Origin of the sequence: Robertmurraya sp. (assembly GCF_036676585.1) — a bacterium.
Lineage (GTDB): Bacteria > Bacillota > Bacilli > Bacillales > Cytobacillaceae > Robertmurraya_A.
In genome coordinates, this window is record NZ_JAKFCQ010000115.1 from 1 (window position 1) to 83,746 (window position 83,746).

General features: G+C 38.7%; 85 protein-coding genes, 1 tRNA gene, 2 pseudogenes and 1 riboswitch. Of the genes and pseudogenes, 70 read left to right on the top strand and 18 right to left on the bottom strand.

Annotated features, from left to right (window positions below):
* Position 1: 1 nt before the first annotated feature.
* Positions 2 to 73: transfer RNA gene (locus ACGLXV_RS15215), tRNA-Gln, on the bottom strand.
* Between the two features lie 146 nt (positions 74 to 219).
* On the opposite strand from ACGLXV_RS15215, the gene comGA reads away from it, so the two are divergent.
* The 8 genes from comGA to ACGLXV_RS15255 all read left to right on the top strand — a co-directional run bounded on the left by comGA (position 220) and on the right by ACGLXV_RS15255 (position 4,446).
* On the top strand, positions 220 to 1,290 hold the full coding sequence (gene comGA, locus ACGLXV_RS15220; protein ID WP_391559408.1) for a competence type IV pilus ATPase ComGA: 1,071 nt from the start codon (positions 220 to 222) through the stop codon (positions 1,288 to 1,290).
* Complete coding sequence (gene comGB, locus ACGLXV_RS15225) at positions 1,277 to 2,308, top strand: competence type IV pilus assembly protein ComGB (protein ID WP_391559327.1); 1,032 nt, start codon at positions 1,277 to 1,279, stop codon at positions 2,306 to 2,308. The genes comGA and comGB overlap by 14 nt, the downstream gene beginning before the upstream one ends.
* 19 nt (positions 2,309 to 2,327) lie before the next feature.
* Entirely contained in the window at positions 2,328 to 2,648 is a 321-nt protein-coding gene (comGC, locus tag ACGLXV_RS15230) for a competence type IV pilus major pilin ComGC (protein ID WP_391559329.1), read from the top strand.
* Positions 2,641 to 3,075: a competence type IV pilus minor pilin ComGD gene (gene comGD / locus ACGLXV_RS15235; RefSeq protein WP_119709115.1), complete on the top strand. Its 435-nt coding sequence runs from the start codon at positions 2,641 to 2,643 to the stop codon at positions 3,073 to 3,075. The genes comGC and comGD overlap by 8 nt, the downstream gene beginning before the upstream one ends.
* Positions 3,059 to 3,379, top strand: coding sequence for a competence type IV pilus minor pilin ComGE (comGE, locus tag ACGLXV_RS15240; RefSeq protein WP_391559331.1), 321 nt, complete (start codon positions 3,059 to 3,061; stop codon positions 3,377 to 3,379). Before comGD ends, comGE begins: the two co-directional genes overlap by 17 nt.
* Positions 3,366 to 3,806, top strand: a complete 441-nt coding sequence (gene comGF / locus ACGLXV_RS15245; protein ID WP_391559332.1) for a competence type IV pilus minor pilin ComGF — start codon at positions 3,366 to 3,368, stop codon at positions 3,804 to 3,806. Before comGE ends, comGF begins: the two co-directional genes overlap by 14 nt.
* Positions 3,803 to 4,174 (top strand): hypothetical protein, encoded by a 372-nt coding sequence (locus ACGLXV_RS15250; RefSeq protein WP_391559334.1) that lies wholly within the window; start codon positions 3,803 to 3,805, stop codon positions 4,172 to 4,174. Before comGF ends, ACGLXV_RS15250 begins: the two co-directional genes overlap by 4 nt.
* 65 nt (positions 4,175 to 4,239) lie before the next feature.
* On the top strand, positions 4,240 to 4,446 hold the full coding sequence (locus ACGLXV_RS15255; RefSeq protein WP_119709111.1) for a YqzE family protein: 207 nt from the start codon (positions 4,240 to 4,242) through the stop codon (positions 4,444 to 4,446).
* A gap of 10 nt (positions 4,447 to 4,456) precedes the next feature.
* Here the strand turns inward: ACGLXV_RS15255 and ACGLXV_RS15260 are convergent, their stop codons facing one another.
* Together ACGLXV_RS15260 and ACGLXV_RS15265 are read right to left on the bottom strand one after the other, a co-directional pair.
* Positions 4,457 to 5,251 carry a YqhG family protein gene (locus tag ACGLXV_RS15260; protein WP_391559335.1) on the bottom strand — a complete coding sequence of 265 codons (795 nt, stop codon included), beginning with the start codon at positions 5,249 to 5,251 and terminating at the stop codon, positions 4,457 to 4,459.
* Positions 5,229 to 6,917 (bottom strand): DEAD/DEAH box helicase, encoded by a 1,689-nt coding sequence (locus ACGLXV_RS15265; protein WP_391559336.1) that lies wholly within the window; start codon positions 6,915 to 6,917, stop codon positions 5,229 to 5,231. The genes ACGLXV_RS15260 and ACGLXV_RS15265 overlap by 23 nt, the downstream gene beginning before the upstream one ends.
* 168 nt (positions 6,918 to 7,085) lie before the next feature.
* A riboswitch (glycine riboswitch) is annotated at positions 7,086 to 7,177 on the top strand.
* 139 nt (positions 7,178 to 7,316) lie between these two features.
* On the opposite strand from ACGLXV_RS15265, the gene gcvT reads away from it, so the two are divergent.
* From gcvT to gcvPB, 3 genes are read left to right on the top strand one after another with little or no spacing between them, the layout of a single operon-like run.
* A complete protein-coding gene (gcvT, locus tag ACGLXV_RS15270; RefSeq protein ID WP_391559337.1) occupies positions 7,317 to 8,429 on the top strand; it encodes a glycine cleavage system aminomethyltransferase GcvT in 1,113 nt (370 codons plus the stop codon).
* A 16-nt stretch (positions 8,430 to 8,445) separates the two neighbouring features.
* Positions 8,446 to 9,792, top strand: a complete 1,347-nt coding sequence (gcvPA, locus tag ACGLXV_RS15275) for an aminomethyl-transferring glycine dehydrogenase subunit GcvPA (protein WP_391559339.1) — start codon at positions 8,446 to 8,448, stop codon at positions 9,790 to 9,792.
* Entirely contained in the window at positions 9,785 to 11,242 is a 1,458-nt protein-coding gene (gene gcvPB / locus ACGLXV_RS15280) for an aminomethyl-transferring glycine dehydrogenase subunit GcvPB (RefSeq protein WP_391559341.1), read from the top strand. Before gcvPA ends, gcvPB begins: the two co-directional genes overlap by 8 nt.
* 93 nt (positions 11,243 to 11,335) lie before the next feature.
* On the opposite strand, the gene ACGLXV_RS15285 is transcribed toward gcvPB, so the two are convergent.
* Positions 11,336 to 11,716, bottom strand: coding sequence for a rhodanese-like domain-containing protein (locus tag ACGLXV_RS15285; RefSeq protein ID WP_119709106.1), 381 nt, complete (start codon positions 11,714 to 11,716; stop codon positions 11,336 to 11,338).
* A gap of 173 nt (positions 11,717 to 11,889) precedes the next feature.
* On the opposite strand from ACGLXV_RS15285, the gene ACGLXV_RS15290 reads away from it, so the two are divergent.
* From ACGLXV_RS15290 to ACGLXV_RS15310, 5 genes and pseudogenes are all read left to right on the top strand, one after another.
* The gene (locus ACGLXV_RS15290; RefSeq protein ID WP_391559343.1) at positions 11,890 to 12,726 is read left to right on the top strand and encodes a lipoate--protein ligase family protein; all 837 of its coding nucleotides are present in this window, start codon (positions 11,890 to 11,892) and stop codon (positions 12,724 to 12,726) included.
* Positions 12,727 to 13,113: 387 nt separating this feature from the next.
* Positions 13,114 to 13,908, top strand: a pseudogene (locus ACGLXV_RS15295) (ribonucleotide reductase N-terminal alpha domain-containing protein); the annotation flags it as partial.
* A 321-nt stretch (positions 13,909 to 14,229) separates the two neighbouring features.
* Positions 14,230 to 15,987 (top strand): annotated as a pseudogene (locus tag ACGLXV_RS15300) (vitamin B12-dependent ribonucleotide reductase); the annotation flags it as partial.
* A gap of 107 nt (positions 15,988 to 16,094) precedes the next feature.
* Positions 16,095 to 17,120, top strand: a complete 1,026-nt coding sequence (gene splB / locus ACGLXV_RS15305) for a spore photoproduct lyase (protein ID WP_391559345.1) — start codon at positions 16,095 to 16,097, stop codon at positions 17,118 to 17,120.
* Positions 17,121 to 17,228: 108 nt separating this feature from the next.
* Positions 17,229 to 18,113, top strand: a complete 885-nt coding sequence (locus ACGLXV_RS15310) for a patatin-like phospholipase family protein (protein ID WP_391559347.1) — start codon at positions 17,229 to 17,231, stop codon at positions 18,111 to 18,113.
* Between the two features lie 17 nt (positions 18,114 to 18,130).
* On the opposite strand, the gene ACGLXV_RS15315 is transcribed toward ACGLXV_RS15310, so the two are convergent.
* Complete coding sequence (locus ACGLXV_RS15315) at positions 18,131 to 18,505, bottom strand: SA1362 family protein (RefSeq protein WP_119709101.1); 375 nt, start codon at positions 18,503 to 18,505, stop codon at positions 18,131 to 18,133.
* Positions 18,506 to 18,869: 364 nt separating this feature from the next.
* Between ACGLXV_RS15315 and ACGLXV_RS15320 the strand changes: the two genes are divergently transcribed.
* The 3 genes from ACGLXV_RS15320 (at position 18,870) to efp (ending at position 21,125) form a co-directional block, all read left to right on the top strand.
* Entirely contained in the window at positions 18,870 to 19,394 is a 525-nt protein-coding gene (locus ACGLXV_RS15320; RefSeq protein WP_391559349.1) for a YqhR family membrane protein, read from the top strand.
* 86 nt (positions 19,395 to 19,480) lie between these two features.
* Entirely contained in the window at positions 19,481 to 20,542 is a 1,062-nt protein-coding gene (locus ACGLXV_RS15325; protein WP_119709098.1) for a M24 family metallopeptidase, read from the top strand.
* A gap of 25 nt (positions 20,543 to 20,567) precedes the next feature.
* Positions 20,568 to 21,125: an elongation factor P gene (gene efp, locus ACGLXV_RS15330; RefSeq protein ID WP_119709097.1), complete on the top strand. Its 558-nt coding sequence runs from the start codon at positions 20,568 to 20,570 to the stop codon at positions 21,123 to 21,125.
* Between the two features lie 55 nt (positions 21,126 to 21,180).
* Here efp and ACGLXV_RS15335 read toward each other — a convergent pair whose 3' ends face one another.
* Positions 21,181 to 21,858 carry an SIMPL domain-containing protein gene (locus ACGLXV_RS15335; protein WP_391559350.1) on the bottom strand — a complete coding sequence of 226 codons (678 nt, stop codon included), beginning with the start codon at positions 21,856 to 21,858 and terminating at the stop codon, positions 21,181 to 21,183.
* A 157-nt stretch (positions 21,859 to 22,015) separates the two neighbouring features.
* On the opposite strand from ACGLXV_RS15335, the gene spoIIIAA reads away from it, so the two are divergent.
* From spoIIIAA to ACGLXV_RS15375, 8 genes are read left to right on the top strand one after another with little or no spacing between them, the layout of a single operon-like run.
* Positions 22,016 to 22,933, top strand: a complete 918-nt coding sequence (gene spoIIIAA / locus ACGLXV_RS15340; protein ID WP_391559351.1) for a stage III sporulation protein AA — start codon at positions 22,016 to 22,018, stop codon at positions 22,931 to 22,933.
* A complete protein-coding gene (spoIIIAB, locus tag ACGLXV_RS15345) occupies positions 22,934 to 23,449 on the top strand; it encodes a stage III sporulation protein SpoIIIAB (RefSeq protein ID WP_119709094.1) in 516 nt (171 codons plus the stop codon).
* Between the two features lie 32 nt (positions 23,450 to 23,481).
* Positions 23,482 to 23,688, top strand: a complete 207-nt coding sequence (gene spoIIIAC / locus ACGLXV_RS15350; protein WP_077213937.1) for a stage III sporulation protein AC — start codon at positions 23,482 to 23,484, stop codon at positions 23,686 to 23,688.
* An 8-nt stretch (positions 23,689 to 23,696) separates the two neighbouring features.
* Entirely contained in the window at positions 23,697 to 24,092 is a 396-nt protein-coding gene (spoIIIAD, locus tag ACGLXV_RS15355; RefSeq protein WP_119709093.1) for a stage III sporulation protein AD, read from the top strand.
* 36 nt (positions 24,093 to 24,128) lie between these two features.
* Positions 24,129 to 25,337 carry a stage III sporulation protein AE gene (gene spoIIIAE, locus ACGLXV_RS15360; protein ID WP_119709092.1) on the top strand — a complete coding sequence of 403 codons (1,209 nt, stop codon included), beginning with the start codon at positions 24,129 to 24,131 and terminating at the stop codon, positions 25,335 to 25,337.
* Between the two features lie 10 nt (positions 25,338 to 25,347).
* Positions 25,348 to 25,962, top strand: coding sequence for a stage III sporulation protein AF (gene spoIIIAF, locus ACGLXV_RS15365; protein ID WP_391559353.1), 615 nt, complete (start codon positions 25,348 to 25,350; stop codon positions 25,960 to 25,962).
* A complete protein-coding gene (spoIIIAG, locus tag ACGLXV_RS15370) occupies positions 25,963 to 26,643 on the top strand; it encodes a stage III sporulation protein AG (protein ID WP_391559355.1) in 681 nt (226 codons plus the stop codon).
* 15 nt (positions 26,644 to 26,658) lie between these two features.
* Complete coding sequence (locus ACGLXV_RS15375; protein WP_119709089.1) at positions 26,659 to 27,204, top strand: SpoIIIAH-like family protein; 546 nt, start codon at positions 26,659 to 26,661, stop codon at positions 27,202 to 27,204.
* Positions 27,205 to 27,241: 37 nt separating this feature from the next.
* Here the strand turns inward: ACGLXV_RS15375 and ACGLXV_RS15380 are convergent, their stop codons facing one another.
* The 5 genes from ACGLXV_RS15380 to ACGLXV_RS15400 are packed head-to-tail and all read right to left on the bottom strand — an operon-like array spanning position 27,242 to position 31,001.
* Positions 27,242 to 27,883 carry a response regulator gene (locus tag ACGLXV_RS15380; RefSeq protein ID WP_391559356.1) on the bottom strand — a complete coding sequence of 214 codons (642 nt, stop codon included), beginning with the start codon at positions 27,881 to 27,883 and terminating at the stop codon, positions 27,242 to 27,244.
* A 13-nt stretch (positions 27,884 to 27,896) separates the two neighbouring features.
* Positions 27,897 to 29,015, bottom strand: a complete 1,119-nt coding sequence (locus tag ACGLXV_RS15385; RefSeq protein WP_391559358.1) for a GAF domain-containing sensor histidine kinase — start codon at positions 29,013 to 29,015, stop codon at positions 27,897 to 27,899.
* Between the two features lie 40 nt (positions 29,016 to 29,055).
* Positions 29,056 to 29,238 (bottom strand): VOC family protein, encoded by a 183-nt coding sequence (locus ACGLXV_RS15390; RefSeq protein WP_391559359.1) that lies wholly within the window; start codon positions 29,236 to 29,238, stop codon positions 29,056 to 29,058.
* 12 nt (positions 29,239 to 29,250) lie between these two features.
* Positions 29,251 to 30,279: an S-adenosylmethionine:tRNA ribosyltransferase-isomerase gene (locus tag ACGLXV_RS15395; RefSeq protein ID WP_391559360.1), complete on the bottom strand. Its 1,029-nt coding sequence runs from the start codon at positions 30,277 to 30,279 to the stop codon at positions 29,251 to 29,253.
* Entirely contained in the window at positions 30,276 to 31,001 is a 726-nt protein-coding gene (locus ACGLXV_RS15400; RefSeq protein ID WP_391559361.1) for an SDR family oxidoreductase, read from the bottom strand. The genes ACGLXV_RS15395 and ACGLXV_RS15400 overlap by 4 nt, the downstream gene beginning before the upstream one ends.
* A gap of 271 nt (positions 31,002 to 31,272) precedes the next feature.
* On the opposite strand from ACGLXV_RS15400, the gene accB reads away from it, so the two are divergent.
* The 14 genes from accB to spo0A all read left to right on the top strand — a co-directional run bounded on the left by accB (position 31,273) and on the right by spo0A (position 45,263).
* Positions 31,273 to 31,782, top strand: a complete 510-nt coding sequence (accB, locus tag ACGLXV_RS15405; RefSeq protein WP_391559409.1) for an acetyl-CoA carboxylase biotin carboxyl carrier protein — start codon at positions 31,273 to 31,275, stop codon at positions 31,780 to 31,782.
* 13 nt (positions 31,783 to 31,795) lie between these two features.
* The gene (gene accC, locus ACGLXV_RS15410) at positions 31,796 to 33,154 is read left to right on the top strand and encodes an acetyl-CoA carboxylase biotin carboxylase subunit (protein ID WP_119709083.1); all 1,359 of its coding nucleotides are present in this window, start codon (positions 31,796 to 31,798) and stop codon (positions 33,152 to 33,154) included.
* Between the two features lie 17 nt (positions 33,155 to 33,171).
* Positions 33,172 to 33,579, top strand: coding sequence for an Asp23/Gls24 family envelope stress response protein (locus ACGLXV_RS15415; RefSeq protein ID WP_119709082.1), 408 nt, complete (start codon positions 33,172 to 33,174; stop codon positions 33,577 to 33,579).
* Between the two features lie 140 nt (positions 33,580 to 33,719).
* Positions 33,720 to 34,118, top strand: coding sequence for a transcription antitermination factor NusB (gene nusB, locus ACGLXV_RS15420; RefSeq protein ID WP_119709081.1), 399 nt, complete (start codon positions 33,720 to 33,722; stop codon positions 34,116 to 34,118).
* Positions 34,119 to 34,148: 30 nt separating this feature from the next.
* Positions 34,149 to 35,003: a bifunctional methylenetetrahydrofolate dehydrogenase/methenyltetrahydrofolate cyclohydrolase FolD gene (folD, locus tag ACGLXV_RS15425; protein WP_391559362.1), complete on the top strand. Its 855-nt coding sequence runs from the start codon at positions 34,149 to 34,151 to the stop codon at positions 35,001 to 35,003.
* A gap of 142 nt (positions 35,004 to 35,145) precedes the next feature.
* The gene (gene xseA / locus ACGLXV_RS15430) at positions 35,146 to 36,504 is read left to right on the top strand and encodes an exodeoxyribonuclease VII large subunit (RefSeq protein WP_391559364.1); all 1,359 of its coding nucleotides are present in this window, start codon (positions 35,146 to 35,148) and stop codon (positions 36,502 to 36,504) included.
* Positions 36,497 to 36,730: an exodeoxyribonuclease VII small subunit gene (locus tag ACGLXV_RS15435; RefSeq protein ID WP_119709078.1), complete on the top strand. Its 234-nt coding sequence runs from the start codon at positions 36,497 to 36,499 to the stop codon at positions 36,728 to 36,730. Before xseA ends, ACGLXV_RS15435 begins: the two co-directional genes overlap by 8 nt.
* 2 nt (positions 36,731 to 36,732) lie before the next feature.
* Positions 36,733 to 37,626, top strand: coding sequence for a polyprenyl synthetase family protein (locus ACGLXV_RS15440; RefSeq protein ID WP_391559366.1), 894 nt, complete (start codon positions 36,733 to 36,735; stop codon positions 37,624 to 37,626).
* Positions 37,627 to 37,762: 136 nt separating this feature from the next.
* Complete coding sequence (dxs, locus tag ACGLXV_RS15445) at positions 37,763 to 39,667, top strand: 1-deoxy-D-xylulose-5-phosphate synthase (protein WP_119710660.1); 1,905 nt, start codon at positions 37,763 to 37,765, stop codon at positions 39,665 to 39,667.
* Positions 39,664 to 40,506, top strand: a complete 843-nt coding sequence (locus ACGLXV_RS15450; protein WP_391559368.1) for a TlyA family RNA methyltransferase — start codon at positions 39,664 to 39,666, stop codon at positions 40,504 to 40,506. Before dxs ends, ACGLXV_RS15450 begins: the two co-directional genes overlap by 4 nt.
* Before the next feature lie 147 nt (positions 40,507 to 40,653).
* A complete protein-coding gene (ahrC, locus tag ACGLXV_RS15455) occupies positions 40,654 to 41,103 on the top strand; it encodes a transcriptional regulator AhrC/ArgR (protein WP_119709076.1) in 450 nt (149 codons plus the stop codon).
* A gap of 16 nt (positions 41,104 to 41,119) precedes the next feature.
* A complete protein-coding gene (gene recN, locus ACGLXV_RS15460) occupies positions 41,120 to 42,808 on the top strand; it encodes a DNA repair protein RecN (protein WP_391559370.1) in 1,689 nt (562 codons plus the stop codon).
* A 131-nt stretch (positions 42,809 to 42,939) separates the two neighbouring features.
* Positions 42,940 to 44,229, top strand: coding sequence for a SpoIVB peptidase (spoIVB, locus tag ACGLXV_RS15465; RefSeq protein ID WP_391559371.1), 1,290 nt, complete (start codon positions 42,940 to 42,942; stop codon positions 44,227 to 44,229).
* Positions 44,230 to 44,459: 230 nt separating this feature from the next.
* Positions 44,460 to 45,263 carry a sporulation transcription factor Spo0A gene (gene spo0A / locus ACGLXV_RS15470; protein ID WP_119709074.1) on the top strand — a complete coding sequence of 268 codons (804 nt, stop codon included), beginning with the start codon at positions 44,460 to 44,462 and terminating at the stop codon, positions 45,261 to 45,263.
* Between the two features lie 105 nt (positions 45,264 to 45,368).
* Here spo0A and ACGLXV_RS15475 read toward each other — a convergent pair whose 3' ends face one another.
* Together ACGLXV_RS15475 and ACGLXV_RS15480 are read right to left on the bottom strand one after the other, a co-directional pair.
* On the bottom strand, positions 45,369 to 46,169 hold the full coding sequence (locus ACGLXV_RS15475) for a CsxC family protein (protein WP_391559373.1): 801 nt from the start codon (positions 46,167 to 46,169) through the stop codon (positions 45,369 to 45,371).
* Positions 46,170 to 46,314: 145 nt separating this feature from the next.
* Positions 46,315 to 46,893: a hypothetical protein gene (locus ACGLXV_RS15480; protein WP_391559374.1), complete on the bottom strand. Its 579-nt coding sequence runs from the start codon at positions 46,891 to 46,893 to the stop codon at positions 46,315 to 46,317.
* A 173-nt stretch (positions 46,894 to 47,066) separates the two neighbouring features.
* On the opposite strand from ACGLXV_RS15480, the gene ACGLXV_RS15485 reads away from it, so the two are divergent.
* Entirely contained in the window at positions 47,067 to 48,641 is a 1,575-nt protein-coding gene (locus ACGLXV_RS15485) for a flagellar assembly protein A (protein ID WP_391559376.1), read from the top strand.
* A gap of 16 nt (positions 48,642 to 48,657) precedes the next feature.
* Positions 48,658 to 49,398 carry a glycerophosphodiester phosphodiesterase gene (locus tag ACGLXV_RS15490; protein ID WP_391559378.1) on the top strand — a complete coding sequence of 247 codons (741 nt, stop codon included), beginning with the start codon at positions 48,658 to 48,660 and terminating at the stop codon, positions 49,396 to 49,398.
* Between the two features lie 8 nt (positions 49,399 to 49,406).
* Here ACGLXV_RS15490 and ACGLXV_RS15495 read toward each other — a convergent pair whose 3' ends face one another.
* Positions 49,407 to 49,658, bottom strand: a complete 252-nt coding sequence (locus ACGLXV_RS15495; protein WP_119710658.1) for a DUF2627 domain-containing protein — start codon at positions 49,656 to 49,658, stop codon at positions 49,407 to 49,409.
* Positions 49,659 to 49,793: 135 nt separating this feature from the next.
* Here ACGLXV_RS15495 and ACGLXV_RS15500 point away from each other — a divergent pair, with 135 nt between their 5' ends.
* From ACGLXV_RS15500 to ACGLXV_RS15565, 14 genes are all read left to right on the top strand, one after another.
* Positions 49,794 to 51,854, top strand: a complete 2,061-nt coding sequence (locus ACGLXV_RS15500) for a sigma 54-interacting transcriptional regulator (protein WP_391559379.1) — start codon at positions 49,794 to 49,796, stop codon at positions 51,852 to 51,854.
* A 134-nt stretch (positions 51,855 to 51,988) separates the two neighbouring features.
* Positions 51,989 to 52,894 carry a phosphate butyryltransferase gene (gene yqiS / locus ACGLXV_RS15505; protein ID WP_391559381.1) on the top strand — a complete coding sequence of 302 codons (906 nt, stop codon included), beginning with the start codon at positions 51,989 to 51,991 and terminating at the stop codon, positions 52,892 to 52,894.
* Positions 52,895 to 52,927: 33 nt separating this feature from the next.
* The gene (gene bcd, locus ACGLXV_RS15510; protein ID WP_119709067.1) at positions 52,928 to 54,022 is read left to right on the top strand and encodes a branched-chain amino acid dehydrogenase; all 1,095 of its coding nucleotides are present in this window, start codon (positions 52,928 to 52,930) and stop codon (positions 54,020 to 54,022) included.
* 70 nt (positions 54,023 to 54,092) lie between these two features.
* Positions 54,093 to 55,217 carry a butyrate kinase gene (gene buk, locus ACGLXV_RS15515; protein ID WP_391559410.1) on the top strand — a complete coding sequence of 375 codons (1,125 nt, stop codon included), beginning with the start codon at positions 54,093 to 54,095 and terminating at the stop codon, positions 55,215 to 55,217.
* A gap of 16 nt (positions 55,218 to 55,233) precedes the next feature.
* Positions 55,234 to 56,655 carry a dihydrolipoyl dehydrogenase gene (gene lpdA / locus ACGLXV_RS15520; RefSeq protein WP_391559382.1) on the top strand — a complete coding sequence of 474 codons (1,422 nt, stop codon included), beginning with the start codon at positions 55,234 to 55,236 and terminating at the stop codon, positions 56,653 to 56,655.
* Between the two features lie 71 nt (positions 56,656 to 56,726).
* The gene (locus ACGLXV_RS15525) at positions 56,727 to 57,722 is read left to right on the top strand and encodes a thiamine pyrophosphate-dependent dehydrogenase E1 component subunit alpha (protein ID WP_119709064.1); all 996 of its coding nucleotides are present in this window, start codon (positions 56,727 to 56,729) and stop codon (positions 57,720 to 57,722) included.
* A 14-nt stretch (positions 57,723 to 57,736) separates the two neighbouring features.
* Positions 57,737 to 58,720 (top strand): alpha-ketoacid dehydrogenase subunit beta, encoded by a 984-nt coding sequence (locus ACGLXV_RS15530; protein ID WP_119709063.1) that lies wholly within the window; start codon positions 57,737 to 57,739, stop codon positions 58,718 to 58,720.
* Positions 58,721 to 58,752: 32 nt separating this feature from the next.
* Entirely contained in the window at positions 58,753 to 60,018 is a 1,266-nt protein-coding gene (locus ACGLXV_RS15535; protein ID WP_391559384.1) for a dihydrolipoamide acetyltransferase family protein, read from the top strand.
* Between the two features lie 129 nt (positions 60,019 to 60,147).
* Positions 60,148 to 62,010 carry a methylmalonyl-CoA mutase family protein gene (locus ACGLXV_RS15540; RefSeq protein WP_391559386.1) on the top strand — a complete coding sequence of 621 codons (1,863 nt, stop codon included), beginning with the start codon at positions 60,148 to 60,150 and terminating at the stop codon, positions 62,008 to 62,010.
* Positions 62,003 to 64,183: a methylmalonyl-CoA mutase gene (gene scpA / locus ACGLXV_RS15545; RefSeq protein ID WP_391559388.1), complete on the top strand. Its 2,181-nt coding sequence runs from the start codon at positions 62,003 to 62,005 to the stop codon at positions 64,181 to 64,183. The genes ACGLXV_RS15540 and scpA overlap by 8 nt, the downstream gene beginning before the upstream one ends.
* On the top strand, positions 64,183 to 65,229 hold the full coding sequence (gene meaB / locus ACGLXV_RS15550; protein WP_391559389.1) for a methylmalonyl Co-A mutase-associated GTPase MeaB: 1,047 nt from the start codon (positions 64,183 to 64,185) through the stop codon (positions 65,227 to 65,229). The genes scpA and meaB overlap by 1 nt, the downstream gene beginning before the upstream one ends.
* 169 nt (positions 65,230 to 65,398) lie before the next feature.
* Positions 65,399 to 65,836, top strand: coding sequence for a BrxA/BrxB family bacilliredoxin (locus ACGLXV_RS15555; RefSeq protein ID WP_391559391.1), 438 nt, complete (start codon positions 65,399 to 65,401; stop codon positions 65,834 to 65,836).
* Positions 65,837 to 65,950: 114 nt separating this feature from the next.
* A complete protein-coding gene (locus tag ACGLXV_RS15560; protein ID WP_119709058.1) occupies positions 65,951 to 66,955 on the top strand; it encodes an aromatic acid exporter family protein in 1,005 nt (334 codons plus the stop codon).
* Between the two features lie 16 nt (positions 66,956 to 66,971).
* Positions 66,972 to 67,487 carry a L,D-transpeptidase gene (locus ACGLXV_RS15565; protein WP_119709057.1) on the top strand — a complete coding sequence of 172 codons (516 nt, stop codon included), beginning with the start codon at positions 66,972 to 66,974 and terminating at the stop codon, positions 67,485 to 67,487.
* 40 nt (positions 67,488 to 67,527) lie between these two features.
* On the opposite strand, the gene prli42 is transcribed toward ACGLXV_RS15565, so the two are convergent.
* Positions 67,528 to 67,623, bottom strand: coding sequence for a stressosome-associated protein Prli42 (gene prli42 / locus ACGLXV_RS15570; RefSeq protein ID WP_162927785.1), 96 nt, complete (start codon positions 67,621 to 67,623; stop codon positions 67,528 to 67,530).
* Between the two features lie 135 nt (positions 67,624 to 67,758).
* On the opposite strand from prli42, the gene mce reads away from it, so the two are divergent.
* From mce to gndA, 6 genes are all read left to right on the top strand, one after another.
* On the top strand, positions 67,759 to 68,184 hold the full coding sequence (mce, locus tag ACGLXV_RS15575) for a methylmalonyl-CoA epimerase (RefSeq protein ID WP_391559393.1): 426 nt from the start codon (positions 67,759 to 67,761) through the stop codon (positions 68,182 to 68,184).
* Complete coding sequence (locus tag ACGLXV_RS15580) at positions 68,181 to 69,731, top strand: acyl-CoA carboxylase subunit beta (RefSeq protein ID WP_391559394.1); 1,551 nt, start codon at positions 68,181 to 68,183, stop codon at positions 69,729 to 69,731. Before mce ends, ACGLXV_RS15580 begins: the two co-directional genes overlap by 4 nt.
* A gap of 75 nt (positions 69,732 to 69,806) precedes the next feature.
* On the top strand, positions 69,807 to 70,925 hold the full coding sequence (locus tag ACGLXV_RS15585; RefSeq protein WP_391559396.1) for a tripeptidase T: 1,119 nt from the start codon (positions 69,807 to 69,809) through the stop codon (positions 70,923 to 70,925).
* 127 nt (positions 70,926 to 71,052) lie between these two features.
* Positions 71,053 to 71,526, top strand: a complete 474-nt coding sequence (locus ACGLXV_RS15590) for a chemotaxis protein CheW (protein WP_391559397.1) — start codon at positions 71,053 to 71,055, stop codon at positions 71,524 to 71,526.
* A gap of 77 nt (positions 71,527 to 71,603) precedes the next feature.
* Positions 71,604 to 72,878 carry a DNA polymerase IV gene (locus ACGLXV_RS15595; protein WP_391559398.1) on the top strand — a complete coding sequence of 425 codons (1,275 nt, stop codon included), beginning with the start codon at positions 71,604 to 71,606 and terminating at the stop codon, positions 72,876 to 72,878.
* Positions 72,879 to 73,013: 135 nt separating this feature from the next.
* Positions 73,014 to 74,420, top strand: coding sequence for an NADP-dependent phosphogluconate dehydrogenase (gene gndA / locus ACGLXV_RS15600; protein WP_119709051.1), 1,407 nt, complete (start codon positions 73,014 to 73,016; stop codon positions 74,418 to 74,420).
* Positions 74,421 to 75,167: 747 nt separating this feature from the next.
* Here gndA and zwf read toward each other — a convergent pair.
* Positions 75,168 to 76,637, bottom strand: coding sequence for a glucose-6-phosphate dehydrogenase (gene zwf / locus ACGLXV_RS15605; protein WP_391559411.1), 1,470 nt, complete (start codon positions 76,635 to 76,637; stop codon positions 75,168 to 75,170).
* Between the two features lie 333 nt (positions 76,638 to 76,970).
* Here zwf and ACGLXV_RS15610 point away from each other — a divergent pair, with 333 nt between their 5' ends.
* The 4 genes from ACGLXV_RS15610 to rnz all read left to right on the top strand — a co-directional run bounded on the left by ACGLXV_RS15610 (position 76,971) and on the right by rnz (position 80,498).
* Complete coding sequence (locus ACGLXV_RS15610; protein WP_391559400.1) at positions 76,971 to 77,855, top strand: ABC transporter ATP-binding protein; 885 nt, start codon at positions 76,971 to 76,973, stop codon at positions 77,853 to 77,855.
* Positions 77,856 to 77,858: 3 nt separating this feature from the next.
* On the top strand, positions 77,859 to 78,656 hold the full coding sequence (locus ACGLXV_RS15615) for an ABC transporter permease subunit (RefSeq protein WP_391559401.1): 798 nt from the start codon (positions 77,859 to 77,861) through the stop codon (positions 78,654 to 78,656).
* 16 nt (positions 78,657 to 78,672) lie between these two features.
* Positions 78,673 to 79,473 carry an ABC transporter permease subunit gene (locus ACGLXV_RS15620; protein WP_391559402.1) on the top strand — a complete coding sequence of 267 codons (801 nt, stop codon included), beginning with the start codon at positions 78,673 to 78,675 and terminating at the stop codon, positions 79,471 to 79,473.
* Between the two features lie 98 nt (positions 79,474 to 79,571).
* Positions 79,572 to 80,498, top strand: a complete 927-nt coding sequence (gene rnz, locus ACGLXV_RS15625; RefSeq protein ID WP_391559403.1) for a ribonuclease Z — start codon at positions 79,572 to 79,574, stop codon at positions 80,496 to 80,498.
* A gap of 38 nt (positions 80,499 to 80,536) precedes the next feature.
* On the opposite strand, the gene ACGLXV_RS15630 is transcribed toward rnz, so the two are convergent.
* Positions 80,537 to 81,694, bottom strand: coding sequence for a glycosyltransferase family 2 protein (locus ACGLXV_RS15630; protein ID WP_391559404.1), 1,158 nt, complete (start codon positions 81,692 to 81,694; stop codon positions 80,537 to 80,539).
* Between the two features lie 158 nt (positions 81,695 to 81,852).
* Positions 81,853 to 82,038 carry a hypothetical protein gene (locus tag ACGLXV_RS15635; RefSeq protein WP_119709045.1) on the bottom strand — a complete coding sequence of 62 codons (186 nt, stop codon included), beginning with the start codon at positions 82,036 to 82,038 and terminating at the stop codon, positions 81,853 to 81,855.
* A 154-nt stretch (positions 82,039 to 82,192) separates the two neighbouring features.
* Between ACGLXV_RS15635 and ACGLXV_RS15640 the strand changes: the two genes are divergently transcribed.
* The 3 genes from ACGLXV_RS15640 to ACGLXV_RS15650 form a co-directional block, all read left to right on the top strand.
* Positions 82,193 to 82,552: a hydrogenase maturation nickel metallochaperone HypA/HybF gene (locus ACGLXV_RS15640; RefSeq protein WP_391559405.1), complete on the top strand. Its 360-nt coding sequence runs from the start codon at positions 82,193 to 82,195 to the stop codon at positions 82,550 to 82,552.
* On the top strand, positions 82,549 to 83,208 hold the full coding sequence (hypB, locus tag ACGLXV_RS15645; RefSeq protein ID WP_391559406.1) for a hydrogenase nickel incorporation protein HypB: 660 nt from the start codon (positions 82,549 to 82,551) through the stop codon (positions 83,206 to 83,208). The genes ACGLXV_RS15640 and hypB overlap by 4 nt, the downstream gene beginning before the upstream one ends.
* Positions 83,193 to 83,746, top strand: a 554-nt coding sequence (locus tag ACGLXV_RS15650) for an acylphosphatase (RefSeq protein WP_391559407.1), incomplete at its 3' end; no start/stop codon positions are given. The genes hypB and ACGLXV_RS15650, both read left to right, overlap by 16 nt.

Genomic DNA, 83,746 nt, shown 5'->3' on the forward strand with positions numbered 1-83,746 from the left:
ACTGGGCTAGCTGGATTCGAACCAACGCATGACGGAGTCAAAGTCCGTTGCCTTACCGCTTGGCTATAGCCCATCTTCGTAATACTTAATGATGTAACTACCGTGTTTGTACTATTTATTATGGTTGCTTTGTTGAAAAATATACACACTTTTTCTCCCATCATTGACTATTGAAGTGATACGATAGGTTTATCCAAATGTAAAGGTGGTGTCTTATTGGTGACTTCGATTGAAGAATTAGCCGATCGAATGTTGAAGGATGCTGTTACAAAGCAAGCAACCGATATCCACATTATCCCCCGAAAGCATGACACTCTTGTTCAATTCAGAGTGGCACATCGCCTCGTCACTCGCTACTCGTTCCCAATTGAAGAATGCGAAAGGTTAATCTCCCACTTTAAATTCAGTGCATCCATGGATATTGGAGAAAAAAGACGTCCCCAAAACGGTTCCTATTCGATAGTGGTCGATCATCAGCAAATTGGTTTGCGTCTCTCCACTCTTCCAGGTAACAAGAAAGAAAGTTTAGTCATACGACTACTCCCCGAACACCAATCAAATCCTTCCTACCAAGTTTCCTTATTCCCTTATATGACAAATAAGCTTCTTGCCTTACTTAAACATGCCCACGGATTAATTATCTTGACTGGTCCAACCGGAAGTGGGAAAACCACAACCTTATACACCTTGCTCGAAAAGAGCACGAATTTATTTGACCGAAATGTAATTGCTTTAGAAGATCCAATTGAAAAGGAAAGTGATGCTGTTTTACAGGTTCAAGTGAATGAAAAAGCTGGAATATCATACGCGGCTGGATTAAAAGCGATCCTTCGTCATGATCCAGATATTATTATGGTGGGGGAAATTCGGGACAGTGAGACAGCCAAAACGGCCGTGAGAGCAGCGTTAACAGGCCATCTTGTGTTATCAACCATGCACACTCGAGATGCAAAGGGGGCCATTTATCGACTCCTAGAGTTTGGAGTAGATTGGATTGAAATTGAACAAACTCTTGTAGCTGTAACAGCTCAAAGGTTAGTAGAACTTAGTTGTACACTCTGTACAACCGAATGTTCAAGCGCTTGTTTTGTTTGTGAGCGTTCAAAGAAAGCATGTGTCTTTGAGATATTAGCTGGTCAACCATTAAGTCATGTCATTAATGAGGCAAGAGGGGAGAAAAGAGCGTATGACTATGCGACACTAAGAAAGGTCATATCAAAGGGGATTGCACTCGGTTTTATTAAAGAAACGGAGTATGATCGATGGGTGTTAGACAATGAAATCAAATAAGTGGTTATTAACGGAACAATCCAACTTGCTAAAACATGTGGGAGAATTACTGGATAGGGGGTACTCTCTTGCCGAAGCATTGGAATCTACTTCCTTGCAGATGGCAGAAGGGAAGAAAATCCAGCTTAATAACAGCATAAAATTACTAAGAGAGGGTTTCGCTTTTTCGTTAGTTATTCAAAAATTAGGATTTCACCAAACCTTAGTTAGCTATGTGTATTTTGCAGAGCAACATGGTGGCCAAGCTCATGCGTATATAGAAGCAAGTAAATATATGATGAAGCAGCAGAAAGATAAGAAAGAACTAATTAAAGTATTAACTTATCCACTTATTCTTGTTTTTACTACTATTCTCCTATTTGTATTTGTTGATCAATTTCTTCTACCAAAGTTTGTATCTCTCTTTCAATCCATGGGCTTGCCTTCAAACCTCTTTACAAGGGTTATTATCCTTATTGGCTCTACTTTCCCCTTCGTTGGTACTCTCTTAGTCGTAACTCTACTTATTTTTGCTAGTTACTATCTTTTTGCGTTCAAAAATTATTCCGCCATGAAACAAAAAAAGATTTTAGTATCCATTCCGTGGTGTGGTCCGTTTTTTCAATTATTAATCACTCACTATTTTTCTGTGCAGATGAGCTATTTGTTAGGAGGGGGGCTTTCGATTTATGAGGCGGTTAGTCTCTTCGAAGGGAATAAGGAAAACAAGTTTGATCAAGAACTAGGAGTTTATTTAAAGCAACATCTATTAACAGGGACTAGTCTAGAAGAAATCATTAAAAAGCAGACGATATTTGAACGTGATTTATCAATGGTCATCCAGCACGGGCAAAAAAATGGCCGGCTTGATCAAGAGCTTCATTTCTTTAGCAGCTATTGTATGAATAGATTCCAAGAAAAAGTGAATTATATAATGAAATTTATTCAACCGTCTATTTACCTACTCGTAGGATTATTGGTTATTTCAATGTATTTATCTATCCTACTTCCAATGTTTCATTTAATGGATGGTATATAAATCTTAAGGAGAGAAAAAAATGAAAAAATTCATCCAAAATGAGAAGGCTTTTACACTTATTGAAATGATGATTGTTTTGCTTGTAATTTCAGTATTATTAATCATTGCAGTACCGAATATCAGCAAGCATAACAGCAATATTAAGGAAAAAGGATGTGAAGCTTTTATAAAAATGGTAGAAGCACAGGTTCAGACTTTTGAAATGGACAAAAATCGTTTGCCAACTGGTTTGGCAGAATTGCAAACAGAAGGATTTTTACAAGATAACCAATCAACCTGTCCAAATGGAGATATCGTGACGATCTCGTCTACAGGAGCTGTCACAGCTAATAATGAATAACAATCATGGATTTACTTTAATAGAATCTATTTTTGTGTTAAGTATGTTTGCTTTGATTGTCTCGTTTTCTTTTCTTTTTGTTCGTCCTCAAATGTTTTTCCTCGATAAACAGCTCTTTTTTTCTCAATTCAAAGATGACCTTTATTATATGCAACAATATGCTATTTCAAATCATACAGTTGTTTCTGTAAATATCCTCCCCCTATCTCATCGATATTACGCTAAGGATCAGAATGGGAAATATATTGTGGATCGAACCTACTCAAACAAGGTGAACATTAGAGAAGGTTCACAAAACTTGTATTTTCGATATAACACCTCTGGAAATATAAATACCTTTGGGACTTTGTATATTGACATACAAGAAGAACGGTATAAATTTACGTTTAACATAGGAAAGGGGAGATTTTATGTTGTACAAAACTAATGGCTTTTTCCTTGTTGAACTTTTGCTTTCTCTGTCAATTTGGTTGGTACTAACTTTATTTTTACTACCAATGTTTATTCAGGTGAGCAAGCAGTCGCTTAACACTCAATATAGTCGGGAGGCATCAAAGATATTATATGATTCCTTACAGGAAGCAATGTTTACCGGAACGATCAAAGACCATTTAACAGTAGAGAGAAAAGGGAAGTCATTTACTGTGACAAAGGAAGTGTCTAAAAATGAGGTGTGTGTAAGCTATGAAAATTCCTTTAAGAAGGAAGTTCTCATATGTGACAGTTTTTAATAATCAGGGATTTACTTTAATAGAGATGTTGGTATCTTTCTCGATTTATTGTATGCTTGCTTCTTTTTTACCCTATATTTTTTCAATTATTTTGAACATGAACCATGTTGCGAACCGCACACAACAACTAGAATTCGAGCTCTTTATTAGTCAGTTAAATACGGAACTTCAAGGTTGTGATTATGTTGAGGTGAAAAACGGTAAGCTTTATATGCAGAGTGTTGGGGAATTAGTCACGTATGAGAAATATGGGCCATATATCCGTCGATTGGTACAATCTCAAGGTCATGAAATAGTTTTGCAAAATATTAATAGTGTTGAGTTCAAACAAAATCAAAAAAGTATCTCAATTCTTGTTATTGGTAACAATAATGTTGTATATGAGGACCAACTGTTTCCTTTCCTTCAGGTGGTGGGAGGCCCATGAATGAAAAGGGGATTATGTATCCTATTAGTTTATGTATTTTTCTACTAGTCTCTCTATTTTTAACGATTGAGTTTAATCAGTACGTATCGGAAAAAGGGATAATGGCTTCGGTCAATCAACAAGAAAGACGACAGTATTTATTTTTGCTCACATCAAAGAAGATTTCTGAGGAAATGGCAGGAGGTGTGATTCCGGTAGATGGAATGACAACATATTCAGACATCAAAGTGACGTATACTGTAAAGCAAATTTCTAGCCAACATGTGGAAGTTACTTTTTTTATGATCCAGGGGACACTTTTTGTTAAAGCGATAGCCCAGTACGAGGTGGGAAGCGGAAAATTAGTAAGATGGTTGTTACCCGTGTAGCTCCCTAGGGGTTTAGTTAACTAGTATTTGGTCATACTGTTAATGACTATAAGGGAGGAAAAAACATGAGCGCAGTAAATGATTATGTAAAATACATTACACAAACGATTACGAAATATATTGATCAACCGAAGGAAGAAAGAAAAAAGATCAGGAAGGAAAAAAAAGAAACGAGAGAAGCATTTGCTTTTCGCTGGTTTGGTATTATTCCATATGTCATTATGATGAACAGAGGAAAGAGAGAGAAATCATTTAAAGGGAATGACAAATGAGTCGTTCCCTTTAAATCGCTGTTTCAGATAAGTAAAAAATACCTCCGTTTATAATCGAAATCTGAACTTTTGGCTCGTATTGCTCCTGTAAAGCTCGTTTTTCATTTTCATAGCTTTCCCCTTTTTCCTCCACTTCTTCATAAAAATGCTCCAGCAATCTCAAGTCTTTTGACCAGCGTTCTCTAGCCTCGTTTGCCCAGGAATGATCTTCTTCTAGAATGTTTGAACGAATCATATTCTGAATTCGTGTTACCCCACTATTCGGCATAATAAGTGGTGATAAGGTAAAGGAGTAATCAGGTATTTTGCGAGCTAATTGTAATCTTATTAGTTCATCGTGGAAGTTCTCGATTATTTGTCCATTAATTAATTGTAGACCTATCGACCGAAAGACGTCTCTTTTACGGTCACATTGATAGGAGATTTTTACATTCATACCTAACCAAGGACGCAATGGTACTTGTTGACCCATGGTTGCTTGATGATCTTCATAGAGCCGAATATACCCAGCAAGGTTTTTAGTTGAGTTAAATATTTGATGAAGTCTTGGTGAACCAAAGTGTATGACCTCTCCTTTAATATCGTCAGGTGTCTTTTTTTGATCCGTAATAAGCGTAAGTTTCATAGGGTTTGGAACTCCACCTGTTTTTTCTAAGTAATGCCAATAAAACGGGCGATTCATTAATTCCTTATCTAGTTCAATCGTTAATTGCACAGTTAAATATGAACCGGTATTCTCGAGTATTTCACATTGGTTAGCAGTAAAGTACTTCACCAAAAAATTATGAATTTCCTGTTGCTGCACGATAATCACCATCCTTTACTTCTTCAGCAAATTGAATCATGGAAGCTAGGTTGTCCATTTTTATTCGCATTTCCCCTTCAGAGGTGGAGTTTCCGAATATATCTGAAAGATGATCCTCAAAGCTACCAAACTCTAAACGAGTAAGAATATCATCGAGATCACCAATCACTTTTTCAAATAAATTAATTTTTTCATGTAGTAGCTTAAGGACATGTTCTTCCACTGTCCCTTTAGTTGCAAAGTTATAAATCATCACGTCTTTTTCTTGCCCTAGGCGATGAATTCTTCCGATTCGTTGCTCTAGTCTCATAGGATTCCAAGGCAGATCAAAATTAATAATATGATTACAGAACTGAAGATTGATTCCTTCTCCTCCTGCTTCGGTTGCAATAAGGACCTGTACATTGTTTTCAAAGAGCTGTCTCATCCAATCTTTTTTTCCTCTTTTAAATCCTCCGCGGAAGGGAACGGAGCTGATTCCATTTTGCTTTAGAAACCATTGAAGATAGAGTTGAGTGGCTCGATATTCCGTAAATATAATGACTTTATCATTTACCTTTTGTATCAGTTCAAGAGCTTTAACGGCCTTGGAATTCGTATGAACGGCGTTTACCTTCTCGATTAAATATGTGATTTGATCTTGATATTCCTTTGATGGGTTTTCCTTCTTTTCAAGCATATTTTTTAATGTGAAAAAGACGGCTTCTCTACTGCTGCATGCTTCTCTTTGCAGAGTCATAACTGAGAAAGCGGATGTAGTTGTCCAGTCTCCCTCTGACCGTAGTTCAGTAACAGAATCATACAAATCCTGCTCTTCCTTAGTAAGCTCAATAGGGATTGTTTCAACTTGTCTCTTCGTCCATTCAATACCTGTGTCTGCTCGACGATTTCTGATCATCACTTTATTCACAAGCTCTTTTAAATGTTCATTATCGTTAATATCTCGGGAATCCTTCTTATATTTTTCATTAAACACAGATTCATTTCCTAGGTGACCAGGTTTTAAGAGAGAGACAAGGTTGAAAATCTCACCAACTCGATTTTGAATTGGGGTTGCTGTAAGAAGTAAGCAGAATTTTTTCTTTAAGCTTTGTACAAATTCATAGTTTTTTGTTTTATTGTTTTTTAATTTATGTGCTTCATCAATAATAATAAGATCATAATCTAGGGAGAGAATGATTTCTCTATGTGGAGCCCGTTTAGCTGTATCAATAGAAGATACGACCACATCACATTGTTCCCACACATAGCTTTTACGTTGTGAAACTGCCGGAATATAAAACTTACTTGTTAACTCATATGACCATTGGGTAACGAGGGAGGCGGGAACAAGAATGAGAACTTTTTTTACAAGACCTCTGATCATATATTCTTTTAAGATAAGTCCTGCTTCGATCGTTTTCCCTAAACCTACTTCATCTGCAAGGATGGCTTTTCCGTTCATGTTTTCAACTACCTGCTTGGCGACTTCTAGCTGATGGGGAAGCGGTGTTAAATTGGGAAGATGTTTGGGAGCTTGTAATCCCTCGAAATTATCAATAACTGTATGTTTTTCTACCTCTACCGCTAGCTTATATAACTCAAAGTTCCCCCAAGGGCCGTCATTTGAAATTTTCTCTATCAGCCCCTCCTGCCAAGAGGAATCAAACTCAATCTCTACCGACATAAAAACAACTCCCTTTTTTGATCGATAAATATATTGCCGTATGGGTTTCGAAATGGTAGGATGATAATATCTTAAAAGTTTTGAAATTTGTCACATTATAATTTATTTTGACGAATGTTCTACAAGTACAGCTTAGTATTATCCAAATTGGGAATTTTTATAATGCGAATGAGAACAAGGGGAGAGACTACTTCAAAGTAGCGCCGAAGGAGCAAACAAAAATTTGTGAATCTCTCAGGCAAAAGAACTCTTGTTTGACGCAGCTCTGGAGAGCGCTTCATTCATTTGAAGCCACCAAAGGGGACAGCCAAACGGTAAACTTTCAGGTGCCAGGACAGAGACCTTTCTTAAGCAAAGAGGGGGGTCTCTGTCCTTTTTTTATGATTTTATAAGGGGGAAATGATAGTGGCGCAACTAAAAAGAACACCGCTTTTTGACGTGTATCAACAGTATGGTGGGAAAACCATTGACTTTGGAGGATGGGAACTGCCTGTTCAATTTTCAAGCATTAAAGAAGAACATGAGGCTGTAAGAACGAAGGCAGGATTGTTCGATGTTTCTCATATGGGAGAAATTGAAGTGAAAGGGACAGACAGTTTGGCCTTTCTTCAAAAAATGATGACCAATGATGTATCGAAGCTGCAAATTGGTGGTGCACAATATACTGCTATGTGCTACGAGAATGGTGGTACTGTCGATGATCTTCTAATCTATAAATTGAATGACGACTATTATTTGCTTGTTGTAAATGCTTCAAATATCGAAAAAGACTTTACATGGTTAAACGATCATGTTGAAGGGGATGTAAGGCTTCAAAATCTTTCTGAACAAATGGGCCAGTTAGCTCTTCAAGGGCCGCTTGCCGAACAGGTTCTCCAGAAGCTAGTTGAAACAGTTGACCTTTCGACAATTGGATATTTTAAATTCCAAGAGAATGTTTCCATTGGAGGAAAAGTGGCGCTTGTTTCAAGAACTGGGTACACCGGAGAAGATGGCTTTGAGGTGTACTGTAAAAGTGAGGATGCGTCTTTCCTATGGGAAACAATTCTTGAGGCAGGTAAAGAAGAAGGCGTTCTTCCTTGTGGCTTAGGCGCTCGTGATACCCTTCGCTTCGAGGCTAATTTGGCCCTTTATGGTCAGGAACTTTCTTCCACTATTTCTCCGTTAGAAGCGGGTATTGGTTTCGCTGTAAAAGTAAATAAGGAAGAAGATTTTATTGGGAAGCAAGCTTTAAAGCAACAAAAGGAAGCTGGAGTTCCTCGTAAACTAATAGGAATTGAAATGATTGACCGAGGCATCCCAAGACATGGATATCCGGTGTATGTGGGTGAACAACTAGTAGGAGAAGTAACAACTGGAACACAATCACCTACGTTGAAAAGAAATATTGGCTTAGCGTTAGTTGATTCAGCAGTCGTATCTAGAGAGTCGGAGCTAACAATTGAGATTCGTGGGAAACGCTTGAAGGTGAAGGTAGTACCAACACCATTTTATAAAAGGGAAAAGAAATAAGGGAGGAACAAAAGTCATGAAGCATCGCTACTTACCAATGACAGAAACCGATAAAAAAGCCATGCTAGAAGAGATCGGAATTTCCGATGTACAGGAGCTTTTTAACGATATTCCAGAAAGTGTTCAGTTTAAGGGAGAATATAATATTAAAAAAGCTAAATCGGAGACAGCCTTATTAAAAGAATTAACACTTTTGGCTTCTAAAAATGCCGACTTACGCTCACATACTTCCTTTTTAGGAGCTGGTGTGTATGATCATTACATGCCTGTCATTGTTGATCATGTTCTTTCACGTTCAGAATTTTACACAGCGTATACACCTTATCAACCGGAAATCTCACAAGGTGAGTTACAGGCGATCTTTGAATTTCAAACAATGATTTGTGAATTAACAGGTATGGACGTTGCTAACTCTTCTATGTACGACGGAGGGACCGCTTTGGCAGAAGCAGCGATGCTAAGCTCAGGTCATACGAAGCGTAAAAAGGTGCTTCTCTCTAGTACGGTACATCCAGAAACAAAGGATGTAGTCAAGACATATGCAAAAGGACAATACGTAGAAGTCGTAGAGATTCCATACAAAGATGGTGTCACTGATTTAGATGCTTTAAAGAGCGAAATGGGTGATGATATTGCAGCCGTTATCGTCCAGTATCCAAACTTCTTTGGAAGAATCGAGCCGATGAAGGAACTCGAGGAAATCATTCACGCGAACAAAGCAATGTTTGTAGTATCGAGTAATCCTTTGTCCCTTGGTGCTTTAACACCTCCGGGAGTCTTTGGTGCTGATATTGTAGCGGGAGATGCACAGCCGTTTGGAATTCCAACTTCATTCGGTGGACCACATTGCGGTTATTTTGCTGTAACGAATAAATTGGTTCGTAAAATTCCTGGTCGTCTGGTTGGTCAAACAAAAGATGATCAAGGAAGAAGAGGATTTGTTTTAACGCTTCAAGCAAGAGAACAACATATCCGTCGTGACAAGGCAACATCTAATATTTGTTCAAACCAAGCGTTGAATGCTTTAGCTGCATCTGTCGCTATGACTGCCTTAGGGAAAAAAGGAGTCAAGGAAATGGCTGTGAGCAATATTCAAAGAGCTCACTATGCAAAGAAAGCATTTGAAAATAAAGGATTCACAATTGCCTTTAATGGACCGAGTTTTAACGAATTTGTAGTTGTATTAAATAAGCCTGTGAAAGAAGTGAACCAACAGCTTTTACAGGAAGGAATCATTGGAGGTTACGATCTCGGTCGTGATTATCCAGAGTTGAAAAATCACATGCTTGTGGCAGTAACCGAACTACGTACAAAAGAAGAAATAGATCTATTTGTTGATAGAATGGGGGATTATCATGCATAAGGAAGACCAAGCGCTCATTTTTGAATTAAGTACCTCTGGCCGAGTAGGGTATAGTCTCCCAGAGATGGATATCCCTGAGGTAAACTTAGATGATTTAATTCCAGCAGAATATTTACGAGCTGTTGAACCAAATCTACCCGAGGTTTCTGAGCTTGATATCATGCGTCATTATACAGCTCTTTCAAAAAGAAATCATGGCGTTGATTCCGGTTTTTACCCTCTTGGATCTTGTACAATGAAATACAACCCAAAGATCAACGAAAACGTTGCTCGTATGGCTGGTTTTGCTCATCTACATCCACTTCAAGATGAAAGCTCTGTTCAAGGTGCATTGGAGCTTATGTATGATCTTCAGGAGCATCTAATTGAGATTACGGGTATGGATGAAGTTACATTACAGCCTGCAGCGGGAGCACATGGTGAGTGGACGGGTCTTATGCTCATTCGTGCCTTCCATGAAGCAAATGGCGACTCAAAAAGAACAAAGGTGATTGTACCTGACTCCGCTCATGGAACAAATCCAGCTTCAGCAACGGTCGCAGGGTTTGAAACAATCACTGTTAAGTCCGATGAAAATGGATTGGTTGATTTAAATGACCTAAGAAGCGTTGTTGGAGAAGACACTGCTGCCTTAATGCTAACCAATCCAAATACTCTTGGTTTATTTGAGGAAAATATTCTTGAAATGGCGCAGATCATTCACGAAGCTGGTGGAAAGCTGTATTATGATGGAGCGAACCTAAATGCAGTTCTTTCCAAAGCTAGACCAGGAGATATGGGCTTTGATGTTGTCCATTTAAACCTTCATAAAACATTCACTGGTCCACATGGTGGGGGTGGTCCAGGTTCTGGTCCTGTTGGGGTAAAGAAAGATTTAATTCCATTCTTACCAAAGCCAGTCGTTACGAAGAAGGACGGAGTATTTGTATTGGACTACGATCGTCCACAGTCAATTGGACGTGTAAAACCGTACTACGGTAATTTTGGGATTAATGTAAGAGCATATACGTATATTCGTACAATGGGTCCTGATGGATTAAAAGCAGTGACTGAATACGCGGTTTTAAATGCGAATTATATGATGAGACGCCTTGAACCTTATTTTGATTTACCGTTTGACAGACATTGTAAACATGAGTTCGTATTAAGTGGAAAGAGACAAAAGAAGCTTGGTGTTCGTACACTAGATATCGCGAAGCGCCTGTTGGACTTCGGATATCACCCACCAACTATTTACTTCCCTCTAAATGTAGAGGAATGCATCATGATTGAGCCAACAGAAACAGAGTCAAAGGAAACTCTAGATGCATTTATCGAAGCAATGATTCAAATTGCAAAAGAAGCAGAAGAGAACCCTGAAATCGTTCAAGAAGCCCCACACACAACGGTTGTTGGAAGATTGGATGAAACGACAGCTGCGAGAAAGCCGATTTTAAGGTATCAAGCATAAAGGTGTTAAGGAAACAAGCACGTCAGATGTCGTGCTTGTTTTTTAGGAAAAACAAAAAGGATTCCGCTCTAAAGAGCTAGGAATCCTTTTTTCTTACTTCACTTTAATTTTACCAGACCACTTTTTGAATCCGCCTTCAAGGTGAGAAAGATCTTTATAACCTTTACGGTATAGTGTTTGTGCTGCACGGCCACTTCTCATCCCACTTTGGCAATATAGATAAACCGGTTTGTCAGGACGAATTTCTTTCATGCGCATTTTAAATTGCGATAGAGGAATGTTTCTAGCTCCTAAAATATGTCCTGCTTCATACTCGTTCGGTTCACGCACATCAATTAGTTGAGCTTTTCGGTAGCCTTCACGGAATTGTTGTTCATTCAGTGTTTTTACAATTTTACGTTGGTAGAGCCAAGTAATCACAGAGTAAGCGATAATGGCAACTACTAGTATAAGGATAAAATAAAGAGTATCCATAAAGTTACATGTCTCCTTTCGAACAAGCATCACGCCAAGTTATATTATATCGGTGTTGAGACTTTGGGTAAAGAGGAACAACTTAATTTTTGAGTACATGTTACTTTCTTTCACTCGTTTCATTTGTTAAGCTAATAGAGCTAGATTTCAACATTAGAAAAAGAGGTTTCATTATGAACAAAGAAATATGGGGTTTCATTGATTCAGGAGAAGGATCTCCTTCTTTTAATATGGCATTGGATGAAGCATTACTTGATTGGCATAGTAAAGGAGAGATTCCGCCAATCATCCGTTTTTATGGATGGAATCCGGCTACTCTTTCTATAGGATATTTCCAAAAGGTTGAGAAGGAAATCGATCTTGATAAGGTGAAAGAACATCACCTCGGTTTCGTACGTAGACCAACCGGTGGGAGAGGGGTACTTCATGACCAAGAGCTGACCTATAGTGTTATTGTGACAGAAGAACATCCCGACATGCCTAGAACGGTAACAGAAGCATACCGTGTGATTTCTGAAGGCATATTAAAAGGTTTTCAGCTACTAGGGTTAGATGCTTACTTTGCGGTTCCTAAAACAGCAGAGGAAAGAGACTCTCTTAAAAACCCTCGTTCAGCTGTCTGCTTTGATGCTCCAAGCTGGTATGAGCTCGTTGTAGAGGGAAGAAAAGTGGCAGGAAGTGCACAAACAAGACAAAAAGGTGTTATTTTGCAGCATGGTTCGATCCTACTAGATATAGATGAAGATAAGCTGTTTAGTCTTTTTAAATATCCGAACGAAAGAGTAAAAGAACGTATGCAAAAAGCCTTTAAAAACAAGGCTGTGGCCATTAATGAGATTAGTTCAAGAAAAATAGAGGTAGAAGAAGCCAAACATGCTTTTAAAGAGGGATTCGAACAAGGGCTAAATATAGAATTGCAACCATTTGAACTATCGGAAGAGCAGCTAGAATATGTTCATAAACTAGCGCGCGAACGATATGAAAGTGATGGGTGGAATTTTAAAAGATAAGCGTCGAAATATGTCGCTTTTCTTTTTTTTGTAAAGTTATAGGAAAAAAGCCTATAGTACGTAGGTTTGTCTCATTGTTAGAAAAAGCAAGGAGCGAAATTTGTTAAAATTTATCGTTTTTGCTCGAAAATCTACAAAAATCATCTTTTTTCGCTAGATTCTTAATTTTTTTGAGTTTGACAAATTTGCAGGTGTTTGACCTAAACACAATATATAGTGGTTGTTTTGGAAAAATATATACTATATGTAGACAATATAGTTGATTTAACAATTGGACTGTGGTAATTTAAGAATATTCCTAGCTGCGCTAGATTCTGGATTTCTATTAGTAGTTTTTTACAGAGTAGATTAAAAGAAGCATTTGTATATTTTAAAGGAGTTGTGTGTATGTCTGTTGCGTTTAGAAAAAAAATGAATATTGATGTCGAGAGCTTGAACAAGGATATTAGCTTGTTTCCTCAGGTGCATCCAGTAACCCCAGATATGAAGATTACTCATAAAGGGGTATCAAGACTTGTTATGCTTGACCGTTATACATTTAAAGATACGGAAAAGCTAACATTATCGAACGGAGATTTTGTTGTTCTTACAATTAAAGAAGATCCAAAGTTTCCTGCGAGAGGTCTTGGATTTATTCTTGAAATTGATTGGGACCAAAAGATGGCTAAAGTGCTTGTTGATGAGGAGTTTAGAGGTGTTCTAGATGACCCGGAAGAAGCTAGTACAGGAGTTATTAATCGTTCACTTGATGTCATTGAAAAGCCATTGGAAGTGTTCTATGAGCAAATTGCGAAACGCAACGCAACAGGCTTGGCCTCAGTAGAGAGAACAGAAGAAAAGAAGGCTGAATGGTTCCAGAAGTTTTATCAGGAACTAGTTAACTTAAATTTCATTCCAGCAGGACGAGTTCTTTATGGAGCAGGTGCTGGAACAGAAGTAACATTCTTTAATTGTTATGTTATGCCATTTGTTCAAGATTCTCGTGAAGGAATTTCAGAGCATCGTAAGCAAGTAATGGAAATCATGAGCCGTGGTGGCGGAGTTGGAACGAATGGCTCAACCCTAAGACCAAGAAACACACTTGCTCGTGGAGTAAACGGCAAATCATCTGGTTCAGTATCGTGGTTGGATGATATTGCAAAATTAACGCATTTGGTAGAGCAAGGTGGATCAAGACGTGGTAAAGTAGCATAAGTGTGCCTCGTCTATAAAAAAACCTCGTGAAATGCTGGAAACTCTTTATGCATGACTTGCTGGCTACAACGTAACTGGAAACAGTAAACGTGAACGCTTGAAAACAGCAAGTGGAAAAAGACAATCAGCAGCCAAGTCCCTTTAAAATGGGAAAGGTCCAACGACCATCGAAAACACACAATATGTGGAAGTGAGTAGAGTAGGGATCAAGTGATTCCGAAGCGCGAGGACACTCTTAGAGTGTAAGATATGGTCTGAACTTTAGGGTGACCTAAAGAGTTGATGTAACGAATCAACGTAACATATTTGGCCCAAATGATCATGTTAGCGGACTGGCATCCTGACATTATTGAATTCATTATTTCAAAAATGCAAAACCCAAGAATTCTTCGTTTCTTACTTGAGACAACAAAAGATGAAACGATTAAAAAATATGCGAAAGAAAAACTAAAGTTTTCTCCTCTTACAGAGAGTGAGCGTTCTATGTACCAAGGAATTGCTAATTACAAAACTATTCCAGGTCATGGTGGTTTTTCTGAGAAAAACATTGCAGACGCTGAAGAAAAGCTTACTACTGGAGGAAATTTCTCGGTTCATAACTCGGAATTCTTAACAGGTGCGAATATTTCTATCTGTTTAACGAAAGAGTTTATGACAGCAGTTGAAAATGATACTGTGTACGAACTTCGTTTCCCAGATGTGGAAAGCTACGATGCTGAGGAAATGAAAATTTACAACGAAGAGTGGCATAAAGTAGGGGACGTTCGTGAGTGGGAAAAACAAGGCCATAAAGTACGAGTGTACAGAAAGATCCAAGCAAAAGAATTATGGAATCTTATTAACATCTGTGCGACATACTCAGCTGAGCCTGGAATTTTCTTCATCGACAACGCAAACGATATGACAAATGCAAAAGCATATGGTCAACAAGTAGTAGCTACAAATCCATGTGGAGAACAACCACTAGCACCATATTCCGTGTGTAACCTTGCTGCTGTTAACTTAGCGGAGATGGCAGATAAAGAGACAAAAACGGTTAATTTTGAAAAGTTAAGACAAACGGTCGCAGTAGGAGTTCGTATGCAGGATAACGTTATTGATGCAACTCCATACTTCCTTGAAGATAATAAGAACCAAGCATTAGGGGAAAGACGTGTAGGACTTGGTGTAATGGGCTTACATGATTTACTGATTTATTGTGAGACAGAATACGGTTCTGAAGAAGGAAATGTTCTTATTGATAAAGTGTTTGAAACGATTGCAACGACAGCGTATGAAACATCTGTTGAACTGGCGAAGGAAAAAGGAAGCTTCCCGTTCCTTGTAGGCAATACAGATGTAGAAACGAATCGTCTTCGTCAAGCATTTACGCAAACGGGCTTTATGCAAAAGATGCCTGAGCATGTGAGAGAAGCTATTCTAGAAAACGGAATTCGTAATTCTCACTTGTTAACAGTAGCTCCTACAGGATCTACTGGAACAATGGTTGGTGTTTCAACGGGTCTTGAGCCATACTTCTCGTTCTCATACTTCCGCAGCGGACGTCTTGGGAAATTTATTGAAGTAAAAGCAGATATTGTACAAGATTATCTTGACCGTAATCCAGAAGCGGATCCTGACCAATTACCAAGCTGGTTCGTGTCAGCGATGGAGCTTTCACCTGAAGCGCATGCGGACGTACAATGTGTCATCCAAAGATGGATTGATAGTTCAATTAGTAAAACAGTAAATGCACCAAAAGGATATAGCGTTGAGCAGGTAGAAAAGGTGTATGAGCGTCTATACCGCGGTGGAGCCAAGGGTGGTACCGTTTATGTGGATGGATCACGTGATAGCCAGGTATTAACACTTAAGGCAGAAGAAAATACGGTTGATGAATTTGAGCCAAATGTGGAGAAAACACATGTAGTATTAGTTGATACCATTTCGGATCTTCGTTCAACAGATGTGACTATTGGTTCTGAAGTTGGAAATACTTGTCCTGTATGTCGTAAAGGAAAAGTAAAAGAAATCGGTGGCTGTAACACTTGTACAAACTGTAACGCACAGTTAAAGTGTGGTCTATAATTTGAGGTTAAAGAGGATGGAAATAATTGTTCCATCCTCTTTTTTCGTTTCTTTCTTTTTTTGTTCATACTACCTGTATAACTAGGTTGATGAAATGAGGGAAAACAATGAAGCCATTCGTTCCACAGCTTGTTTATATAGAACCAGGTGCACTGGAGTATGAACTCGGTAAAGAATTGAAACAAAAGTTTGAAAATATGGGCCTTGAAATAAGAGAAACAACTTCACATAATCAAATTCGTGGAATTCCTGGAGACAATGAGCTTCAGCAATACCGGAATGCAAAATCCACTTTAGTTGTTGGTGTAAGAAGAACATTAAAGTTTGATACATCTAAGCCGTCAGCCGAATACGCCATTCCTTTAGCAACGGGCTGCATGGGGCATTGTCACTACTGTTATTTACAAACCACATTAGGAAGTAAGCCGTATATTCGAACATACGTAAATCTCGAGGATATTTTTAATCAGGCTCAAAAATATATGGATGAACGAGCTCCAGAGATCACTCGATTCGAAGCCGCTTGTACATCAGACATTGTTGGTTTAGATCATTTAACTCATTCCCTAAAAAAAACGATCGAGTTTATCGGTCAAACAGAGTATGGTCAGCTTCGTTTTGTAACGAAATATCATCATGTCGACCATCTGCTAGATGCGAAACATAATGGGAAAACACGATTCCGCTTTAGTGTGAATTCGCGGTATGTAATAAAGAATTTCGAACCGGGAACATCAACATTTGATGAACGCCTTGAAGCCGCTAAGAAGGTCGCGAATGCGGGATATCCACTTGGCTTTATTGTTGCTCCTATTTACCTTCATGACGACTGGAAGGAAGGGTATCGAGAGTTATTTGAGCGTCTAAGTGACTCGTTACAAGGAATTGAGTTACCTAACTTAACCTTTGAATTAATTCAGCACCGATTTACAAAGCCAGCCAAAAAGGTAATTGAAAAGCGCTACCCGAAAACAAAGCTCGAAATGGATGAAGAAAAAAGAAAATACAAATGGGGGCGTTACGGAATAGGAAAGTACGTGTATCAAACCGATGAAGCAGCTGAAATGGAGCAAACGATTCGAGGGTATGTAAAAGAGTATTTTCCTAATGCAGAGGTTAGTTACTTTACGTAAAAAGCCGATATGATAAAAAAATAAAATGATTTAGATTGTCCGCCGTACTATTTCATGAAGCTACTGCTTAAAGATGTATCATATACGTGCATCTAAGGAGTGACTTCCATGTATATTGACGGCGTTTTTTCTGGGGGAGGCATTAAGGGGATTGCCTTAGTTGGTGCCTATGAAGCAATTGAAAATAGAGGCTTTCGATTTAAAAGAGTGGCAGGAACGAGTGCAGGCTCAATTATTGCGTCGTTAATTGCTGCAGGTTATACGAGCAAAGAGGTTTATGAGCTTATAAATGAATTGGATTTAAAAACGTTTTTAGATACTCGTCCGTCGTATCTACCCTTTCGAGTGGCTAAATGGATTCTGCTTTATTGGAGACTTGGTATTTACAAGGGTCAGAAACTTGAAGAGTGGCTTGCTGAAAAGCTAGCACATAAAGGTGTTCGAACATTTGCAGACCTAGAACCTCAAGCTTTAAGAGTTGTCGCTTCGGATTTATCAAATGGCAGATTAATTATCCTCCCAGATGATTTGCCGTACTATGGAATTAATCCAAATTCCTTTTCAGTTGCGAAAGCGATCCGAATGAGCTGCAGCTTACCGTATTTCTTTGAACCTGTTAAAATAAAGCATGACCATACGACAAGTACAGTTGTTGATGGTGGAGTTCTTAGTAATTTCCCCATGTGGCTATTTGATAGTGAGAATGTAAAGAAGGTCAGACCCGTATTAGGGATTAAACTGTCTCATAGTATTCAGGATCGACCGAATAAACAAATTACCAACGCAATTAAACTATACGAGGCGCTGTTTGAGACAATGAAGGATGCTCATGACTCGAGGTATATCTCAAGAAAGCATGAAAGAAATATCATCTTTATCCCTACAGAAGGGGTATTAACAACGGAGTTTGAATTGACCGAGGAAAAAAAGCAAATCCTTTTCGATTTAGGCAAGGAAAGAGCTTCCCAATTCTTTTCAAAGTGGAGTTATTAAAAAGAAAAACCGAGCGTCTAAAACGATGCTCGGTTTTTCTTTTTACCCTTTCGCCCTTCAATGACCGTTAAATGTGTGGCTGATTTGGATTTATTCGCATGCTTTTTTAACGAAGTAATGGAGCCGCTTTTGGCTGAAGGTTTCCGACCCTCTTTTTGTAAATACTTCTTTTTTGTACGCTTAGCAGCTTTGCGGAACGCATGCTGTTCTTTTTTGTCGGGACTTCCCTTATAAAAATGTCGAACCAAAAAGTACAGAATCACTCCGACAATTGCAAACACAAAAATACTTTTAAAAAATTCACTAGGATTGACCATAAGTCTAGAAACTACTCCAATAGCAGCTAAAATAACTAAACAAACGATAAAAATAAGCGAAGTTCGATTTTTCATGAAAGCCACCTCCCTAAAAGCATGATTAGCATTTTTTTCCGCTTTTAAACTAGCTGCTCTGACAATTACACAATTTCCACCCATTGTTCGTTAAAGATGGTGAGGATATTGGGCTTGCACATATTAAATGGTGAGGTTGTTATTGTTTCAAACGTTTTAAAGGTATTAATTAATTTATGCTACTTTCCACGATATTGGAACACGTTTTTACATTTGTTTAATAAAATCTTATCTTATATTTATTCTACTAGAAAAGGAAAAAAACCTCTATCATGTAGACTTAAATTGACAGAAATCAAATTATTTTTATTTATAAGTAAGGAAAGAAATGCCGTGGGACATAATACAAATGGAGGTGGTTTTAATGGCAGAAAACAAGGGGAAATATGAGCAAGAACAGCATGAAAAACCATTATCATTTATGGCTATGGTCATTATCACAGGGTTTGTAGGAGGAATGCTATGGAGTGGTCTTGCATTTATTGCATGGTATTTTAACTTCACTGAGATTCATCCAAGGGTTATCCTAGAGCCATGGGCGATCGGCGCATGGAAGAAACAATGGCTTGGTACAGTCATTTCGATTATTCTTCTCGGAGTTATTTCAATCGGAGTTGCCATTATGTATTACATAGCGCTCAGACGTTTTAAGAGTATATTTATTAGCATGGGCTTTGGACTTGCCTTACTGGCATTGGTATTGTTCGTACTTAACCCAATCTTCCCTGGAATTCCTCCATTTAGAAAGATGGAATTAAATACATTAATTACTACAGCTTGTTTTTATGTTTTATATGGGACGTTTATCGGTTATTCCATTTCCTATGAGGAACATGAAATGAAGAGGATAAAAAAGGCAAACCATGAACCTCCCTTCTCTCCAGACTAGTGTAACGAAAAAAGGATGTGTTAGAATGTTCTTATTGAGCATTCTTTTTTCGTTTTATAGAATAAAAATACGAAAGGGAGAGAATGATGGAAAAATTAAATAAATTAAGAGCTGAACTAAAAAAGTTAAATGTCGATGGCATCCTTATTACAAGTAGTTTTAATCGTCGCTATATGTCTAACTTTACTGGGTCAGCAGGTGTTGTCCTCATAAGTAATGACCGTGCACAATTTATTACTGATTTTCGTTACGTCGAGCAAGCAGAAAAGCAATGTGTAGGCTTCGAAATCGTAAAGCATAACGGTACCATACCTGAGGAAGTAGCAGCACAAGTTAAAGAGCTTGGAATTACTAGACTAGGCTTTGAACAAGAACATGTTACATATTCTTCTTATCAATCCTATAAAGGAGCTTTGCAATCAGAACTAGTACCATTATCAGGCGTTATTGAAAAGTTGCGCTTGATAAAGACTGACGCAGAGATTAAGATATTAAAGGAAGCAGCAAAGATTGCAGATGCTGCGTTTACACATATTTTAGGCTTTATTCGTCCTGGCATAACAGAATTAGAGGTTTCGAATGAGCTTGAGTTCTTTATGAGAAAAAGAGGTGCAACTTCATCATCTTTTGATATAATTGTTGCTTCGGGAATTCGATCTGCACTTCCTCATGGAGTGGCTAGTGAAAAAGTGATTGAAGCAGGTGATTTTGTAACACTTGACTTTGGGGCATATTATAAAGGCTACGTATCCGACATTACAAGAACTGTATCAGTTGGAGAACCTGATGCTAAGCTAAAGGAAATTTACAATATTGTTTTACAAGCGCAATTACTCGGGATGGAAGGAATCAAACCAGGAATGACGGGAAAAGAAGCCGACGCATTGACAAGAAATCATATTTCTTCCCATGGGTATGGTGAATATTTTGGTCATTCAACGGGACATGGTATTGGTCTAGAAGTGCATGAAGGACCTGCACTATCAGTAAGATCAAATCTTGTACTTGAAGAAGGAATGATTGTAACCGTTGAACCTGGTATATATATTCCAGGGCTTGGCGGTGTTCGTATTGAAGATGATACGATTATTACGAAGGATGGAAATGAATCCCTCACTTACTCTACAAAAGAACTTATTATTCTTTAATGCATCTTATTAGGAGGATTTATTAATGATTTCAGTAAACGATTTTCGTACAGGTTTAACAATTGAAGTAGATGGCGGCTTATGGCGCGTAATGGATTTCCAACACGTTAAGCCTGGTAAAGGTGCGGCATTTGTTCGTTCGAAGCTTCGTAACCTGCGTACAGGAGCGGTTCAAGAGAAGACATTCCGTGCGGGTGAGAAGGTAGCGAAAGCACAAATCGACAACCGTAAAATGCAGTATCTATACGCAAATGGAGAGCAACATGTATTCATGGACGTGGAGTCATATGATCAAATCGAGCTTCCAGCAACAGCAATTGAATACGAACTAAAGTTTTTGAAAGAAAACATGGAAGTTCATATCATGATGTATCAAGGTGAAACACTAGGAGTTGAACTACCTAATACTGTTGAGCTTGAAGTTGTTGAAACTGAGCCAGGAATCAAAGGTGACACAGCATCTGGCGGAACAAAACCTGCTATTTTAGAAACGGGCCTATCTGTTCAAGTACCTTTCTTTATTAACCAAGGTGATCGTCTAATCATTAACACAACTGAATCTTCATACGTTTCAAGAGCTTAATATTGCACGTACAATTAAGAATGAAAAAGACACTCGAATGAGTGTCTTTTTTGTGTTACGAAGAGAATTGGAAGACAGCCGTAATGGTTGCCTTCACTTGTAGTAAACCTGGTTCTATCGTTGTACTTACTCCTTTTACCATAGGCATCGTAGTATAAAGTGGCTCAGGGATCGTTACAGCACTGCCTCCTTCAATAATGAGTATAGGAGGATGATTGAGTTGAACACGTAAGGCTTGAGCAATCGCTGCAGCTTTCTGTGTCGCATCCTGAACGGCAAGAGTGAGTGCTTGTTGTTCTTGATTTGATACATTCTTTGCTGAAAAATTAATCGCTAGTATACTGTTTGCTCCACTTTCTATTGCTTTATCAACGACCATGCCAATTTGATCCATATTGGATAATGTAACAGTTAAACGATGCTCTACTTTATAATTTCTAAACGTTTGCACGCCATCAACAAAGTCGTATTGAGGGAAAATGGAATAATCAGATGTTCTAATTTTTTCTCTTGGAATTTGCAGTGAAAGCAGAGCATCCACAACAGCAGAACTTACTTGTGCATTTTCTCGTTGTGCGGGCACGAGTTCCTTATTCTCCGTAATGATCCCAATAATGACATCGGCTTGGTCTGGCTGTATATCAACTGTTCCTTCCCCTATCACCCTAATTTCATTTGTACTAGTTGCTCTAGCAGGGTAATGGTTCCACACTCGCGTGTAATCTTGATACATATCAACTCCTCCTTTTTCAATACTTCTCCTTTGTAAAATGTATGCAGTCTAAGTAATAAGATTCTACTCTCAATTATAGAATTCAGGAGTCATAATGTGGCCAAGCAGGCATACAAATGAATTAATGAGAAAGGTTCTGATGACAGGAGGAAAGGTTATGGAAGAAGTTATGGGTATGTTACCTAAAGCAATTGCCAATCAAATGAATCAACTGTCTCCCTTTCAATTAAATGATATGGAAGAAATTCGAATCAGAATTGGTCGCCCATTGGAGATCACCTGTGGGGGAAAACCAATCTTTTTATCTTATACGGTAAAAGCAGAAGATGCGATACAACTGCTGAATAAGATCAGTCATTTTTCTATCTATACATTAGAGGAAGAACTAAAAAGAGGATATGTTACGGTGGCAGGCGGCCATCGGGTGGGTCTTGCTGGGAAAGTTATTTTGGAGGCGGGCAGGGTGAAAGCAATTACAGATGTTTCATCTTTTAACTTCCGTATAGCAAAAGAGAAAATCGGGATTAGTCATAGTCTCCTCCCATTTCTATATGAAGGAGACTGGTTGCATACCATGATTATTGGTCCGCCACAGACAGGAAAGACAACGTTAATAAGAGATTTAGCGAGAGTGATTTCAACAGGTACAAAAACGATCCCAGCAGCCAAGGTAGGAATTGTTGATGAGCGATCTGAGATTGCTGGAAGTATAAATGGTGTTCCTCAGCTGACATTCGGACCGAGAGTAGATGTATTAGATTCTTGTCCAAAAGCTGAAGGGATGATGATGATGATTCGCTCTATGAGCCCTGATGTGTTAGTTGTAGATGAAATTGGTAGGGAAGAGGATGGCGAGGCTATTTTAGAAGCAGTTCATGCAGGGATCTCGCTTTTAACGACGACACATGGCCATTCGTACGCAGATATTGTTAAAAGACCCACATTAGCACCGATTATCAATAGTGGAATATTTCAAAGATTTATCGAATTAAGTCGATTAGAAGGGCCAGGCACGATACTTTCTGTGAAGGATCAACATGGTAGGGAAATTGTCAGAAAAGTGAGTGTGACATAAATGATAAAGTTAATCGGAGCCGTTTTTATTATCATTGCTACTACTTGGACGGGCTTTGAAGCCTCTAGGCACTTAACAGAAAGGCCTCGCCAGCTAAGACAATTAAAGTCAGCGTTACAATCACTTGAGGCTGAGATCATGTATGGTCATACCCCTCTACATGAAGCAGCTAGAAGATTAGCTTCACAGCTTTCCAAGCCTCTTTCTTGGTTTTTCGAATCCTTTTCGAAGAAACTAACCAACTCTGAAACTACGGTAAAAGATGCGTGGGAGGAAAGTCTTCAAGAGGTTTGGAAGCTCACAGCATTAAAACAAGGAGAATATGAGATTATGAAGCAATTTGGTGAGACGCTTGGGAGACATGATCGTTTCTCGCAACAAAAACAAATTCGTTTGGCGTTAACCCATCTAGAGCGTGAAGAAGCGGATGCGTATGACAAGCAATCGAGATATGAAAAAATGATGAAAAGCTTAGGATTTCTATCAGGATTACTTCTAGTTATTCTACTGATGTAAAAAATCGAATGTGGTCTTAGGAGGAAAAGCGAATGGGTTTAGAAGTGGATATTATTTTTAAAATAGCTGGAGTAGGTATTGTAGTTGCGTTTTTACACACAATTCTCGATCAAGTCGGAAAGAAAGAGTACGCTCAGTGGGTAACTTTATTTGGCTTTATTTATATATTGTTTATGGTTGCTTCTATTGTGGATGAATTATTTCAAAAAATCAAATCAGTGTTCCTATTCCAAGGGTAAAGGAGGGTTTGACGATTGAAATTTTACAAATAGTTGGGTTTGCACTTATTGCTACCTTTTTAGCTCTTGTAGTAAAGGAGCAAAAACCAAATTTCGCCTTTTTGCTAATCGTATTTGTTGGATGTTCCATCTTTCTCTATTTAATCGATCAAATCTACGCGATTATCCATATGCTTGAAAAAATAGCGATAAATGCAAATGTAAATATCATTTACGTAGAAACCATTCTGAAAATCATCGGAATTGCTTATATCGCGGAGTTTGCTTCTCAAATTACAAAGGATGCGGGACAAGCTGCAATTGCCTCGAAAATTGAGATGGCTGGGAAAATACTAATACTTGCCATGGCGATTCCCATTTTGACTGTACTGATAGAAACAATCATTGCATTAATCCCAAATTAGTTGAGCCACTGAACAGAATAAAAGAAGGTGAAAAAGTTGAAGCAACTGATCTTCAAAACAATCTCTCTCTTATTTCTCATCCTATTTGTGTCTGCCCCAATAAGTAATGCAGAGACAAACGACGAAACACAATCTTCTACACAGTCAGTCCTAAATCCTGAACAAATGATGGAGGAACAGCTTGAAGCTTTAGATATTGATGAAATGAAGGTGTTTTGGGAAAAGATTACGACAGAATACGGAGGGTTTCTCCCGGAAAGTCAAAAGGGAAGCCTATACGATTTTATTAAAGGGGACAAGCAATTTTCCTTAAAAGAGTGGACGAATGGAATAATTAAATTTATTTTTCACGAATTTGTTGTGAATGGAAAGCTTCTTGGCACCCTTATATTACTTACCGTGTTCTCGATGTTTTTGCAAACACTACAAAACTCATTTGAAAAGAGCACAGTTAGTAAAGTCGCGTATGCGATTGTATTTATGGTGTTAATTATTATCGCGCTAAATAGTTTCCATGTAGCCATCCAGTATACAAATGATACGATAACAACTATGATTTCCTTCATCTTAGCTCTTATACCGCTTCTTCTTGCATTAATCGCCTCGTCGGGGGGACTTGTATCTGCAGCCTTTTTCCATCCAGTGATTTTATTCCTCATGAATAGCAGTGGAATGTTCATACAATATGTTGTTTTACCACTTCTGTTTTTAGGAGCAGTCCTAAGCATTGTGAGTATTTTATCAGAGCATCACAAAGTTACTCAATTAGGCAACCTGTTAAGAAATTGGAGCATTGGATTACTCGGGATCTTCCTTACCGTTTTCCTTGGTGTTCTAAGTGTGCAAGGAGCTTCAGCAGCTGTGACAGATGGGATTACGATTCGAACAGCGAAATTCATTACCGGTAATTTCATCCCTGTTATTGGACGAATGTTTACAGATGCCACTGACACGGTGATTAGTGCTTCTCTTTTACTGAAAAACACCGTTGGAATTGCAGGGGTAGCTATATTACTACTAATTGTCGCTTTTCCAGCGATCAAGATATTAATGATTGCCTTTATTTATAAGTTTGCAGCAGCTGTTTTACAGCCTCTAGGAGGAGGACCAGTTATCGCTTGTTTAGAAATCATTAGTAAAAGTATTGTTTTCGTGTTTGCTGCTTTAGCTATCGTATCTATGATGTTTTTTTTAAGTTTAACCGTTGTCATAGCAGCAGGAAACCTTACGATGATGGTTCGTTAGGAGGGGTGAAATGGATTTTTTAAAAGATTGGATCACAAATATTATCCTTTTCGTCTTGCTGGCAACAGTGGTTGATATGCTGCTTCCGAATTCGAATATGCAAAAATATACCAGGATGGTTACTGGATTATTGCTAATAGCAATTATTCTTTCACCCGTTCTGAAAATATTATCTAGTGATTTCGAGGCGAGCCTCTCCTCCATCACGGAAGTAGACTCCATTTCAGAAAAAAATATAGAAAATTCAATAGAATTGAAGAAAAAAGAAATACAAGCCTCTTTTGATGCATATGCTTTAGAAGAAGTGGCTGTCCAATTAAAAAAGGACGTTGAAGAGGAGTTGATGGAACAGTACGGTTTAGAGATTGCTAGTATCGATTTATCAGTGGATGAAACGAGCAGCGCAACCTTCCCAGACAATCTTCAAGAGATATCTGTTACGTTACGAGAATCAACATCGGAGGATGTAGTAGAAGTCGTACAAATGGTTGATATTGATACGAACTCACCTCTTCCATCTAATTCGGAAAGTGAAAAAAACGAGAAACTGTCTTCACTTCTCTCTGAAAAATGGGATGTAAACAAAGACGCTGTTGAAATCTTCATAGAAGGGGGGAACAAATAAGTGGAAAATGATACAGAAAAAGATAAAGAACCTAACAATAATAAAGGGCCAATTACATTCCTAAAAAAACTATTTAGTAAAGATAGCCCTCCTGAGAAAAAGTCTAGTAAATATCAATACTTCTTAATCGTCTTATTAATTGGAGCCGCCATTATGTTAGCAAGCAATTTGCTAATAAATCCAAATCCAAGTCCTTCAGCTGTAGAAACGGGAGCAAATGCCGAGGAATCAAGCGAAGACGTCGAAACATTTGGACAGAAAAAAATTGATGGGAATGAAATCATTGCCGCCTATGAAGATCATTATGAGAATCAATTAAAAGAAACGCTTGAGGGAATTGTCGGCGTTGGAGAAGTCATTGTAGCAGTAAATGTCGACGCGACTGAGAAAAAGATACTTGAAAAAAATGTGGTTGTTCAGTCCCAAAAAACCGAAGAGGTTGACCGTGAGGGTGGGCAAAGAACAGTCGAAGACCAATCAAAGGATGAACAGTTAGTGATTATCCGAGATGGGGAAAAAGAGGTTCCTATTGTAATAGAAACGAAGAAGCCTGCCATTCGCGGCGTCATCGTAATTGCAAAGGGAGCTGATAATATACAAGTGAAAAAATGGATACTTGAATCCGTTACCAAACTATTAGATGTACCGGTTCATCGAGTGTCTGTTATGCCTAAAAAATAAAAGGGGGATTTATAGATGTTATTGAAAAAACAAACGGTTTGGTTATTAACAATGCTTAGCTTAGTTGTTGTATTATCGGTATATTACATTACTTCTCCAGAACAGCAAATGAACAATATGGCTACGGTAGAAAAAGAAGCAGAGGAAGATTCAACAGTAAGTGGAGAAAATAAATCAGAATCTGGGGAAACAGTCATTTCTAGTACTGCTAGCGATGAAATGTTTGAAGCGCTACGCTTAGAGCTAGATGAAGAGAGAAGTAAATTAAAAGAAGAGCTAGAAACGACAGTTGCTTCTACGGATCTACCAACTGAAGACATTAATGCCGCTCTTGATAAAATTAAAGAATTAAATGATGTGACCCAAAAAGAAGCGTATCTTGAAACGATGATTGTAGCGATGGACTATGAAGATGCTTTAGTAAGAGTAAGCGATGACGAAGTACGTGTCACTGTAAAAGCAAAAAGCCACTCTCCAGCAGCTGCAAATGAAATCTTAAAGCTAGTACGTTCTGAATTAGGCGGGTTGAAGCCAGTGGTACAATTCCAAGTTAGTAAATAATAAAAAAACGGAAAGCCCTAAGGTGCTTTCCGTTTTCTTATTCTACTAACCGATTTTTAACTGCATAAAGGGCTGCTTGAGTACGATCGGCTAAATCAAGCTTTGAGAGAAGGTTAGAAACATGGGTTTTGACTGTCTTTTCAGTAATATATAGGCTTGTTGCAATCTCTTTGTTGCTTTTACCTTTGGCAATTTCTTTTAATACATCCATTTCTCGTTTGGTTAACTCATAAATTGAATGACGAGATTGGTTTCGATCGGTTGATAACTTCGCTAATAAATGACTTGTGGCCTTGGGGTGTAGCTGGTTTGTTCCTAGCATCACATTTCTGATCGATTGAACAAGTTCGTCTGGTTGAATATCCTTTAATTGATATCCAGAAGCACCCGCCTCGAGTGCAGGAATTACATGGTCCTGCTCAGAAAAGCTTGTCAGAATAATGACTTTTATCGTAGGGTACAAGTTTTTTATAATTTTCGTAGCTTCGATGCCATCCATTTCCGGCATGGAAAGGTCCATTAATATAAGGTCGGGCTGATGTCTTTTCGTAAGCTCAATGGCTTCTATTCCGTTACCCGCTTCGGCCACAATTTCGATCTCTTTTTGCGTGCGTAGAAAAAAGACGAGTCCCCTACGAACGACGTGATGATCGTCGACAACAAGAATCTTCGTTGTCATTTTGCACCCCTCCTTAATGAGGTATTTTGATTTGAATAAGTGTCCCATTTCCGGGATTACTTTCTAATGAAAACTCTCCCTTAATTGCTTCAGTTCGAAATTGCATACTTTGTAAACCTAGAGACGGTGTTTGAACGCCCTTTTGATATTGAAAGCCAATGCCAAGATCTTTAATGGTGAGAATTGTTTCCTCTTTGTTTTTTTCCAAATCAATATAAACAATCGTTGTACCTGCGTGTTTTTTACAATTTGCAAGTGCTTCTTGCCCAATTCTCCACAGCGCTTCTTCGACGTGACTTGAAAAGTGAGGAACACCCTTCATGTTTATATGAACAGTTAGCCCTAGTAATTGGCCATATTTATGAAAGGCGCTCAGTAGCCCATCTTCTAACCCTTGGGGACGTAACTGCCAAATCAAAGATCTCATTTCACCAAGTGCATCTTGAGCGAGCTCTTGTATATAGGTGAAGGTACTTTTCATTTCCTCTGGTTTTGTCATCTCTATTCCTGCTCTTGCCGTGAGACTTAAAGAAAATAATAATTGATTCACCGAATCATGAAGATCTCGGGCAAGTCGATTTCTTTCGTCATTTAGAGCGGTTTTTTGCTCGTGTTCTACAAGCTTCATCCGCTTAATGGCCGTACCAATTTGAAAAGCAACGGCTTCAAGTAGGGCTAACTCATCATCCTTGAAAAAGGTTTTAAAGGGTGCGCCCACATTTAATAAACCAAATCGTTCCTTCCCAGCACGAAGCGGCACGGTAGCGTGATGAGTTAAGCCGTTATGGTCTCCTATTTTTGCTTCTATTGCTTCCTCAATTCTTTGGCATTCAATAATATTGGTTGCCTTTGTTAATTTCTGATGATGATAACGATTAACACACCAGCACGAACCTTTGCACATTCTCAGGTTTTGTTCATACGAAAGAGCAGGGGGGAGGGCTTCATGTGCGACAAGTTGATGGGAGCCTTTTTCATCAATAAAGAAGATCCAACCTGTTTGAAGTCCTGTTATGTCCAATAGCTTTTTTAGGACTTGAGATAGAACATGATACAATTCAGTCCCCTCGTTTAACATTTCAGCAATTTCTTTAAGTATCTTCATTTCTCTATACCTAGAACTCTCTCCCATCAGGACCACCCTCAAACAATAGAAATTTATTATTTTCATACTATCGCAAACTTATTTGTATAAATTCAATCGTCTTCAAACGAACATCTTCTAACCGTAAAAAAACAATATCCTCTTCCATAAATTTTACCTTTTCTTCTACCTGAAAATGAAGTGCCTTTCTATAAAAAGATATGGATCTCTCCATATCTTTTACTTCAATCCCATAATGATGGACTCGCAAGACGTCTACCTCCTAAAGGATGATATTTATATCTCCAAATTCATGCCATAAATATTGTTTATTTAGGGCTTCCTCATACGCAGGAAATAGTTTTTCTTTTGGTACAAAAGCTAAAAGCATATCCAAATGACTCGCTTTTGGTTCATGAAAGCCAGTAATGATTCCATCAACCAACTGTAACTTTGACTCTTCAGTAATATACAAATTTGTCCAACCAGTGAGACAGCTGGTCTTCGAGGCGGTTTCTAAGGCACGGACAACTGTCGTACCTACCGCAATGACCTTTGAACCGCGTTTCTTTGTATCTAGTACTTTATTCATTGTCTTCTCTGGAATGATATATTTTTCTCTATTTTCTTCAGGACTTGGCAGCAAATTGTCGTCCGAAAAATAACTGAGCCCTGTGTGCAATTGAAGAAAAGCAATCTGAATCCCTTTCTTTTGTAATCTAAATAGTAGTTCCCAGCTTATGGCTCTTCCGGCTGAAGGCATTTCCAACGATCCGGGTGTTGTCGCAAAAACGGTTTGATAATATTCAAGACTCCAAGGTTCATGAATATATTCATAACGGATAGGTTCTCCTATCATATAGATTTCTTCTAGTAGCTCTGTACCTCCTTTTGAAAATTGAATTCGAGAAAGGGGAGTAGGGCTTTTCTGTTTTAATACGGTTGCTGACAAAGTAGGGGAGAAGTGTAAAACTTCTCCAGCCGAAACCTTATCACTTAAAATTAAAGATTCCCATTCGAACTCATTTATTTTACGAGCTAGTTTCATCTCTATAATCGATGGTTCCTTCTGATTATTTTGATGAAACCTAGCTCTTAATAGTGCGGGGATTGTTCGGCTATTGTTAAGAACAAGGAGGTCACCTGCTTGAAGATAATGTTCAAGCTGACTGAATTCATCGTGGTATACTTGCCCACTTTGTTTATTAAGTACCATCATTTTCACTTGATCACGTCTAATCCCTCTTCGCTCAGGAGGGATTGACGCATTCAACTGTGTCGGAAGATGAAAATCAAAAGCTTGTGAAGTCATTTTCTTTCCTCCTTGTATACTTGGGCTTCAAACCGTTTCCCGGTAATATTTATTGAGTCTTCGGAAGCTAAATAAAGAAAAATATCAACCACATCGTTAGGGTCTGCTAGCGGATAATCACAATCAGGAACGGCAAGTACGTGCATTTCGGTATTCATTTCCCCAGGATCAACCATATTGATACGGATATTTGTGTCACGTAGTTCATCAGCCCAAGTTTCTGTTAATCCTTCAAGTGCAAACTTTGATACTCCATAGGCACCCCAACCGGCATAACCAGTTGAGCCGGCTTCAGAGGTAATATTAATGACTGATCCCTTATTTTGTAAAAGCATGTGAATCAGCACTCTTTTTGTTATCGAAAAAGGACCTAGAACATTTACGTGTAATGTGGTAGAAAAGTCATCCTCAGGATAATCTAGTAATAGAGGTATTGGACTCGGTCCTAGGGTTGAGGCATTATTGATTAACACATCGATTTGTCCATACCGTTCTACTGTTAAAGCTACAAATCTTTCTACGTCTCTTTGAAGAGAAATATCTGCCTTTATAGCAAACACCTCTGCTCCTAATTGTTCTGCTTCTTCCTTTACTTGAGATAAGGCTTCCGTATTTCTGGCACAAATAGACAACCGTTTCCTCTGTTTGGCAAATGCTAATGTTAAAGCCTTTCCTAATCCCTTTGATGCTCCAGTAATCATGACTACATCGTTACTATTCATTACAAATCTCCTCCTGTATAAATGGTTTCTTATAATTACAGAATAGAAAATATTTCAATCATTTCCCTCATGAAAAAGCTCTAAATTTTCTACAACTTTAGTCGTAGGAGAAAAAATGAATAGGAAAAATTTAAAAAAATCTTATATTTCAAAAATGAAAACGTGTTCTTTTGTCGAATATGTATATAGAGGAATAAAGGTTGAACTTCTATGAGGTCTTATCGTATGATATTAGTATCTAGTGCTAAAAAGTAAATTAGAGGTGAGTATGATGTTAAAGGTTCAAGAAATTAGAGAAATAATAAAACTTGTAGATCAATCAAGTCTAGATGAATTTGTTTATGAATACGAAGGTGCAAAAATTAAAATGAAAAAGAATGCGGCACTGGGAACAGTGACTGTAAAGGAACAAGTTACACCAGCGCCTGTAGTCGTTGCTGAAAGAACACCAGCACCAGTGGCTGCTGTAGAGGTAAAGCAAGAGGAGCAAATCGCACCTCAAGCGCAACCAGCACAAACACCTGCTGCTGATACTTCAAACTTACATAAAATCACTTCACCGATGGTTGGGACTTTCTACGAATCGCCTTCACCTGATGCTGATGCGTATGTTAAGGTTGGCTCAAAGGTTTCAAGCGATTCAGTGGTTTGTATCGTAGAAGCAATGAAGTTATTTAATGAAATTGAAGCTGAAGTTAACGGAGAAATTGTAGAAATACTTGTAAAAGACGGACAGTTAGTGGAGTATGGTCAACCGTTATTTTTAGTGAAGCCAGAGTAAGGAGCTGTCTGCTATGATAAAAAAGTTATTAATTGCGAATCGAGGAGAAATAGCCGTTCGTATTATACGAGCTTGTCGTGAGCTTGGGATTGAATCTGTTGCTGTATATTCTGAAGCGGACCGTGAATCTTTACATGTTCAGCTTGCAGACGAAGCATATTGCATTGGGCCTACTGCATCAAAGGACAGCTACTTAAATTTTACTAATATCATTAGTGTAGCTAAGCTCACAAGCTGTGACGCGATTCATCCTGGTTATGGTTTTTTAGCTGAAAATGCTGATTTTGCTGATCTTTGTAGAGATGTGAATATCACATTTGTTGGACCATCTCCGGAAGCCATCTCTAAGATGGGGACAAAGGACGTCGCACGTGAAACGATGAAACAAGCAGGCGTTCCCATTGTTCCAGGATCCCAAGGAATCATTAAAGACGATGAAGAAGCAATCGAATTGGCCAATAAAATTGGTTACCCTGTTATAATAAAAGCGACTGCTGGTGGGGGCGGAAAAGGGATACGTGTGGCCCGAACGGAGATTGAGCTAATCAAAGGGATTAACATTACTCAACAAGAAGCATTAACTGCTTTTGGTAACCCTGGTGTGTATATCGAAAAGTTTATTGAAGAGTTCCGACATGTTGAGATTCAAGTTCTTGCAGATAATCATGGTCATGCCATCCATTTAGGGGAAAGAGATTGCTCCATTCAAAGAAGACTTCAAAAGCTTCTTGAGGAAACGCCATCCCCAGCCTTAGACGGAGAAGTAAGACATGAGATGGGAACCGCAGCCGTTAAGGCAGCACTAGCGGTTGATTATTCCGGTGCAGGGACAGTAGAATTTATTTATGATTATCAAAATCGTAAGTTTTACTTTATGGAAATGAATACTCGTATCCAGGTAGAACATCCTGTCACAGAGATGGTAACTGGCGTTGACCTTATTAAGGAACAAATTAAAGTGGCATCTGGTGAAAAGCTTAGTTTAACCCAAGAAGAAGTTACTTTTAATGGGTGGGCGATTGAATGCAGAATTAACGCAGAAAATCCAATGAAGAAATTCATGCCTTCACCTGGTAAAATAGAAATGTATCTTCCTCCTGGAGGTTTAGGAGTTCGTGTGGATTCAGCTGCATATCCTGGTTATACGATTCCTCCATACTATGACAGCATGATTGCGAAGCTGATTACGTACGGAAGTACTAGAGAAGAAGCAATCGCACGCATGAAAAGGGCGTTAAGTGAATTTGTCATAGAAGGAATTCATACAACCATTCCATTCCACTTAAAACTCTTAAATCATGAAAAGTTTGTTGAAGGAGACTTTAACACGAAATTTCTTGAAATGTATGATTTAATGGAAACAGGAAAATAAAGTTGGAGGTGCTTTGTATGAGCGAAAATAACATCTTGGAAATGAACCCAGGAAACTCTGGTCTTGGGAAAGTAGAGATTGCACCTGAAGTGATTGAAGTAATTGCTGGTATTGCTGCTTCTGAAGTAGAAGGAGTTTCTCAAATGAGAGGAAACTTTGCATTAGGGGTCGTTGAGCGATTAGGTAAGAAAAATCATGGCAAGGGCGTTAAGGTGGAACTTGGGGAAGACGGAATTAAAGTTGATGTATATTGCTTAATGAAGTTTGGTGTTTCCATTCCAACTGTTGCTCAAAAGGTTCAAGATAATATTCGACAAGCGCTTTTGAATATGACTGCACTTGATGCTAAGGAAGTAAACGTGCATATCGTTGGCATTCAGTTTGAAAGTACGAAGCAAGAGGTTGAACAAGAACAAGAGCTGTAATTTATTCACTCTGAAGAGTCAAGGACAACAAAAAAGTCTTTGGCTCTTTTTTCTTTCGAGTATTTCATGTATGATGAGTTATTATGCTATGATCATATTGATGATTAGGGTATCTCAACCAATAAAGGAGTTTAGGATAGATGAAAAGAAGAACGGCAAGAGAAAAAGCATTACAAGCATTGTTTCAAATTGATATGAGTGAAGCAGATCCAAAGGAAGCGATTCTTCATGTATTAGAAGAAGAGCGTGGAGATGACTACCTCTCTAATCTAGTTAGTGGGGTTGTGGAACACAAAAATGAGATAGATGAAATGATTAAAGAACATTTAGAAAAATGGACAATTGAGCGAATTGCACCAGTAGATCGGAACCTGTTAAGACTGGCTGTTTACGAACTTGTATACATGAAAGAAGAAGTACCTGCAAACGTTGTTATCGATGAAGCGATTGAGATTGCGAAAGTTTTCGGAGACGAGCATGCTAGTCGATTTGTAAACGGAGTTCTCTCGAAAATAAAGCAACAAACAGAAAAGCAGTAATTCCGCTTTTGCTGATAAGGGGGAATGATTGTGACAGCTCAAACAATTGATGGGAAAGAAGTAAGTAGAAAAAAGAGAATAGAAATCCAGACAAACGTACAGAACCTCAAAAAAGAGGGAGTGGTACCGGGCTTAGCGGTTATTTTAGTCGGGAATGATGATGCATCACGTACATATGTGGCTAACAAGCAGAAAGCCTGTAAGGAGCTTGGAATCTACTCGGAGCTTATTACATTCGACTCAACTGTTACTCAAGACATATTGCTATCTAAAATTTATGAGCTTAATGAGAGTAAAGAAATACATGGGATATTGGTTCAGCTTCCACTTCCAGATCACTTGGATGAAGACGAAATCATTAATGCTATTTCACCGATGAAAGACGTTGATGGTTTTCATCCAATTAATGTGGGAAAGATGGTCATAGGACAAGATGCATTGATGCCATGCACGCCCTCCGGTGTGATAGTGATGCTCGAAGAAAAGGGTATTTCTCTATCTGGAAAGCATGTGGTGATTGTGGGACGAAGCAATATCGTCGGAAAGCCTCTGGGGCAAATGCTTTTAAACCGTGATGCTACGGTAACTTACTGCCATTCAAAGACTCGTGATTTAGCATCTTACACGAATCAAGCAGATATTTTAGTTGCCGCTGTAGGGAGAGCTAATTTTATAACTGCCGACTATGTAAAACAAGGGGCAGTAGTCATTGATGTTGGAATCAACAGAAACGAAGAAGGGAAGCTTTGTGGTGATGTTGCTTACCATCAAGTAAAAGACATGGCCTCCTACATTACCCCAGTACCAGGTGGAGTCGGTCCCATGACCATAACCATGCTCATGTATAACACAGCCAAAGCCGCACGAAAAGCTATTCAAGGATAGATTTTCACAAAAAACAGCCCTTTTTTATAGGTAATCCCTTTTCCAAACCATCAAGACGTGACTGAAAAGAGATTTATCCTTATAATTAGATAGGACTGTTTTTTTTGCGTGATCCATACCTTTGCTGAAAAAGGAGTACTAAATGGAAGAAAAGCAATATGTAACAATAACTGCCTTAACCAAATATATAAAAAGAAAGTTTGACGCTGATCCACATTTACAGGATATGTACGTTAAAGGGGAAATTTCAAACTTTAAACAGCACTCCAGTGGACATATGTACTTTACTTTAAAAGACGAAAAAGCAAGAATCCTGGCTGTCATGTTTTCGAGCTTTAATAAATCCATTAAATTCAGACCAGAAAATGGAATGAAAGTGTTAGTGAAAGGTGATATCACCGTATACGAACAAAGTGGTCAGTATCAAATGTACATAAAAGAGATGCAGCCCGATGGAATCGGCGATCTTTATCTTGCTTTTGAACAGCTAAAAGAAAAACTATTAAAACAAGGTTTATTTTCAAAGGAATATAAAAAACCATTGCCAAAATACCCCCACACAGTTGGGGTAATTACCTCTCCTACGGGAGCAGCGATACGAGATATTCTAACGACCCTTAAAAGGAGATACCCGATTGCAAATATAATGGTCATTCCCGCACTTGTTCAAGGAGAACAAGGAGCTGCATCCATTGTAAAGGCAATCGAACAAGCCAATCAATCTCAAGAAATTGATGTATTGATTGTTGGCCGCGGTGGGGGATCGATTGAGGAACTATGGTCGTTTAATGAGGAAATAGTGGCGAGGGCCATATTTGCATCTAGGATTCCGATTATCTCTGCTGTTGGTCATGAAACAGACACCACCATTGCTGATTATGTAGCGGATCTTCGAGCACCGACTCCTACGGGTGCGGCAGAGCTCGCTGTTCCTCATATTGATGAATTAATTGAAAGAGTGTTAACAAGACAAACAAGGATTATTCGAAAAATTAAAGAGAAGATAAATGTACAAGCACAGCGATATGATCGTTTGAGTAAATCATACGCCTTTAAATACCCACAAAGATTGTATGAACAAAAGGTAGAGCAGGTTGATAAGTCAACAGAATTATTACAGAGAGCAGCACAAGCATTATTTTTAAATAGAAATGAAGGATATATTCGTACCAAACGGAGACTTGAAAGAAATAATTTGAATATGCTTCTTCAAACATCTGTTCTGCAGCAAACAAAGACGGAAAAGGCATTAAATCGTGCCTTTGCTAATCTTCTTTTAGCTAAGAAAAAAGAACATCAAAGAGTAAATGTGGCATTGGATGCATTAAGCCCTTTGAAAATTATGGATCGAGGATATAGCCTCGTCTACAATGAAGACGATCACTTAGTAAAAAGCACGGAACAAATCCGACTTAATGATAATATTAAAATAAAACTTGTAGATGGTTCTATCACTTGTGAAGTGTTAGAGATCGAGGGGAAGGATCAAACAAATGAGTAAAGAAACGAAAATAAGCTTTGAAGAAGCAATGCAGCAACTTGAAGATATCGTTGAACAACTAGAAGAAGGTGATGTACCTCTAGAAGAGGCGATTTCTATTTATAAAAAAGGAATGGAGCTTTCAAAGCTTTGTCACGATAAGCTCCGCAATGTAGAGGAGCAGCTAACAGAAATTCTTACGGAGAATGGGAAGAAGGAAACCTTCTCTATTCAAGAGGAGGAATAAAAGTGAAGAAAGTGGGATTTACCACCTTTTCTAAAAAGTATAAAGAGTTAGTGGAAGCTTATTTAAATGAATCTGTTAGTAAATTAACTGCACCTTCACTAATTAAGGAAGCGATGCTCTACTCGTTAGAAGCAGGCGGCAAACGTATTCGTCCGTTATTATTATTCGCTACATTAGAAGCGTTTGGTAAGAAGGGGGAATTAGGTTTAGAAGCGGCTGCAGCGATAGAAATGATCCATACGTACTCTTTAATTCATGACGATCTTCCGAGCATGGATAACGATGACCTACGAAGAGGAAAACCAACAAATCATAAGGTGTTCGGAGAAGCATATGCCATTCTTGCTGGAGACGCCCTTTTAACGTACAGCTTTCAAGTAATTTCAAGTGCATCCTCAGAACAAATACCGGCCGAAGTGAAAATTCAACTTATTACTGAGCTAGCAAAAGCATCAGGGGCAGAAGGAATGGTAGGTGGACAAGTAGCCGATATGGATGGGGAAGGGAAAGACTTAAGTCTTGATGAACTTGAATACATTCACATCCATAAGACAGGGAAGTTACTTGCGTACAGCGTGGTTGCTGGAGCCATGATTGCCGGAGCAAATACTCACCAATTAGAAAAGTTTGCTACATTTGCTCACCATTTAGGTTTAGCCTTTCAAATTAGGGATGATATTCTAGACCTTGAAGGTGATGAAGAAATCATTGGAAAGAAAGTAGGCAGTGACGAACAAAACAATAAGAGCACATATCCATCGTTGCTGACGATGGAGGGGGCAAGGCAATCGTTACTAGAGCATATTTCGCTTGCAAAGGATTCCCTAAATAGTATGGAGCTTGAAACGGATATTCTTAAAGAAATCACGGATTTAGTAGCTAACCGAAATCATTAATGAGAGTGTAAACGGAAAACATTTGGAAAAATGACTATAATACGGTACTCTTAATGTATACAGCAAACGAAAAACCTATGAACATCTAAGAAAAAGATTGGCAACAATTAAGAGATGAAAGTGAGTGGTCCAACTAGTGGATCTGTTATCAATTAAAGACCCTTCCTTTTTAAAAGGGCTTTCTCAACAACAACTACAAGAATTAAGTAACGACATCAGACAATTTTTAATAGAAAAATTATCAGTTACGGGTGGGCATATTGGACCGAACTTAGGAGTAGTAGAGCTGACCATTGCTCTTCATACTTGTTTTTCAAGCCCAAAAGATAAAATTTTATGGGATGTTGGTCACCAATCATATGTCCATAAAATTTTAACAGGTAGAGCAAGTGAGTTTGACACGCTAAGACAATATAAAGGCTTATGTGGATTTCCAAAGATGATTGAAAGTGAACATGATGTATGGGAAACAGGGCATAGTTCTACCTCTTTATCCGCTGCTATGGGAATGGCGATAGCAAGGGATTTAAAAAAGGAGAAATCTTTTGTTGTCCCTGTGATTGGTGATGGTGCATTAACTGGTGGAATGGCACTAGAAGCATTAAATCACATCGGTCATGAAAAGAAGAACCTCATCGTTGTCTTAAATGACAATGAAATGAGCATTGCACCAAATGTAGGAGCACTTCACAGTATCTTAGGGCGATTACGAACGGCTGGGAAATATCACTGGGCGAAAGATGAACTGGAGTATTTGTTGAAGAAAATTCCTGCTGTTGGAGGAAAATTAGCCACAACGGCCGAGAGAATAAAAGATAGCCTAAAGTATTTGTTAGTTTCAGGTATGTTTTTTGAGGAGATGGGCTTTACGTATTTAGGACCAGTAGATGGTCATAATTATGATGAACTATTTGAAAATTTAGCCTACGCAAAAAAGACAGAAGGACCGGTTCTTTTACACGTGATCACTAAAAAAGGGAAGGGATATCATCCTGCAGAAAGTGATGTAGTGGGTACTTGGCACGGAACGGGACCGTATAAAATTGAAACAGGAGCTTTTCCAAAACCAGCTGAAACCCCTCCGCCAGCATGGAGTAAACTGGTAAGTGAAACGGTTCGTAGGCTGGCTCGAGAAGATGAGAGAATCGTTGCGATCACCCCTGCGATGCCTGTTGGTTCGAAGCTTGAGGGATTTGCAAGTGAATTCCCTGATCGTATGTTTGATGTGGGAATTGCTGAACAGCATGCTGCGACAGTAGCTGCGGGTCTTGCAACCCAAAAGATGAAGCCGTTTTTAGCCATTTATTCGACTTTCCTACAACGAGCCTATGACCAAGTGGTTCATGATATTTGCCGTCAAAACTTAAATGTTTTTATTGGTATTGATCGTGCAGGGCTTGTAGGTGCTGATGGAGAAACTCATCAAGGAGTATTTGATATTGCCTTTATGAGACATGTGCCAAACATGGTGCTGATGATGCCTAAAGATGAAAACGAAGGGCAACATATGGTCAATACAGCTTTAAAGTATGATGATGGACCGATTGCCATGAGATTTCCACGAGGAAATGGAGTAGGGGTTCCATTGGATGAAGAGCTTAAAACGATTCCAATTGGTACTTGGGAAGTATTAAAAGAAGGCGAAGATGTGGCTATTTTAACTTTTGGGACAACGATTCCAATGGCGTTAGAGGCAGCAAATCATCTTGAACAGCAGGGGATTCGTGTGAAGGTCGTCAATGCTCGATTTATTAAACCGTTAGACCGGAAGATGCTATCTGATCTGTTTGAACGTAAAATGCCTGTATTAACGATCGAAGAAGCCGTCCTTCAAGGTGGGTTTGGAAGTTCTATCTTAGAGTTTGCATCGGAAAATCGTTATTTTGATGCAGTGATTGATCGTATGGGGATTCCAGATCAATTTATTGAGCATGGAAGTGTTGATGAGTTATTGAAAGAGATCGATTTGACCGTGGATTCAACGATTCGGAAAGTAATCGAACTCACACAGGTTAAAGGGAAAAAAGGTTCACTACTATGAAAAGTAAAAAAGAAAGAATTGACGTCCTGCTAGTTGAACGCGGGTTAATAGAAACAAGAGAAAAAGCGAAACGTGCAATTATGGCAGGACTCGTATATAGCAATGAAAACCGATTGGATAAGCCAGGTGAGAAAATAAGCAGCGATCTACCGTTAACGATAAAAGGAAATGTCATGCCATATGTAAGTAGGGGTGGCTTAAAGTTAGAAAAAGCATTGAAGGAATTTGACGTATATGTCGAAGGAAAAGTTTTGTTAGATATTGGTGCTTCCACCGGCGGATTTACGGACTGTGCATTACAAAATGGAGCTAAACAATCGTATGCCTTAGATGTCGGATATAATCAGTTAGCATGGAAGCTGAGACAGGATGAACGAGTCATCGTCATGGAACGGACAAATTTTCGTTATGTGACACCTGCTGATCTGACTGGTGAGATGCCGAATTTTGCTTCAATAGATGTTTCGTTTATATCATTAAAGCTAATTCTCCCTGTGTTAAAAACTCTCCTAGTGCCCAACAGTGATATTATCGCTTTGGTCAAACCACAATTTGAGGCTGGAAGAGAAGAGGTAGGGAAAAAGGGAATCGTAAGGGATCCAAAGGTACATGAAGCGGTTGTAAATAAAATCATCGACCTATCTTTGTCTCTAGGTTATGATGTCAAAAATCTATCGTTCTCACCAATCACCGGTGGCGATGGCAATATTGAGTTTTTACTTCATTTAGGCTGGGAAGGTGAAAAGGAGCAAGGGATAAACCATCTTTCTAAGAAGCCAAGCCAAATTGTTTCAGAAGCTCATGAAGTATTAAAATCAAAGGGGAATGTAGAAGAGTAAGCGGTCCTGCTTATTCTTCTTTTTATTGCAGGTATACTTTGACGAGATAAGCAAAAGGATGTATATTTATACATATATACATCTACAAAAGTTGAAAAAATATAACAAAATATTACAGAGTTTTTGAAAGCAATCAGGGGTGAAAACATGAATAAAGGTCAACGTCATATTAAAATTAGAGAAATCATTACTAGCAATGATATTGAGACACAAGATGAATTAGTTGATGAACTAAAGTTTGCTGGATTTAATGTAACACAAGCAACCATTTCTAGAGATATTAAAGAACTACACTTAGTAAAAGTGCCGCTTATGGATGGAAGATACAAATATAGTCTTCCAGCCGATCAACGTTTTAATCCTCTCCAAAAATTAAAGAGAAATTTAATGGATGCCTTCGTTCGTATTGATAGTGCAGGTCACTTACTTGTTATGAAAACATTACCGGGTAATGCCATGGCCATTGGTGCACTGATAGATAACTTAGATTGGGAAGAGATTTTAGGAACGATTTGTGGAGATGATACCATTCTTATTATTTGTAGAAAAGAAGAAGAAACGATTACGATTTCCAATCGATTCCTTGAAATGCTCTAAACAGAGGTGAAACCAGTTGTTAACCGAGTTGTCTATTAAAAACTTTGCTATTATAGAAAATCTAACTGTGTCCTTTACAAAAGGATTGACCGTTTTGACAGGTGAAACAGGAGCAGGTAAATCGATTATTATCGATGCTGTTCATCTTCTTGTCGGGGGAAGAGGTTCGTCAGAATTTGTTCGACATGGAGAAGAAAAAGCCGAAATTGAAGGGCTTTTCCAACTAGAGAGTTTAACGCATCCTAGCTATCAAAAAGCCGAAGAGTTTGGAATAGAGATTGAAGAGGGAATGCTTATTTTAAGAAGAGATATATCGCAATCAGGAAAAAGTGTTTGTCGCATAAACGGCAAATTGGTGACCATATCTACCTTGCGTGAAATAGGAGCGACATTAATTGATATTCATGGACAGCATGAGCATCAAGAATTAATGGAGGAAGCTAAGCACCAAAAGCTTTTAGACCAATTCGGGGCAAAATCAATATCAAGTCAACTAGAAGAGTATTCGAAATTATATCGAAGCTATGAGCAGACCTCTAAAAGGTTAAAAAGTTTGAGTGAAAATGAACAGAAAATGGCTCATCGACTGGATTTGATTCAATTTCAATTTGATGAAATTCAAAAAGCTCAGTTAGTGATTAATGAAGATGACCAATTACTTGAAGAAAAGAAACGATTGTCTAATTTTGAAAAGGTGTATGAGGGCCTTTCTAATAGCTATTCTGTCCTTCAAGGAGATCAAAAGGGATTAGATTGGATTGGTCTTTTAATGAGTCACTTAGAAGATGTTTCAAGTGTCGATCATCAATTTCAAGAGTTAGCTGAGACGGTGTCGACTAGTTACTACGCCTTAGAGGACGTCGCTAGAGAACTGAGAAGTAAAATGGATAGTCTTGAGTTCAACCCAGAACGTTTGCACGATATTGAAAGCAGACTAAACGAAATAAATCAGCTAAAGAGGAAATATGGAAAGACGATTGAAGAGATCATAGAATACGCTGCTAAAATTGAAGAAGAGATAGAAACACTACAAAATAAAGAAACACATATCAATGCCTTAAGTAAAGAGCTTGCGGCGATTAAGAAAGATTTAGTACTCGAAGCGAAAGAGTTGACCTCCACAAGGTTACAGTTTGCGGAGAAGTTAACAAAATCGATACACCGTGAATTAAAAGAGCTTTATATGGATAAAACAGTATTTGAAGTACGTTTTCACTCGGATTATGATGTGTTCACTCCTACAGGATGTGATCAAATCGAATTTTTTATCTCGACAAATCCAGGAGAACCATTAAAGCCTTTATCCAAGGTAGCATCTGGTGGAGAGCTATCGAGAATGATGCTAGCCTTAAAAAGTATCTTCTCTAAACATCAAGGCGTTACTTCCATTATTTTTGATGAAGTGGATACTGGGGTGTCAGGACGTGTAGCACAAGCCATTGCAGAAAAGATTTACAAAGTAGCTGTATCATCTCAGGTACTTTGTATTTCCCATTTGCCTCAAGTGGCAGCTATGGCTGATACCCATCTTTATATTTCTAAGATTACCCAAAAGGGAAGAACGAAAACGTCAGTGCAATCATTATCAGAGCCAGATAAGGTGAAAGAAATCGGTCGTATGATTTCTGGAGTAGAAATTACCGATTTGACTCGAGAGCATGCAAAAGAATTACTCCATTTAGCAAAGGAAATGAAGGTAACTTGAAAAGCTATCCATAAACGGGTAGCTTTTTTATAACGGAAGAGGTTATAAATGCGACTCAAGCAGGCAAAATTAAAGATGTAGCCATAAAGAAGAAAAAAGTGTGTGTGGACTAGAAGCGAGGAGAGTGAAAGATGTTGAGGCATGAACTTCTTAGAAAAATAATTGGTGGAATTCTCCTTGTTTCATTAGTTGCCATAGGATTTTCGAAACCGTTTCAAGATTACCTTAGTATCCCCAAAAGCGTTACCCTGTTTGAAGGTGAAAACCTTATTTTACAAAAATCTACTCCTGTATCTGCTGCCGTCACAGCAAATTCAACTCTTTCTGTTCAACAAGATGATCAAACCGTGTCATTACAAGCAAAGAAATACGGGAAAGATGAAATGCTGCTTGAACTAGCAGGTTTCCCTATTAAAAAGGTCGATGTAGACGTATTAAAGGATTTTAAAGTCATTCCAGGTGGACAGTCTATCGGTGTGAAGCTTAATACGGTAGGAGTCCTTGTCGTTGGTCACCATCAAGTAAATACAGCAGAAGGCAAGAAATCTCCAGGTGAAATTGCAGGGATTAAAGTAGGCGACATTATTACAAAGATTAACGGTCAAAAAATTGAAAAAATGTCAGATGTAGCACCATTTGTTCAAACAGCAGGTCAAAAGGGTGAACCATTAAATATTGAAGTAAGCAGAGAAGATGGCAAAATTGAAACAAAGCTTATGCCATTAAAAGAAACAGGAGAAGAGAATTTTAAACTTGGCTTATATATTCGTGACTCGGCGGCTGGTATTGGAACGATGACGTTTTATCATCCGGAATCGAAAAAGTATGGTGCTTTAGGACATGTTATTTCGGACATGGACACGAAAAAGCCTATCGTAGTTGAGGATGGTCAAATTGTTCGCTCAACAGTCACGTCTATTGAAAAAGGAAGCAATGGAGATCCAGGTGAAAAACTTGCCCGTTTCTCTTCCGATAAAGAAGTAATTGGTGACATTCAAAGAAATAGCCCTTTTGGAATATTTGGTAAGCTTTCAAAAGAAATTACCAATGGAATAATGGATAAAGCACTTCCGATAGCTCTTTCGCATCAGGTTAAAGAGGGTCCGGCTAAGATACTAACGGTTGTAGATAATGATCAAGTTAAATTATTTGATATCGAAATTGTAAGCACCATTCCACAAAAGTTTCCGGCTACAAAAGGAATGGTCATTAAGGTAACTGACCCAGAGTTACTTGAAAAAACAGGTGGGATTGTTCAAGGGATGAGCGGAAGTCCGATCATACAGGATGATAAGGTGGTTGGAGCCGTAACGCATGTGTTCGTCAACGACCCTACTTCAGGCTATGGTGTTCATATAGAATGGATGCTAAATGAAGCAGGCATCGATATTTACGAAAAACCAAGAGAAAAGGCGAGTTAAGGTGGAGGCTTTACGCCTCTCCTTTTTTTATTCGAAAAATAAAGATTTTTCGACAAAAATACAGAATAAGTCGAATACGGGCGAAAACCGAAGAAAAATAGAGATTTATACCATTTTTTTAGATTTTTTCAAAAAAGAAAAGGATTTACTGTTGCATTGTCGAATTGGTTAGTAGATTATATATATAGATAATTGTTCAGGTGAGAATACTTTCGAGGAGGAAACATGTAGTGAAAAAGATAAAAGTATGTGTAGTTGATGATAATAGAGAGCTAGTTGGCTTACTCAAGGATTATTTAGTGTCCCAAGAAGATATGGAAGTCGTTGGTGCTGCTCATAATGGTCAAGAATGTCTGGATTTATTAGAAAAAGTGACTCCTGATGTTCTTGTTTTAGATATTATTATGCCACACTTAGACGGGCTAGCGGTTCTTGAAAAGTTGCGTGAAACTCGAAAGTCTCCGATGCCGAACGTTATTATGCTTACAGCATTCGGCCAAGAGGACGTTACTAAGAAAGCGGTAGAACTAGGAGCTTCTTACTTTATCTTAAAACCATTTGATTTAGAAAATTTAGGAAATCATATTCGTCAAGTGAGTGGAAAAACAAGCGCTGTCATGAGATCGTCCTCGCCATTAACAACTAGTCCAATGTATCGTCAACAAATGGAATCAAAACCGAAAAATTTGGATGCAAATATTACTAGCATTATCCATGAAATTGGTGTACCGGCTCATATTAAAGGGTATTTATATTTACGTGAAGCAATTTCTATGGTTTACAATGATATTGAACTGCTTGGATCAATTACAAAGGTATTGTATCCTGATATTGCAAAGAAATATAATACTACGGCTAGCCGTGTAGAACGTGCAATACGTCATGCCATTGAGGTTGCTTGGAGCCGAGGAAATATCGACAGCATTTCGAGTCTTTTCGGATATACCGTGAGCATGTCAAAAGCAAAACCTACCAATTCAGAATTTATCGCGATGGTTGCTGATAAGCTTCGTTTAGAGCACAAGGCTTCTTGAAAGAGTTAGAAGAAAAGTAAGCCATCATTCAGTATTATTTATTATAAGGAAAATAAAAACCCAATGACAATGTGTTCATTGGGTTTTGTATGGTTATGGGGATTATTAATAATGATGGTGGTTATCTTTATCCTCGTCCTGTTTACATACATGTTTCTGCAGTTTAACCTGTTGATTTTGTAGTACCTTTAAAGTCAGCTCAACAACCATTTTTTCTTCGATTTTTGTGAAGGTACCTTCTTCAAATGGTGCACAGATTTCTCCCTCTGGGCCAAAGACCGTTCCCATTTTTCTATTAAGGGCTTCATCCATTTCAATAAAATGACTTGCGATTAATTCGCAATACGGTAGCTCGTTAAAAACCTCACCACTAATTTGGTTGTACTCGGAGAGGTCAGCAGAAAGCAATTTTTCTTTGGAAGCATATCCATGAGGTAGTGGGGAAGACATGAAATACTCGAACTCAGTCGTTTTAGGACCAGCTTTAAAAGCGGGTTTGCTTAAAAAGTCTATTTGAGTAACTGCTTGAAATGGGACATCGACCGTTAAGGAGTGAATGCTTGAAGAGACAAAATCTTTCCCTCCTGCTTTAGGTGTTGCATATTGAATGTTTTTTCTAACAAATCCCTTTAAGAATAGCTTGTTTGTCGGTAGCAATAGACGACATTGTACTAGCTTTAGGTTTTTCTTAATTTTTTTGATTTCTAATACTGGCTCAGGAAACTCAATAATGGAATCTAGGTCGATTTGTACAGTTGTTTCCCCTAATACAACAGGAACTTTCATAAAAGGATACGAATTAATTACCTCTGGTGTTACAGGTGTGTTACTTACTTCTTGTTGAACAGATGATGATTTTACAACTTTCTTTTTTCCTTGAGAATCATGATGCTCATAAAATGACATACTAACTTTCCCCTTTCTGATGCTTGTTATACATGATTAGTGTATGATTCGCTTGTCCCGGTGTATGGACTAATGGACAGGTGTTTTTGCCTGTTTATGTTTTCTACATAACAAAGAAGGAACCATACAAACAGTTCCTTCTGGTTTAAAGTTTTATTATTTGGTTTTGCCATATCCTAAACTGTTTTTCACAATATATGTCCAATATTAGAATGGAGTTAGTACCCTCTTCTTTTATATTCTTTGTTGTAATAATTTTGGTAGATATGATTTCAAAAATAGGCGGTTCATTTTGGTAAATCGTTTGTTCAAAGTGAGTGGAAGTTTCTGTTTTTTGGTCTTGGTTTATGAAATCATACTGTGTTTTTTCATTGCTCAAAGGAATCATTGGAGGGTACGTATAGTCTAATTGACATGTTTTTTTCCACGGAATAAGAAGATTTTCCATGTGGATGTTAGAGTTGTTTATTTTGGTATAGGTGATTTCAGCATGAAGTTTACCGGAAATCCAAAGTCGATTTGCTACTAGGTTTATTTGATATTCAGGGTGAGTGGTAGTCCAGTTGATGTCTAATATTTTGTTTGTTCTTTCGCTAATTTTAATGGTTTTATTAATCGTAAAGTCAAATTCCGAATGAACGATTTCAACTGGGACTCTTATATAACGGGGGGCTGAGTTAGAATTTGAGAGTTGCTCATAAGGGTGATGATTATTTTCATTCATAAAAATCCCTACTAACATATAATATATTTACTTAAAAATATGATACTGCTTTTATAGATATCACTTGTTGGGACAAAGTTTTGTTTTTATATGAAGAAGATTGATCATGTATATTCAAGTAACCATCTTTCATATATACTTAAAGTACTATTATGATTAGGGTGACGGCATTCATGGACCTAATAAACAATGAATATTTTCGACTTGAAGAGGAGAACGGATCTATCTTTATTACTGTTTTACAAAAAGGATTTTCACTTAATCGATTGGATCAGCTTGTTCGAGAGCATCCGAGAATAGCGATCACAAAATTTGTAGAATTGAAGGCTAGTTTAGAACAAGCAAAAAATGAGAAGATTCATGTCGGTGAATGGAAGCCTCTTATATCTATTTCTTTTAGTGAAAATAAGATGATCGTAAAAATGCGGCTTCACGTAACAGAAGCACAGTTACACAGTGAGCGTGAAAAACTCACTGCTGACATAATGGAAGCACTAGATGTTCATGGAATTAAAAATGGAATATTGGAAGCAGCAGTAAAGCAACCACTTGCAAATAAGGAATTTGTCGTAGCAAAAGGTGAACCCGCCCTTACTGGAGCGGATGCGGTTGTGCGGTATTTTCAATTATCTGACCGAAAACCGGCAATTCGTGAAGATGGAAAAGCGGATTTCTTTGATTTGCACTTTATTGATGAAGTGAAAGCTGGGGATTGGCTTGGTGAAAAGAAGTCATGTACAGAAGGTGTTCCTGGAAGAAATGTACTGGGAGAGGTTTTGCTTCCGAAACAAGGGAAGGACAAACCCTTATTTTATGACCATAAGACAGTTGAAAAGATAGAAAAGGACGACGTAGCCACTTTGAAAGCGCTTGTAGATGGAGTTGTCCAATACAAAGATGGGAAAATTTCTGTTGGAAATCATCTCATCATTAATGGAGATGTTGGAACGGGTACTGGAAACATTCAATTTGATGGAAGTGTCACAATTAACGGCATTGTTTCAGCGGGCTATAGTGTCAATGCTACTCAGGATATTTCAATCTTAGGGGAGCTTGGCATAAGCGGGGCCAAAGAAGTGGAATCCGAAAGCGGTGACATTTTTATTAAAGGTGGAGTGTTCGGGAATAACATAACCATTATTAAAGCAGCAAAAAATATATTCTTAAAACATGCTAATGAATGTACTCTAGAAGCTGGTGAGGATATTCATATTGGATATTATGCGTTAGGTGCAAAAATTAAGGGAAGAAATATTATCGCTAACGAACAAAAGGGTAAAATTATCGGCGGAACCATTGAGGCGAAGGGGAAGGTAAGTGCTGCTGTATTTGGCAATAGGCTAGAAAGGAAGACATTTATTCAAGTTGAAGGATTCAATCGCTTCGAATTAGAACATGAGCTTTCAGAGTTGTTGTTGAGGTATAAAGAAAAAGTTTTCTATGTGGAAGGGCTTAAAAAGCAACTCGAATCGTTTGAAGACTTACAATCGCATTTAAATGAAACACAATTCAAACAATTTCAACGTTTAAAGAGCGTGTATGAGGACGAAATGATTGAAGTGTCCTTTTTAGAGGCGCGAAGAAAAAACGTCATGAAGCTTCTTGAGACAAAGGGAGAAGGTCAAGTAAGTATACAAGTTGCAGCGTATCCAGAAACGACACTACAAATCAAAAATCAGAAAAAACATGTTCGAACTTTAATAAAAGGTACGATTTACTGTGATAGGAATACACTTTACTCGGAATAATGGAGGTACGATCATTATGACGGAAGTAATTGCACATCGAGGCTATTCAGCTAAGTATCCTGAGAATACGATGATAGCATTTCATGAAGCTGAATATGCAAATGCAGATGGAGTAGAGCTAGATGTCCAGCTTTCAAAAGATGGTGAAGTAGTAGTCATTCATGATGAAAAACTAAACCGCACGACAAGTGGAAAAGGGTATGTAAAGGACTTTACACTTCAAGAATTAAAAAAATTGAATGCGGGAGTATTATTTCCTGATTTAAAAGAAAAACAAACAATTCCTACATTAGAAGAAGTATTCGCTTGGCTAACGACAAATACATTAACCTGCAATGTTGAATTAAAAAATGGTGTGTTTCGTTACGAAGAAATGGAAGAAAAAGTGATACAATTAATTCGTAAATACGATCTCTCAGAACGAATCGTCATTTCTTCGTTTAACCATTACAGTATTGTTCATTGCTATAGACTTGCTCCAGAAATCGAGATTGCCCCTTTGCTATCAGAAGGTCTATATATGCCATGGGTATATGCAGCTTCTATTCAAGCGAAAGGGTTTCATCCCCATTATTTATCAGTGCCCAATGAGGTGATTGGTCTTTCCTTAGAGTCGGGAATTGCTGTGAGGCCATATACAGTCAATAAAGGAGCTGAGATGGAGAGATTGTTTCAAATCAATTGTACAGCATTTATAACAGATGATCCAACCAAAGCGGTTAAACTTCGGGATAAATATAAAAAAGACAAAGCGTAATCATATTTTTACGCTTTGTCTTTTTTTTGTGTCTGAAATCGAGCTTGTACTTTATTTTTTTTGCGATCTCTGTGAAAGATAAAACCTGCAACGAAAGATAAACCTGCCACAAACAGAAATAGACCAATCAGAAATTGAAGCCAAAGATATGGAAAGGGTGAAAGAAGTATCCCGAACAGCATATCTCGCATTAGTTTAATACCGTATGCAGCTAAAAAGCCAGGTATTAATAAGATAAGTAACGCAAATATTCTAATCATAGGCAATCCCTTCAAAACGAAAGTGTGGTCTCCTCTGCCATCATAAATTATTCTCCCAATTTGTCAAGATGGAATATTCACATTAAAATAGAGACATGCAATATTTTTCATTATTCATATAGAGTAGGTGATTTTTTGCAGACAGTCATGATTGTAGGGGCCGGTAAGGGTGGAACTTCTATATTAAAAATATTAAAAGAAACAGCTATGCTTGATGTTAAAGTAGTGATTGATCGTGATCAAGAGGCGGAAGGAATAAAACACGCCAAAACGGAAGGAATCATTACAGATATTGATTGGCGTAAATATATAGAAACAGTTGATATTATTATTGAGGTAACTGGTGATGAAAATGTTTTCCGTGAATTAAGAGATGCTCGCTCTAAGAATACGGTTCTTATTCCTGGAAGTGTAGCCTTCCTTGTTACCATGTTAATTGAAGAAAAAGAAAAGTTGCTTGATAAAGTGCAAAATGATGCATATAAGCATGACCTGATTTTTAATTCAACTGACGATGGGATGATTGTAGTAAATAAAGACGGGGTAGTGACCCTTTTTAATAGCAGTGCGGAGAGAATGACAGGAATTAGCCAGAAAGAGGCGATTGGAAAACCAATCGTCGAGGTTATTCCTTCAAGCCAGTTGCCACGTATTTTAAAAACCAGGAAAATTGAAGCGAATCATGAATTGGTATTAACGAATGGTATGCATGTGATAACCACCCGAATCCCAATGATTGATGAAAATAATCAATTAATTGGTGCGTTTTCTGTCTTTAAAGATAAAACAGAATTAATGGACCTGGCACTAGAAATAACGAATTTAAATGAGATAAGGACCATGCTTCAGGCGATTATTCAGTCGAGTGATGAAGCAATTTCTGTTGTGGATGAAAACGGAAATGGAATTATGATTAACCCAGCTTATAGCAGGTTAACCGGATTGACAGAGGAACAAGTCATTGGTCAACCAGCCAATGCTGATATATCAGAAGGCGAAAGTATGCATATGAAAGTACTTCAAACGAGGAGACCGGTAAGAGGAGTAACGATGAGAGTTGGACCGAATAAAAAAGATGTCATTGTCAATGTTGCTCCTATAATCGTTGATGGAAAACTAAAAGGAAGCGTTGGAGTCATTCATGATATGTCCGAAATTCAAAGCTTAAATAAAGAGTTGAGTAGAGCGAGGCAAATTATTCGTACTCTTGAAGCGAAATACTCCTTTGATGATATTATTGGACGTTCGGAAGAAATCCAGCTTTCAATTGAACAAGCAAGACTTGGTGCGAAAACTCCTGCAACGGTTTTGCTTCGCGGTGAATCAGGAACGGGAAAGGAACTTTTTGCGCACGCGATCCATAATGGAAGTGATCGGAAATATAACAAGTTCATCCGTGTAAATTGTGCGGCATTATCAGAAAGTCTGCTCGAGAGTGAACTGTTTGGCTATGAGGAAGGAGCGTTCTCAGGTGCGAAACGTGGGGGCAAAAGAGGGTTATTTGAAGAAGCGAATAATGGAAGTATTTTTCTTGATGAGATTGGTGAGTTGACGGCCAATACACAAGCAAAGCTGTTAAGAGTTCTACAGGAAAATGAAATTACAAGAGTGGGTGGGACCAAATCGATCCCAATTAATGTTCGAGTGATCGCTGCCACGAATGTAAATATTGAGAAAGGCATTGCGAACGGTACTTTTCGGGAAGACTTATATTATCGTCTCAATCGAATGCCTATTCATATTCCTGCTTTGAGGTCCAGAAAAGAGGATATTCCGTTGCTTTGCGAAAGGCTCATTCAGAAAATCAATCAAGATTATGGACGAAATGTGGAGGGAATCACCCCGCTCGCGATGAAGCAACTTATGCGTTACGATTGGCCAGGGAATGTTCGGGAATTAGAAAACATTCTTGGACGGGCAATCATTTTTATGACCAATCATGAAACAGAAATTGATATTATGCACGTTCCAGCTTTAATTAAGGAGCAAGATCAGTTGCCAAAGGTGACAGCGGAGGATGAAAAAAAGGAATCGCTTGCAGAACTGGTTGAAGAGTTTGAAGCAAAAATAATCGCTCAAACTTTAGCGGAGCTAAAAGGAAATAAAACAGCAGCTGCAAAGAAATTGGGATTGTCCGTTCGAAATTTATATTATAAGCTCGATAAATACAATCTTGCCAAAAGTGGCATGCAATAAATTTCATACAATGAAACAATTTGCAGGATAATTCATGCAAAATAAAACGTTTTCATATTTTATTTTTTGGCATGCTTCTTGCATAATGTTATACAGGAGTATCGCAAGCATGGGTAAAAAGGGGTTGAACTTACATGACATTGGATTTGCTAATCGAAAGAGCAACCCAATATGAAGAAAAGACTGTAGCAGTAGCGGCGGCAGATGATGTAGAGGTTATTGAAGCAGTTATAGAGGCTCTAAGGCTTAGGATAGCTAATTTCTTTCTATATGGAGATAAAGAGCAAATTTTGTCTATACTGAGGGAAAAGGCCCCGGAGCTAGTAAAAAGTGAAAAAATAAAGATTTTTCATACCAACTCAAGTGCTTCTGCTGCTGAACATGCAGTTAAAGCAATTAAATTAAATGAAGCAAATGTACTTATGAAGGGTAATGTTCCAACAGCCACCATTTTAAAGTCAGTACTTAATAAAGACTACGGATTACGAACAGGGAATGTGTTGTCGCATATCTCCGTTTTTGAAGTTGCTGGTTATGACCGTTTTACGATCGTTACCGATGCAGCCATGAACATAAATCCTGATTTAGATACAAAAATTCAAATCATTAATAATTCGGTAAAACTTGCGAAATCAATCGGGATTGAAACTCCGCGTGTTGCTGTCATTGCAGCAGTAGAGGTCGTAAATCCATCAATGCCAGCAACAATGGATGCAGCGATCTTAACTCAAATGAACAGAAGAGGCCAAATAAAGGATTGCATCATTGACGGACCATTTGGTCTTGATAATGCCATTTCTCTTGAAGCTGCTAGGCAGAAAAAGATTAACAGTGAGGTGGCTGGACGAGCTGATATTTTATTAGTGCCAACTATTGAAGTAGGAAATACACTATATAAATCACTCGTATATTTTGCTGGTGCTAGGGTTGGAGCGATCATCGCCGGAGCAAAAGTACCAATTGTTTTAACATCTAGAGCAGATTCAGCGGAAAGTAAAGTATATTCACTTGCTCTTGCAATTTGTTCTGTTTGTAAATAAAGAAAACACTGTTGGTTGAGGAGGAAGAAGTAAATGGAAATCTTTAAGTATATGGAAACTTATGATTACGAGCAATTGGTGTTTTGCCAAGATAAACAATCAGGATTAAAGGCGATTATCGCTATACATGATACAACATTAGGTCCGGCCTTAGGTGGAACGCGGATGTGGACATACGAGTCAGAAGAAGCTGCGATTGAAGATGCCTTGCGTCTAGCAAAGGGAATGACTTACAAAAATGCAGCGGCTGGATTAAATCTTGGCGGTGGAAAAACAGTTATTATTGGTGATCCGCGTAAAGATAAAAATGAAGAAATGTTCCGTGCGTTCGGTCGTTACATTCAAGGATTAAATGGACGCTACATTACAGCGGAAGATGTAGGAACAACGGTAGCAGATATGGATTTAATTCATGAAGAAACGGATTACGTAACGGGTATATCACCGGCATTTGGTTCCTCCGGGAATCCATCACCTGTCACTGCTTATGGTGTTTATCGTGGGATGAAAGCTGCTGCAAAGGAAGCGTTCGGAACGGATTCACTTGAAGGAAAAGTTGTTGCCGTACAAGGTGTAGGAAATGTAGCATATAACTTGTGCCGTCATCTTCATGAAGAAGGTGCACAATTAATTGTTACGGATATTAATAAAGAAGCTGTTCAAAGGGCTGTTGAGGAATTTGGAGCCAAAGCGGTAGAGCCGAATGAAATTTATAGTGTGGATTGTGATATTTATGCACCATGTGCTCTTGGGGCAGTAATTAATGATAACACGATTCCGCAAATTAAAGCGAAAGTCATTGCAGGAGCTGCAAACAACCAACTACGTGACCCACGCCATGGTGATATCATTCATGAAATGGGAATTGTTTATGCGCCAGATTACGTGATTAATGCAGGTGGAGTAATTAATGTAGCAGATGAGTTATACGGCTATAATCATGAGAGAGCAATGAAAAAAGTAGAGACGATCTACTCAAATATTGAGAAGGTCATTGAAATTGCAAAACGTGATAGAATACCGACATATAAAGCGGCAGATCGAATGGCAGAAGAGCGAATCGAAAGAATGCGTAATTCTAGAAGTCAATTCCTACAGAACGGACACCATATTTTAAGTCGACGTTAATGCACTGACAAGGAAAGGCTGAGGATATCAGCCTCTTGTCTTTTACATAGTAGTAAAAAGCTTGGATACAATGGAGGTTTACACGTTGCACGAATTAATGAATCGAATTCTTGTGATCAATCCTGGTTCTACATCAACGAAAATCGGAGTATTCGATAATGACCTTTCAATTCTTGAAAAGACCATACGACACGAATCAGACCAGATCAATTCGTTTGACAATATCATTGACCAATATGAATTCAGAAAACAAACGATACTTGAGACGCTTGATATTGAAGGAATAAATATTTCAAAGCTAAGTGCTGTTTGTGGGCGTGGTGGCTTACTTCGCCCAATTGAAGGTGGGACGTATGAAGTAAACGATTTAATGCTTTTAGACTTAAAGGCTGGTTATTCAGGGCAACACGCATCCAACCTGGGAGGAATTATTGCCTTTGAAATTGCATCGGGTTTAAATATCCCTGCATTTATTGTCGATCCAGTTGTTGTAGATGAACTTGATCCTATCGCACGTATATCTGGTTTTCCATTAATTGAACGGAAAAGCATTTTCCATGCACTTAATCAAAAAGCGGTCGCCAGGAGAGTGTCAAAGTCACTCGGAAAAAGGTATGAGGACCTGAACCTAATTGTGACTCATATGGGTGGAGGAATCACTATAGGGGTTCATAAAAATGGAAGAGTGATTGATGTGAATAATGGTTTGCATGGAGATGGGCCATTTAGTCCGGAGCGTGCGGGCACAGTACCAGCTGGTGATTTAATTTCCTTATGTTATTCAGGAGATTTTTATAGAGAAGAAGTTATGAAAAAACTAGTCGGTCAAGGCGGGCTAGTTGGGTATCTTGGTACGAATGATGCGCTAAAAGTAGAAGAAATGATCAGTAAGGGAGATAAACAGGCAAAGCTTATATACTCAGCGATGGCATATCAAGTTGCGAAAGAGATTGGAGCAGCGAGTAGTGTATTGGCAGGAAAAGTGGATGCCATTATCCTTACGGGTGGATTAGCGTACGGGAAAGGATTTGTTAAAGAAATCAGTGATCGTGTTAATTGGATAGCAGACGTCATGATTGAACCTGGTGAAAATGAGTTACAGGCTCTGGCAGAAGGTGCACTAAGAGTCCTAAGAGGAGAAGAAGAGGCGAAACAATATCCAAATGGAATAAAAGATACTGTTCATAGCAAGTAACGAGGAGGGTTTTGGTTTGGCAGAAGAATATGATTTAGTCATTTTAGGTGGAGGTACTGGAGGATATGTGGCAGCGATACGTGCGTCACAGCTGGGATTAAAAACGGCCATCGTTGAGAAAGCAAAGTTAGGCGGAACGTGTTTACATAAAGGGTGTATTCCTAGTAAAGCATTACTTCGAAGTGCAGAGGTTTATCGTACGACTAAGAAAGCGCAAGATTTTGGTGTAATTGCCTCAAACATTTCATTAGATTTCGGTAAGGTTCAAGATAGAAAGAATAAAATAGTTGAGGGGCTCCATAACGGGGTTCAACACCTTATGAAACAAGGGAAAATTAGCGTATATGAAGGAACTGGAAGGATCCTAGGTCCCTCTATCTTTTCACCAATGCCGGGTACGATTTCGGTAGAGATGAACAGCGGAGAAGACAACATGATGCTGATACCGAAAAATGTCATTGTCGCAACTGGTTCGCGTCCTCGTACGTTACAGGGTCTTGAAATCGATGGTTCACAGGTACTTACCTCTGATGAGGCATTACAACTTACTTCTGTTCCTAAATCGATTATTATTGTTGGTGGTGGTGTGATTGGAATAGAGTGGGCATCGATGCTTTCGGATTTTGGAGCAGATGTAACTGTAATAGAGTATAGTGATCGCATCATTCCAACAGAAGATCGCGAAATTTCAAAGGAAATGCAGCGCTTAATGAAGAAAAAAGGAATCAAATTGGTTACCAGTGCAAAAGTATTACCAGAATCTCTAAAAAAGGAAAACGATGTTTCGATTTCTGCTGATGTAAAAGGAACGATTAAGGAATTTTCAGCAGAGAAGATTTTAGTTTCTGTAGGTCGACAAGCAAATGTTGAAGGAATTGGACTTGAAAATACGGATATTGAGATAGAAAAAGGAGTTATTAAAACAAACTCTTTCTATCAAACAAAGGAATCCCATATTTATGCAATTGGTGATGTCATTGGCGGACTTCAATTGGCTCATGTAGCTTCACATGAAGGAATTGTTGCGGTTGAGCATATTGCCCGGGAGAAGCCTTCTCCAATTGATTATAGTCTTATTTCTAAGTGTATTTACTCGAATCCTGAGGTAGCAAGTGTAGGATACACAGAGGAAGAAGCAACGGAAAAAGGATTTGAAGTAAAAGTAGGGAAATTCTCCTTCCGAGCCATCGGTAAAGCACTTGTGTATGGTGAATCAGATGGATTTGTAAAAATCATTGCTGATAAGAAAACGGATGATATTTTAGGTGTCCATATGATTGGCCCGCACGTAACAGACATGATTTCAGAGGCAGGGTTAGCTAGAGTGTTGGATGCAACTCCATGGGAAATCGCTCATACGATTCACCCTCATCCTTCGTTATCTGAAGCAATCGGAGAAGCAGCCCTTGCCGTAGATGGGAAAGCTTTACACGGGTGAAGGAGTGTGCACTCCAGAAATACAAATGTCCACAAAGGGTGTCTGTCACCGTTAAATAGGAGGTTATAATAATGGGTGAAAATCGTCATCTTGCGTTAGGTTTGAGTGATGAAACGGTTTTAGAAATGTATGAAATGATGCTGCTTGCTCGTCGAATTGATGAGCGGATGTGGCTGTTAAATCGCGCGGGTAAAATTCCATTCGTTATTTCGTGTCAAGGTCAAGAGGCAGCTCAAGTCGGTGCAGCATTTGCACTAGATCGTGAGAAGGATTATGTTCTTCCGTATTATCGAGATATGGGTGTTGTCTTAACTTTTGGTATGACCGCGAAAGATCTAATGTTGTCAGGCTTTGCTAAGGAAGAGGATCCAAACTCAGGTGGGCGTCAAATGCCTGGTCACTTTGGACAAAAGAAAAACCGGATTGTCACAGGTTCTTCTCCAGTAACTACGCAGGTTCCTCATGCAGTTGGAATTGCCCTTGCTGGTAAAATGGAAAACAAAGATTTAGTGACATTCGTTACGTTTGGAGAAGGCTCGTCGAATCAAGGAGACTTTCATGAAGGCGCAAACTTTGCTGGAGTACATAAACTTCCAGTCATCTTTATGTGTGAAAACAACAAGTATGCGATTTCCGTTCCGATCGAAAAACAACTTGCGTGTGAGAATGTTTCCGATCGAGCCATTGGTTATGGCATGCCAGGTGTAACGGTGGATGGAAACGATCCACTTGAGGTATACAAGGCCGTGAAAGAAGCAGCAGACCGCGGGCGTCGTGGAGAAGGCCCAACATTGGTAGAGACCGTTTCTTACCGATTAACTCCTCACTCCTCTGATGATGATGACCGAAGCTATCGTGGTCAAGAAGAGGTAGCGGAAGCGAAAGCGAAGGATCCAATTCTTACATTTGCTTCTTATCTAACTGAAGTTGGACTCCTAAATGATGAGTTAGCAAAGGAAATTAATGATCGAATAATGAAACAAGTAAATGAAGCAACCGACTATGCAGAAAATGCACCATATGCAGCTCCTGAAAGTGCATTAAAGCATGTGTATGCTGAGAAGTAAGGGGGAAGAAATCAATGCCTGTAATCTCATATATTGATGCGGTAACTATGGCGATCCGTGAGGAGATGGAGCGCGATTCGAAAGTATTTGTCTTAGGTGAAGACGTTGGTAAAAAGGGCGGAGTATTTAAAGCAACGCAAGGCTTATATGAGCAATTTGGTGAGGCTCGAGTAATTGACACTCCACTAGCTGAATCAGCCATTGCAGGAGTCGGAATAGGCGCAGCGATGTATGGTATGAGACCAATTGCTGAAATGCAGTTTGCTGATTTTATTATGCCCGCAGTGAACCAAATTATTTCCGAAGCTGCAAGAATCCGTTATCGCTCTAACAATGATTGGAATTGCCCCATTGTAGTGCGTGCTCCTTATGGTGGAGGCGTTCACGGTGCACTGTACCATTCTCAATCAGTTGAGGCGGTATTTGCCAATCAGCCTGGTCTAAAAATTGTTATGCCTTCAACTCCTTATGATGTAAAAGGTCTGTTAAAGGCAGCTATTCGCGATGACGATCCTGTTCTGTTTTTTGAGCATAAGCGTGCCTATCGCTTAATCAAAGGGGAAGTTCCGGCTGATGATTATGTTCTTCCAATTGGTAAGGCAGATGTAAAACGAGAGGGAGAAGACATTACCGTCATTACTTATGGTTTATGTGTTCACTTTGCTCTACAAGCCGCAGAAAAATTAGCTAGTGACGGGATTTCAGCCCATATCCTTGACTTACGTACCGTGTATCCTTTGGATAAAGAGGCGATTATTGAAGCAGCTTCTAAAACAGGAAAGGTCCTGTTAGTGACGGAGGATAACAAGGAAGGAAGCATTATGAGCGAAGTAGCGGCGATCATCGCTGAGAACTGCTTGTTTGATTTAGATGCACCGATTAAGCGCTTAGCAGGCCCTGACATACCAGCTATGCCATACGCACCAACGATGGAAAAATACTTTATGGTAAATCCAGATAAGGTCGAAAAAGCGATGCGTGAGCTTGCTGAATTTTAATAGGGATTAAAGGTTAACAAGGAGGTAATGAATTGGCTATTGAACAAATCAAAATGCCTCAGCTTGGGGAGAGTGTTACAGAAGGAACGATTAGCAAATGGCTCGTTTCAGTTGGGGACACCGTAAACAAATATGATCCTCTAGCAGAGGTAATGACTGATAAAGTAAATGCAGAAGTACCTTCGTCCTTCTCAGGAAAGATTGTCGAGCTTATTGCTAGCGAAGGAGAAACATTAGAGGTTGGTGCGATTATTTGTACCATCGAAATCAAAGGGCAAGATAGTACACCTCAGGAAACGATAACAAAGAATCAAACAGAGGAAAATATTCAAAAGCCTGAAGTAATAAGTGATGCGCCTAATAAAGCGCGATATTCACCAGCAGTCTTAAAGCTTTCTGGGGAGCATGGGATTGACTTAACACAGGTATCAGGTTCTGGAGCGGGTGGTCGAATTACTCGTAAAGATCTTCTGGCGATCATAGAGTCCGGAGCCGTTCCGACACCTCAACTAAAAGCGGGAGCTGTTCCAACTGCTCCAGCTCCAAAAGCGGTAGAAAAAGCAGCGCCTGCTCCAATTGATGTTCCTGTAACAGCCGGGGATATAGAAATTCCGGTTTCAGGTGTTAGAAAAGCAATTGCGGCTAATATGTTACGCTCCAAGCATGAGGCACCACATGCCTGGACGATGGTTGAAGTCGATGTGACGAATTTAGTTGCATACAGAAACTCCATCAAATCGGAGTTTAAGGCAAAAGAAGGATTTAACTTAACATTCTTTGCTTTCTTTGTAAAAGCAGTCGCTCAAGCTTTAAAGGAATTCCCGCAAATGAACTCTATGTGGGCAGGAGATAAAATCATCCAGAAGAAGGATATTAATATCTCCATAGCTGTTGCAACAGAGGATGCTTTGTATGTTCCAGTTATTAAGCACGCGGATGAAAAGACCATTAAAGGGATTGCGAGAGAAATAACTGAACTAGCGTCTAAAGTGAGAGCTGGAAAATTATCAAGTGCTGATATGCAAGGTGGTACGTTCACTGTCAACAACACCGGTTCGTTTGGATCAGTTCAATCCATGGGAATTATTAATTACCCTCAAGCAGCCATTCTACAAGTAGAATCCATCGTTAAACGTCCGGTTGTCATGGATGGAGGTATGATTGCTGTAAGAGACATGGTTAATCTTTGTCTATCGCTTGATCACCGTGTTCTTGATGGACTTGTGTGCGGAAGATTCTTAAAACGGGTGAAAGATATCCTTGAGGCAACCACAAAGGAAAATACATCTATCTACTAATACAAAAAAGCCGTTGTCTATTAGACAGCGGTTTTTCTTCTTTGCAATTATTCCCATGTGTACTACAATAAGGGTAAGATCAATAATTTTAAATTTTACCTCAATTTATCTTTCGGAGGGAGGGGAGCCGTGGCAAATTTGACACGGCATACAATGCAAATAAAAGATATGAAACATGCGTCATTCCCACTTTGGCAAGAAGAAGACTGGACCGAAAAAAGTGAACAGTCACTGAAAGGAAAAAAGGTAGAACATTTAATAAAACATACATACGAACAGATAAAAATGAAACCGCTTTATTTTAAAAAAGAACAACACTGTTCTCAATTTCCTGGTATCCCAGATTATCGAAGAGGAATTGATTCGTATTTGGGGGAGAAGCAACCATGGAGAATAGCTCAGACCATTCACGCGTCTACCGGAAATGAGCTAAAAAACAAGATGGAAGCTGCAATCAAAGGCGGACAGTCCGCTGTTTCTTTCTCTGTTCAAGAGGATATCTCCTATCAATCTATATTTGAAGCGTTTACGGACCGTTTACCAGTTTGCGTTCATGCAAAGAAAGGTCACCAATCCAAACTCCTTTCAGAGCTCAGTAGCGTCAAAGAGAGAAGTGATATACAAGGCTTTATCGCAACGGATCCGTTAGCTCAATTAGCTTCAGATGGCTATTTAGAAGAGCCAGTGAACGATTTCTATGATGAATTAGCAAAAAACATTCAATTTGCCTCACAAAAATTCCCAGAACTAAAAACAATTCTTGTCGACACAACTCCCTATCATAATGGGGGGGCTAACGCCGTCCAAGAGATTGCGATTTCTCTTGCAACTGCCGTATTCCACCTAGAAGAACTCTCTAACCGAAACATACCGATCGAAACAATACTATCTAAATATATTTTTCACTTCTCAGTAGGAGCCAATTTCTTTATGGAAATTGCTAAGTTAAGAGCAGCACGGATGCTTTGGAGTGAAATCGTAAAAGCATACGGTGGAAGTAACGAAAATCAAAAAATGGTCATATCAGCACAAACATCAAGCTTTACAAAAACAGTTTATGATCCATATGTGAATCTTCTTCGTTCTAGTAATGAAGCATTTGCTGCAGTTATCGGAGGGGTTCAATATTTGCATGTAAGTCCATTTAATGAGCTCGAAGGGAACGGAGCAGAGTTCTCAGAGCGAATTGCTCGAAATACTCAACTTATTCTAAAAGAAGAAGCGCTTATTTGTAAAACACACGATCCAGCTGGAGGTTCCTGGTATATAGAAGAACTAACTGATGAGATTGCCAAGAAGGCATGGGAGCTGTTTTTGCAAATTGATGATTATGGCGGTATGCTATCCTCCCTTGTTGATGGTGACATCCAATCACAAATCTCTAAAGTATTGGATAATAGAAAGAATGATAGTTTCACAAGAAAACAATCGATTGTCGGTACCAATATGTACGCAAATTTAGAAGATCAACCATTAAAATTATGCATGCAGCAAAAAACAACACCTGAAACAGTAGCCATCAAGATACCCGAGCTAAAGCAATCTAGACTTTCAGAACCCTATGAAACCCTTAGAAGGCTTTCTGAAAAACTAGAACGGCAACCAGTGGTGGGGGTAATTTGTATAGGTGGGTTAAAACAGTTTAAGCCACAAGCAGATTTTATTGCGGGCTTTCTTGCACCAGGTGGGATCGTTACGGAAAAAAGTGAGGGAGCTGACAGTTGGGAGCAAATTCAGAAGTATATTGAAAGTAGTAACCATTCAACTTACTGCTTGTGTGGAGCGTATGGAGAATTTGAAGAATTGGGACTTACCATCGTGAAAGAATTTCATAAGAATTATCCAGAAAAACGACTATATTTGGCAGGGCTACCTGAAGCAAAGGATGTATGGCTTCAATCAGGTGTAACGGACTTTTTTCATCGACAAAGTAACTGCTATGATTCTCTATCGAGTCTCTTGACTGAAATGGAGGAAACGACTCATGCTTAACAAACCCAATTTTCGTCAAATAAAGATTTCGTCCTTTAAGGAAGAAAAGAGTAACCGAGAAAAAGAAGAAATAACTGCGTCCATAGAGGATTTATTTTACGAAACAAATGAACAAATCAAAGTAAAGTCTTTATATACGAGAGATGACCGTGATCATTTAGCTCATCTTGGAGATTTACCTGGTTTGCCCCCCTTTACAAGGGGACCATATCCTACGATGTATGTTAATAGGCCTTGGACGGTAAGACAGTATGCAGGCTTTTCTACCGCAGAGGAAAGTAATGCATTTTATCGTAGAAATTTAGCAATGGGACAAAAAGGTCTGTCAGTAGCATTTGATTTAGCTACCCATAGAGGCTACGACTCTGATCATCCACGCGTCGTAGGTGACGTAGGAAAAGCAGGTGTTGCTATAGACTCTGTACTCGATATGAAAACCTTGTTTGATGGCATTCCTCTTGACCAGATGTCTGTCTCGATGACAATGAATGGAGCCGTTTTGCCGATCATGGCCTTTTACATTGTAACGGCTGAGGAGCAAGGGGTAAGTAAGGAACAGTTATCTGGGACGATTCAAAATGATATTTTAAAAGAATATATGGTTCGTAATACATATATTTATCCACCAGAAATGTCGATGAAAATTATCGCTGATATTTTTTCATATACTTCTAAGTATATGCCGAAATTCAATAGCATTAGTATTTCAGGATATCATATGCAGGAGGCGGGAGCACCGGCAGATATCGAGCTTGCTTACACACTAGCAGACGGGCTCGAATATGTTCGAACAGGTCTAAAAGCGGGTATTGATATCGATTCCTTTGCCCCAAGATTATCATTTTTTTGGGCGATTGGTATGAATTATTTCATGGAAGTAGCTAAGATGAGGGCAGGGCGTTACATTTGGGCAAAGATGATGAAGTCGTTTTCTCCTCAAAGTGAGAAATCTATGGTGTTACGTACCCATTCCCAAACATCTGGATGGAGCTTAACTGAACAGGATCCGTTTAATAATGTGACTCGCACACTTATCGAAGCGCATGCTGCAGCGATGGGCCATACTCAATCTCTTCACACAAATGCTCTAGATGAAGCTATTGCACTTCCAACCGATTTTTCTGCTAGAATTGCTCGAAATACGCAGTTATTTCTTCAGGAAGAAACCGGAATCACGAATGTGATTGACCCTTGGGGTGGATCGTATTATGTTGAAGCACTAACAGATGAGTTGATAAAACGTGCATGGGAGCATATTGAAGAGATTGAAGAGCTAGGTGGAATGGCAAAAGCAATTGAAACCGGCTTGCCAAAAATGAAGATTGAAGAAGCGGCAGCAAAGCGTCAAGCCAAAATTGACTCAGGCGGGGAAACAATCATCGGTGTCAATCGTTACCGAGTAGATAAAGAAGAAGATATTGAGATTTTAGACATAGATAACACGGCTGTAAGATTAAAGCAAATTGAAAAACTGGCATACGTAAAGGAGAATAGAAACGAGCAAGAAGTAAAGCGAACTCTAGAAGCATTAACAAAAGGGGCGCAGACAGGAGAAGGAAATCTTCTTGAACTTGCGGTAAACGCAGCCAAGGCTCGTGCAACAATCGGGGAAATTTCAGATGCGGTCGAAGTTGTTGCAGGAAGACACAAAGCGATTATCCGCTCAATTAGTGGAGTATATAGCTCTGCGTACTCGAATGAAGAGGAAATGAAAGAAGTTCAGCGCATGACAGAGGAATTTCTAGAAAACGAAGGACGCCGGCCAAGAATCCTTATTGCCAAGATGGGACAGGACGGTCACGACAGGGGAGCAAAAGTGATATCAACGGCTTTTGCTGATTTAGGATTTGATGTGGATATTGGACCGTTATTCCAAACACCAAAGGAGACCGCTTTACAAGCGATCGAAAATGATGTTCACGTGATTGGAATAAGCTCACTTGCTGCCGGCCATAAAACACTGCTTCCACAGTTAATGAAAGAATTAAAGGACTTAGGCCGGGATGATATTTTAGTGGTAATCGGTGGCGTGATCCCTGCTCAAGATTATGACTATTTATATGGCCAAGGGGCTGCCGCTATTTTTGGACCAGGGACCGTTATTCCAGTAGCTGCTCAAAAGGTGGTTAGTGCTATCTACGAGCGATTAGGCTATGAGGAAGTGGAAAAGTAATGAAAGATAATCATTTAGACAATAGCTTTTCTTCTGCAAAACGATTTCACAAAAAAGTAAATAATGCACCAACGGTCGAGGAGCTTTGCTCAGGGCTAAGGAATGGAAATCGTTCGATGCTCGCTCAAGCGATCACATTAATCGAAAGCAATGCCGACCACCACTTTAAGAAGGCGCAGGAACTTCTTCAACAGATCCTCCCCTTTTCAGGTAACTCGGTCCGGATTGGTATTACAGGTGTACCAGGAGCCGGAAAAAGTACCTTTATCGACTCATTTGGGATGTACTTATGTGAACAAGGAATTAAGGTAGCTGTTCTAGCCGTTGATCCAAGCTCTAAGCGGAGTGGAGGGAGTATTTTAGGAGACAAAACGAGAATGGAACATCTATCTAGGGCGGAGTTGGCTTTTATTCGTCCGTCCCCTACGGGAGGAAAGCTAGGTGGTGTACATCGAAAAACGAAGGAGTCTATTGCCCTTTGTGAAGCCGCAGGTTATGAAGTGATTATTGTAGAGACAGTTGGTGTGGGACAAAGTGAAGTCGTGGTAAGAGACATGGTAGACTTCTTTCTGCTCCTTCTTTTAACAGGTGCTGGTGACGAGCTGCAAGGGATGAAAAAGGGAATCATGGAGCTAGCCGACGCGATTGTCGTAAATAAAGCGGATGGTAAAAATGAAGCTGCCGCTCGAAAAACTAGGGATGAATATAATCAAATTCTGCATTTCCTTCAACCCTCAACTACAGGTTGGGAAACAAGAGCGCATGTATGCTCAAGCTTATATAATAAAGGAATTGAGGAAATTTGGCGGACAATTGAACAATTTATCCAGGAAACAACACAATCAGGAGTGTTTGCAGAGCGGAGAAGAAAACAAACAAAGGATTGGATGCACGCCTTAATCACGGATCAGCTTCAGTTACAATTTTATGCTCATGAAAAAATAAAAGAATTGCTTCCTCAGCTTGAAAGAGCTGTTGTTGATGGTGATCAGACGGTTACCTCTGCAGTAGACCTTCTATTCAAAAATTTTTATGAAAAAAAATAAAAAAAGGAAGGTCACACATACGGTGACCTTCATCTAAGGAGTAGGGGTATGATCTAGCTGTGCTTATATCATACCCTTTTTTCATTACCTTAAACCTTTCTGATTGTATATTTGTATCTCATATTGGTATATTGAATATATAATATTGAAATGATGGAGGGAACTTTTTGTGAATATGGATTTTAATTTATTTATGAACGATGTGGTTCGACAAGCGCGACAAGAAATTGCTGCTGCTGGATATACAGAATTAAAGACGTCAGAAGATGTGGATGCTGCGTTTTCTAAGTCAGGTACAACACTTGTAATGGTCAACTCAGTATGTGGTTGTGCAGGTGGGATTGCTCGTCCAGCAGCGATGTATTCTGTTCACTACGATAAAAAGCCTGATCAATTAGTAACAGTTTTTGCTGGTCAAGATAAAGAAGCAACAGCAACAGCACGCTCTTATTTTACTGATTATCCACCATCTTCTCCTTCTTTTGCTTTATTAAAGGACGGGAAAATTTTAACAATGGTTGAACGCCATGAAATTGAAGGGCATGAACCAATGGCAGTTGTACAAAAGTTACAAGAAGCATTCGATAAATATTGTGAAGAAGTGTAACCTCAGGTCTCTGGGGTTTTTCTTTTGAATCTTCATCGGTTAACAGTTGAATTGAAAGCGTCATCAAGGGTAAGGTAACTAATGGGAAATTAACATATAGGAGTAAAATATAAAATGGAATTTAAAATTGGTTACCGAACGGTAAAGACCGCCTTGGGAGCAGCTGCTTCCATTATGATTGCTCAGGCTTTTGGCCTTTCGAGTTTTACATCTGCGGGTATCCTTACCATCCTTTGCATTCAAGTAACAAAAAAGAAAAGTGTACGTGCTTCCTGGGAACGGTTTTTAGCTTGCATGGTAGCAATGGTTTTTTCAATCATTATTTTTGAAGGAATTGCTTTCCATCCCGTCATGATCGGACTTTTATTATTATTATTCATTCCTACAGCGGTAATGGTTGGTGCAAGCGATGGGATTGTGTCGAGCACGGTTATTATTCTGCATTTGTATTCAGCCGGACATATTACAAAGAGTTTATTATTGAATGAATTGGGCTTAATTATTATTGGAATTGGTGTGGCCTTAATCATGAACTTGTATATGCCAAGTTTAGAAAATAAGCTGATTGATTATCAAAGGAAAATAGAGGAGAAATTCAAAGCCATCTTTGACGAAATTATCTTATATTTAAAGAATAATAAAACGGATTGGGATGGTCATGAAATCCCTGAAACAGCGACGCTTATTGATGAGGCAAAAACCCTAGCTTTTCGTGATGTAGAAAACCATTTCCTCCGAAACGAGAACTTATATTATCACTATTTTAAAATGAGAGAGAAGCAATTTGAAATTATTGAAAGAGTTTTGCCTCTTGTTAGTTCCATTTCTCTTACCGTCGAACAGGGAGAGATGATTGCGGAATTCATTGAAGATCTCTCAAATAATATCCATCCGGGGAACACAGCGGATATTTATATTGAAAAATTAGAGAGAATGAGAGTGGAATTTCAGAAAATGGAGCTTCCTAGAACACGTGAGGAATTTGAGACTCGGGCGGCTCTTTTGCACTTCACAAAGGAAATGGAGCAATATTTAACGATTAAAAAGGACTTTATTGGAATGAAAAAACCAAAAGCGAATAAAAGGAAGAAGATGCTACAAACTACTAAGGAGAAATAATACGGAAGGTGAACGTATGGTATCCTTTCTTCTAGCCTTATTTATAGCATTTACTTCAAATCCTATTTGGCCATTAGGAGAAAATCCTCTTCCGGGGGATCCTTTTCTAATTGTCAATAAAGCTACAAATGAAGTAGCTTTAATTAATGAGAATCGAGTTCAGACAGTGGTAAGTGCTGCAACAGGCAAAACGGAGGAGTTAACTCCTGAAGGATTATTTACGATAACGGTTAAGGCAAAAAATCCATATTATCGAAAAAACAATATTAATGGTGGAGATCCAGAAAATCCTTTAGGTACAAGATGGATCGGATTTGACGCAAATGAAACCGATGGAAGAATCTATGGTCTTCATGGAACCAACACTCCTAGTTCCATAGGTAAGTATGTGTCGCAGGGATGTGTGAGACTTCAAAATGAAGCCATCGAATCCCTCTATGATTTCATTCCAATAGGCACAAAGGTATTAATCACAACAACAAATGAAAACTATGCAGAAATAGCAAAAGAATACGGTGCGATTTCAAAATAAAAAGTCACTTAAGGCAAACTCTTAAGTGACTTTTTGCTTTTTATAAAAATGCAATGACTCCAGCTAGTATGGTAGATGCTAACATCGCAAATAGCATTAAATAAACAACAATCTTTTGTGTTTTCTTATTTCCCATTTTCTATCTCCTCTCATGCAGAAACTTTTCTACGTTTATTTTACTAGGAAAAGATAAATTGAACAACCGCTCAAGGCTTGGAAGGGATTTTTGTCCAAAAAGCGAATATTTATAATTATATTACTTTTGAGGGAGATGGAAAAAGTGATAAATAATGTCGATCACATTGGGATCGCTGTAAAATCAATTGATGCTAGCTTGCCTTTTTACACAGAGGTTCTTGGGTTAAAACTTGTAGGAATCGAAGAAGTCCCATCAGAACAAGTAAAAGTAGCCTTTATAGACACGGGAAATGTCATGTTAGAGTTATTAGAAGCGACAAATTTTGAAAGCGCTATCTATAAGTTTGTCGAAAAGCGCGGAGAAGGAATCCATCATATTGCTCTAGGGGTAAATTCCATAGAATCTAGGATTCAGGAATTAAAAGAGAAGGGTGTACAAATGATTCATGATAATCCAAAAGAAGGAGCACATCATGCAAGAGTGGCCTTTATGCATCCAAAATCAACTCATCATGTGCTTTTAGAATTGTGTCAAAGAGATGGGGGGAGTCAAAAATGATCGACATCTATGAGAAAATCAATGATTTATATGACCGGAAAAGAGAAGTAGAGTTAGGTGGGGGAGATCAAAAAATTGAAAAGCAGCATGAAAAAGGAAAGCTGACAGCAAGGGAGAGAATCGAGCTTCTTGTTGACAAGGGGACCTTTATTGAGCTGAACCCTTTTATAGAACATAGATGCAAGGATTTTGGTTTAGAAAATCAAAAGGGTCCAGGCGACGGCGTCGTTACTGGCTATGGAAAGGTAAATGGTCGTCCAATCTACTTGTTCTCTCAAGATTTTACGGTTTTTGGTGGAGCTTTAGGGGAGATGCATGCGAATAAAATAGCGAATGTAATGGATTTGGCTGCGAAAAATGGTGCACCATTTATTGGGCTGAATGATTCGGGTGGAGCTAGAATTCAAGAAGGAGTCGTGTCTCTCGATGGCTACGGAAAGATCTTTTATCGAAATGCCATTTACTCTGGAGTCATACCGCAAATATCTGTGATTATGGGTCCGTGTGCAGGTGGGGCGGTGTATTCCCCAGCCATCACTGATTTTGTGTTTATGGTGGATCAAACGAGTCAAATGTTCATAACAGGTCCTAAGGTAATTGAAACGGTTACGGGTGAGAAAATAAGTCCCGAGGATTTAGGAGGGGCAAAGGTACATAACTCCATAAGTGGAAATGCTCATTTTCATGCATCAACGGAGGAAGAAGTACTTGCGGGGGTCCGACAATTATTAAGCTATCTTCCACAGAATAATGAAGAAAAAGCACCGATTAGTCAGTATGAAGATGATTGGGATTACCGTCCTGATTTAACCGATGTGGTACCATTTGACGCGGTCCGTCCGTACGATGTGAGAAAGGTGATTGAGCAAGTAGTAGATGAAGATTCTTTCATGGAGGTTCAAAAGGATTTCGCCAAAAATATCGTTGTCGGGTACGCTCGAGTAAAGGGTGAAGTAATTGGATTAGTATGTAATCAACCGAAGTTTATGGCCGGTGGGTTGGACATAGACTCGTCTGATAAAGCAGCCAGATTTATTCGTTTCTGTGACTCGTTTAACATACCTATTATTACATTTGAGGATGTCACAGGCTTCTTCCCTGGTGTAAAGCAGGAACATGGTGGAATCATCCGACACGGAGCGAAAATATTGTATGCCTATTCAGAAGCAACGGTTCCAAAATTAACGATTATTTTGCGAAAAGCTTATGGCGGAGCCTATGTTGCATTAAACTCGAAGTCTATCGGTGCTGATCTTGTATTTGCTTGGCCGAACGCTGAAATAGCAGTGATGGGACCACAGGGGGCTGCGAATATTATATTTGCAAGAGAAATTAACCAAAGTGAAGATCCAGAGGCAACAAGAGCACAAAAAATTGAGGAATATCGTGAAAAATTTGCTAATCCATATGTGGCCGCAAGTATGGGGATGGTAGATGACGTCATTGATCCGCGTGAAACAAGAATTAAAATTATCCAATCTTTAGAGATGCTTCGTAATAAAAAAGAAACTCGTCCTAATAAAAAGCATGGAAATATTCCCCTTTAAACCCATTCATTTGCTGATTATGATAAGAAAAAGTTATACTACAAGAGTGAGTGAATGATTGATGGAGGGTACAGGATGATTAATGAAGAAAGATTGTTAAAGGAATTTCTTGAGCTCGTTCAAGTGGACTCAGAAACGAAAAATGAAGCAGAAATTGCAAAGGTATTAAAACAGAAATTTTTAGATCTAGGCGTTGACGTGGTTGAAGACGATACAACTGCAACGACTGGACATGGGGCAGGAAACTTAATTTGTACACTTAAAGGCTCAAAGGAGCAGGTAGACACAATCTACTTCACTTCCCATATGGATACGGTTGTGCCGGGTAAAGGCATCAAACCAAGCATTAAGGATGGTTATGTAGTAACAGATGGTACAACCATTCTCGGAGCGGATGATAAAGCGGGACTTGCCGTTATGCTTGAAGTGGTTCGTGTGTTAAAGGAACAATCCATATCGCACGGAACGATTCAATTTATCATTACTGTTGGAGAAGAGTCTGGATTGGTTGGTGCCAAAGCATTAGATCCATCCTTACTTGTAGCAAAATACGGCTATGCTCTAGATAGTGACGGTAAAGTAGGTAATATTATTGTTGCTGCACCTACGCAGGCAAAAGTAAAGGCAACGATTTTTGGAAAGACAGCACATGCTGGCGTGGCACCTGAAAAAGGGATATCGGCTATTACGATTGCAGCAAAAGCCATTTCAAGAATGCCTCTTGGTCGCATTGATGAGGAAACAACTGCAAATATCGGTCGTTTTGAAGGCGGTACGCAAACCAATATCGTTTGTGACCACGTTGAAATTTTAGCTGAGGCACGCTCGTTGGTAAATGAGAAGATGGAAGAGCAAGTGCAAAAAATGAAAGCTGCTTTCGAAGAAGTGGCCTCAGAAATGGGTGGCAGAGCAGAGGTTGATGTTCAAGTAATGTACCCTGGCTTTAAATTTGGAGAAGGAGACCATGTGGTTGAAGTAGCGAGAAAAGCGGCTGCCAAAATTGGTCGATCCTCTGAGCTGTTAAGAAGCGGTGGGGGCAGTGATGCGAATGTAATAGCTGGATTTGGAATCCCTACCGTAAACCTAGCAGTGGGTTATGAAGAGATTCACACAACGAATGAAAGAATGCCTATTGAAGAACTCAATAAGTTGGCAGAGTATGTAATTGCTATCATTGAAGAAGTGTCTGCTTAATAGACAAAGAGTGAGGAGAGATCCTTCACTCTTTTTTTTGTTACTTTCGATAGACAAAATAGCAGGAATGTTAGTATGATACAGGTATAAAGTATGATGCCTTTGTGCTAGATTGGAGCGAGTACCCATGCTTACAACAACAAAAGTAGTCGTTTTTCAAGTAGGGACGGAAGAATACTGTATTCCTATTGAACATGTGATTTCGATAGAGAAGGTGGAAGGAATTACACCAATCCCTCATTTACCTGTGTACGTGAAAGGAATCGTGAAAGTAAGAGGAGAATTACTGCCTGTTCTTGATTTTGAGGAGATCTTATATCACCGAACCATTCAGTACAACGATCAAACGAGGATGATTGTGGTAAAGACAGATGAATTAACCATTGGAGTCCTTGTTAACGACGCAAAAGAGATTATTGATATTGAAAAGGAAAATTTAAAGCAGTTAGGGTTAGTAGCATTTAATAAAACAAGTTACTTTTCTTCCATTGCCAACTTGGATTCTCGTTTAATTACAATGATCGATCCATCTAAGCTTGTTCAATCGCTAGAAGGAATAAATGAAATCCAACAATATATGAAATCACACCAAGAAGAGTAGCCAGGTTGTGGCTCTCTTTTTTTTTCGTCTTCCAATTCTTCTGGTAAAATATAAGGACAATGGTGAGGAGGTGGGCTATGCGAGAAATGTACCCGAAAAACGGTCGTGTCATCCTTCATGTGGATATGAATAGCTTTTATGCATCCGTGGAAATGGCTTACGATCAAAGTTTAAAGGGGAAGCCACTTGCGATTGCGGGCAATGTTGAGGAAAGACGCGGAATCATTGTTACCTGCAGCTATGAAGCAAGAAATGTAGGGGTGAGAACGACAATGCCGTTATGGGAAGCTAGAAAACTATGCCCTGAGTTAATTGTGATGAAACCTAATTTTGAGCGCTATCGGGCTGCCTCTGTCGCTATCTTTGATCTGTTAAGGCAGTTTTCGGACCTTGTCGAGCCGGTTTCCATTGATGAAGGATATGTAGATATTACTGAAAGCTACGAGTTTGGATCACCTCTTGAAATTGCAAAAACGATTCAAGCAAGGATGTTAGAACAGTTTGATCTTCCTTGCAGCATCGGAATCGCTCCCAATAAATTTTTAGCAAAAACAGCATCTGATATGAAAAAGCCATTAGGAATAACGGTTCTTAGAAAAAGAGATATCAAACATGTTCTGTGGCCAATGAATGTGGGGGAAATGCACGGTGTTGGTCAAAAGACAGCTGAGAAATTAAAAACAATTGGTATACATACGATTGGTGACTTAGCAAAAGGAAATGAGATTCAGTTAAAATCACTTCTCGGAATCAATGGAGTACGTCTGAAGGAACGAGCGAATGGTATGGATCTCCGAGAAGTGGACCCAAACTCTGTTTCTGACTTTAAAAGTGTTGGAAACTCAACCACGCTTCCGAAGGATGTCACAAATGTCAGAGAGTTAAACGAAGTTTTGGAGAAGCTGGCAGAGAAAGTATCTGCAAGACTAAAAGCAAAGCAAGTGTTGGCAACGGGATTAAGTGTAACGATACGGTATAAGGATCGAAAAACGTTGACTAGAAGTAAAAAACTAAATAATCCAGTAGATAAACAAGATGAAATTTCTCAGCTTGCCAAAAAATTGTTTCATTCCAATTGGAATGGGAATGCCATCCGCCTTCTTGGAATCACAGGTACAGACTTAATACATGTTAATGAAGCAGTGAAACAGCTCGATCTTTTCTCTTATGAACGTGATGCAAAAAAAGAGCCGTTATTAAATGCTGTTTCAAAATTAAAAGAAAAGTACGGTACAGCCATCATAAATCGGGCAGGAATGGCTCGAAAGAAAAAACAAACGCCGTCAATTGGTACAGATACAAGCTTTAATAAAGATTTTTTACATACGGCGAGAGATAGGAAAGAAGAGTAACATAGTTAAAGAAATTCAGGAAAAAATATATTTGAATATTTAATTAATCACCTTACTTGCGCTTTTTGCTTAATCTTGCTAAAGTAAAGTGGATTCTTATGTATATAAGTATTTAGCTAGAAGGGAAGTAAAAAAATGACAAAACAACAATTTGGAGTTATTGGGTTAGCGGTAATGGGGAAAAACCTTGCTTGGAACATCGAGAGCCGAGGCTATACAGTCTCAGTTTACAATCGTTCAAGCGAAAAAACAGATGAAATGCTTGCGGAATCAAATGGAAAAAATATATTTGGTACATATAGCATGGAAGAATTTGTTGAATCATTAGAAAAGCCACGTAAAATCATGCTTATGGTTAAAGCTGGTGGGCCAACTGATGCAACCATTGATCAATTAAAGCCATTACTTGATAAAGGTGATATCGTTATTGACGGTGGAAACACATATTTTGTTGATACACAGCGCCGCAATAAAGAACTTAGTGAATTAGGTATCCACTTTGTTGGAACAGGCGTTTCCGGCGGAGAAGAGGGTGCGCTTAAAGGGCCTTCTATTATGCCAGGTGGACAAAAAGAAGCATATGAGTTAATTGCACCTATCTTTAAGGATATCTCAGCGAAGGTTGACGGTGAGCCTTGTACAACGTATATCGGTCCAGATGGAGCAGGTCACTATGTGAAAATGGTTCATAATGGAATCGAATACGGAGATATGCAGTTAATCTCTGAGTCATACTTCCTATTAAAGCATGTACTTGGTCTTAGTGCAGACGAGCTTCATGAAGTATTTGCTGAGTGGAACAAAGGCGAGCTAGATAGCTACTTAATCGAAATTACAGCTGATATTTTTACGAAAAAAGACGAAGAAACAGGTAAGCCACTTGTTGATGTTATCCTTGATACAGCAGGGCAAAAGGGAACAGGTAAGTGGACAAGCCAAAGTTCTCTTGACCTTGGGGTACCACTACCAATCATTACGGAGTCCGTATTCGCTCGTTTCCTTTCAGCAATGAAGGAAGAACGTGTTCATGCTAGCAAAGTATTAGGTGGACCAACTGCGAAGGAATTTACTGGTGATAAGAAGGCATTTATCGAGTCAGTTCGTAAAGCTCTTTATATGAGTAAGATTTGTTCATACGCACAAGGCTTCGCACAAATGCGTGCAGCTTCAGAAGAATATAACTGGGATTTACAATATGGAGAAATTGCAATGATCTTCCGTGGAGGATGTATTATTCGTGCTCAATTCCTTCAAAAGATTAAAGAAGCATATGATCGTGACGGACAGCTTAAAAACTTATTACTTGATCCATATTTCAAGGAAATTGTTGAAAGCTACCAGCATGCTCTTCGTGACATCATGGTTGTTGCCGTTCAAAACGGTATTCCTGTACCATGTTTCTCTGCTGCGCTTTCATACTATGACAGCTACCGTACAGAAACACTGCCAGCGAATCTGTTACAAGCTCAACGTGACTATTTTGGTGCACATACGTACCAACGTACAGATAAAGAAGGAACATTCCATACAAACTGGTTCTAAGCCTTCTAGAAGCAACTATAGCCTACCCAATAGGGTAGGCTATTTTGCGTGCCATTGAAAAGCGGCTAGGGGCGTAAAAAAGCTCCTATCCTAAATGGTAAAGGGGTTCCACTTTGAAGTGCTTTTCTTAAAATACGTGCCGAAATGACAGTCGTATTGGCATCGTTATTGGTATTTAAAAGTCCTTAATCGAGTAACTAGCAAAAGTAAAATTAGCGGAGAATTTCCGGTTAGATGCAGAATGGAGCCTCGTTTCGGGGTAAATAAGGGGATGTTTTCCGCTTATGCAAAGAAAAATTGCTCCTTTTTGACTTTTTCGAGCCAATAGGCGGAATCTCTCCGTCTATTTACGCTTTTTTTAATAATAATTAATAATTAACCGGAATTTCTCCGTTTATTTATCAGCTCGGGTGCTTAACCTGATCCCCAACCGATAAGTGCGGACCCTCTTGAACCTAGATGTGGGAATCAACAGCTTTTTATCGACCTGCTTGTAAGATCAATAAAATTGGTACTCAAAACGGCACTGCAAATGACATAAGTTTTAACCCTCTTTTTTAATTGTACAATACTTATTGTCCATCTTAATAATGATGTCAATTGCTAGGTCAAAGTTAATGGGGTTTCGTAGAAATGTTAATAAATAAAGAAAAGACGTATGCCAATTCATACGTCTTTTCTTGTGTATTTTAATAAGAAAGTACTCGAAAACAGAACCCTTTAACTAAATGGACAGGAGCTTATTTTTTAGCACTTATCAACGTCAAAATTAGAGATTGGCCACCAATGGAATCCATCTTTCTCAAGAAGCTCATCCGCTTCACGAGGGCCCACAGTACCTGCGTTGTAGTTAGGGTAGTTCTCGGCCTTTTGATTTTCCCAAACATCAGAAATCTTATCAACAAAGCTCCAAGATAGAGCAACTTCATCCCAATGTGTAAAGTTGGTTGCATCACCGCGCATGCAATCGAATAGAAGCTTCTCGTATGCCTCTGGTGTATTTAACCCATCGATCCCACGATTTGCATAGTTTAACTTAACAGGAGTTGCTGCGATGTTTTGACCCGCTTTTTTCGCATTTAGATGAAGCGTAATGCCTTCGTCTGGTTGAATATGAATCACAAGCAGGTTCGGATTCAATGTTTCCTCAGGGCTATAATATAGGTTCATAGGAATGTCTTTAAACTGGATAACAATTTTTGTAGATTTGGAATCCATTCTCTTCCCTGTACGTATATAAATAGGAACCCCTGCCCAGCGGAAATTGTCAATCATCAGTTTTCCAGCTACATATGTTTCCGTGTTAGATTCAGGGTTAACCATTTGCTCTTCACGGTACCCTAAAACTTCTGTGCCTTCTACCGTGCCTTTGTCATATTGGCCGCGAACGAAGTATTCTTTTACTTCTTCACCTTCAATTGGACGAAGAGCACGGAGGACTCTCACCTTTTCAGAGCGAATTTCTTCTGTTGTTAGCTTAATTGGCGGCTCCATCGCAAGTAATGCAACCATTTGGAGCATATGGTTTTGAACCATATCTCTTAACGCACCGCTTTTCTCATAGTAGCGTCCGCGCTCTTCAACTCCAAGAACCTCACTAGAAGTTACTTGAATATTCGAAATATAACGGTTGTTCCAAAGCGGTTCGAAAATCGCATTCGCGAATCGAATAACTTCTATATTTTGAACCATTTCTTTTCCTAGGTAATGGTCAATTCTGTACACTTCATCTTCAGAGAAGGCAGTTCGGATTTGATCATTTAGCTCTTGTGCTGATTGAAGATCATGACCAAATGGTTTTTCAATGACTAAGCGTTTAAACCCACTCACATTGGTCAAACCATCTTCTTTTAAATGGAGTGCAATGGTTCCAAAGAACTCTGGTGCCATCGCTAAATAAAAGATGCGGTTGCCTTGTAAATCATAATTTGAGTCAAGTTGATTTGCTAGGTTATTAAGCACTGCGTATGAATTTGAATCAGTTACATCATGTGAATGATAGTAAAAATGCGAAGCAAATTCATCAATTCGATTTTCTTTTTGAATAGAAGACTTTACCGATTTTTTGATGTTCTCTTGGAATTCCTCATTTGTTAATGGTCTTCTGGCAACTCCGATTACAGCAAATTTGTCTGAAAGCTTTCCTTTTTCAAACAGTTTATAGAGCGAAGGATACAGTTTTCTATTTGCTAAATCACCAGTTGCTCCAAATATCATGATTAATGCAGTCGGTTTCTCGTTTTGTGTCACGTTAAGAACCTCTCTTCCAGGGTATTTCCATGTTATATATGTATTTTTATAAAAAAAAATTGACCTATACAAGTACAGAATTTTATCGGTTTCTAGCGAAATAAGCAAATAATTCTTCACAAAATTACGTATTTATTTTTAACCAAATCGCTTGAACTATCCTCAATGAAAATGAAAGCGTTATTTATTTATTTTATGAAATGTTTTAATAAAAATATTTCATAAAATTATTGTTGCCTTATTTTTCATGTAGTATGATGGTGTTAGATAGATCAACTGTCTAAAAAGGAGGCTTTCTTTATGAATGTGATTGAAAGCAATCAGTTAACGAAAATGTATGGAAAAGCAAGAGGAATTTCCAATGTCAGCTTCACAGTAAAAGAAGGGGAGATTTTTGGATTCATTGGCCCAAATGGAGCTGGGAAATCGACGACCATTCGAACACTGCTTGCACTTATTTATCCAACAAGTGGAAGTGCTACGATTTTTGGGAAGGACTGTATAAAATATGCTCCTGAAATAAAAAAGGAGATTGGTTATCTTCCATCAGAGGTCTTTTATTATGACAATATGAAGGTTATTGACTTGCTTAAGTATTCTGCAAGCTTTTATAAAAAGGATTGTACAAAGAGAATACGTGAGCTTGCTGAAGCATTAAATCTAGATCTCTCTAAGAAAATTGACGATCTTTCGCTTGGCAATAAAAAGAAGGTTGGAATCGTTCAAGGATTATTACACGAACCGAAGCTTATTATTCTTGATGAGCCGACAAGTGGCTTGGATCCATTAATGCAACAGAAATTTTTCGAATTATTAAGAGAAGAAAATAAGAAGGGAGCAACCATTCTTTTCTCCTCTCATATTTTAAGTGAGGTTCAAAAGCTTTGTGATCGTGTGGCCATTATTAAAGAAGGAGAAATCGTGAAAGTCGAGACGATGAGCGCGTTAACAGAGAATAGTTATAAGAAATTTAGATTAGAAGCTGTTAATCAAGTAACTTCTGAAGTTTTCCAGCTAGACGGTGTCACAGATATTAAGGTGAAAGAAAAGACGGTGTCCTTTATTTACAAAGGGAACATGAATGCAATTATAAGCAAAATAGCAGAGATACCACTTCAGAATTTGTGGGTAGAAGAACCAACCCTTGAAGAGATTTTCATGCACTACTACGAAAAGGAGGAGTAGAAGGTGAATATCTTTCTTTACGAAGTAAGAGCTTATCGAAAGGCGACGATTGTCTGGACAGTTTCCCTTATTGCGCTTGTGCTCTTTTTTATGTCACTTTTTCCTTCCTTTGCGAAAGATGCGGAACAAGTGAACGAGCTGTTAAAAACTCTCCCGGAAGCATTGCGTAATGCCGTTGGGATTGAAATTGGTAGCTTTACTAGCATCCTAGGTTTTTATTCGTATGTTTTTATGTATATTGCGTTATGCGGTGCGATACAGGCGATGATGATAGGTACTTCTATCCTCTCCAAGGAGGTACGTGAAAAGACAGTTGATTTTCTTCTTACCAAGCCTGTTTCAAGGTCAACGATCATTGTGTCAAAACTCTCTGCGGCATTTGTGTCTATTGCCATTACTAGCCTAACCTTCATTCTCTGTGCTTATTTCATTGCTTCATACGTAAAGACGGAGAATTTTAATGAACAAGCATTTTTTCTTCTTTCATTTACGCTCTTTTTTGTTCAGGTTATGTTTTTAGCCATTGGAGTGATTGCATCAATGCTATTGCCAAAGTTGAAATCGGTTCTTTCTTTATCACTAGGTGTCGTCTTTGCTTTCTTTTTTATTGGAATGTTTGGTTCTACAGTGGGTGAAGCTTCCGTTCGATATATCACTCCGTTCAAGTATTTTGACTCAATGTATATTATTAAAAACAGTCAGTATGAATGGTCGTATTTGATAGTCGGTTTGGTATGGATCATCTTAGCTCTTATTGCTAGCTTTTTCATCTATACTAAAAAGGATATGAATGCGGTGTAAGCAAGGAGGGGTTAAGATGAATGTATTTATTAGAGAGTTAAAAGCACTAAGAAAGTCACTCGTTATTTGGTGTCTAGGAATTCTTGCTATGGTAGCTGGGGGAATGAGTAAGTACGGAGCAACAGAATCTTCCGGTCAGTCTATTAATGACCTCATGGCTAGTATGCCAAAGGCCATGCAGGCCATTATGGGAACAGGTTCGTTGGATTTAACGACTGTAAGCGGCTATTACGGTATTTTGTTTTTATATTTAATTGTTATGACCACTATTCATGCTGTGATGTTAGGTGCGAACATCATCTCAAAAGAGGAAAGAGATAAAACAGCAGAATTTTTATTAGTGAAACCAATCTCTAGAAAACAGGTGATCTTTTCAAAATGGATGGCATCCTTGGTAGCTATTATTGTACTAAATTCCGTCACTTTTTTGATTTCTCACTTGATGGTGGATTATTATAATAAGACAGATGAGTCGTATCTGATAGAGATTGCTGAATTGATGGGTGGTATGTTTATCCTGCAACTCATGTTTTTATCCTTAGGAACATCAGTTGCTGCTAGCATTAAGCATCCCAAGAGGGCTGCAAGCATTTCTACAGCAGTGTTACTAATAGCCTTTTTCTTATCAATGGCTATTGACCTTAACGAAAATCTGGAGATTCTTTCTGTCTTCACTCCTTTCAAATATTATGAGGCAAAGGACATCATTGGCGGAACCGGGTATGAAGCAATATATATAACGGTAAGCATCCTATTAGTTGTGGCCATGACGATCTATACCTTTATCGCTTATGAAAAGAGAGATCTGCATATATAGTAAGAATCTCGTAACAATTATGGTATAGTGATAGTAAGAATGAACGTATCCGATGTCCTTTGATGACGTCGGTTTTTTTACATAAAGGAGCGTATAAAATGGATATTTTATTTCTTGGTACGGGGGCAGGGGTTCCGGCAAAACTTAGAAACGTAAGTTCTCTTGTACTGAAGCTATTGGATGAGAGAGGGACACTTTGGATGTTTGATTGTGGTGAGGCCACTCAGCATCAAATTTTACACACTTCTATAAAGCCACGCCGTATTGAAAAGATATTTATTACTCATCTTCATGGAGATCACATATATGGTTTGCCTGGTTTATTGTCCAGTCGATCCTTCCAAGGAGGAGAGTCACTCGTTACGGTATATGGACCTAAGGGGATAAAAGATTATGTAGATATTTCTTTGCAAGTAAGCGGAACTTATTTAAAGTACCCTCTAAAGATTGTAGAAATTGAAGAGGGGATTGTATTTGAAGACGAGCAGTTCAAGGTTGAAGCTCGTAAATTGGAGCATGGAATTCCATCATACGGCTATCGAGTCGTGGAGAAGGATCGTCCAGGCTCTTTATTAGTAGAAAAGCTACAGGAAGCAAATATCCCACCGGGTCCTTTATATAAAAAAATTAAGGCTGGGGAAAACGTTGTGTTAGAAGAAGGAACCATCATTGATTCTTCCGAGTTTCGTGGTGAGGATATAAAGGGCAGGATCGTAACGATTTTAGGTGATACAAGACTATGTGACAACGCCTATTTACTTGCTTCAAATGCTGATCTTCTCATTCATGAGGCCACATTTTCTAGGGGAGAGGAACAGCTTGCGTATGATTATTTTCATTCAACGACTACACAAGCAGCACAGGTCGCACGAGACGCTGGCGTGAAACAACTGTGTCTTAATCATATCAGCTCTAGATATGACAAAAGAGCTTCCCAATTACATGTGGAGGAAGCGAGAGAAGTGTTTCCGAATACCGAAATTGCCGATGATTTTAAAGAAATATCTATTCCTGTACAAAAATAAATCGGGTACCAATATGGTCCCGATTTATTTTTATCTATTTACGTATTGTTGCTGCGTAAATCTTTTAAGCGATATTTCGTCCCTCTCCAAATAATGCCCCCTCTTTTAAAAGTTAAGTAGCTGGCTCGTATGATCGAGTAAATAAACAACATAGCTGTAAAAGGAAAGAGGAGAAACATCCATGGCGAATATGTTGTCATTCTTTTAATAATCATGGAGTAAATTAATGCGAGTAAAAAAATATTACCGATACTCAAATAGATTAAAATAGGTTCAAAGGAAAATAGAGTAAAGAAGGGGAGTACCTGTGACACAAACACTCCGAAGATCGCAAACATCACCATGCTAATTCGGTAATGCAATCCCGCAAACGTATTTTTCTCTAAGCCAATAAGTGCTTCCTTTAAAGTCGAGTACCACTCTACCTCAAGAAGTGTCAAAGCCGTTACGATTCGATGTCTAAATCCCATTTCCTTCATCTTTTTCCCGAGCATTAAATCATCATCCGGACGCATTTTAATGACTTCATGTGTTCCTAACTTCTCATAGGCTTCTTTCCTCACTAGATTAAATGCTCCAATTCCTATCCCCACCTTAGAACGAGGATGATTCGCAAGCCAAGGACGTTTAAAGTAGGAGAAACCAAACATAAAAAAGGCAATAAAGCTATTTAACCATAAGCGCTGTCCTCGTAAATTAGGAGCAGCTGTTAAGTGGGCAAGTTCATGTTCCATAAAATAATGAACGGCTTTTGCGATTGCATCCTTCTGAAATATCACGTCTGCATCTGTGAATAAGAGAAGTTCTCCTCTCGCTTGCTTTGCGCCAACATACATCGCATGATTCTTCCCTAACCATCCTGGTGGAAGGGTAGTAATGTGGATAACGTTTACATTTTTGTATGCAGACTGCATCTCATTCATAATGATTGGAGTAGTGTCGGTTGATCGGTCGTTCACCAAAATCCATTCTAAATGACCATAACTCTGCGAAAATTGACTTTGTAAGCTTTCTTTTACTCCTTTTTCCTCATTACGTGCCGCAACAATAATGGACACTAAAGGACCGTCCTGAGAAGCAGGTTCGTTTTCGAGACGATCGATTCTCTGAAGCCCGATCTTTGCATCAATAAAGATTACAAGCCAAACCACAATGCTGAGAGCTAATAAAGAAGAAACCATTAGAAATAAGGACATCAAAACACCCTTCTGTTTATAAGTAGATTTATTACTGTTTTGATTATACCTGTTCTATTGGAAAGAACAAATGATGGACTCTCTAATGGCTTCCCCTAGGTTATATATAAAAAAGGAGTTCCGCTAATACAGAACTCCTTTTTAAGAGGAAATGCCCCCTATAACGCTTCTAGCATGATTCCGCAAGAAACTAGATATGCCATACCACTAACAAGAAGTACAATCCCAGATATAGCAAAAGCCACATCACTATCCATCCGTTCCACTAGAACAGTATTAAGCACATTTAGAATAATCAAGCCAACACAGAACGCTAATGTAACCCACAGTACATTTACCCCCACACAAAGCTCCCACCTTTACTAATACTTACTAAAATTAGTTTTCTCTCTTACCAACTGTCTATACATGGCCATTTTTGCGGTATATTACAAATTGTTCTTTTTAATAAAGCCAAGCATAAACATTTAAGTGACAGAAAAACAGAAGGTGTTGAGGATGCATGAGATGTCGCTTATGTCTGAAATTATAAAAATAGTTTCTGAAGATGCTAGAATACATGGTTTTAGCAAAGTAGACAAAATAGATGTGATTGTTGGTGATTTATCAAATGTACTGCCTGATGCTCTAGAGTTAGCATTTTTTCATTTTCGGAAACAAGGAATAGGTATTCTTGGTGAAAATACAAACTTAGAAATTATACGTGAAGTGGCGAAAGCAAAATGTCAAACATGTCTGTTTGAGTTTACCCCCGACTATAGAATGGTGCTATGTCCAAAGTGCGGACTACCAAATTGTTTACTCGTTTCCGGTGAAACCTTTAGGGTTGAATCATACGAAGGAAGTGATGAACTGTGAAAATCAAGCTACAAGAAGATGTGTTAAAAGATCAAAACTTGGCTGCTGCATTTAATAGAGAAACATTCAAAAAAAAACATACTCTTGTCATTAACGTAATGAGCTCTCCAGGGGCGGGTAAAACAACTTTACTGGAAGAAACGATTAAAGCCTTAATGAATGAGTTTCATATGGCTGTGATAGAAGGCGATTTAGCAACGGATCTGGATGCAGAAAGATTACGTTCACTAGGAGTCAAAACGGTTCAAATTAATACGGTAGGGGGATGTCACCTTGATGCAAGGATGATTACGAAAACATTACCAGATTTTGAACTAGACTCCATTGACATTCTCTTTATTGAAAACATTGGGAACTTAGTTTGTCCATCTGGTTATGATCTAGGACAAGATTATAAAGTGGTGGTTTTAAGTGTCCCTGAAGGAAATGATAAAATCCCGAAATATCCTGTCATGTTTAGACGTACAGATGTAACTATTATTAATAAAATCGACCTCCTTCCTTATGTATCTTTCAATTTAGAAGAAGCGAAAAGAAACTTAAAAGAAATTAACCCGCAGGCGCAATTGAAAGCATTATCTGCAAAAACGGGTGAAGGGATGGAAGAATGGATCAATTGGATAAAGGATGCTCATCTTCAATGTACAAAGCCATAAAAATAATCGTAACAGGGAAGGTGCAGGGAGTTGGTTTTCGCCCATTTATCTACCATCTTTCAAAAAAATATCAACTCAATGGAACGGTCCAAAATAACCTAAATAGTGTCACCATTATGGTTGAAGGACAAGAAAGAAATTTGGAGAAAATGGTGGGTGAAATCAAAAGATATCCGCCTAAATTGGCAAAAATTAATGAGATAAACATTCATCAAATTCCACTCGCCCATTATAAAGAATTTACGATTATTCCCAGCCGCAAAAACGGACGGTCTATTTCCTGGATACCTGCGGATGCGGCGATTTGTAAGAAATGTTTGGATGAATTGAACGACCCATATAATCGACGTTTTCACTACCCATTTATTAATTGCACTCAATGCGGGCCGCGCTATTCGATTATCAATCGTCTTCCATATGATCGTCCAAATACGACAATGAAGGAATTTTCTATGTGCCATGATTGTGAATTGGAGTATCAAGATCCATCGAATCGGAGGCACCATGCTCAGCCTATTTGTTGTTCAGATTGTGGACC

Excerpts from the sequence above, each read along its gene's own strand:
- ACGLXV_RS15560 (WP_119709058.1), top strand. The coding sequence starts at position 65,951 with ATGGAATTTAAAATTGGTTACCGAACGGTAAAGACCGCCTTGGGAGCA.
- ACGLXV_RS15435 (WP_119709078.1), top strand. The coding sequence starts at position 36,497 with ATGAGTAAAGAAACGAAAATAAGCTTTGAAGAAGCAATGCAGCAACTT.
- gcvT (WP_391559337.1), top strand. The coding sequence starts at position 7,317 with ATGATAGTGGCGCAACTAAAAAGAACACCGCTTTTTGACGTGTATCAA.
- efp (WP_119709097.1), top strand. The coding sequence starts at position 20,568 with ATGATTTCAGTAAACGATTTTCGTACAGGTTTAACAATTGAAGTAGAT.
- yqiS (WP_391559381.1), top strand. The coding sequence starts at position 51,989 with ATGACATTGGATTTGCTAATCGAAAGAGCAACCCAATATGAAGAAAAG.
- buk (WP_391559410.1), top strand. The coding sequence starts at position 54,093 with ATGGAGGTTTACACGTTGCACGAATTAATGAATCGAATTCTTGTGATC.
- ACGLXV_RS15255 (WP_119709111.1), top strand. The coding sequence starts at position 4,240 with ATGAGCGCAGTAAATGATTATGTAAAATACATTACACAAACGATTACG.
- ACGLXV_RS15530 (WP_119709063.1), top strand. The coding sequence starts at position 57,737 with ATGCCTGTAATCTCATATATTGATGCGGTAACTATGGCGATCCGTGAG.
- nusB (WP_119709081.1), top strand. The coding sequence starts at position 33,720 with ATGAAAAGAAGAACGGCAAGAGAAAAAGCATTACAAGCATTGTTTCAA.
- ACGLXV_RS15320 (WP_391559349.1), top strand. The coding sequence starts at position 18,870 with ATGGCAGAAAACAAGGGGAAATATGAGCAAGAACAGCATGAAAAACCA.
- mce (WP_391559393.1), top strand. The coding sequence starts at position 67,759 with ATGGAAAAAGTGATAAATAATGTCGATCACATTGGGATCGCTGTAAAA.
- zwf (WP_391559411.1), bottom strand. The coding sequence starts at position 76,637 with ATGATATTTGGAGCAACTGGTGATTTAGCAAATAGAAAACTGTATCCT.
- ACGLXV_RS15580 (WP_391559394.1), top strand. The coding sequence starts at position 68,181 with ATGATCGACATCTATGAGAAAATCAATGATTTATATGACCGGAAAAGA.
- ACGLXV_RS15585 (WP_391559396.1), top strand. The coding sequence starts at position 69,807 with ATGATTAATGAAGAAAGATTGTTAAAGGAATTTCTTGAGCTCGTTCAA.
- ACGLXV_RS15485 (WP_391559376.1), top strand. The coding sequence starts at position 47,067 with ATGGACCTAATAAACAATGAATATTTTCGACTTGAAGAGGAGAACGGA.
- ACGLXV_RS15590 (WP_391559397.1), top strand. The coding sequence starts at position 71,053 with ATGCTTACAACAACAAAAGTAGTCGTTTTTCAAGTAGGGACGGAAGAA.
- meaB (WP_391559389.1), top strand. The coding sequence starts at position 64,183 with ATGAAAGATAATCATTTAGACAATAGCTTTTCTTCTGCAAAACGATTT.
- prli42 (WP_162927785.1), bottom strand. The coding sequence starts at position 67,623 with ATGGGAAATAAGAAAACACAAAAGATTGTTGTTTATTTAATGCTATTT.
- ACGLXV_RS15310 (WP_391559347.1), top strand. The coding sequence starts at position 17,229 with ATGTATATTGACGGCGTTTTTTCTGGGGGAGGCATTAAGGGGATTGCC.
- comGE (WP_391559331.1), top strand. The coding sequence starts at position 3,059 with ATGTTGTACAAAACTAATGGCTTTTTCCTTGTTGAACTTTTGCTTTCT.
- rnz (WP_391559403.1), top strand. The coding sequence starts at position 79,572 with ATGGATATTTTATTTCTTGGTACGGGGGCAGGGGTTCCGGCAAAACTT.
- comGD (WP_119709115.1), top strand. The coding sequence starts at position 2,641 with ATGAATAACAATCATGGATTTACTTTAATAGAATCTATTTTTGTGTTA.
- ACGLXV_RS15325 (WP_119709098.1), top strand. The coding sequence starts at position 19,481 with ATGGAAAAATTAAATAAATTAAGAGCTGAACTAAAAAAGTTAAATGTC.
- ACGLXV_RS15415 (WP_119709082.1), top strand. The coding sequence starts at position 33,172 with ATGAGCGAAAATAACATCTTGGAAATGAACCCAGGAAACTCTGGTCTT.
- ACGLXV_RS15480 (WP_391559374.1), bottom strand. The coding sequence starts at position 46,893 with ATGAATGAAAATAATCATCACCCTTATGAGCAACTCTCAAATTCTAAC.
- ACGLXV_RS15385 (WP_391559358.1), bottom strand. The coding sequence starts at position 29,015 with ATGGGAGAGAGTTCTAGGTATAGAGAAATGAAGATACTTAAAGAAATT.
- accB (WP_391559409.1), top strand. The coding sequence starts at position 31,273 with ATGTTAAAGGTTCAAGAAATTAGAGAAATAATAAAACTTGTAGATCAA.
- ACGLXV_RS15375 (WP_119709089.1), top strand. The coding sequence starts at position 26,659 with ATGTTATTGAAAAAACAAACGGTTTGGTTATTAACAATGCTTAGCTTA.
- ACGLXV_RS15400 (WP_391559361.1), bottom strand. The coding sequence starts at position 31,001 with ATGAATAGTAACGATGTAGTCATGATTACTGGAGCATCAAAGGGATTA.
- ACGLXV_RS15495 (WP_119710658.1), bottom strand. The coding sequence starts at position 49,658 with ATGATTAGAATATTTGCGTTACTTATCTTATTAATACCTGGCTTTTTA.
- ACGLXV_RS15380 (WP_391559356.1), bottom strand. The coding sequence starts at position 27,883 with ATGACAACGAAGATTCTTGTTGTCGACGATCATCACGTCGTTCGTAGG.
- ACGLXV_RS15620 (WP_391559402.1), top strand. The coding sequence starts at position 78,673 with ATGAATGTATTTATTAGAGAGTTAAAAGCACTAAGAAAGTCACTCGTT.
- splB (WP_391559345.1), top strand. The coding sequence starts at position 16,095 with ATGAAGCCATTCGTTCCACAGCTTGTTTATATAGAACCAGGTGCACTG.
- ACGLXV_RS15315 (WP_119709101.1), bottom strand. The coding sequence starts at position 18,505 with ATGAAAAATCGAACTTCGCTTATTTTTATCGTTTGTTTAGTTATTTTA.
- comGC (WP_391559329.1), top strand. The coding sequence starts at position 2,328 with ATGAAAAAATTCATCCAAAATGAGAAGGCTTTTACACTTATTGAAATG.
- ACGLXV_RS15525 (WP_119709064.1), top strand. The coding sequence starts at position 56,727 with ATGGGTGAAAATCGTCATCTTGCGTTAGGTTTGAGTGATGAAACGGTT.
- gcvPB (WP_391559341.1), top strand. The coding sequence starts at position 9,785 with ATGCATAAGGAAGACCAAGCGCTCATTTTTGAATTAAGTACCTCTGGC.
- bcd (WP_119709067.1), top strand. The coding sequence starts at position 52,928 with ATGGAAATCTTTAAGTATATGGAAACTTATGATTACGAGCAATTGGTG.
- ahrC (WP_119709076.1), top strand. The coding sequence starts at position 40,654 with ATGAATAAAGGTCAACGTCATATTAAAATTAGAGAAATCATTACTAGC.
- ACGLXV_RS15640 (WP_391559405.1), top strand. The coding sequence starts at position 82,193 with ATGCATGAGATGTCGCTTATGTCTGAAATTATAAAAATAGTTTCTGAA.
- ACGLXV_RS15250 (WP_391559334.1), top strand. The coding sequence starts at position 3,803 with ATGAATGAAAAGGGGATTATGTATCCTATTAGTTTATGTATTTTTCTA.
- ACGLXV_RS15290 (WP_391559343.1), top strand. The coding sequence starts at position 11,890 with ATGAACAAAGAAATATGGGGTTTCATTGATTCAGGAGAAGGATCTCCT.
- ACGLXV_RS15285 (WP_119709106.1), bottom strand. The coding sequence starts at position 11,716 with ATGGATACTCTTTATTTTATCCTTATACTAGTAGTTGCCATTATCGCT.
- ACGLXV_RS15335 (WP_391559350.1), bottom strand. The coding sequence starts at position 21,858 with ATGTATCAAGATTACACGCGAGTGTGGAACCATTACCCTGCTAGAGCA.
- ACGLXV_RS15610 (WP_391559400.1), top strand. The coding sequence starts at position 76,971 with ATGAATGTGATTGAAAGCAATCAGTTAACGAAAATGTATGGAAAAGCA.
- accC (WP_119709083.1), top strand. The coding sequence starts at position 31,796 with ATGATAAAAAAGTTATTAATTGCGAATCGAGGAGAAATAGCCGTTCGT.
- spoIIIAC (WP_077213937.1), top strand. The coding sequence starts at position 23,482 with ATGGGTTTAGAAGTGGATATTATTTTTAAAATAGCTGGAGTAGGTATT.
- gndA (WP_119709051.1), top strand. The coding sequence starts at position 73,014 with ATGACAAAACAACAATTTGGAGTTATTGGGTTAGCGGTAATGGGGAAA.
- scpA (WP_391559388.1), top strand. The coding sequence starts at position 62,003 with ATGCTTAACAAACCCAATTTTCGTCAAATAAAGATTTCGTCCTTTAAG.
- spoIIIAB (WP_119709094.1), top strand. The coding sequence starts at position 22,934 with ATGATAAAGTTAATCGGAGCCGTTTTTATTATCATTGCTACTACTTGG.
- ACGLXV_RS15490 (WP_391559378.1), top strand. The coding sequence starts at position 48,658 with ATGACGGAAGTAATTGCACATCGAGGCTATTCAGCTAAGTATCCTGAG.
- comGB (WP_391559327.1), top strand. The coding sequence starts at position 1,277 with ATGAAATCAAATAAGTGGTTATTAACGGAACAATCCAACTTGCTAAAA.
- spoIIIAF (WP_391559353.1), top strand. The coding sequence starts at position 25,348 with ATGGATTTTTTAAAAGATTGGATCACAAATATTATCCTTTTCGTCTTG.
- gcvPA (WP_391559339.1), top strand. The coding sequence starts at position 8,446 with ATGAAGCATCGCTACTTACCAATGACAGAAACCGATAAAAAAGCCATG.
- ACGLXV_RS15630 (WP_391559404.1), bottom strand. The coding sequence starts at position 81,694 with ATGTCCTTATTTCTAATGGTTTCTTCTTTATTAGCTCTCAGCATTGTG.
- ACGLXV_RS15265 (WP_391559336.1), bottom strand. The coding sequence starts at position 6,917 with ATGTCGGTAGAGATTGAGTTTGATTCCTCTTGGCAGGAGGGGCTGATA.
- ACGLXV_RS15450 (WP_391559368.1), top strand. The coding sequence starts at position 39,664 with ATGAAAAGTAAAAAAGAAAGAATTGACGTCCTGCTAGTTGAACGCGGG.
- ACGLXV_RS15595 (WP_391559398.1), top strand. The coding sequence starts at position 71,604 with ATGCGAGAAATGTACCCGAAAAACGGTCGTGTCATCCTTCATGTGGAT.
- ACGLXV_RS15565 (WP_119709057.1), top strand. The coding sequence starts at position 66,972 with ATGGTATCCTTTCTTCTAGCCTTATTTATAGCATTTACTTCAAATCCT.
- ACGLXV_RS15395 (WP_391559360.1), bottom strand. The coding sequence starts at position 30,279 with ATGACTTCACAAGCTTTTGATTTTCATCTTCCGACACAGTTGAATGCG.
- xseA (WP_391559364.1), top strand. The coding sequence starts at position 35,146 with ATGGAAGAAAAGCAATATGTAACAATAACTGCCTTAACCAAATATATA.
- spoIVB (WP_391559371.1), top strand. The coding sequence starts at position 42,940 with ATGTTGAGGCATGAACTTCTTAGAAAAATAATTGGTGGAATTCTCCTT.
- spoIIIAA (WP_391559351.1), top strand. The coding sequence starts at position 22,016 with ATGGAAGAAGTTATGGGTATGTTACCTAAAGCAATTGCCAATCAAATG.
- ACGLXV_RS15475 (WP_391559373.1), bottom strand. The coding sequence starts at position 46,169 with ATGTCATTTTATGAGCATCATGATTCTCAAGGAAAAAAGAAAGTTGTA.